Raw genomic sequence first — 107,514 nt, forward strand, 5'->3', positions numbered from 1 at the left:
GCCTCGTCGATGACCGACCCCGATTTGACGCCTTTCGGCCCCTTCACGGCGGTCTTGCCTTCGATCATGTCACGCAGACGCGCATAGATGTTGCGGTCGAGGATGGCGAGTTCGTCGTCCCGGTCACGGGCCAGACGTTCGACTTCCTCACGCTCGATCTGAAGCGCACGCTCGTCTTTCTCGACGCCGTGACGGTTGAAGACGCGCACCTCGACGACCGTGCCGTAGTCGCCCGGCTTGACCCGCAGCGACGTGTCACGCACGTCGGACGCTTTTTCACCGAAGATGGCGCGCAGAAGCTTTTCTTCCGGCGTCATCGGGCTTTCGCCCTTCGGCGTGATCTTACCGACGAGAATGTCGCCCGGCTCAACGTCCGCACCGATGTAGACGATACCGGCTTCGTCGAGATTGCGCAGAGCTTCCTCGCCGACGTTCGGGATGTCGCGGGTGATCTCTTCCGGGCCGAGCTTGGTGTCACGGGCAGCGACTTCGAATTCCTCGATGTGGATCGAGGTGAACACGTCGTCCTGCGCGATCCGCTCGGAGATCAGGATCGAGTCTTCGTAGTTGTAGCCGTTCCAGGGCATGAAGGCGACGACGACGTTCTTGCCGAGCGCCAGTTCCCCCATATCCGTGGACGGACCGTCCGCGATGACTTCGCCCTTCTCGACGTCCTGACCCACCTTCACCAGCGGACGCTGGTTGATGGCGGTGTTCTGGTTCGACCGCTGGAACTTGCGCAGACGGTAGATGTCGACGCCCGGATCGCCCGGCTCCAGATCGGCGGTGGCACGCACGACGATACGCGTGGCGTCCACCTGGTCGATCACGCCGGCGCGACGCGCCTGAATGGCAGCGCCCGAGTCGACGGCGACCTTGCCCTCGATGCCGGTGCCGACCAGCGGCGCCTCGGCCCGCAGAAGCGGAACCGCCTGACGTTGCATGTTCGACCCCATGAGCGCGCGGTTGGCGTCGTCGTTTTCGAGGAACGGGATGAGCGAGGCGGCGACCGAGACCAGCTGCTTGGGCGACACGTCGATCAGGTCGACGCTGTCGACCGGCGCGAGGGTGTATTCGCCCGACTGGCGGGTGTTGACCATCTCGTTCACGAACTTGCCGCTCTCGTCGAGCGATGCGTTCGCCTGCGCCACGGTGTGACGCATTTCCTCGGTCGCGGACATGTAGTGGACTTCATCGGTCACCTGCCCGCCCTTGACGACGCGGTAGGGGGTTTCGATGAAACCGTACTTGTTCACGCGGGCGAAGGTGGCCAGCGAGTTGATAAGGCCGATGTTCGGGCCTTCCGGCGTTTCAATCGGGCACATCCGGCCATAGTGGGTCGGGTGCACGTCGCGCACTTCGAAGCCTGCACGTTCGCGGGTCAGACCGCCCGGCCCGAGCGCGGAGAGACGACGCTTGTGCGTGACTTCCGACAGCGGGTTGGTCTGGTCCATGAACTGCGAGAGCTGCGAGGAGCCGAAGAACTCGCGCACGGCAGCGGCGGCCGGCTTCGCGTTGATGAGGTCTTGCGGCATCACCGTGTCGATCTCGACCGACGACATACGCTCCTTGATCGCGCGCTCCATGCGGAGCAGGCCGACGCGGTACTGGTTTTCCATCAGCTCGCCGACCGACCGCACACGGCGGTTGCCGAGGTGGTCGATGTCGTCGACTTCGCCACGCCCGTCACGCAATTCCACCAGCGCCTTGATACAGGCGATGATGTCTTCGCGGCGCAGGGTGCGCTGGGTGTCCTCGGCGTCGAGGTTCAGACGCATGTTCATCTTCACCCGGCCCACGGCGGACAGGTCGTAACGCTCGCTGTCGAAGAACAGCTGGTCGAACAGGGTCGATGCGGCTTCGACGGTGGGCGGCTCGCCCGGACGCATGACGCGGTAGATGTCCATGAGCGCGGTGTCGCGGTTCATGTTCTTGTCCGCGGCCACGGTGTTGCGGATGTAGGGGCCGACGTTGACGTTATCGATGTCGAGCACCGGAATGTCGGTGATGCCCGCGTCGATCAGCTCTTTCGCCGAACCGCCGATCAGATCGCCGTCCTTGTCGTACTCCAGCGTCAGCTCGTCACCGGCCTCGACGTAGATCGCGCCGGTTTCCTCGTTGATGATGTCCTTGGCGACATAGCGGCCGACGATGTTGTCGAACGGCACGAGGATGTTCTTCACCGTGCCTTCGTCGATCAGTTTCTTGACCGCGCGCGGCGTGACCTTCTTGCCGGCCTCGAACAGGATCTCGCCCGAATCCGCGTCGACGATGTCCATGTTCGGACGGGTGCCGCGAATACGCTCGGGGAAGAACTTGGTGACCCAGCCCTTGTTTTTCTCAAGGGTGTAGTCGACCGTGTTGTAATAGGCATCCATGATGCCTTCCTGATCCAGCCCGAGAGCATAGAGCAGGGTCGTCACCGGAAGTTTCCGGCGGCGGTCGATGCGCGCGAAGACGATGTCTTTGGCGTCGAATTCGAAGTCGAGCCACGAGCCGCGGTAGGGAATGATGCGGCAGGCGAAGAGCAGCTTGCCCGAGCTGTGGGTCTTGCCTTTGTCGTGGTCGAAGAAGACGCCCGGCGAACGGTGCATCTGGCTGACGATGACGCGCTCGGTGCCGTTCACGATGAACGTCCCGTTCGGGGTCATGAGCGGCATGTCACCCATGAACACGTCTTGTTCCTTGATGTCCTTCACCGACTTGGCGCCGGTATCCTCGTCCACATCGAACACGATGAGGCGCAGGGTGACCTTCAGCGGCGCCGAATAGGTCATGTCGCGCTGCTGGCACTCTTCTACGTCGTACTTGGGATGCTCGAGCTCGTAGCGGACGAATTCCAGCGTCGCGGTCTCGTTGAAGTCCGAAATCGGGAAGACCGACTGGAACACGCCTTTGATGCCTTCGCCGTCAGCGGGCTCGGGCTGGTCGCCGGAGTTGAGGAAAAGATCGTAAGAGGCCTTCTGGACTTCGATCAGGTTCGGCATCTCCAGCACTTCGCGGATTTTGCCGTAGTATTTACGAAGACGTTTCTGGCCGAGGTAGGACTGCGCCATAAGGTGGACACCTTTGTTGCTTTCTCACTGACGCGCGGGGCCGCCGGGGCACCGGCCTGCACGCCGTTCGAAACGGGGGTTCGGATCCATACCTGGAAACCTTCCCACAGGTTTCCGCCCGATCCTTGAACCGCGCCTTGGGGAAGGTCACCGAAGCGGATGCTTCGCGAATGGCCCTCGCCAAGACAGGTTCGGCTGGACCCGGATTTCTCCGGACCCAGCCTCGATATCGTAAGGTGGGTGCGAACCCACCTCGCCCTTAGGCCAGCTCGACTTCGGCGCCTGCCGCTTCCAGCTTGCCTTTGATGTCTTCGGCTTCCGCCTTGTCGACACCTTCTTTGATCTTGCCGCCGGCTTCGACCAGGTCTTTGGCTTCTTTCAGGCCAAGACCGGTGATGCCGCGAACTTCTTTGATGACGGCGATTTTGTTGCCACCAGCCGACTTGAGAACGACGTCGAATTCGGTCTTCTCTTCAGCAGCTGCACCGGCGTCGCCACCAGCAGGGCCGGCCATCATGACAGCGCCGCCAGCAGCGGGCTCGATGCCGTATTCTTCTTTGAGGATCTCTTTGAGTTCCTGAGCTTCGAGAAGGGTCAGACCCACGATCTCTTCAGCAAGTTTCTTCAGATCAGCCATAGTACTGTTTCCGTTCTTTCAGATGTGTTCCAACGTGAGCGATTGCAACGCTACGTCGGCCTCAGATTGCTTACGCAGCCTTTTCCTCGATGGTGGAAAGGATGGATGCGATGTTCGAAGCAGGAGCGCCAATGGCACCGGCGATGTTCGACGCGGGCGCGCCAATGCACGATGCGATCTGAGCGAGAAGCTCTTCACGCGACGGCATCTTGGCGACACGGCCGACACCAGCGGTGTCGAGTGCTTCCTCACCCATAGCACCACCGAGGATCACGAGCTTCTCGTTATCCTTGGCGTACTTATCCATGACCTTGGCCGCAGCCACGGGGTCTTCGGAATAGGCGAGGACAGTCATGCCTGTCAGGTACTGGGCGATCGAAGCCGCCGGTTTGCCTTCCAGAGCGATCTTGGCGAGCCTGTTCTTGGCGACACGCACCGAACCACCCACGTCACGCATTTGTGCGCGGAGGTCCTGCATCTCAGCAACCGTGAGACCTTCGTAGTGGGCAACCACAACGACGCCAGAGCTTTCGAAGATCTGGCCGAGTTCCTCGACCACTTTCTCTTTCTGGGCTCTATCCACAGTTTCACTCCAAGTATGGAGGGTGCGACCCCTCCGGCTCTATTTACACCGGGTGCAGGCACCCGATGGTCGGGTCCTTACGGGTCCGTCCAAGATCACCCGAGGCACCCCGAAAGGCGGCCCGAAGAAATCTGGTTCTTTCCCGTCTCAGGCAGGATTTATGGATTGCTCCACCCACCTTCTCGGACGAATCGTCGGACGCACGGACAGAGTCAGGGCGTCAGACCCGGCGGGGTGTAGAGCGGATTCGGTGAAAAGGAAAGGGGGAAATTGCCACGAGCGCGTGATAGGCCATCACGCGCGTCCCGGTCCCCTCGAATGCACAATAAGTATAACATGCCACATCGCACACGGCGAGACATTTGTGCCCGCCCCGGTTGAGCGTGGCCTCTTTGCACGCGGAAAGACCATATTTCGCAGGCGGGCGGATGCCCCTGCCCCGCCCGCGTTTCCCCCGTCATCGGTCGGGTGGCGCACCCCGGCACTGTCGACACCCCGCGAAAAGGCGGTGCCGCGCCGCCTCCGGCTCGGCGCGCAGTCGTGAACCCGTCACTCATCGAGGCACCGTCTTGACCGCGAGACACGGCGCCCGCGCATCGAGATACACAATCCCGCCATTCCCGCGCCTTGTCGGCACCACGGGCGCCGCTGAAATCCGCCGTGAAAACACCCCCGAGGCACCACAGGAAAGTTATATCTCGACCGCAAATTACGGTCATTCAGATCGCATCAAGGTTAATGCGACCACTGCATAGCAAGGGACAGACAGAATGAACGCAGATTTCGAACTTGAGAATATGCCGGCCGCCAAGCGGCGCCGGCTCGGCCATTTCCTGTCGGATACCTCCGGCGCCGTGACCGTCGACTGGGTGGTGCTCACCGCCGCGATCGTCGGCATCGGCACCGCAGTTCTGTTGTCCGTATCGGGCGGCACGAATGCTCTGGCCGACAAGACCAGCACCGCAATCTCGGAAGTCGAAGTCGCGGGACTGGGCAACACCGGAAACGAATGGGACATCGACGCCCCGACCAACGGATATCTCGATTGTGACGGCGCGACGTGTTACCGGAGCGACTACGACACCGGCCAGATGTCGTCCTTCCCCAACACCTACGGGAAAAACTTCATCTCCGACTATTCGGGCGGCGAAACCACGCGCTTCTACGAATATTGATACCGCCGGACAGACACGAAAAAAGGGCGCCTCGCGAGGCGCCCTTTTTTGTTGGCTGAACCGCAAGGTCTTCATATCTCGCGAATGCCGCCGATAGTGGGCGGCGCGATCCGCGCCTGCTTCCGGCCTCTGGATGGACAGGTCACGACAGCCTCATCTAACATGGGCCGCATTCCATTCGGCCCCTTTTGATCGCTCTATTTGAAAGACAGGACATTTCCGCATGTCGGGACCAGACAAGACCCTCGCCATCATCGGTCTGGCCCGAAACACCGCGCCCCACCTGCCCGGAGCCTTCGCGATGATGGAACGGCTGGCCGCTACCGTCACGCTCGAGCGCGTCATCATCGTCACGAACGACAACGACGACGGCACCGATGCCGTGCTCGATCAAGCCCGGCAAGGACCTTTGCCGCTGACCATCATCAACATGGACGGGCTGGCATCCGAACACGAGCAGCGGGTGGATCGGCTTGCGGTCGCGCGGCAGGCGTCGCTGGAGGCCCTGTTCGCATCCCCGTCCGTGCCCGACTTCACGCTGATCCTCGACATGGACGGGTTGAACAACACGCTGGACCCGGTCGTCGTCAATCGCCTGATGGATGACGCGCACGGCGACTGGCAGGCGGTGTTCGCGAACCAGCCCAACGCCTATTTCGATATCTACGCGCTACGGCGGCGAAACTGGTGCGACTACAATTTCATGCCGAAACTGAACCACGAGTGGAAGCAAGTCGCCGGACGCCCGAGGTTCAAACAGCTTCTCAGCCGCCTCAACCCGTTCGACCGGACGCCCAGATCGCGGCAGGAGCTGAAAATCCGGTATGTCCACCGGCTTCAATACAGAATTCCCGCGGATTATCCGTGGATCGAGGTCGACTCCGCCTTCGGCGGGGCGGGGCTGTATCGCACAGCGGCGTTGCGCGGCAAAACCTATCGGTCCCGCGGCAGTCAGGGCATGGTGATATGTGAGCATGTGTCGCTCCACGCCCAGATGCGCGCCGAGGGGGCAAGGTTGTTCATCGTGCTGTGGTTCCTGAACGAAAACCACGAACATCTCGACGCGGCCAGCGGCAGGGCATTCCCGCGAGAGCTTTTGACCTGACGCGCGGTGTCGCAGCCGGGCGTCCGTCCACTGCACGAAAAAGGGCGCCCCGAAAGGCGCCCTTCGTCATTCTGTCTGTCCGTCGGCTCAGTTGCCGGTGGCGTTCTCGACGTCGATCGAAACGCCCGGTCCCATCGTCGACGAGATCGAGACCTTTTTCAGGTACGACCCCTTCGCGCCGGCCGGCTTGGCTTTCGACACGGCGTCCACGAAAGCGCGGACGTTCTCGGCCAGCTTACCTTCGTCGAACGAGGCTTTGCCGATCCCGGCGTGGACAATGCCCGCCTTCTCGACCTTGAACTGAACCTCACCGCCCTTGGCGGCTTCCACGGCTTCCTTGATGTCCATGGTCACGGTGCCGACCTTCGGGTTCGGCATCAGGTTGCGCGGACCCAGAACCTTACCCAGACGGCCGACGACGGGCATCATGTCCGGGGTGGCGATGCAGCGGTCGAAGTCGATCTTGCCGCCTTGCACGGTTTCCATCAGGTCTTCGGCGCCCACGATGTCGGCGCCAGCGGCCTTGGCTTCCTCAGCCTTGTCGCCACGGGCGAAGACGGCCACGCGGACCTCTTTGCCGGTGCCGTTCGGCAGGCTGACCTTGCCACGGACCATCTGGTCGGCGTGACGCGGGTCGACGCCGAGGTTCATGGCGATCTCGACCGACTCGTCGAACTTGGCCGATGCGTTGGCTTTCACCAGCGCGACGGCTTCCTCGACGGTGACGAACTCTTTGCCGGCGAAAGCTTCGCGGGCAGCGGCGGTGCGTTTTCCGAGCTTTGCCATCTTACTTCACCTCGATGCCCATGGAGCGGGCGGAACCCAGGATGATCTGCATCGCAGCTTCGACGTCGTTCGCGTTCAGGTCTTTCATTTTCGCTTCCGCGATTTCCTTGACCTGAGCGGCGGTCACGGTGCCCACGGTCTCACGACCCGGGTTGTTCGCGCCCGACTTCAGCTTGGCGGCCTTCTTCAGGAAGTACGACGCCGGCGGCGTCTTGATGTCCATCGTGAAGGACTTGTCCTGATAGTAGGTGATCTCGGTGGGGCAAGGGGCACCCTGCTCCATCTCCTGCGTCTTGGCGTTGAACGCCTTGCAGAATTCCATGATGTTGATGCCGCGCTGACCCAGGGCGGGGCCCACGGGCGGCGACGGGTTGGCTTGACCTGCAGGGATCTGCAGCTTCATCTTGCCAGCAAGCTTCTTGGCCATCCGGCCTCTCCTTCTTCCAACAGCCTCAGGGCGCGCCCTTCAGCTTGATGTTGCCGTGGTCAGGTCCGACGATCGCGACCGCCTCGCCTCCCACACGAATAGGACAGGGCTCACCCTTGGGCGTCCCTGAACGGGGCGGCAATACGCAACTCGGGCACACATTGCAAGCGATTCCCCCCTTTTGGGCCGGCCCCGCGCAGGCTAGCGTTCCGCCATGAAGTATTCCGTCTCCATCGACGTGCCCGACCTTGCCAAAGGCATCGCGTTCTACACCGATGTCTTCGGCGTGCAGGAAGTCGCCCGGCCCATCGACGTCTACGCGGTCCTGCGCGGGAGCGGCGGACAGGCATTCGGGATCATCCAGAAACCCGAAGGCTCCGAGCCCGCGCCCGAAACGGACGACCGCCGTCACTACACCCGCCACTGGACTCCCGTTCATATGGACATCGAGGTCGATGATTTCGACGCCACGCTCGACCGTCTGACAGCCGCGGGCGGCACCGTCGAACAGGTCTTCGACATGGAGAACCGCCCCAAGACCGCCTTTTGCGCCGACCCGTTCGGCAATGGCTTCTGCCTGATGGAGACCCGCGACTGATGGCGATGATTACCGACATCGAAGACTACTTCACCCGTGGCTGCGGCCGTTGCGACCGCTTCGACACCCCGGACTGCTCGATCCAGCAGTGGAAAGAGGGCCAGAACAAGCTACGGCAGATCTGTCTCGACGTGGGCCTGTCCGAACACGTGAAATGGGCGCATCCCGTCTACATGCACGCGGACCGAAACATCGCGATGATGGGGGCGTTTCGCGGCGACTACCGCTTCACCTTCATGAACGGCGGCTTTCTGAAAGACCCCGAGGGGGTGCTGGAAACCGCCGGGCCGAACTCGGTCGTGAAGAACGTGCTCTACTTCACCACGAACGACGGCCCCGCGAAGATGGAGCCGATCATCCGCGCCTACCTTGCCGAGCTGATGGATTACGCCGAGCGCGGAGTGAAGCCCCCCAAGGTCGAGCGCGAGATCGAGATGCCGGACGAACTGGTCGAGGCGCTGGACGGCGACCCCGAGCTTGCCGAAGCCTTCTTCGCCCTCACGCCGGGGCGGCAGAAAAGCTATGCCTTCAACTTGGCTCAGGCCAAGAAGCCCGAGACCCGCTTTGCCCGGATCGAAAAGTTCCGCGACAAGATCTTTGCGGGCAAGGGCGCAATGGAACGGTAGACATGCAAAAGGCGCCACAGGGTCGCGGCGCCTTCCCGAAATTCCGGTAGGGGATCAGCCCTGCTTGGACACCTGCGTGTATTCCAGCTCGACCGGAGTGGCGCGACCGAAGATCGACACCGACACCTTGAGGCGCTGGTTGTCCTCGTCCACGCCCTCGACCATGCCGTCGAAGCCCTCGAACGGGCCGTCGGTGACCGCGACCTTTTCGCCGATCTCGAAGGTGATGAGCGTACGCGGCGCTTCCACGCCCTCCTCGACGCGGCCCAGGATCGCTTCGACCTCGGCATCGCGCATCGGCATCGGGCGGCCCTGCGGCCCGAGGAACCCGGTGACGCGGTTGATCGAGTTCACGAGGTGATAGCCCTCGTCCGACATTTCCATGTGGACCAGCACGTAGCCGGGCATAAAGCGGCGCTCGGTCGTGACCTTCTTGCCGCGGCGCACTTCGATGACTTCTTCGGTCGGAACGAGCACTTCGTCGATTTCGTCTTCCAGCCCGGCTTCCGCCACGGAGGTCTTGATCTGCTCGGCGATCTTCTTCTCGAAGTTCGAGAGAACGCTCACCGAATACCACCGTTTCGCCATCGTGCTTGTCCTGTTCCTGCGGGCGACGTGAGCCGCCTTTTTCAACTTTTGCCCCGGACTTAAAAAACGGGCGTGCAACTCGAATCATTGCACGCCTCATGGGGAATGGTGGGTCAGATACCCCCCTCTCGCCGGATTTTCAAGCCTCGGCGCGCCAAGGCCCGATCCCGCGAAATGCCGGGGGACGTGTCAGCCGAGGAAGGACAGAAGCCCGGTCAGACCCGAGCGGATCGCAAGGTCGACGAGCGAGAAAAACACGGCGACGAGCGCGGTCAGCGCGATGACCATGCCCGAGGTCAGCATGACTTCGCGGCGGGTCGGCCAGGTGACTTTCGACACCTCGGAACGGACCTGCTGAATGAACTGGAACGGGTTGGTTCTTGCCATGATCGTGCCTTCTCGTGAACGAGGGGCAGATACGCCACCGGGCGCGGGTTTTCAACCCGCATCCGCATGTTCGCGCCCTTCGCCCTTATCTCAGCGCGCGCGCCTGTTCCGCGAAACGGTCGAACGGGTCCGCTTTCATCCGGTCGCGCATGTCCGCGTTGACCGCCGTCGGGGTTGACGGCTTGCCGCGCCCCGCCGACTTCACCCATGCGCGGCTGCCCGACAGGCGCTCGGCTGCCTTCTGCACAGGCTGGGGCGTGGCCCCTGTCGCCGGGTCCGCGGCACGCGGGATGATCTGTGGCGTTTCGCCTTTTGCATTTCGCGACGCGCCCAGCCCGCTCAGGACCGAAAGCGCCATGAGAAAACCGGCGACGGCGAACAGGGGCATCGGTTGGGCGAACGGATCGAAACCGTTGATCGGCAGGCTCACCAGGGCCGTGCCCTTCGAGTTCAGGTAACCGATCACGGCGAGCAGGGCTGCAAGGCCGAAAAGCGCCCGTGCCCCTGCGCCCCTGCGCGCAGTCTTTGGGCGCGCGGGCGCGTCTTCGGACTCCGGCTCATCCGCCGCGGTCGCCATCGCCGGTTCGGGTTCGGCGCTCTCCACGGTCGTGCCGACCGATCTGTCACCGCGCAGAATCGCGCGCAGATCATTCATCGACAACCCGGCGGCCCGCATCGCTTTCTGACGTGAACCGATCCGGACGAAAAACGCGAAGACCGCCCCGATGGCGAACAGCGCGAGCAGGGCGGATCCGAGGAGCGCCGCGAGCACCGCGAAGTCCTGCCCATATTTCTGAGCCACCACCCACACGCCCGAACCCGCCGCGACGGCGAGAAGCACGAGCCGGACGAGCGTTTTCCTGAAATGTCCCTTCAGCGCAAAATGCGCGGCGACCGCCGCCTCGGCCTCGCCCGTCAGCACGCGTTCCGGCGCGGCTTCGGCCCCCTCCGCCGCGTCGCCCTTCGACTGGACCGGCGCGCCACGGGTCGCCAGCCGCCCAAGCGGGCTGTCGGGTGAAATGTCCTTCGACAGTTCGACGTCGCGGCGCTTGGCCTTGAACGTGTAATCGTAGTCATGCGCCTTGTTCGCCCCGGCCGGCGGCTGCACCTGCACGGCCTTGCGCGGGTCGATGGCGCGGGACGCCTCGCTCGGCTTGCGCCCCCAGCCGAAGACGCGCTTGGCCAGACCCAACAGGGCGATGGCCAGCGCGGCGGCCCAGAACTGCTTGCGGGCAAGTTCCGGCGCGCCCTGCGCGGCCAAAGCCGCTTCCCGCCCCGCAAGAAAGGGTTCGAGGTAAAAGAAGTCGTCCGCCTTTCGCAGACCCTGTTCTTCGATGGCATCCGAAACCATCGAGGACATGGAATCATACCCGGAGGCGAACCCGCCCAGCCGGAACAGGGGCTCGTCCTTCTGGTAGGACACGATGTAATCTTCGATGTGATCGACGAAGTAATCCTTGTCGCGCTCGGTGAGCACGATCGCCGCGCGCACGGTCCGCGACGACGGATCGTCACCCATGCCGAACACCATGTAGAGATACCGCTCCGAGGTCTTCACCCCGTTCGTGCGCTTGGTCAGCGTGTAGTTGTAGTCGGTGTTGATCCAGCCCAGCACGTTCACTTCACCGGCAGGCCCGATATGCACGTCCTCGTCGAATAGCGACAGATCGATGGGAAACGGCGCGCCAAGGTCCAGCGCGGCCTCACGCTCGGCTTCGGTCTCGAGTTCGTGCTTGTAGACCTCGTTCCCCAGATACGCCACGCCGCCCGCGATCGGGACATAGGCCCACCACGGCAGCAGGAAAAAGAGGATGATCAGCCTTTGCACGCCAGAACCCCGAAGCAAACTCGCCACGCACAAGACAACAGGCGAAATCGGGCGTGATTGGGGCCGATACGGGGAAAATGCGGGGGAATCGGTGCGACCGATGCGGCAAACCGTAGCAATTCAATGCTTTGCGGAAGGTGGTGGCAGGGGCAGCAGGGTTCGAACCCGCGACCTACGGTTTTGGAGACCGTCGCTCTACCAGCTGAGCTATACCCCTAGGACCGGGCTGGGAGATACGACAGCCCGCCGCCCGTTTCAAGGGCAATTCGCGCCCGGCTTGGCGGGTCATGGGCGCCGTGCTAATCGCAGTCCATGACATTGCGCGACACGTCCGTTTTCGACGAAAGCCCGTGGCTGGCGGGCGGGCCCGACCGGCTCGGTCCGGCCAGAGCGGTCCCGACCATGCTTGCCCATGAAGAGGAACTTCTGCTCTACTGGCTCACCGCCGCATGGGCGCAAGGGTCCGGCGCGGTCGTCGATCTGGGCTGTTTCGCGGGCGGGTCGACCGCGCGGCTGGCCGAAGGTCAGCGGGAGGCCGGGCATGGTGCGCCCATCCACGCCTACGACCGGTTCGGCGCGGACGAGGCGACGAAGCGCCGGTTTCTCTACCCCGCCGGGGTCGCCCGTTTCGAGGGCGAAGACCTGCTTCCGGCGGCGACGGCGCTCCTCTCCCCGTGGCTGGATCGCATCTCGCTTCACAAGGAAGACCTGAAAGACACGGTCTGGCCGGATGAACCCATCGAAATCCTCGTGGTGGACGCCTCCAAATCGACCGCGACGCTCGACGCTATCGCCCGCACATTCTACCCGGCGCTCCAGCCCGGCGCCATCGTCGTGCACTGCGGCGCGCTGCACTGGCGCGAGCCGTGGGTGATGGCCCAGATGCTGCTCATGCGCGACTGGTCACCCCGCTCGCCCATGCCCATAACACGACCTTCGCCTTTCATGTGACGCGAACGCCCGACTCGCGCGCGATCGAGGAAGGGCTGACGGCGGGACTTCGCGACAAGGCTCTTGCGGCGATCCTGAATTCGAACCGGGCGCTGTTCGAGGATTACGGCACCACCGACCAGCTCGACACGATGATGGCCGCCATCGCGGCCTCACCCGGCGTGCGCGACGCATGGAAGATGTCACGCCCCTGACCCCTTCTTCGGTCTACAAATACCTCGGGGAGGTCTGGAGGGGCTGGCCCCTCAGACGGGTCGGGGCAGCTCGCTGCCCCGAAACCTCAGACCAGCGCGAAAGCCATCATCAAAAGTCCGACGACCGCCACCACCCAAGCCAGCGTGCGCAGGCCGGGGATCGCGACCATGTAGAGCGGCAGATAGGCCACCCGCGCCAGCACGAAAATCGCCGCGCCCAACGTGGCGTCGGCCTCCAGCACCACCGCGAGCAAGGCCAGCACGATGAAGACCGGCAGGCTTTCCTGCCAGTTGGCAAGGGCGCGGCGCGCGCGGCCCGTCACCGGCGACGGCTCGGGCAGATCGTCCCGCCCGCCCATATGGCGCGACACGCCTTCGGTCGGGAAAAACAGCATCGTCGGGGTGAAGACATAGACCGCGTGCAGGATCAGCGCGGCGAAAATCCAGAACAACATGAAACTCTCCTCCGTTCACGGGGGCGAGCGTAGCGGCGCGCGGGCGATCCGCCAATTGTCGTGTCAGTGCTTGGCCACCCTGTCGCCGTGATGTGACACGATGGTCGCAAGGTCCTCGGGCGGGGTCTTGGACGGCAGGAAGGCGCAGGCATTGGGGCTCATCGAAAACACCAGCCCGTCCGAGAAAAAGGACGACGCGGTGACGAACACGACCTTGGCGGCCGGATGCCGGTAAGCGGCGTAATCCGCCACGGCCATCGCGCCCGACCCCGGCAGGTCGAGGTCCGCGACGATCATGTCGACATGCCCTTCGCGCAGGCGGTCGAATCCGGCCTCGGCCGTCTGGGTCAAGGTCACCCTCGCCCCTTCCCGTTCCAGATGCCTTTGCCAAAGGCGTCCAAGATCCGGATCCGTTTCTACGATCAGGACATCCAAAGAATCACTCGGCTTCACTCGCTTTCCGGTTGCGTGTGTAACCTCACTCTACACCATGCGCATCACCACGGGAAATTAACGTTTCCCTACGGGTTTGGAAACCTGACCCGATAAACTTGGATAACGGCCCGATCCCATTGCTTTCGGGGCCGATTTGGGTTTCATGCGGGGCGCGAAAGGACCGCCATGACACCGACCTGGATCACCATCTGCGACACCTGCAAACGCGACGACTGGGCCGCGAAGGGGGTCGAGCGCACCGACGGGCAGGCGCTTTCCGAACTGGTCGAAGCCGCCGCCCGCGGCACCGCGCTGCGCGTTCGGCGCACGAGTTGCCTGATGGGATGCGATCACTCCTGCAACGTCGCGGTGCAGGCCGCAGGGAAGCTGAACTACACGCTCGGGCGGTTCGAGCCTACGGGCGAGGCGGCGCAGGGCATCGTGGACTGGGCCGTTCTGCATTCGGAAAGCGAAACCGGGCAGGTGCCCTATCGGACATGGCCGGTCGCGGTGAAGGGGCACTTCGTCACCCGCCATCCCCCTCTGCCCGAGGGCGAATGACCACGCCGCGCGATCACGGCGGCGGTCTCGATGCCGCCATTGCCCGTTTCGGCGGCACCCGCGCCGATTGGATCGACCTGTCGACCGGCATCAACCCCCGGCCCTACCCGCTCCCCCCCATCCCCGCCGAGGCCTGGCAGGCCCTGCCCGACCGTGCCGCGATGGACGCGCTGGAAGCCGCCGCGCGCGACTTCTGGATGGTCCCGGCCGGTGCCGCCGTTCTGGCCGCCCCCGGCGCCTCCGCCCTGATCGCGCGCATCCCGGCACTGGCGCCCGAGGCGCGGGTGCAGATCGCGGAACGCACCTACAACGAACACGCCGCCGCGTTCGACATCGCAGGGTGGGAGGTTGTGCGCTCCGGCCCCGCCGAGGCCCGCGTCGTCGTCCATCCGAACAACCCGACGGGAATGCTGTGGAGCGGTGACGACCCCGACCCCCGCACCCTCACCGTGATCGATGAAAGCTTCTGCGACATCGCACTGGGCAACACCCACGTGCGCGGCAAGGCCACCGAACCCGGCACCCTCATCCTGAAATCGCTCGGGAAATTCTGGGGTCTCGCCGGTCTGCGGTTGGGGTTCGTCATCGGCGACCCGGCGTTGATCGACCGCCTGCGCGACATGCTCGGCCCGTGGCCCGTCTCGGGCCCGGCGCTGATCGCTGGCCGCGCCGCACTCGAAGACATGGACTGGGCCAACCACACGCGCCAGCGGCTTCACGTCGACGTCGCCCGCCTCGACGCCATGATGCAGGCCAAGGGGGCCGAGGTCGTGGGCGGCACCGCGCTTTTCCGGCTCTACGATGTGGGCGAAGGCGCAGCATGGCAGGACCGGCTCACCAAATCCCACGTCTGGACCCGCGTGTTTCCCTACGAACCCCGGTGGATGCGCTTGGGCCTTCCCCCCGAACACGGCTGGGACCGGCTGGAGGCCGCGTTGTGAGCTTCGCCGCCGTCCTCATCCTCGCGCTGCTGATCGACGCCGTAGCGGGCGAGCCGGAGGAGATCTGGGGGCGCGTTCCGCATCCTGCCGTGCTCATGGGCCGCGCGGTCGGCTGGTGCGACGACAAGCTGAACGCGGGCAAGGGACGCCTGATGACCGGCGCGGTCACCATCGCGGCGCTCGCGAGCCTCGCCGCCACGCTGGGCTGGATGCTCGGCCAGATCGGCTGGCTGGTCGAGGCGCTCGTCGCCGCGATCCTCCTCGCCCACCGCTCGCTCGTCGATCATGTCGAGGCGGTGGCCGACGCCCTCACCCGGTCGCTGGGTGACGGCAAACGCGCCGTGGCGCAGATCGTGGGCCGCGACATCACGGACATGGACGATGCCGATGTCGCCCGCGCCGCGATCGAAAGCGGGGCCGAGAATTTCTCTGACGGGGTCGTGGCCCCTGCCTTCTGGTTCCTCGTCGCGGGCCTTCCCGGCCTGTTGGCCTACAAGATGGTGAACACCGCCGACAGCATGATCGGCTACCGCACCCCCCGGCATGAACAATTCGGCAAGGCCGCCGCGCGGCTGGACGACGTGCTGAACTGGATTCCCGCGCGGATTTCCGCTGGTCTCATCTTCCTCATCAATCACCGCCCCGGCGGCTGGGCCACCATCGCCGCCGATGCGCCCCTGCACCGCTCGCCCAACGCGGGCTGGCCCGAGGCCGCGATGGCCGTGAGCCTTGATGTGGCGCTGTCCGGGCCGCGCAGCTACGAGGGCGAGCGGCGCGATTTTCCCTTCGTCAACGAACACGGCGAACGCGACATCGGCGCGCCCGAGATCGACCGCGCCGTGTCGGTGCTCTGGCGCGCATGGGTCGCCCTTCTCGTTCTCGTGTTCATCATCGCGGTTGTCTGGTGAGCCCGGTTTGCTAGGGTCGCAGAGACCAAGATTCCGGAGTTTCGAATGAAGACCTTTCTCGCCGCCGCAGCCCTTGCGCTTTCTCTTCCCGTCAGCGCATCCGCGCAGGCGATCCCCGCCCCGCTGATCCAATGCGGCGGATCGTGGTCGGACTTCGTGGGCCGGATGAAAGAGCTGGCGGTCAGCCGGGGGTATGACCGCGGCACCGTCGACCAGTTCTTCGCCTCGGCCCGTCAGGACGGCGCGACGCTGAACGCGGATCGCGGGCAGGGCTTTTTCCAGAAGACCTTCATCGACTTCTCGCGCTCGCTGATCTCCGCCAACCGGATGCAGAACGGTCAGGCGAACATGCAGCGTTACGATGCGATCTTCGACCAGATCGAAAGCCGGTATGGCGTGAGCCGGGGGGTGCTGACCGCCTTCTGGGCGTTCGAGACCGATTTCGGCGGCTTTCAGGGCGACTTCAACACGCTCAACTCGCTGATGACCCTCAGCCACGACTGCCGCCGGCCCGGTCTGTTCCAGCCGCAGGTCTTGGCCGCACTCGAGCTATACACGCATGGCGACTTTTCCCCCACGGGCACCACCGGCGCTTGGGCGGGCGAGATCGGCATGGTCCAGATGCTTCCCGCCGACATCATCGAGGCTGGCGTGGATGGTGACGGCGACGGGCATGTCCGGCTGAAAACCTCGGCCCCCGACGCGCTCATGTCCGGCGGTCACATGCTGTCGAACCTCGGCTGGCGCCCCAACGAGCCCTGGTTGCAAGAGGTCATCGTGCCCGACAACCTCGACTGGTCCAAGACCGGCACCGACAACAGCCTGCCCACGAGCCAGTGGCAGCAGATGGGCGTGCAGGCCCGCAACGGTCAGCTTGCGACCAACCTGCCCGGAAAGATCATCCTGCCGCAGGGGCGCAAGGGGCCGGCCTTTATCGCCTATCCCAACTTCGACGTCTATTTCGAGTGGAACCAGAGCTTCACCTACGTCCTCACCGCCGCCTATTTCGCCACCCGGCTTGAAGGCGCCCCGGTCTATGACGCGGGCAACCCCGAACCGGGCCTTTCGAGCGGCCAGATGAAGGCGCTTCAGCAGAAATTGCAGGCGCGCGGTCACGACGTGGGCAAGATCGACGGCATTCTGGGTTCCGGCACCCGCGCGGCGGTTCAGGCCGAACAGGTGCGGCTCGGCCTTCCGGCGGATGCTTGGCCGACGGCGGCGCTGCTGAACGCGCTTTGACCATATTGGCGGGCGCGCATTTAAGGAAAATCAAGAAACGTGGTATTCACTGAAGCAATCGGAAAGTGTTTTCAGTGTTATCACCGAAAAAACGGCCCCGCAGATCTGCTACTCTGCGGGGCTTCTCTTTCTCAGCTTACTGGCCGATCCAGAGGCGGATGATTGCGAGCAACAGCGAAGCCGCTGCCAGTGTCACCATCCATTGTCGAAATCGTTGTTCGTCCAGTGCCATCACCACCAGTCGCCGCGAAGTGTCGCGACGGTTGGAGGATGATCTCCCAATGGTTCAGATGGCGTTGACCATCACCATTTGATGTGGTCTTCGAACAGCACCACGCTGTCGAGCCACAATTCGAGCAGCGCGTCGAAATCGCCGGTGCTGAGACCGTCGTTGCTGGTCGCCACATCCATCTCGATCCGCGCGACGCCTTCGTCCGTCAGGTAGGACCGGACGAAGCGGCGGTCGGTGTTCCACGAATTGATCGTTTCGAGCGTCACGTTCTCGGCCCGGTAGCCCGCGTAGAACTGCACGGCCTGACAGTCGACGTTATCCTCGCAGTCATAGAAGAACAGGCTCATCTTGTCGCCGTTCGACCGATATTCGACGAGCGGATCGCCCACGGTGTCTTCGGTCAGTCGGGCCGGCATCCCCGCATCTTCGAAGAAGGCCACGAAAGTCTGCGGGTCCGAGGCGATCACGCGGTCCGACATCGGCGCCTGAACCGACGCGGGCGCGTCGAGCGGCTTGGATTCCAGCGACTTCTGTTCCTGTGCCAGTGCCGGCGCTGCAAGAATGGCCAAGACGGCCGCAATGACTTTGCGTGACATAACGCTCTCCCTGAATGCCCTTTACAGGCAGCTTAGCGGGGAATCGCTACATCGCAAACCGGATCAGGCGACCAGCGCCTCGGCTTTCTTCAGATCGACGCTGACAAGCTGGCTGACGCCCTGTTCCTGCATGGTCACGCCGAACAGGCGATCCATCCGGCTCATCGTCACCGCGTGGTGGGTGATGATGAGGAAGCGGGTGTCGGCCTTGCGCGTCATCTCGTCCAGCAGATCGCAGAAGCGCGTCACGTTCGCATCGTCGAGCGGCGCGTCCACCTCGTCCAGCACGCAGATCGGCGCGGGGTTGGCGAGGAACACGGCAAAGATCAGGGCCAGCGCGGTCAGGGTCTGCTCGCCACCGGACAACAGGCTGAGGGTCGACAGCTTCTTGCCCGGCGGCTGGCACATGATCTCAAGCCCGGCTTCGAGCGGGTCGTCGGATTCCACGAGAACGAGGTTCGCCTCGCCGCCACCGAAAAGATGCGTGAAGAGGGTGCCGAAGTTCTCGTTCACCTGCTCGAACGCCGTCAGCAGCCGCTCGCGCCCCTCGCGGTTCAGCGACGCGATGCCGTGGCGCAGCTTGCCGATGGCCTCTTCCAGATCGGACTTTTCGCTGACCAGCGTGTCGTGCTCGACCTGCACTTCCTTGGCGTCTTCTTCGGCACGCAGGTTCACCGCGCCCAGCGCGTCGCGCTGGCGTTTCAGGCGGTTCACATCGGCTTCGATCTGCTCGGACGACGGCATCTGATCCGGCACCACGTCGAGGCTTTCAAGAAGCTGCTCGGGCGTCGTCTCCATCTCGTCCTGAATCCGCTCGACCGCATAGGCGACGGTTTCCTTGGCTCCGTCCACCCGCGCCTCGGCCCGCGCCCGCGCTTCACGCGCCTCGCCCGCCTCGCGTTCCGCATCGCGTTCGGCCATCTGCGCCTCGCGCAGGGCCGATTCCGCCGCCGACAGTGCATCCTGCGCCTTGGCGCGGCGCGCTTCCGCCTCGGCGATCTGGCGCGAAAGCTCGTCACGTTTCGCGGCGAGTTCCTCGGGCGCCGAGCGCGCGTCCTTCAACTCGACTTCCGACGCCGTCTTGCGCTCGCCCAGTTCCGCGATCCGCTTGCCCGCGGTTTCCAGACGGTGCTTCCAGCCGGAGATTTCCTTGGTCACTTCCTGCGACCGCTTCACCCGCGCCTCGCCCTCGCGCTTGACCTCGTCGTGGGCCGAGCGTTTGGACATCATCGTCATCCGCGCGGCTTCGACGGTCATCTTGGTGTCTTCCACCTCGGCCCGCGCATCGTCGAGGTTCGGCAGATCCTTCACCGCCTTCTCGGCCTCGGTCAGACGGGCGCGCGCCCCGGCGGCTTCGTCCTCGTGCCGGGTGACGGCCAGCGTCATGTTCTCAAGCTTGCCTTCCGCGATGTTACGATCCGCTTCGGCCCGCGACTGCGCCCGGTTGGCGTCGGCCACGGCGCGGTCGGCATCGCGCCGGGCCTCACGCGCGGCCTTGTCGGCCTCGGTCGCACGGGTCAGCTCCTCGCGCAGCGCCTCATGCGCCCGCATGGCCCCATCGGCGCGCGACTGGGCGCGCTCCAGATCCTGCTTGAGTTCCTCGAGCCGGTTCATCTGTTGCAGCCGCAGCGCCGCCGCCGACGGCGCATCCTCGGCCGCAACGCGGTAGCCGTCCCACCGCCACAGATCGCCCTCGATCGTGACCAGCCGCTGACCGGGGCGCAGAAGCGGTTGCAGACGCGCGGCATCCTCGGCCTCGACCAGCCCCACCTGCGACATGCGCCGCCCCAGAACCTCAGGCACGGTGACGTAATTCGTCAGCTCCGCGACACCCTCGGGCAGCGTCTGCGCATCCGAATAGCCCGGCAGGGTCAGCCAGCCCGACGCCTCGGGGTCGTCCACCGCAGGCGCGCGCAGATCGTCGGACAGGGCCGCACCAAGCGCGGCTTCATAGCCCTTTTTCACCCGCACGAGGTCGAGCACCTGACCGCCCTCGGCCGTGTCGCGTTCGATGACCTTGGCAAGCGCCATGACCTCGGCCCTGAGCGCGTTCACCTCGCCCTCGGCCTCGGATCGTTCAGCCCGCGCATCCGCCTCGCGCCCCTGCGCCGCGGCCCGCGCTTCGTCGGCATCGACCAGCGCGGCCTCGGCGGCCTCGGCCATCTGGGTCGCCTGCGTCTGGGCATAATCGGCTTCCGAGAAAGCCAGCTTCGCCGCGTCGAGCGCGGCTTTGGCCGAGGTGACGGCGGCCCGCGCGCGTTCGGCTTCGCCCTCGGACTTCTCCAGCGTCTTTTTCGAATCGTCCAGCAGACGGTGCGCCGACTGGTGCCGGGCGGCCAACCGCGCGACATCTTCGGTCAACTGGCTCAACGCATCCTCGCGCTCGCCCAGCACGCGCTGGGCGTCGCGGGCGGCATCGGCGGCCTCTTCCAGCCGACCCTCATGCCCCTCGGACGCCTTGGCCAGCTCACCGCGCTCCCATTCGAGCCGTTCGATGGTCTCGCCCGCGTCCTTGTTCAGCGATTCCTCGCGCTCCATGTCGCGGGTGAGTTGTTCGATCCGGTTCGTCAGCGTCTCGATCCGCCGCGCGGCCTGTTCCTCCTGCTCGGTCAACTGATCGCGCGACACGGTCAGGCGTTGCAGGACGGCAGCGGCAATCGCCTCCTCCTCGCGCTTGGGCGGCAGCTTGTCCTCGGCCTCGACCCGCGCCTTGGCGGACGAGCGCGCGGCGCCCTCGGCGGCAGCGGCGGCGCGGACCATGTCCGTCAGAGCCTCTTGCGCCTTGGCCCGCGCCTCGTCCGCCTCTTTCCAGCGGCGATAGAGCAGCAGACCTTCGGAGGTGCGAAGCTGCGACCCGATCTCGCGATAGCGCTGCGCCTGTTTCGCCTGCCGGGCAAGTTGCCCCAATTGGGTCGCCAGTTGTTCGATCACGTCATCGACGCGGGCGAGGTTCTGTTCGGTGCTCTTGAGCTTAAGCTCCGCCTCGTGACGGCGCTGATACAGCCCCGAAATCCCGGCGGCCTCTTCCAGAATCCGGCGGCGGTTCTTCGGCTTGGCGTTGATGAGTTCCGAGATCTGCCCCTGCCGCACCAGCGCGGGCGAATGTGCGCCCGTCGAGGCATCGGCGAACAACAACTGCACGTCGCGCGCGCGCACGTCCTTGGTGTTCACCTTGTAGGCCGAGCCCGCATCCCGCGTGATCCGGCGCACGATCTCGAGCATATCCGTCTCGTTGAACCCGGACGGGGCCAGACGTTCCGAATTGTCGATCTGAAGCACCACTTCCGCGAAGTTACGCGCCCCGCGTGACGAGGTGCCCGCAAAGATCACATCCTCCATCCCGTCGCCGCGCATCGCCTTGGCGCGGTTCTCGCCCATGACCCAGCGCAGCGCCTCGAGCAGGTTCGACTTGCCGCAGCCGTTCGGGCCGACGACGCCCGTAAGCCCGTTCGCGATCACCAGATCGGTCGGGTCGACGAAGCTTTTGAAGCCATTGAGGCGCAGGCGGGTGAACTGCACGGGGAGCGGATCCTGATTCCGGGTTATCCCGTCATGATCCCGACGCCGCAGCGCGGAGTCAACGCAGGAGCGCAGGATATGGCAGGCGTGAGCGGGTTATCCACAAGATATTGTCACAAACCTGACACAGCGACCTGTGGTAAACTCGGCGCATGACAACCAGCGAGACCCTCATCGCCTTCAATGACGCGATCACGCGGGCCGACCTCGTCGCGCTCGGCGCCCTTGTCGCGCCGGATCACGTGTTCATCGACCCGGCCGGACACGAAGTGCGCGGGAAGGACGACGTATTGGCCGCTTGGCGCGGGTTCTTCGCAGCCTTTCCCGGCTACAGGAACGTGTTCGAAGATATCCACGCGGAAGGGGCGCATGCGATGATTCGCGGCCATTCGGTCTGCGACGACCCGCGCCTCGCCGGTCCCGCGCTTTGGCGGGTCGAAGTGATCGAAGACTCGGTCACGGTTTGGCACGTGATGGAAGACACGGAAGAAAACCGACGCAGCATCGGCCTCTAGCGGCATCCGGCGCGTCACGGCGACGCCGCAACGATGATCGCGCTTGACCCGCCCCCATCCGCCGCGCCACAAGGATAAGGCATGGTTCCCGACACGGCGCAAAGCGCCAAGGGAGAATATGGGAATGCGGAGGGGTGATCCAAACCGGAGCCTTCAGCCGCAGCCGCCCCCGCGACTGTGACGCGGCGAGCGCCCGCCGGATACCACTGAGCCTCGGCTCGGGAAGGTGGCGAAGCGCGACGACCCGCAAAGCCAGGAGACCTGCCATGTGAAACGAAACCCCACCCGTCGGGGAGACGGGCCAATGAGGGACCACGACATGACGACCAAGACCATCCACAATACCGCCGCTCAGGCCGACACCCGTCTGGGGGCGATCTTCGCCGTTCTGGCATTCGGCGCGGTTCTGCTTTTTGCCGCCGGTTACGCGCAGGCGACCGTGCTGCACGACGCGGCCCATGATCAGCGTCACGCAATGGCGTTCCCCTGCCACTGAGGCAGCTGATCTTCCATGCTTAAGAAACTGCTGACCGGCGCGTTGATCGCCGGTGTCGCGTCCGGCGTGATCGCCGCGGCGCTGCAATTCGTGTTCGTCATTCCGTACATTCTGGAAGGCGAACTTTACGAAACCGGGGCGCGGGTCCACTTCGGTGCGGGCAGTCCGCAAAGCCCCTCCGGCGCGCCGGGTCTGGGCAACGACTGGTCGCGCCACCTGATGACGGTAACCTTCGACGTGGTCAGTTACACCGCCTATGCGCTGATCCTGTCCGGGTTCATGGCGCTGGCCATCCGGCAGGGGCACAAGGTCGACGCGCGTCGGGGGATCGTCTGGGGTGTCGCGGGCTTCGTCGCCGTGCAACTGGCGCCCGCCATCGGCCTGCCGCCGGAACTGCCCGGCACCATCGCGCCCGAGGTGCTGCCGCGTCAGATCTGGTGGAGCGGCACCATCGTCGTCACCGCGCTGGCACTGTGGCTCATCGCCTTCGTGCCGCAGGTCTGGGCGATCGGCGCGGCCATCGTGCTGCTGCTCGTGCCCCATGTGATCGGCGCGCCGCATCTCGACACCTACTACGGTGTCGCGGCCCCGGAACTGGCGGCTCATTTCGCCACCCGTTCGCTTGGGTTCGCCGCGGTGGGTTGGGTCGTGCTCGGCACCATCGCCGGGCATTTCGTCGGACAGGACGACTAGGCCGGGATGCGCCCGATGAGCTTGAACCTCAACCGTTCCAGCGCGCGGGCGTCGGTGATGATCCCCTTCTTCGCCGCGTCATACAGGCCGAGAAACACCTCGACCTCACCGGCGAGCGAGGGGTCCACATCCCCAAAGAGGTATGCCGCCTTGCCCTCTTCGCGCACGGACAGGCATACCGGACGGGCGCAGGCATTCATGCAATGCGCCCGCTCCACCTCCATCTTCGTGCCAAGCGCATCGGCCAAAGCCGTGCCCCCTTCGCACCCGATGCAGACGGCCACGCGCCCTGCCATACCCTTTCCTTCCACGCCGTTTCGGGCGACAAGCCCCTAACGCCCCATATCGGAGACCGCCATGCGTGCCAAGATTCCCGCCACCGTCGTCACCGGCTTCCTCGGCGCTGGCAAGACCACGCTGATCCGCAACATGCTCCAGAACGCGAACGGCAAGCGGATCGCGCTTATCATCAACGAATTCGGTGACCTCGGGGTCGACGGCGACATCCTCAAGGGTTGCGGGGACGAGACCTGCACCGAGGACGATGTGATGGAGCTGTCGAACGGCTGCATCTGCTGCACCGTGGCCGAAGATTTCGTGCCGACGCTGGAAAAGCTTCTGGACCGCGAAACGCCCCCCGATCACATCGTCATCGAAACCTCCGGCCTCGCCCTGCCGCAACCCTTGGTCCGCGCGTTTCAGTGGCCCGAGATTTCGACCCGCGTAACGGTCGATGGCGTCGTGACGGTGGTCGACGGCAAGGCCGTGTCCGAGGGCGTGTTCGCCGCGAACCTCGAAGCGGTCGAAGCCCAGCGCCGCGCCGACGAGAACCTCGACCACGAAACCCCGCTGTCCGAGCTGTTCGAGGATCAGATCGCCTGCGCCGACATGATCGTCGTGAACAAGATCGACCTTCTGGGCGAGGATGAGGCGACGGCCCTTACCGGCAAACTCTCGGGAGAGGCGCGCAAGGGCGTGCAAGTGGTCAAGACCTCCATGGGTCTCCTCCCGATCGAGGTGTTACTGGGTCAAGGCGCCGCGGCCGAGACCAGCATGGAGGGGCGGCACGAGGTCCACCATCATCACCACCATGACGACGACGACCACGACGACGATCATCACCACGACCATGAGCACGATCACGGCCATGACGAGTTCGAGTCGTTCGTCGTCGAGCGCGGCGAAATCGCCGACCCCAAGGCCTTTGCCGAGCAGGTCGCAGACGTGATCCGCCAGAACGGCATCCTGCGGCTCAAGGGCTTCGCCGCCGTTCAGGGCAAGCCGATGCGCCTGACGCTGCAAGCGGTCGGCCCGCGCGTCGATACCTATTTCGACCAGCCCTTCGGCGCTTCACCTCGCGCCACGCGGCTCGTCGTGATCGGCCAGACCGGGCTCGACCGTGCGCGGATCGAGGCCGCGCTTCAGGCCTGATGCTGATCGTCGAACCGGCGAACCCGCTCGACCCTGCGCCCTCGGCCCTTCTGGCACAGGCGCAGGCGTTGCAGGCGGAAACCTACGCGCCGGAAAACAACCACGCTTTGCCGACCGAGGCTCTCGCTGCCCCCGACATCCGCTTTTTCGCCGCACGCGAAGGTGACGAGGTGCTGGGCGTCGGTGCGCTGGCCATCCGTGACGGCTACGGCGAAGTGAAAGCCATGTTCACGTCGGGCGCCGCCCGCGGCAAAGGCGTGGGCGCGGCGCTGCTCCGCATGATCGAAGACACGGCGCGCGAGGAAAAGCTGCCCGTGCTGCATCTGGAAACTGGCGAAGAACTCGCCGCCGCCGTCCGGCTCTACGAACGTCAGGGCTTCAAACGCTCCGGCGCGTTCGGTGACTACGAGGACGACGGGATCAGCCTGTTCATGACCAAGGTTCTGGACTGATGCACCTCCTCGCCGCGACCCCCGGCCAGATCGACGATGGCAAGGACGCCGTCGATCTGGGCCAGACGCCTGCCGACGTGGTCTTCATCTCCGCCGCCGATACCGAGCTTGCCGCCCTGTCCGAGGCGCGCGCGGAGATGGACGCGGCCCCCTCCCTGCGTCTCGCGAACCTCACGCATCTCAATCACCCGATGTCGGTGGACCTGCACATCGACACCTGCGCGAAGCAGTCCCGTCTGGTGATCGCCCGAGTGCTCGGCGGCACCGGCTACTGGCGCTACGGGGCCGAGCAATACGCGGCCCACATGGCCGAGGCGGGCGTGCCCCTCGCGCTCCTGCCCGGCGACGACAAGCCCGACGCCGAACTCGCCGCGCTCTCGACCGTCTCGGACGAAGACTACGCCGCGCTCTGGGCCTATCTCGTCGAGGGCGGGCCGCAGAACGCGACCAACTTTCTCGCCTATGCCCGAGCGATGCTCGACGGCGGCGAGAAACCGGCCCCCGCCAGTCCGCTTCTGCGCGCGGGAGTCTACTGGCCCGGCGCGGGTGTCTCGGACCTCGCCACGGTCCGCGAGATGTGGGTGCCGGAGGCGCCCGTCGTCCCCCTCATCTTCTACCGGGCATTGGTGCAAGGCGCAGGTCTCAACCCGATCAACCGCATGGTCAAGGCGCTCCTGCGCCAAGGCCTGAACCCGCTCCCCATCTTCGTCGCCTCGCTCAAAGACCCGGTCTCGACCGCGACCCTCGAACACCTGTTTTCCGAGGCCTCGCCCAGCGTCATCCTGAACGCCACCTCTTTTGCCGTGGGCAGCCCGCATGCAGGCGACGACAGCCCGGAAAATCCGCTGGCGATGCAGGCCGCCAACGCCGCCCCTGTGTTTCAGGTCGTCCTCTCCGCCAGTTCCGAGGAAGCTTGGGCCGAGGGTCTCAACGGCCTCTCCGCCCGCGACATCGCGATGAATGTGGCCCTGCCCGAGGTGGACGGGCGCGTCCTGACCCGCGCGATCAGTTTCAAGGGCGAGGCCTATTACGACGACGCCACCCAATGCGCCATCGCCACCTACCGCGCCCAGGGCGACCGGATCGATTTCGTCGCCCGCCTCGCCGCCAACTGGGCGACCCTGCGCGCCACCCCCGCGCCCGAGCGCCGCGTCGCGCTGGTCCTCGCCAACTATCCCAACAAGGACGGACGGCTCGCGAACGGCGTCGGCCTCGACACGCCTGCGGCCACGGTCCACGCGCTGAACCTGCTCGCCTCCGCAGGCTACCGCTTCGAGAATGCCCCCGCCGACAGCGACACGCTGATGCAGGCGATCATGGCCGGACCGACCAACTGGCTCACCGACCGGGTCGCGCGCACCGGGGGGGTCGACCTTTCGATGGCGGACTACCAGATCGCCTATGGTCAACTTCCGTGGGAGGTGCGCCAGCGCATCGAAGAACGCTGGGGCCGCCCCGAGGCGGACCCGTTCTTCGAGCCGGGGGAGGTCGATTGCGGGCGCTTCAAGCTCTCGGTCCTGACCTTCGGCAACGTGGTCGTCGGCCTCCAGCCCGCGCGCGGCTACAACATCGACCCGACCGACACCTACCACTCGCCCGATCTGGTCCCGCCCCACGGATACCTCGCCTTCTACATCTGGCTGCGCGACGTGCACCGATCGAACGCCATCGTCCATATGGGCAAGCACGGCAACCTCGAATGGCTCCCCGGCAAGGCGCTGGCGCTCTCCGACACCTGCCTGCCCGAGGCCGTGCTCGGCCCGATGCCCCACATCTATCCGTTCATCGTGAACGACCCCGGCGAGGGCACGCAGGCCAAACGGCGCACGCAGGCGGTCATCATCGACCACCTGACCCCGCCGCTCACCCGTGCCGAAACCTATGGACCGCTCAAAGACCTCGAGGCGCTGGTGGATGAATATTACGAGGCCGCGGGCGTCGATCCCCGGCGCATCGACCATCTGCGGCGCGAGATTCTGACCCTCACCGCCGCCACCGGGCTCGACGCCGATGTCGGCATGTCGGGCGAGGATGAGGACACCGACCTCGCCAAGCTCGACGCCTATCTGTGTGAGCTGAAAGAGGCGCAGATCCGCGACGGCCTCCACGTCTTCGGCCAGTCGCCCGAAGGGCGGCTCCAGCGTGACCTCGTCCAAGCCCTCGTCCGCGTCCCGCGCGGCGACGGCAAGGGGCCGAACGCCTCGCTCATCCGTGCGCTGGCCGCCGACTTCGCCATGTCCTTCGACCCGCTCGACTGCGACATGGCGGCCCCGTGGGACGGCCCCCGCCCCGACGCCCTCACCGGCGGCACATGGCGCACCAACGGCGACACCGTCGAACGTCTGGAAGACTTCGCCACCCGCCTCATCGACGGCGAAGCGATCCCGCCGGGACCGATGAGCGGCGCCGTCAAGGACGAAATCGAAACCACCGTCCGCCCCGCCGTCACCACTTGCGGCCCGAGCGAAGGCACCGGTCTCCTCACCGCCCTCGCAGGCCGGTTCGTCGCCCCCAAACCCTCCGGCGCCCCCACGCGCGGGCGGCTCGACACGCTGCCCACAGGCGGCAACTTCTTCTCGGTCGACAGCCGCGCGGTCCCGACCCCCACCGCATGGGCGCTGGGCTGGAAATCCGCGAGCCTGCTGATCGACAAATACCTCCAGACCCATGGCGACTGGCCCCGCACCATACTCGTCACGGCTTGGGGCACCGCCAACATGCGCACCGGCGGCGACGACATAGCGCAAGCCCTCGCCCTCATGGGCGTGAAACCGAAATGGGACGCCGCCAACCGCCGCGTCACCGGGTTCGAGATCATTCCCTCGACCGCCTTGGGCCGCCCCCGCGTCGACGTCACACTCCGCGTCTCCGGCTTCTTCCGCGACGCCTTCCCCTCGCTCATCGCGCTGGTCGATTCAGCCGCCCGCGCCGTCCAGAACCTCGACGAACCCGACGCTGACAACCCCGCCGCCGCCCGAGCCCGCGCAGGCGAGGCGCAGTCGCGCGTCTATGGCTCGAAACCCGGCGCTTACGGCGCAGGCCTGCAAGCCATGATCGACGAAAAGCTGTGGGAGCGGAAATCCGACCTCGCCGACGCCTATCTCGACTGGGGCGGCTACGCCTACGGCGCCGATGCCACCGGCACCCGCGACCGCGAAGGGCTGGAACAACGCCTCAGCCAAACCGAGGCCATCGTCCAGAACCAGGACAACCGCGAACACGACCTCTTGGACAGTGATGATTACTACCAGTTCGAAGGAGGCGCGGCGGCGGCGGTCTCGACCCTTCAGGGCCGCGACCGCCCGGTCTTCCACAACGACCATTCCCGCCCCGAACGCCCCGTGATCCGCACGTTGGACGAAGAAATCGGCCGCGTCGTCCGCTCCCGCGTCGTGAACCCCAAGTGGATCGACGGCGTGAAACGCCACGGCTACAAAGGCGCGTTCGAAATCGCCGCCACGGTCGATTACCTCTTCGCCTTCGCCGCCACCACCGGCGCGGTCAAAAGCCACCACTTCGACCTCGTCCACTCGGCCTTTCTCGAAGACGAAGACACCCGCGCCTTCATCGAACGCCACAACGCCCCTGCCCTTGCGGAAATCGCCCAGCGCCTGTCCGAGGCGATGGAGCGTGGCCTCTGGACCCCTCGCTCCAACTCCGCCCGTGCGCTGCTCGAGTCGCTGGCATGACACCCCGCCGGATGCAGGACGGGGACGATCCCACCGCCCTCCTCGCCCTGATCCGCGAAAGCTTCGCCTATATGGAGGGCCGGATCGACCCGCCCTCCTCCATGACCCGGCTCACGACCGAAAGCATCCGCGACCAGATCGCGACCGGCGAGATCTGGACGCTTGGCGAACCAGCACGCCCCGAAGCCTGCATTTTCCTGACCCCCGACGCCCCCGCGCTCTACCTCGGCAAACTCGCCGTCGCCGCTACGGCCCGGCGCAAAGGCCATGGCCGCGCCCTCGTCGCCCATGCCGAAACCCGCGCCCGCGCGCTCGGTTTCGACCGCCTCACGCTCCAGTCGCGCATCGAACTCACCGAAAACCACACCACGTTCCGCCATTTGGGTTTCACCAAGATCGCCGTCACGGGCCATCCGGGCTACACCCGCCCGACCTCGATCACCTTCGAAAAACGGCTCTAGCTCTTTCCGGTCCCGAAATATCCCCGCCGGAGGCACGCCGCTCAGAGCCGCCATCGGCGGTTCTGAGCTGACCATGCGCCGCGCCGTGCGCGGCACCTTTCGGACAGGTCAGCCACAGGCCAATCGTGCGGTCACGACGGCCTGATCGCCTTTCAGGCTCCCGGACCAGACCTGACACCCGGTCGCCCGTTGGATCGCCACCTCGGCGCGGGCGAGCACGACCGACAACCGGGGCAGCACTTCCGGCGAAGTCCGGATCACCTCCACCCGGTCACCGTCGCGCCAGACCGAGAACCGGCTGCCAGCCACTTCCACCTCGACATGAGGCGAATCCATGAACCGCGGGCTGGGGCTGTTGCAGCCGATGAGCGCGAGGGCCGTGAGAAGAAACAGTATCCGCATGACGCCATCAAACCGTGTCTTGGTTAATGCGCCGTTAACAACGCCCCGCCTGCCCCTGCATCACCTTGTCACAGCCCTCTCCCGGATCGTTTCACTTACAACATATTCCAATTCGTGAATTTGAAGGGATCTGCCATGCAAACGAACCGTCCAGCGGACAATTACTCGCCGCTCTACTTCCTCGCCTCCGTCGGGGCCGGTGGCCTTTCGGTCACGTTCTTCATGTACCTGATGTTCTGGGTGCCGCACCCGGGCCGTCCCGTCCCGATCTTCGAGGACATCATGGCCGCCTTCTCGACCGGGGGCGCACCGCTCAAGACCGCCATCATCATCGCGATGGCCGGCATTGCGGTCTTCGCCTTCATCAATCTTCAAAAGTTGTTCTGGAACATCTCGGCCTTCAACCGCTTCCGCAAAACCGAAGGCTACCAGAAGCTGCGCAATTCCAACGCCGAAACCACCCTGCTCGCCTATCCGCTGGCGCTTGCCATGTCGGTGAACGGGCTGTTCATCGTCGGCCTCGTCTTCGTGCCGGGGTTGTGGAGCATCGTCGAGATCCTCTTCCCCTTTGCCATGGCTGCCTTCCTCGCCATCGGGATCTTCGCCCTGTCGATCATCGGCGATTTCCTTGGCCGCGTGCTGACCAAGGGCGGGCTTTTCGACGTGACGGCGCATAACAGCTTCGCTCAGATGCTCCCGACCTTCGCGCTCGCCATGGTTGCCGTCGGCCTCGACGCCCCGGCCGCGATGTCGACCAATGCGCTCGTGGTCGGCGTGGCGCTGATCGGCTCGACCTTCTTCTCGACCGTCGCGATCATCTACGCCGCCGTGGCGCTGTTCACCGCGTTCAACTCGATGCTGCACTACGGCACCGCCAAGGAAAGCGCGCCGACGCTGATGATCCTGATCCCGCTGATGACGATTCTCGGCATCATGTTCCTGCGCCAGGACCACGGGATGCACACCACGTTCGAAAGCCATACGAGTGCCGCCGAGACCATGATCTTCCTCGCCCGCCTCGTGTCGGTGCAGGTCATGTTCCTCGGTCTCGGCCTCGTCGTTCTCAAGCGCGAGGAATACTTCAAGGACTTCGTCTTCGGCTCCAAGACCTCGCCCGGCTCCTACGCGCTGGTCTGCCCCGGCGTGGCGATCTCGGTGCTCACCCAATTCTTCCTGCACAAGGGACTGGTCGCCGCCGGGATCGTCGACAAGTTCTCGGTCGCCTACTGGGTCGTCATCGCCATCGCGCTGGCCTTCCAGTGGTCGATGGTCTGGCTGGTGTTCCGCCTGAACCGCCAGCACTTCGGGCGCACCACGGCCGCCGCCGTGCCCGCCGAGTAACCGACCGCAATCACCGGAACGGGGCGGGCCGCAAGCTCGCCCCGTTTCGTTTGTGCGGTTGCGCTCGGCCCTGCCGCGGCTACCATCGGTGGACGCGCGAACGGGGACCCGATGATCCGAGCCATTGCCATCCTGCTGGGATACCAGCTCGCCGGTGAAGTCACCGCGCGCGCCTTGGGGCTCAGCCTGCCCGGACCCGTGCTGGGGTTCGCCGCCCTGTTCCTGACGTTCCTCGTCTGGCCGCCGCTTCACGCGATGCTCGCGAACACGGCGCGCGGGCTGCTTGCGCATTTGTCGCTGCTTTTCGTCCCGGCCGGTGTCGGCATCGTCCGCCATATCTCCAGCCTCGGGGACCAAAGCGTCGCGGTTCTTGTCGCCATCGTCGCCTCGACCGCGCTGGCCATCGCCGCAGGCGCCACCGTCTTTGCCCTCGTCGACCGGGTGACGCGCCGATGACCGATTTCGCGGACATCTGGTCCTATCTGGCGCAAGGCCCGCTTCTGTGGCTGACCACGACGCTGATCGCCTATCTCTTCGGGGCCTGGCTGCAAAAACTGTCGGGCACGAAGCCCTGGGTGAACTCGGTGCTGATCGCGGTCGCGCTGCTGGCGGGCGTGCTGGTCCTGACCGGCACGACATACGAGACATATTTCGAAGGCGCGCAGTTCGTCCATTTCATGCTCGGCCCGGCAACAGTCGCGCTGGCGATCCCGCTTTACGACAACCGCGCGCTCATCCGCGCCTCGGCGCTGCCGATGCTGGCCGCGCTGGTCACCGGGTCGCTGGTCGCCATCCTGTCGGCGCTCGCCATCGCCCGCGGCCTGGGCGTTTCGGGCGATGTCCTGATCTCGCTCGCCCCGAAATCCGCGACCGCGCCCGTGGCGCTGGGCGTCGCCGAGGCGATCGGCGGCTCGCCCACGCTCACGGCCGTGCTCGTGATCCTGACCGGGATCACCGGGGCCGTCATCGCCTCGCCCATCCTGAACCTCCTGCGCATCCGCGACGACCGCGCGCGTGGCTTCGCGCTCGGCACGGCAAGCCACGGCATCGGCACCGCCCGCGCGTTTCAGGAAAGCCAGACATCCGGCGCGTTTTCCGGCGTCGCCATGGGGCTGAACGCCATACTCACGGCGCTGATCGCCCCCGTCATCATCCGACTGTTCATCTGAGGGAGGACCGCATGAGCGAAGACACCGACCGCCACGCACAGAAAATGGCCAAGAAGAAAGCCGCGCGCGACAAGATCATGGCGACCAAGACCGAAGAAAAAGGGCTGGTCATCGTCCACACCGGCAAGGGCAAGGGCAAGTCGTCCTCGGCCTTCGGCATGATCTTCCGCGCCATCGCCCACGGGATGCCCTGCGCCGTGGTGCAGTTCATCAAAGGGGGCATGGGCACGGGCGAACGCGACCTGATCGAGCAGAACTTCTCGGACCTGTGCCAGTTCCACACGATGGGCGAAGGCTTCACCTGGGAAACGCAGGACAAATCGCGCGACATCGAAATGGCGCAGGCGGCGTGGGAAAAATCGAAAGAGCTGATCCGCGACCCGAACATCCGCATGGTCCTTCTGGACGAGATCAACATCGCGCTGCGCTACGACTATATCGACATCTTCGAGGTCGTCGAATTCCTGACCAACGAAAAGCCCGAGATGACCCATGTGATCCTGACGGGCCGCAACGCCAAGGACGAATTGATCGAGCTTGCCGACCTCGCCACGGAAATGGAGCTGGTCAAGCATCCGTTCCGCTCCGGTGTGAAAGCGCAGGCGGGCATCGAATACTAGGCCGGGATCTTCCCCTCGGGGAAGGTTTCCCTTTAAAAACAAGTAAATGCGACGCCCTGGTGAACGCGGCGCACGCAACGCCCCTTGGGCTTCTCTGTTTCAGGAAACCTTCGGGGGGAACGCGCGGCACGCGCGTGGGGGGCAGACGGCCCCCCTCCTCCCCCGCCGCCCGCGCCGCCGCCCGGCATAGGCGCCACCGCGACGGGGCGCAGCCCCGGCGCAATCCCTCCTTACGCAGCGTTGGGGAGTGACAGGGCACGCGCCGTCCCTATCCTCGCCCAACCAAAGGGAGGCCTTACATGACCCAATATCCGCACCTGCTCGCCCCGCTCGACCTCGGCTTCACGACTCTGAAGAACCGCGTGCTCATGGGCTCCATGCACACCGGGCTCGAAGAGCGCGGCGACTGGAACCGGGTCGCGGAATACTACGCCGCCCGCGCGCGCGGCGGGGCCGCGCTTATGGTCACGGGCGGCATCGCGCCCAACGAAGAGGGGGGCGTGTTTCCGGGGGCGGCGGGGCTTTACACGCCCGACGACATCGCGAACCACAAGGTCGTCACCGACCGGGTGCATGACGCGGGCGGCAAGATCGCCATGCAGATCCTGCATGCCGGGCGCTACGCCTACGGTCCGAAATGCGTCTCGGCCAGCCCGGTGAAATCCCCGATCTCCCCCTTCCCGCCGAAAGAGCTGGACGAAGAGGGGATCGAGAAACAGATCGCCGACTTCGTCACCTCCGCCACCCGCGCCCGCGAGGCGGGCTATGACGGGGTCGAGATCATGGGGTCCGAGGGCTATTTCATTAACCAGTTCATCGTCACCCACACCAACAAGCGCGAAGACCGCTGGGGCGGGTCCTACGAGAACCGCATCCGCCTGCCGATCGAAATCGTGCGCCGGGTGCGTGAGGCCGTGGGCGACGACTTCATCATCATCTACCGCCTGTCGATGATCGACCTCGTCCCGAACGGCTCCACCTTCGACGAGGTGGTTGAGCTGGCGCAGGAGATCGAAAAAGCGGGCGCGACGATCATCAACACCGGCATCGGCTGGCACGAAGCCCGCGTGCCGACCATCGCGACCAGTGTGCCGCGCGCAGGCTGGGCCTGGGTCACGCAGAAGCTGATGGGCAAGGTGTCGATCCCGGTCATCACCTCGAACCGGATCAACACGCCGGAGGTGGCCGAGGAGCTGTTGTCCCAAGGGGCGGCGGACATGGTGTCGATGGCGCGGCCGTTCCTTGCGGATGCCGATTTCGTGGTGAAGGCCGCCGAGGATCGCGCGGACGAGATCGCGCCTTGCATCGCCTGCAATCAGGCCTGTCTGGACCACACGTTCTCGGGCAAGATGACCTCCTGCCTCGTGAACCCGCGCGCCTGCCATGAGATGGAACTGGTGGTGGAGCCTGCGGCCACGCTCAAGTCCATCGCCGTCGTCGGGGCCGGGCCTGCGGGGTTGTCGGCGGCCCTCACCGCCGCCGAGCGCGGCCACAAAGTCACGCTTTTCGACAAGGCCGACCGGATCGGCGGGCAGCTTCACATGGCCGCCGCGATCCCCGGCAAGGAAGAGTTCATAGGGCTCATCGACTGGTTCAAGACGATGGTCGCCAAGTGGCAGATCGAAACGCGGCTGGGGGCCGAGGCCACCGCCGACGACCTCGCCGGTTTCGACGAGGTGATCGTGGCGACGGGCGTGACCCCGCGCGACCCGGGCATCGCCGGGCAAGACGGCGAAAATGTGCTGTCCTACATCGACGTGCTTTTGCACAAGGCCGAGGTGGGCGAGCGTGTCGCGATCATCGGCGCGGGCGGCATTGGGTTCGACGTGGCCGAGTTCCTGTCGCATCAGGGCACCAGCCCCGCGCTCGACCTCGACCTGTGGCGTGAGGAATGGGGCGTGACCGATCCTGCCTTGGCCGAGGGCGGGCTTGACCCCGAAGGCCCGCATCCGGTGCCCTCGCCGCGCCAGATCACGCTGATGCAGCGCAAGGCCAAGGCTCTGGGCAAGGGCCTGGGCAAGACGACCGGGTGGATTCACCGCGCCTCGCTCAAGATGAAGGGCGTCGAGATGGTGGGCGGCGTGAACTACGAGCGCATCGACGCGGACGGGCTGCACGTTTCGTCCGGTGAGACGCGCGACGACCCACGCGTGATCTCGGCGGATACCATCGTGCTCTGTGCCGGACAGGTCAGCGAGCGCAGCCTTGCCGATGCGCTGGCCGAACGGGGTATCACGGCGCATGTCATCGGCGGCGCGGACGTGGCGGCGGAGCTCGACGCCAAGCGTGCCATAGATCAGGGCACGCGGTTGGCTGCATCCTTGTAGGGCGCGCTTGCGAGTGGTCGTTCCCTAACGAACGCGACGCTCACGCGCCGAGGCGCGCGGGTGATTGCGGTGTTTTCCGTAGGCGGGGTGCGTGACGGGTCAGGGTGCTTTTTCAGGGATCAGAAATACCAGAATCCTAGTATTCTAGGAACTTCAATACGTGAATGCGACCTGCTTTCAATAGCTTACACACCACGCCGCACCGCAAAAAGTTAACGCAGCCGTCACTGACGGACCATCAGAGCGCCCCGCCAGCCCTCAGACGGGCCGGGTGCGGAGGAACAGGTAGAGCGGAAAGCCGCAGGACACGCCGATGAACAGCGCGGCCGGGATCGCAAGCAATGCCGACCAGTTCCGGCGCACCGCCGTTTCGGCGATGATCCACACCGTCAGCGTCAGCCCGGCGATCATCAGGTCGATGGCCATGCCCGTCACCGCCGGACCTTGGGTCCATTGCGCGAACAGGCCGCCAAGACTGGCCCCTTCGGACGTGAGATAGGTCAGGAAGTGCCACATCGGCCAGATGGCACCGACGATGGCGAGGATCAGGTAAAGAAGGCGCAGCTTTGACATGCCCCGATTACGTAGCGGGGGCGGGTTCGGATGCAACTGATCTTTCGCCTGCGGCTGCAAGCCGCTCCCGCACCATCTCGACCGCGACGGCCTGAGGCGTTTTGCCGGAGGTCTTGGCACGGCGCAGAATCTCGGTCACGCGCTCTTGCAGCCCGTCCAGCTTGCCTTTGACCCAGTTCGGATCGTCGACGCCCGCGATCTCGGCGGCGACGTTCATGATGCCGCCCGCGTTCACGACGAAATCCGGCAGATAGGTGATGCCGCGCGCTGCCAGCACGGTATCAAGGTCGTCGCGCGCCAACTGGTTGTTGGCCGCCCCGGCGACAAGGCGCGCGCGCAGTTCGGGGATCGTGTCTTCGGACAGCACCCCGCCCAGCGCACAGGGGGCAAAGACATCGCAATCCGTGGCATGGATACGATCCGGGGCCACGACGGTGGCGCCGTAGCGCGCCCGCGCCTCGTCACAGCGGGCCGGCGCGATATCCGCGACGGTGAGCTGCGCCCCGGCGGCGGCAAGCCGGTCGCAAAGCGCGGTGCCCACGTGACCCAGGCCCTGCACCGCGACATGAAGCCCGGCAAGATCCTCGCGCCCCGTCACCTCGCGCACGCCCGTTCGGATCGACTGGAACACACCCGTCGCCGTGACGGGCGAGGGGTCGCCGCTGGCATGCGCGCCGGTGGCGAGACCTGCGACGTGGCGGGTCTGGCTGCGCACCTCGGCCATGTCGGCGGGCGTGACGCCCACATCCTCGGCGGTGGTATAGGCCCCGTTCAGCCGCTCGACCGCACGCCCGAAGGCCCGCATCAGTTCCGGCGTCTTCTTCTGCCCCTCGGCCAGCATGATGACGGCCTTGCCCCCGCCAAGGTCCAACCCGGCGGCGGCGTTCTTGAACGTCATGCCGCGCGACAGGCGCAGTGCATCGGCAAGCGCCGCGCCTTCGGTCGGATAGGTCCAGACGCGGCACCCGCCCGCCGCAGGGCCGAGCGCACTGGAATGAATGGCGATGATGGCGTTCAGCCCGGACGGTTCGTCATGGGCGAACACCACCGTTTCATGGGCGTCGAAATCGAGATGCTGGAACACGGTCATGCGGGCCTCCTCTCCTGCAATCCGGGTCGGGGCCGTGCGGCCCCTGCGGTCAGCCTACGCCTCAAGCCCTTGAGAAAAAGACACTTTCGCGTGGTTCAGGCAGCAATTTGCCCAGCCGTTCGATCCTTTCGCCGAGGCCACGCAATGCGACCGATCGGACCTTTGGGCGCTACGATCACGCAGGAAAATTGCGCCAATCCGGAAAGGTATCGGGCTGGTGTCGCGTGCGGACTGCACGCAAAGCGAATCGCCCAAGCGGTTCGGTGTCAGCCGTTCCCCGGCGGTTCCAGCCGAATGAGAACCGAGAAGGGTTCGGGCGCGGCGGCGCGCATCACCTGAAACACCCGGACTTCAAGCGTCTTGGGCAGCCCCGCCATGAACATCCGGTCCGAGCGGGCATCATAGTAACCGGGAACCGAAACGGCGGTGTTCTGGCCGCGCACGACTTCGATCGACAGGTTGTTCGAGGGAAGCGTTTCAAAGGTGTAGCACAGCGCACCATCCGCAGGCGCTTCGCCTTCGATCGTGGTGTCGCCGTCCAGCGTGATGGTTTCGCAATCGGCAAGGGCCGCAGAGGCGAAGAGCGTGACCGTCGCGGTCAGGAGAGCACGTATCAACATGCGCGGTTCAATGGCGGCTTTCGCGCACGGGGTAAAGACCTGCACCCCCGGATCAGCCGAGAGCCGCCCGCCAGCGGGCGATCTGTTCGCGCACGCGCACGGGGGCGGTGCCGCCGTAGGATTGCCGCGAGGCGACGGAGGCTTCGACCGTCAGCACGTCGAACACGCCTTCGTTGATGTCTGCGTGTACCGTTTGCATCTCGGCGAGCGAAAGGTCCGGCAGGTCGCAGCCCTTGCCCTCGGCCATCGCGACGAGCGACCCGGTGACGTGGTGGGCATCGCGGAACGGCAGGCCCAGTTCGCGCACCAGCCAGTCGGCAAGGTCGGTCGCGGTCGAGAAGCCCGAGGATGCAGCGGCGGCCAGCGCCTCGCGATTGGCGGTCAGGTCGCTGACCATGCCCGTCATCGCGGCAAGCGACAGCATCAGGTTGTCGGCGGCGTCGAAGACCTGTTCCTTGTCTTCCTGCATATCTTTTGAATAGGCGAGCGGCAGGCCCTTCATCACGGTGAACAGCGCCACCATCGCCCCCATGATCCGGCCGATCTTGGCGCGGATCAGTTCGGCGGCATCCGGGTTCTTTTTCTGCGGCATGATCGACGAGCCGGTCGAGAAGCGGTCGGACAGGGTCACGAACCGGAACTGGGCCGAGGACCAGATCACCAGCTCTTCCGAGAAGCGGCTGAGGTGGACGGCGCAGATCGTGGCGCAGGACAGAAACTCCAGCGCATGATCGCGGTCGGACACGGCGTCGAGCGAGTTGGCCATCGGGCGATCAAAGCCCAGCGCCTCGGCCGTCATGTGCCGATCGGTCGGAAAGCCCGTGCCAGCCAGCGCGGCAGCGCCCAAGGGCGACTCGTTCATCCGGCGGCGCGCATCCTCGAACCGGGATTTGTCGCGCGCGAACATCTCCACATAAGCCATCATGTGATGACCCCAAGTCACGGGCTGCGCGGTTTGCAGATGGGTGAAGCCGGGCATGACCCAGTCGGCCCCCGCCTCGGCCTGATCAAGAAACGCGCGGATAAGCGCGTCGAGCCCTTCGATGGCCGCGTCCACCTGATCGCGGACCCAGAGGCGAAAATCGGTCGCCACCTGATCGTTGCGCGAACGCGCGGTATGGAGCCGCCCGGCAGGCTCGCCGATCAGCTCTTTCAGCCGCGCTTCCACGTTCATGTGGATGTCTTCGAGCGCCGCCGAAAACTGAAACTCGCCGTTCTCGATTTCTGACAGTACCGTGAGCAGCCCTTCCCGGATCGCCTCGGCATCGTTATCCGTAATGATGCCTGTGGCCGCGAGCATCGCGGCATGGGCGCGAGAGCCGGTGATGTCCTGGGGGGCCAACCGCTTGTCGTAGCCGATCGACGCATTGATCGCTTCCATGATCGCGTCGGGGCCTGCGGCAAAGCGACCGCCCCACATGGCGTTAGCGGTTTTTTTGTTGTTGTCTGTCATGGCACAGGAGCCTCGGAGAACCGGATGAACATTCGAACGCTGCTATACGCGGCCCTCATGCTGGGTGCAAACGCCGCCTTTGCGGACATGGCGCAGATCGAGGCGCTGAAGGACGGAGACATGAAAAAGCTCATGTTTACCGAGGCGAAACCTGCGGGCACGGCGACGTTTACCGATACCGAGGGTAACGAGGTGTCGCTGGCCGACTATCGCGGCAAGGTCGTGCTTCTGAACTTTTGGGCGACGTGGTGCGCGCCCTGCCGCCATGAGATGCCGATGCTGGATGCGCTTCAGGCGGAATATGGCGGCGACGATTTTCAGGTCGTGACCGTGGCCACGGGCCGCAACAAGGAAATGGCGATCGTCAAATTCTTCGAAGAGATCGGCGTCGTACACCTGCCCATCCTTATGGACCCGAAACAGGGGCTGGCCCGCGAGATGGGCGTGATGGGCCTGCCGGTGACCGTCCTTCTCGACCGCGAGGGCAACGAGATCGCGCGCATGATGGGCGACGCCGACTGGTCGTCGGACAGCGCGATGGCCATCATCGCGGCGATGATCGAACAGGGCGCGGGATCGTAACCCGGTTTCCGTAGCGCCAAGATTGACAGGGCGGCGCTCTCCCGCTTCCTTTGAAGGCGGAGGATTTCACCATGCCGCTTTGGCTTCTGGGCACCATCGTCGTCGTCGGGCTGGCCGCGATCTGGCTTATCATGCGGGTCTACGGCTTCGACCGACCGCTGGTCTTGACCCATGACATCGCGGCGGAAGAATTCGCGACCGACAACCCCGGCCTCGTGCCCGAGGACATCCACCTTGCCAAATCGGGGCAATCCGCGCTGATCCATGCCGGCGGGTCCACCTATGTCCTCTGGGTCATGGGGCAGGATGTGGCGACTCACAATGTTGCCCGCGCACGGGTGAGCGAGGCCGACACGGGGCTGACCCTGCGCCTGCCCGACTTCGCGGCTCCCCGCGTGACGCTCACCCTGACGGAAGACGAGAAGGCGAGGTGGAAACCGATGATCGAGGAGGCCGCCTGATGGACCTGTCGTCCCTAACCTATCCCGACGTGGTGTCGCTTGCGGTGCCCTTCTTCGTCGCCGCCGTGATCTTCGAGGTCACATGGATCTTCGTGAAGAAGCGCGGCGGGCGGTATGAGGCGCGCGATGCCATGACCTCGCTCGCCATGGGCGTGGGCAACGTGGTCGTCGGTATCCTTCTGGGCTTCATCACCTACGGGTTCCTGATGTGGCTGTGGGAGATCACGCCGCTCGATCTGGGCACAAGCGTCTGGGTCGTCGCCCTGTGCTTCGTGCTGGACGATCTGCGCTATTACTGGGTCCATCGGTTCGGGCACCGCATCCGCTGGGTCTGGGCGAGCCACGTGAATCATCATTCCAGCCAGCATTACAACCTGACCACGGCGCTCAGGCAGACGTGGACCGGGACCTTCACCTTTATGATGCTCCTGTCCGCGCCGCTGGTGCTTCTGGGCTTTCATCCCGCGATGATCCTGTTCGTCGGCGGCCTGAACCTGATCTATCAGTTCTGGATTCACACCGAGGCGATCGACAAGATGCCGCGCTGGTTCGAGGCGGTGATGAACACGCCTTCGCACCACCGGGTGCATCATGGCCGCAACCCGCGCTATCTGGATGCCAACTATGCCGGAGTCTTCATCGTTTGGGACAAGCTGTTCGGCACCTTCGTGCCCGAGCAGGCAGATGACAGGCCGGACTACGGCCTCGTCCACAACATCGGGACGTTCAATCCCTTCCGGGTCGCGTTCCACGAATGGGTCGCGATCTTTCGCGACTGGCGGCAACCGGGGCTGACCCTGTGGGACCGGCTGCGCTATGCCGTGATGCCCCCCGGTTGGCGCCATGACGGCAGCGGCGGCGGGTCGGAACGGCTCAAGGCCGACTACGTCGCCAAGCATCCGGATGCAGCGGGCACGCCGGGGTTCGAAAACTACCCGGCGTCCGCAACGGCCTCCATCACGACCCGGCCATCGGGTGCGCGCGCCCAAAGCTCCTGACCGGACCTGCAAAGCGTCAGGGCTTCGTAATGCGCGAGCGGCGAGGCCGCTCGGAATGAAAACCCGACGAGCGATCCAAGCTCCCGCACCGCCTTGAGCATGAGGTGTTGGGCGATGAGCGGGCCGTGGGTGACGAGGCCCGGATACATCTCGACCTCGCGCGCATAATCCAGATCGTAGTGAATCCGGTGGCCGTTGAAGGTGAGCGCCGAGTAGCGAAACAGCGTCGTCGTCGTGACCGAGACCTCTTCGCCCTGCTCATCGGCGGGGGCGGCACGGGTCACGGGCGCGGGCGCGCCCGGCGATGGGTCTTCGCGGTAGACGAGATCCTGAAACTCGCGGATGCAGAGCGTGCCGTCTTGCGAAATGTCGTGGCGCAGAGTGACGAACGCCAGCGGACCCGTGCGACCGTCTTTGCGGGTGGTTGTTTCGATGGACGACACCTTTTCCGCCGGGACGCCCGCGCGAAACGGCGCGGCGAATTCAAGCCGCCCACCGGCCCACATCCGGCGCGGCAGGCCCATGTCCGGGATCAACCCGACGCCGGTTTTCGGATGCCCGTCCCGGCCCAGCGCCTCGGCGGGCTGCGGTTCCCAGAAATAGATCTGGTGAAAGAAGGGCGGCAGCGCATCCCCCGCCGCGAACCGGTCCGGCAACCCAAGCGTCACCGCCAGCGCATTGGCGCGGGCCGGATCGACGACGTCCGAGATCACTTTTCCACCTCGGCCCGCAGCTTTTCCATCAGCTGCGTCAGGAACTTGACCGACACCTCGTCTTTCAGCTGACCATCCGCGCCGAACGCCTCGCTCGAATTTCCGATGAACACCTCGGGGCCATAGACGAGGTTCGACCGGAACGGCATCATGCACAGGATCAGGTTGTGCATCATCCGCTCGCCGCCCGCACGCCCGTCCGACGCGGCGATCAGGCTGACCGGCTTGTCCGCCCACGGGTTGCCCTTGACCCGGCTCACCCAGTCGAGCGCGTTCTTCAGAACGCCGGGGATGTTCTTGTTGTACTCGGGCGACGAGATCACCACGGCATCCGCCGCGCCGATCTGTTCGTGCAGTTTGAGCACCGCGTCCGGAATGCCCGGCCCATCCTGAATGTCCTGATTGAACACGGGAAAGTCGATGTCGGCCTCGACGTAGTCGCAGGGACCGAAGGCGCGCGCGGCCTCCTTCAGCAGCAGCCGGTTGTTCGAGGCTTTACGCAGCGCGCCGGGAATGCCAAGCAGGATCGGGTCAGACATATGCTCTCCTGTCGTTTCTGTCTTGGTAGGAAACGAGGCGGCGCGGGGGAAGGTTCAAAAAGAGGTGCCCATGCGTCACGGCGGCCAGATTCTCGTCGATCAGCTCAAGATACAAGGCGTGCGGCGGGTGTTTTCCGTGCCGGGCGAAAGCTTCCTCGCCGCGCTGGACGGGCTGTATCAGTCGGGGATCGAGAACGTCGTCTGCCGGCAGGAGGGCGGGGCCGCGATCATGGCCGAGGCGCATGGGAAACTGACCGGCAAGCCGGGGGTGTTGTTCGTCACACGCGGGCCGGGGGCGACGAACGCGTCGTCCGGCATCCACGTGGCGAAACACGATTCGACGCCGATGGTCGTGTTCGTCGGGCAGGTGGCGCGGGATCACCGCGACCGCGATGCGTTTCAGGAGGTGGACTACGTCCAGATGTTCCAAGGCCTCGCCAAATGGGTGGCCGAGGTGAACCAGACCGAGCGGCTGCCGGAATATATCTCGCGTGCGTTCCATGTCGCGCAGTCCGGTCGGCCGGGGCCAGTGGTGCTGGCCCTGCCGGAAGACATGCTGTCGGCCACCGCCGAGGTTGCCGACATTGCCGCGCGGGCCGAGGTTCCGGTGGCTGTCGCGCCGGAGACCGTGGGGGCCGTCGCCGCGCTGCTGGACGAGGCCGCGCGCCCGCTGGTCATCGCGGGCGGGCCGGGCTGGTCGGACCGGGCAGCGACGGATCTGGAGGCCTTCGCAGAGGCGCAGGGCATCCCCGTTGCGCTGTCGTTCAGGCGGCAGGACTACATGGACAACGGACATGCGAATTACGTGGGGGACTTGTCGGTCGGGATGCGGCCGGGGCTGAAGCGGGCGCTGGACGAGGCCGATCTTCTGTTGGTGCTGGGGTCGCGTTTCGGCGACATCACATCGAACGCCTATGCCCGCACGCCGGGTGCGCCGGGGCCGCGTATCGTCCATGTGCACCCGGACCCGGACGAGGTCGGGCAGGTCTATCGCCCGGACCTGAGCGTCCCGGCGGCGGCCCCCGCGATGCTGGCCGCTCTGGCCCGGCTGGACGGCACCCGGCGCAACGACCGTGCCGACTGGACCGCATCGCTCCGGGCCGATTACGAGGCCTATGTGCAACCGGTCGAGACGCCGGGCGCGGTCAAGCTGGAACAGGTGGTGCTGACGCTTCAGGACATGATCCCCGAAGGCGCGGCGCTGACGAACGGGGCGGGCAATTTCAACATCTGGCTGCATCGGTATTTCCGGTTCTCCCGCCGGAACCGCTATCTCGGCGCGACCTCGGGCAGCATGGGCTATGGATTTCCGGCGGCCATCGCGGCGGCGCTGGAGACCGGGCGACCGTCGATCTGCTGGGCCGGGGACGGCGACTTCCAGATGACGCTGAACGAAATGTCGACAGCGGTGCAACATGGCGCGCAGGTGGTGGTGCTGGTGGCAAACAACGGCCGCTACGGCACGATCCGCGCGCATCAGGAACGGGCCTATCCGGGGCGCGTGTCTGGCACCGATCTTGCGGCACCCGACTTCGCCGCGCTGGCGCGCGCCTATGGCGGCTTCGGCGCGATGGTGGCAGCGCAGGAGGATTTCGCGCCCGCCTTCGAGGCCGCCCTCGCCTCGGGTGGGCTCGCGGTCATCGACCTGAAGCTCGACCCCGAGGCGCTCACCCCCGGCCAGACGCTGACCGAGGTGCGCGGCTTCTGAGCTGATGAGGGGTTGCGCCGCGGCTCCGCCGCGTCGCAACGGGCCTCGCTTCGCTCGGCGGGGCGCTTGCCCAAGGTCAGCGCATGGGTGGCAAAGGTCGAGGGGGGCTGTCTGCCCCCCGCGCGCTTTGCGCGCTCCCCCCGAAGGTTTCTTGAAACAGAGAAGCAGGACGGGCGGCGCTTTCCCCTTCTCTGTTTCTAAAAACCTCGGAGGGGGTCTGGGGGAGGCTGGCCTCCCCCAGCGGGTCGACCGGGCGCAAGCCCGGGCGAAATACTTCAGGAGGTCTCGACGCAGTGGCGGCGGAAGGCGCGTTTCAGCATGTCGAGCTCGGCGCGCAGAAGCTCCATCTCGGCGCGGAAATCCTCGTCCAGCGGCTGACCGGTGACGACCGTGAAGCTTGCGAGCCGTTCGTCGGTCGCCTTGTTCGCGATCAGGAAGGTCTGCACGCCTTCCGACAAAAGTTCGGCGGGGATCGGGACGGCGACGCGGAACTGGCCTTCGACCTCGGGATCTTCGCGCAGGGTCGCGCCCTCGATGCCCTGTCCGTTATGCGTGACGGTGATGTCGGGCGGCGTGTCGGCCCCGGTCAGCACCCCCTCCCATACGCCCGCGTGAATGCGCGTCTTGGTCAGCACGATCTCGGCCATCTTACACCTCCGCCCGCGGGCGGCGTGAGAAGTTCACGTCCCGCAGCATCACCTGGTTCATTTCCGGCCCCTCGAAGATCAGGTCGACCCAGGCCCGCTCCACCCGCTTTTCGTTGAGCTTGGTGTAGGCGAGGTCGAAGTCGACCGAAAGCTCCCGGTCCGACAGGGGCAGTTCGCGCACCATCTGTTCGGTGTTGGGTCCGTGCTGGATGTTGAGGCGCGCGAAGATTTCCAAGGGCTTTTCGGTTTCCACCACAGCGTTCATGCGGATCAGGTGCTTGCGCCCCAGCGCCCGCATCGCGCTTTCCGGCAGATCGACGACCAGCGACAGGAACGAGCCGTCGAATTGGAACACATCCATACGCAACCCATAGGGGGCGAGGTCGTCCTCATGCGTGTTGCGAAGCTGGCGGACGGTGAGTTCCGAGATCCGGCAGTCGTGGAAGATCTTCACCTCGTCGCCGAAGCCGGTCTTGCTTTCCACCGCGGCCTGACCGGGCGGGAAGATCGGGCCGCGCCACAGCTCGGGCCGCCACGACCAATCGGAGTGGAGCGGTTTGGAAAACGCGTTCGACCCGATGAGGGGAAGCGCGAGGCGGCCGTTCGAGACGTAGAGCAGCCGGTCGGTGACCTGCCGAAGCTCCAACGCGCGCAGGCGGACCCGGCGCAGGCGGTCGAGGCCCAAGTCATCCGCCGCCGCTGCGATCTTGCGCCAGCGTCGCATGACGAGGTGATGGAGCATCGCATCGAAGGGGCCGAAGGCGCGGTTGGACATCGGTTATTGTTTACCTTTCGTGAACAATGGCGTCATCTACACCAGAATTATTGACCTAAAGCAAACGGTTGAGAAGGCTGCGAAGGCCCTTGTCGCCGGTGGACACACCCGTTTCTGACGGCGACGCGGAGCCGGATTTCGGCGAGGCCCGGCGCACCGCCTTGGTGAAGGCGAGCAGGAGCGACTTGCCGGTCGCCGGGTCGAGCGGGGTGGCGGCGGTGCCGGACACGGTGAGCGTGACTAGTGCACCGGACTGCGGAAAGACCGCGCGCCAGTAATCTTCGGACAGGTCGATGGTGTCGCCGTCGCGGGCGCGGATCACCAAAAGGTCGTCGGTCTGTTCGAAAGACGCCACCGAGACGCGGTCGGATGATCCGCTGCGCGAGAGCGTGGCTTTTCCCTCCGGTCCCCGCAGAATGTCGGCAAGCGCCGCCATCTGGTTCGGGCCGAGGTCACCCGCACCGGGCGCGACCGCTGCCGTCAGAACCGCAGGGGCGACCGGGTTCGGCCCCGCCCCTTCGATCCCCGGACAGGTGCCGTAAAGCAGGAAGGCGCCCGATGGGCCTTCGCGCCGTTGCGTGGGGTCGAGGCAGTAGCCGCGCGGCGCGGCGATCACGACCTGACCGCCGAAGACAGGTGTCCCGGCCCCCGATCCCGCGGTCTGGCCGGCACAACCGGCCAGCAGAAACACGGCCGCGACCAGCCCTGATTTCGCGCGCATCGTCATGCTTTTCGTCCCGGAACCATGAGGCGACGGGATAGGTCGCGCGGCGGTGCGATGCAAGCCGACCTTGTGACCGGTGATGTGTTCACTATGTTCGTGAAACGAGAACGCGGAGTGATGAATGCAGGATTTCTGGTCCCCAGCCCTGCCGAAAGTGCAGATCTGGCGCACGGCGCTGGGCTTCGTTCTGCTGATCGCGATGTTCTTCGCGGCCACCTTCGCGCTGTTCGAGGTCGGGTCACGGCTGATCTCGTCCGACCCGGCCACCATGCTGGGCGGTGGCAATCCGGCGAGCGCGTCGATCTTCTTCGCGACGTTCATCGGGTTCCACATCGGCTTGCTGATCGTCCTGCCGCTTTTGCACAAGCGAAGCTACCCGACGCTGTTCGGGCCGACCCGGCGGCTGAACCTGCGCCATTTCGCGATCGGGACCGCGGTGACGCTTGCGCTTGCGACCTTCCTTTACGGCGTGATGTTCGTCGAGCGGGTGTTCCTGCCCGATGGTGTCGAACCGACGGTGCGCCAGATCAGGCCGCTGTCCGACTGGCTGGTCTGGCTTGTCCCGGCCATCGTTCTGATCTTTCTGCAAACCTTCGCGGAAGAAGCGCTGTTTCGCGGCTACCTGCTGCAACAACTGCGTGCGCGGTTCGCCAGCGTGTTCGTCTGGGCCGTGCTGCCGTCGTTCATCTTCGGTCTGCTGCACTTCGACGCGTCGACATATGGCACGATGAACGCGCTCGCCTATGTCATCAACACGACCACGACCGGCATTCTCCTGTGTCTCATCACGATCCGCACCGGCAACCTCGGCGCGGCGGCGGGGCTGCATTTCGGGAACAACGCGGCGCTCATCATGATCGGCATCGACGGCAATCTCGACGGCTTCTCGCTGTTCGTCGTGGGGATGGAGCTGGAGTCGGGCTATACCGCCTATTCCATCCTCAGCCAGACCGCGTTCACGCTGGTTCTGTTCACGATCTGGTGGTTCTGGATGAACCGCCGGGACAAGATTGCAAAGGCGGGCCTCCCGGCATAGGTAGGGCGCGAACGTGGCAAGGAAGGCGCGATGAACTGGATTTCCAACTACGTCCGGCCCCGGATCAACTCGCTGTTTTCGCGGCGGGAGGTGCCGGAGAACCTGTGGATCAAGTGCCCCGAATGCGGGACCATGCTGTTTCACCGGGAGCTGTCGGACAATCTGAATGTCTGTTCCAACTGCGATCACCACATGGCGATCACCCCGCGCGAACGCTTTGCCAAGCTCTTTGACGGCGGCACCTTCGCCGAGGTGAGCGTGCCCGCGCCGATCGACGATCCGCTCAAGTTCAAGGATCAGAAGAAATACCCCGACCGGATGAAGGCCGCGCAGAAGGCCACCGGCGAGAAAGAGGCGATGCTGGTCGCCGAGGGCGAGATCGGGCGCACGCCCATCGTCGCGGCCTGTCAGGACTTTTCATTCATGGGCGGCTCGATGGGGATGTACGTGGGCAACGCCATCATCGCCGCCGCCGAACGGGCGGTGAAGCTGAAGCGCCCGCTCGTCCTGTTCTCCGCCGCCGGGGGTGCGCGGATGCAGGAGGGTATCCTGAGCCTCATGCAGATGCCGCGCACGACGGTCGCCGTGCAGATGCTGAAGGAAGCGGGGCTGCCGTATATCGTCGTTCTGACCCATCCGACCACGGGCGGTGTGACCGCGTCCTACGCGATGCTGGGCGACGTGCAGATTTCCGAGCCGAACGCGCTGATCTGTTTCGCGGGCCCCCGCGTGATCGAACAGACGATCCGCGAGAAGCTGCCGGAAGGGTTCCAGCGGGCCGAATATCTGCTCGACCACGGGATGCTCGACCGGGTGACGCATCGCAAGGAGTTGCGCGAAGAGCTGATTACGATCCTGCGGATGCTTCTGGGTCAGGGGCCTGCGGTGCGCGGCGATCTGCCCGCGCCGGAGCCGAAAAAGGCCGACGCCAAGGCCGAGCCGAAACCTGCCCCCAAGCCGCAGGCAAAGGCTGAACCGGCCAAGCCCGCGCCGCAGAAGACCGCGCCACCCAAAGAGGCGCCGAAGAAGTGAGCAAGGCAGGCTCGGACGTCATCCTCGACCGGATGATGTCGCTTCACCCCAAGGTGATCGACCTGACGCTTGACCGTGTCTGGCGGCTGCTTGCGGCGTTGGATCACCCGGAGCGGCGTCTGCCACCCGTCATCCATATCGCCGGGACCAACGGCAAGGGATCGACGCTGGCCATGCTGCGGGCCGGGCTGGAGGGGGCGGGCAAGACCTGCCATGCCTATACCTCGCCCCACCTCGCCCGGTTTCACGAACGCATCCGCCTTGCAGGTGAGTTGATCTCGGAAGATCATCTGACCGAGGTGCTGGACCGCTGTTACGCGGCGAACGGCGGCGAGAGCATCACGTATTTCGAGATTACGACGGTCGCGGGGCTGCTCGCCTTTTCCGAAACCCCGGCGGATTACACGCTGCTCGAGGTCGGGCTTGGCGGACGGCTGGACGCGACGAACGTGATCGCGCCGGAACTGACGGTCATCACGCCGGTCTCGATCGACCACACGCAATTTCTGGGCGACACGCTCGCCGCCATCGCGGGCGAAAAGGCTGGGATCATCAAGCGTGGCGTGCCCTGCGTCGTCGGGCCCCAGCAACCCGAGGCGCTCGAGGTGATCGAGGCCACGGCGGAGCGGCTCGGTGCCCCGCTGCTCGTCCACGGCCAGCATTGGCAGGTCTGGGAAGAACGTGGTCGGCTGATCTATCAGGATGAAAGCGGCCTGCTCGACCTGCCCCGGCCTGCCCTGTTGGGCGAGCATCAGATCATGAACGCGGGCGCGGCGCTGGCAGGGCTGCGCGCGCTCGGCTTTGGCGAAGAGGCCTGCGAGGCGGCGATGACCAACGCGACTTGGCCCGCGCGGATGCAGCGACTGCGCGAGGGGCCATTGGTCGAGGCCGCCGGAAGCGCCGAACTCTGGCTCGACGGCGGGCACAACCCGGCGGCGGGCGAGGCTCTGGCAAAGGCGCTCGCCTCCATGACCGACCGACCTTTGCATCTGATCTGCGGCATGTTGAACACCAAGGATATCACCGGGTTCATGCGCCCTCTGGCCGATGTCGCGAAAGACTTGCGGGCGGTGTCGATCCCCGGCGAGGCCGCGACCCTGAGCGGTGAGGAAACGGCCGCATTCGCACGTGGCGCAGGGCTTGACGCGCGCACCGCCCCGGACGTGGGCACGGCGATCCGCGAGATCGTCGCCAATGACGCGCACGCCCGCATTCTGATCTGCGGCTCGCTGTATCTGGCGGGCGCCATTCTCCGGGAAAACGGCTGAGATCTGTGGCGAAAATGACTCGCCCCGCCTAATTCTTCGGGCGCGTTTCGGGCCGGTTTTGTCCTCGAGCCGCTTCAAGCGACTGGCACGACTCACTTTTTCGACCGTTTCCGCCCTGCGCTGCGAATCACACGAAATATTGACCGATTCGGGTGATTCGCCCAAGATGTTGAACATTCAGGACGATGCCGGGCTGCCACCCGGCGGCATTTAACCTGTCGAGCAGGACAGGAACAGGGGGACAAACGATGCTTCGGCTGCTCTTGGGCGCCTTTCTGGCGCTTGTGATCACAAATAATGAAATCCTGGCGCAAGAGGTGCGGATCACGCCCGATACCTCGTCCTTCTCTGTTGAAGTGGGCGGAAAGCTCCTCACCATCGAGCGCATTCAGGACACAAGTCACAAGCTCACCACGGAGTTCACGAAGACATCGCGCCCCTGCCCGCCGTTTTGCATTCACCCGATCTCGGCAGCTCCGGGTGTGGCAACGGTGGGCGAACTCGAAGTCATCGACTTCATCGAAAGTGCGGTGGCCAAGGGCACGGGGCTGTTGATCGACAGCCGCCTGCCCGAGTGGTTCGCGAAGGGCACGATCCCCGGTGCAGTGAACGTGCCCTTCTCGACCCTCGAACCGTCGAACCCCTATCGCGACCAGATCCTTCAGGCCTTGGGCGGGGCCAAGGCGGGCGCGGGATGGGATTTCACCTCGGCGCGAAACCTCACGCTGTTCTGCAACGGGCCGTGGTGCGACCAGAGCCCACGCGCGATCCGCAACCTCGTGGACGCGGGCTATCCGACCGAGAAAATCCAGTATTATCGTGGCGGTATGCAGCTTTGGCTGCTGCTCGGCCTGACCGTCCAGACCCCCAGCGCATAAGGGAGGAGGCGTCATGTTCCGCATCCTCATCCTTGTCGCCGGGTTCCTGATCGCCGTTACGGGCATGCTCTGGATGCAGGGCAACCGCGACCCCCGCGACCTTGCCGCCGTCGCCCCGGACCTCGCCGATGTCGAGATCGAGAACGTGGCGCAAATGTCGGCCACGACGACCCGGCCGACGCCGGCACCGGCGCCGGTGGACATCGCGGCGCTGACCGATGCCGTGCGCGCCTCGGTCGCGCCCGACCCGGTGGCGGAACCGGCGCCTGCCGCCACGGCGGACGAAGGGCTCGCCGCCCTGACCAGCAGCGTCCTTGCCGGCCTCGGCACCCCCGCACCCGCCGCGCCGATGACCGGTGACAGCGGGATGGAAGCTGCGACGGCAGCCGTGCTTGCAAGCCTGAACGGGATGGCCGCGCCAACGGCCCGCCCCCCGCTGGACCTGAACGCCCTCATCGCCCAATCCATGAGGGCAGGCGAAAGCGATGCGTATATGGACGCGCTCCTGAACGAAGCCGTGGCATCCGGCGCGGTGCAGGTGCCGGACTCGCTCATCACCGCCGAGGGTCGGGTGGACACACGCACCCTGCTCGCCTCGATCGTGCAGCAATCGATGGGCACGGCAGAGGACGCGACCATTCAGGCCATCGCAGCCGAAGCCGGGGCCACCACCGCCGCCACGCCGGTGGTGCAGGAGGTGTCGGGCGAGCGGATCTATACGGTCGAGAGCGGCGACAGCCTCGCCTATATCGCGCTGGTTTTCTACCGCGACGCGGCTCAGTACGAACGGATTTACGAGGCGAACCGAGACGTGCTCGCCAACCCCAGCCTCATTCGCGTGGGACAGAAACTGCGCATACCCGGATAACAGGCAAGACGAAGCAGGAGACTTGGCCCCGGCACACCGCCGGGGCCTTTTTTTATTGTAGGTCCGAGAACGCGTACTGCATTCGTGCCACCGCCTGCTCGACCAGCGGGCGGGGCGTGGCGAAGTTGAACCGCAGAAACCGCTCCCCGCCTTTGCCGAAGCTGATACCGTGGTTCACGGCGATCTTCGCGTCCTGTTCGACGCGGCGCAGGTAATCGGTCGGCTCCATCCCCGTGCCTTCGAAATCGACCCATGCAAGGTAGGTCGCCTCCATCGGCATACTTTTCAGCCCCGGAATCGCATTGAGGCCCTCGTCGAGGATGCGGCGGTTGCCGTCGAGGTAGTCGACCAGCGCATCGACCCACGCGGCCCCCTCGGGCGAATAGGCGGCTTCGGCCATCATCAACCCGAAGGAGTTGGGCGATATGCCGAGGCCCGACATCTTGGCCGCGAACCGTTTGCGCAATTCCGGGTCGTGGATGATGACATTGCCCGAATGGGTGCCCGCGATGTTGAAGGTCTTGGTGGTGGCCGTCATCATCACCAGCCGATCCGCGATCCCGTCGATCAGCGCCATCGGCATGTGCTTGGTGCCGGGAAACACGAGGTCGTGGTGAATCTCGTCGGACACGAGGATCAGGTCGTGACGCTTGGCGAAGGCCGCGACGCCTTCAAGCTCGGCACGGGTCCAGACGCGCCCGCCGGGGTTATGCGGGGAACACAGGACAAGCATCTTCTCGCCCCCCGTCATCTGCGCGTCCCAGGCGTCGAAATCCATCTCGTACCGCCCGTCGTTGCGCGCCAGCGGACATTCGACCACCTCGCGCCCCGCCGCGCGGATCACGCGGTGGAAGGCATGATAGACGGGGGTCATCAGGATCACGCCGTCGCCCGGATCGGTGAATGTGTCGACGCACAGCGCCGTGCCGTTCACCAGCCCGTGCACCGTGAAGATCGCGTTCGGGTCGACATCCCAGCCGTGACGTTCGGACATCCACCACCGGATCGCGCCCAGATAGCTCGCGTCGTCGCCGTAGTAGCCGTAGACCCCGATGCTGCGCATGTCCTCCAGCGCCTTCTGGATCGGCGGGGCGGCGGCGAAATCCATGTCGGCCACCCACATCGGGATGCCGTCCTTGGGCGACACGCCATAGATTGCTTCCATCTTGTCCCACTTCGCCGAATGGGTCCCAACGCGGTCGATGATGCGGTCGAAATCGTAACTCATGATGCCTCCGGATTGAGGCGCCAAGCTATCTGCGACACGGTGAAGTGCAAGGGGACATTGCGAAACGCGTCGCAACCGCCTAATTGATCCGTCATGGCCTTGAAACCGATCCTTATTCACCCCGACCCGCGCCTCAAGAAAGAGGCGGAGAAGGTGCGCGACGTGACCGACGAGCTGCTGACGCTCGCCGACGATATGCTCGAAACCATGTACGACGCGCCGGGCATCGGTCTGGCCGCGCCGCAGGTCGGTGTGCTGCAACGATTGATCGTGCTGGACTGCATCAAGGACGAAAGCGCCGAGCCGCAACCGCTGGTCATGTTCAATCCCGAGGTGATCCTGTCGTCGGACGATACCAACGTCTACGAAGAGGGGTGCCTGTCGATCCCCGACCAATACGCCGAAGTCACCCGGCCCGCCGCGGTCAAGGTGCGCTGGCTGAACCGCGCAGGCGAAGAGCAGGAACGCGATTTCGAGGGGCTGTGGGCGACCTGCGTGCAGCATGAGATCGACCATCTGAACGGCAAGCTGTTCATCGACTACCTGTCGCCGATGAAGCGCCAGATGATTACGCGCAAATCCCAGAAGCTGAAACGCGAGCGGGCGCGGGTCTGATGCCCCGTCCTTTCGTCATGTGGCCGGACAAGCGGCTGCGCACGGCCGCCCAGCCGGTCGAAGCCGTGACCGATGAGGTGCGCGCGATCTGGGACGAAATGACCCTTGCGATGGATGCGATGCCGGGGGTCGGGCTGGCCGCCGTGCAACTGGGGATCATGCAGCGACTGGCGGTCGTGGATGCGTCCGAAGAGCGGGGCAAGGCCGTGCGCATGGCGAACCCCGAAGTGCTGCATGAGAGCGTGAAGTTGCGGGAGCACGACGAAGCCTCGCCCAACCTGCCCGGCGTCTGGGCCACGATCAGCCGCCCGCGCGCGGTCACGGTCCGGTTCATGGACGAGACCGGCGCGGTGCGCGAGCAGGATTTCGTCGGGCTTTGGGCGACCAGCGTGCAGCACCAGATCGACCACCTGAACGGCAAGATGTATTTCGACCATCTGTCGAAACTGAAGCGAGACCGGCTGATCGCGAAGGCCAGGAAAGCGAAGCGGTAGGGGGCGATATGAAAGTCATCTTCATGGGCAGTCCGGATTTCTCGGTCCCGGTCCTCGACGCTTTGGTCGCTGCGGGTCACGAGGTCGTCTGCGTCTACTGCCAGCCGCCCCGCCCCGCCGGACGCGGCAAGAAAGACCGCCCGACCCCGGTTCAGGTCCGCGCCGAGGCGCTGGGTCTGCCCGTGCGCCATCCGATATCCCTGAAGGGTGAGGTGGAGCAGGCCGAATTCGCAGCCCTTGGTGCCGATGTCGCCGTGGTCGTGGCCTATGGGCTGATCCTGCCGCAGGCGGTGCTGGACGCGCCCGCCAAGGGGTGTCTGAACATCCACGCCTCACTGCTGCCGCGCTGGCGCGGAGCCGCGCCGATCCACCGCGCGATCATGGCAGGCGATGCCGAGACCGGTGTGTGCATCATGCAGATGGAAGCCGGTTTGGATACCGGACCGGTGTTGATCCGGCGCGCGGTGGAGATCGGAGCCGAAGAGACGACGGGTGAATTGCACGACCGTCTGAGTGCGCTGGGGGCCGAGACCATCGTCGAGGCGCTGGCGGCGCTGGACGGTATGACGCCCGAGGTCCAGCCCGAGGACGGCGTGACCTATGCCGAGAAGATCGACAAGGCCGAGGCGCGGGTCGACTGGACCCGCCCGGCTGCCGAGATCGACCGCCTGATCCGGGGCCTGTCGCCCTTTCCCGGCGCGTGGTGCGAGATGGACGGGGTGCGGGTAAAGCTCCTCGGCTCACGCCTCGTCGCGGGCAGCGGAGCGCCGGGGGCCGTGATCGGGCCTTTGACGGTGGCTTGCGGGGACGGTGCGGTGGAAATCACGCGGGCGCAGAAGCCCGGTGGGCGCGGGATGGACGCGGGCGAGTTCCTGCGGGGGTTCCAGATACCCGAGCGTGTGGACTAGCGGCGCTGGCGGGAGCGAGGGGCGCTGCCCCTCGCGCTCCCCGAGGTTTTTTGAAACAGAGAAGAGGTCAGCGGTTCGCGCCGGGGACCCAGAGGACGTCGGATTTGCCGTCGTCATTGGCCATCCGTGCCGCCGTGAAGCACCAGTCGGACAGGCGGTTGAGGTATTTGACTGCCGCCGGGTTCACGTCTTCGACCGTGGCGAGTTCCGTGGCCAACCGTTCGGCGCGGCGTGATACCGTGCGCGTCAGGTGCAGGTAGGCGGCGAGCGGTGAGCCGCCCGGCAGGATGAAGCTGCGCAGGGGTTCGAGGATCTTGGTCATCACGTCGATTTCGGCCTCGAGCCGCTCGACTTGGGCATCGGTCATGCGCAGTGGCGGGTATTCGGCTTCGCCGTCCTTCGCCATGTCGGGGCGGCACAGGTCGGCCCCCAGATCGAAGAGGTCGTTCTGGATGCGGGCGAGCGCCGCGTCGGTGTCGCCGGAGGCGTGAAGGCGCGCCATGCCGATGGTCGCGTTGGTTTCGTCCACCGTGCCATAGGCCTCGACCCGCGGGGAATGTTTCGGAACGCGGGTGCCGTCGCCCAGCGCGGTGTCGCCCTGGTCGCCGGTGCGCGTGTAGATCTTGTTCAGCACGACCATGGTCAGCCCCCCTGCCGCCTGAGCCAGACGTAGCCGAGGATCAGCACGATCGCGACGGCCTGCGCGTAGATGCGATAGCGCATGATCTTGTTGGCGTTGCGCTTATTGAATTCGCCACCGCGCCCGAAGCTGCCGATGCCGGTCAGCAGGATCAGCAGGACGATGAGCACCGCAACGAGCGGGATAATCAGAAGGGGATCTTCGAACATGGGTCCATCCTTGGTTTGGCCGAGGGATAGCGCGTCTGCGGGCGGGATGCGAGCGGCGCGTCGTCACGCCTTGGCGAGGAACCAGTCGGCGAGCCGCGTGGGCAGGAGCCGGCGCGCCCAGTAGGAGACATAGGTGGGCGTGGTGACGAGGTAGCGGGGTTTCGGACGTTTCGCCTCCAACGCGCGGATGAGTTTGGCGGTGACGGCCGAGGCGGGCAGTTCGAACGGGTCTTTCGCGTCGATGTCGCGGTCGAACCGGGGCAGGATCTTTGCTTCATAGCCCGCGCGGCTGGCCGAGGCCTGCCAGTCGATATGCGCTTCGAACTGGGCCTTGGCGTTCAGGCGGAAGTTGGAGGTGATCGGGCCGGGTTCGATCAGGATCGCGTGGATGTCGTCGGGGGCGAGTTCGAGCCGCAGGGTGTCGGTGTAGCCTTCGAGCGCGAATTTCGAGGCGACGTAGGGCGCGCGCCAGCGGATCGCGGAGAGGCCGAGGGTGGAGGAGCAGTTGACGATGCGCCCGCCGCCCTGCGCGCGCATCACGGGGATCACGCGGCGCACGATTTCATGCACACCGAAAAAGTTGGTCTCCATCATGTCGCGCAGGACGTGACCCGGCAGGTCTTCGGCCAGGACCGGGACGCCGTAGCCCGCGTTGCAGAACACCGCGTCGAGCGTGCCGCCGGTGCGGGAGAGGATTTCGAGCAAGGCGGCCTCGATGCTCGCCACGTCACGATGGTCGAGGCGCAGGCTTTCCAGCCCCTCGCCACGCAGGCGGGCGCAGTCATCCTCGGCCCGGCAGGTCGCGAAGACCCGCCAGCCGTTACGCGCAAGGGTGTGGGCGGCATCGTAGCCGATACCGGAGGAACACCCAGTGATGAGAATGGATTTCTGGTGACTCAAGGCTCAACGGACGACAGGAAACGTCCGGCCATGAAGCCGCGTTCGCCGGTGTCCGTCAATACAATCTGCCGCCAGCCGTCGCCCGCATCCCCCATATCCTCGACCTGCGTGCCGAGGCTGAGGGACGAGATCACGCCATAGGCGGTCGACGGTCCGCCGCGCACGTTCACACGGCTGCCGGTGACGTAAAGGTAGTCGGGTTCCGGCGTGGCCTTTTCCGTGCCCGACAGGGGCTTGGCGGCCTCCGGCTCGGACGCGGTGGAAACGACGGCGGTTTCACCATCGTCGACCGTGGCGACCGCGGGCTGGATCGTCGCCTTTTCCGCAGAGGGGCGAAAGGCGACGAGCGTCGCCGTCTCGGGGCTTGCGTCCGACGCGAGGGCGAGCGCGAGGCGATCATCCTCTTCGGTCGGTTCCTGAACGATCCCGGTGATCGAGGCCATGAGATCGGGGGAAATGAGGGCGGTCTCGCGACCGATGGAATCGTCCGGCAACCCCGCATCGCGTCCGAACCAGTACAACGCGGCCCCAAGGCCGACGATCGTCATGACGGAAAGACGCACGAGTTGCATTAAATTCACCCCTTCAAGGATTCCCAAGGTACCCGCCGCAGGCATCGGCTGGCAATGATTCGACCGGACGATGTGGGACAAAGCGGGCCTTTTGGTGGCACCTGTGTCACTTCCCTCATCCATGAATCGAACGCGCTTTACGAGATTCCGTTCCTTCGGTATTCGGAAAACATGACCGACACGGTGGACGATCCCGACAACCCGATTTCCGAATTCGCCGAACCGCTGCGCCGCGCGATCGGTGACCGGTATCTGACCTATGCGCTGTCCACGATCATGAATCGGGCGCTGCCGGACGCGCGGGATGGGCTTAAACCTGTGCATCGCCGCATCCTGTTCGCGATGCGTGAACTTCGGCTTAATTCCGGGGGGCGTTTCCGCAAGTCGTCGAAGATTTCGGGCGACGTGATGGGTAACTATCACCCGCATGGCGATGCCGCGATCTATGACGCAATGGCGCGCCTGGCGCAGGATTTCAACGTCCGCTACCCGCTGGTCGACGGTCAGGGGAACTTCGGCAACATCGACGGGGACAACCCGGCGGCGTCGCGGTATACCGAGGCGCGGATGACCATCGTGGCCGAGGCGCTGCTCGAAGGGCTGGACGAGGACGCGGTCGATTTCCGCGAGAATTACGACGGCACGCTGCGCGAGCCCGTGGTGCTGCCCGCGACGTTCCCGCACCTGCTCGCCAACGGTGCCGCCGGGATCGCGGTCGGCATGGCCACGAACATCCCGCCGCACAACATTTCGGAACTGGTCGACGCCTGCTTGCATCTCATCAAGACGCCGGATGCGCGCGACGATACGCTTCTGAACTACATCCCCGGCCCCGACTTCCCCACGGGCGGCGTGATCGTCGAGCCGCGTGAGAATATCGCGGAAGCCTATCGCACGGGCCGTGGCTCGATTCGCTTGCGCTCGAAATGGGAGGTCGAGGATCTGGGGCGGGGTCAGTGGCAGATCATCGTCACCGAGATTCCCTATCAGGTTCAGAAGTCCAAGCTGATCGAAAAGCTGGCCGAGGTCATCCAGACCAAGAAGGTGCCGCTTCTGGCCGACGTGCGGGACGAAAGCGCCGACGACGTGCGCATCGTGCTGGAACCCAAGACGCGCAATGTCGAACCCGAGATGCTGATGGGCCTTCTGTTCCGCAACTCGGACCTCGAAGTGCGCTTCTCGCTCAACATGAACGTGCTGATCGACGGGCTGACGCCCAAGGTCTGTTCGCTGAAAGAGGTGCTGCGCGCGTTCCTCGATTTCCGGCGCGAGGTGCTGATCCGCCGCTCGCAGCACCGGATGGAAAAGATCGACCATCGGCTTGAGGTGCTCGAAGGCTTCATCATCGCCTTCCTTAACCTCGACCGGGTGATCGACATCATCCGTTATGACGACGACCCCAAGGCCGCGCTCATGTACGAGGACTGGTCGCGCCCGCATCAGGACACCATCGCGCGGGCGACCAATGAACATGACTACGTGTCGCCGCTGGCCGGGATCGACGTCGCATCGCTGGAACTGCGCGAGGATGAGACCGCCACCGCGCCCGAGATCATCACCGACAACACCGGGTCGGGCGCCACGCCCAAGCGGTTCGTCGGTCGGTCCGAAGGTCTGTCGGACGTGCAGGCGGACGCGATCCTGAACATGCGCCTGCGGTCCTTGCGCCGTCTCGAAGAGCTGGAGCTTATCCGCGAGCGCGACGCGCTGATGGAAGAGCGCGCGGGGCTCGAAGACCTGCTCGACAGCGAAGACCTTCAGTGGGGCCGGATCGGGGACGAGCTGAAGGACGCCAAGAAGAAGTTCGGCAAGGATTACGTCGCCGGGGCCCGCCGCACGCAATTTGCCGAGGCCGCCGAAGTGCCGGACGTGCCGCTGGAAGCCATGATCGAGCGTGAGCCGGTGACGATCGTGTGCAGCCAGATGGGCTGGATTCGCGCGATGTCGGGCCATGTCGACCTGACCCGCGACTTCAAATTCAAGGACGGCGACGGGCCGCGGTTCGCCTTCCATGCCGAGACCACAGACAAGATCATCGTCTTCGCGGCGAACGGGCGGTTCTATACCTTGGGTGCCTCGAACTTGCCCGGCGGGCGGGGGATGGGCGAACCGCTTCGCCTGATGGTCGATCTGCCGAACGACGTCGAGATCATCGACATGTTCGTCCATGCGCCGGACCGCAAACTCATCGTCGCCTCAAAGGGCGGTAACGGGTTCATCGTGCCGGAAGCGGACGTGGTGGCGCAGACCAAGAACGGCAAGCAGGTGCTGAACGTGTCGGATGACGTGGCGAAGCTGGTCAAACCCGTCGCGGGCGATCATGTCGCCGTGGTCAGCGAGAACCGCAAGCTGCTAGTCTTCCCGATCGCCGAGCTGCCCGAAATGGGGCGCGGCAAGGGTGTTCGCTTACAGAAATACGGCTCTGCCCGCGGACGTCAGGGGACGCTCGACCTTGACGGGGGCTTGTCGGACCTCACGACCTTCGACCTCGCCACCGGGCTGAGCTGGGCCGCTACAGGCGACCGGACACGCACCGAGGTGGACATGAGCCCGTGGATCGGCAAACGCGCCGGCGTGGGCAAGATGCCGCCCCACGGTTTCCCGAAGTCCAACACCTTCACCTGAAAATTGCCTGAACGGCGTTTCTCCCATAGTCTCAGAGCATTCTTTGACGGGGGGATTTCCAGATGAAACATGCCTTTGCCGCCGTTCTTCGGCTGACCCTGATTCTGTGCTTGATGCCCGTGATCGTTCAGGCCGCCCCGAACGGCTTTCAGAACCACGTGTTCAACGGACGTGCGCCGGTGACGCAGGGCGGGGTGGTGACCTTTCACGTCGAAGACGGCGATTGCAGCAGCCGGGACTATGGCGACGGGCGCGGGGAAAGCGATTGCTTCAACGGCAATCTCAGATCCCGGCTCGCCTATCGCGACCATGCGAGCCTTGGCCAAAGTCTGGAATACGCGATGGAGATCTTCGTGCCCGCCGGGTTCCGCTATGGCGGCGGACCGAACCGCCGCAGTTTGCTGGAAGTGGCGGAGTGGCAGCGGATCAACACGATCAAGAACCACATCCACACGCTCCACCTCGACAGCGTCAAGGGGCTTACCTTCGACGACACCCGCTGCATCCCGCCCAGCGCCTTCGGTCAGTGGAACAGCGTCAAGGTTCAGGTGAAATGGTCGGCGGGGGATGACGGGTTCCTGCAAGTGATCTGCAACGACACGCCGGTCGTGAGTTTCCGGGGGCAAACCGCGATCCCCCGCGATTGCGGCCAGCCGGGCGTGTTTCAGTGCGTGCCGGACCTTCAGCGCGTGAACCAGCCCGTGCAGTTCCAAGTCGGCATCCTGTTTCGCGGCTATGGCGAACGGGGGCGTCTCGACGGCCTGAGCCGCATGGGGCGTGTCCCGCCCGAGGGCGGTTTCACCGTCCAGATGCGCAATATTCGGGTGTCGCGCATTCAGGTGCGGTAACCTGACGGGATCTGAGGAGTTCGGCACCCTTGGGCACGATCCACGCGCGCCGCCGAAGCGACCGATCCTTGGCGCGGGACTGTGGACATGCCTGCCCGGATCGGCAAACCTGCCGGCGGGGCCGCAAACCCCGACGGGGACAACAATATTCGGACACCGGACGCAACCATGGCCTTCGCTGACCTCACGACCGACTACAAGGGTGCCAAGGGGGCGATCTTCCGGCTGGCGCTGGCGACGGGTATCCGCACGGTTCTGACTGCCGGGTTCTATCGCTTCTGGATGAAGACGCGGATGCGCCGGTATTACTGGAGCGCGATCCGCCCCGGTGGGATGCCGTTGGAATATGTCGGGCGACCGACCGAGAAGCTGCTCGGTTTTCTGACCGCTGTCGTCTTCCTCGCCTTCTACATCGGTATCGTGAACCTGATCCTGATGTTCTTCTCGTTCTCGCTGTTCGAGGGGAACACGCCCGCCTATGCGGTTTCGGTCGTCGGGATCACGCCGCTGATCTTCTTCGCCCAATACCGCGCCCGCCGCTATGTGCTGGCCCGCACGCGGTGGCGCGGTATCCGCTTCGGGCTCGAACCGGGGGTCGCGGGCTTTGTTTGGCGTTCGCTGCTTCATTGGGGGCTGACGGTGCTGACGGCGGGGCTTTACTGGCCGGTCAAGACCTATTGGCTCGAGAAGTACCGGACCGACCGGACCTTCTATGGCGAACAGCGGATGCATCAGGGCGGGTCGTGGCGGATGCTCATCAAACCGATGCTGCACCTTTACCTGTCGGCCGCCCTGCTCGCCGGCACCATCGGGATGCTCATCGCGACCGAAGACCCGCGTTTCGCGCCCCTCATCTTCATCGCCGTGCCGTGGTTTTTCTTCGGCCTCGCCGCATGGAAGGCGGGGAGCTTTCGTGCGCTGACCAACACCAAGACCATCGGGGAGGCACGGCTCAAGGCCAGCCCGCGCACCGGGCGGATCGTCGGCATCTATGCGGGCGGGTGGGCCGCGATGGGCGGGATCTTCATCGCCGCCGGTATCGGCGTCTCGATCCTGTTCGGGATCATCTTCGCCGCGACCGGCTTCGCGCTCGAAAACATCGACGAGGACGGGTATCTCACCACGCTCGGCAACCTGCCCGCCTTCGTCCCGATCCTGTTCGGGATCATCACATATTTCGCAATCTTCATCTTCTGGGGCGTGCTGAAAGAGGTGTTCATCACTCTGCCCGTCGCCCAGCATTTCGCGGAAACGACCGAGATCGAGAACCCGCAGGCGCTGCTCGGCATCAAGCAGCGCGCCCGTGACGAATTCGCCGAGGCCGAAGGCTTTGCCGATGCCCTGCCGCTGGGAGATGCGTTTTGACCGATATTTACGGCGCAGCCCCCGCGGTGGAAGAACCGGAAGACAAGGCGGTCTACGCGGATTACGTCGACGGCACGGACCCGGTCATGCATCGCGTGTCGCTGGAACTGTCGCGGAGCCATCTGAACATCATCATGCCCGATGGCGAACGTATCCTGTGGCCGCTGGACGAGGTGCGCGCGCTGAAGGATCAGGCCTATTCCGATGGGGTGGTTCTGGCGCAGGGCTTCGACGACATGGCGCGGCTCAAGGTCGACAACCCCTTCGTGGCCAAGGAACTGCGCGCGGTCGCGCCACGGCTCAACCGGGCGCAGCCGGTGACGAACTGGGGCAGGATCGGCGCCTGGGCCAGTGGTGCGGTGGCGAGCGTCGCGCTCATCATCTTCGTGCTGGTGCCGATCATGGCGGATCAACTTGCCACCTACCTGCCGCCCGAGGGCGAGCAGGCGCTGGGGGATGCCACGTTCGAGCAGATCCGGGGTGCCTTGGGGCGTGAGAACGCCGCGGTCAGGCTGTGCGAGGATTCGGACGGGCTTGCCGCTATCGACGCGATGGTGGATCGGCTGGCCCCGGACGACGACCTGCCCTATCCCGTTCGCATCGCCGTGCTGGACCATGAACTCGTCAACGCCTTCGCCCTGCCCGGCGGGCGCGTGATCCTGTTCCGGGGGCTGATCGACGAGGCGGAGAACCCCGAAGAGGTCGCTTCGATCCTCGCGCACGAGATTGGGCATGTCGTGAACCGCGATCCGACCCGCGATGCGCTGCGGTCGGCCGGGTCCATCGGCGTGCTGGGTCTGCTCTTCGGCGATTTCGCGGGCGGGACGGTTGTGCTGATGCTCGCCAACCAGCTTATCAACGCCAAGTATTCGCAGGCCGCCGAAACCGGGGCTGACGACTATGCCCACGACCTGATGCGTGACGCGGGCCTCGACCCCGCAGCACTCGGCACGATCTTTCAGCGGCTGATGGACGAATACGGCGACGCCGAAGGGATCGCGGCCCATTTCGCCTCGCACCCGCAGATGATCCGCCGGATCGAAAGCGCGCAGGCGGCGTCCGAGGGCGGCGAATACGGCCTGCCGGTCATCACCGAAGCCCAGTGGCAGGACATGCGCAGCATGTGCGGCGATAGCCATGCCGAACAGGACGCGCCCGAGGACGATGAAAACGGCGGAGGACGGATCGAACGCCGGGTGGACGAGCCCGATGCGGGGCGCGGCGGCGGCACGCTCGGCGGCGAGAACTGAGCGCGGGCCGATGCGGATCATGTCTTTGAACAGTTGGGGCGGCACCCTGTGGGACAGCCTGCTTCCCTATCTGCGCGACGAATCCCCGGATGTGCTGTGCCTGCAAGAGGTCGTGCATTCCCCGGCCTCGCCGCGCGACTGGCTGATCTACCGCGACGGCGATCACGTGCTCGACCAACGCGCGAACCTGCTTCGTGACGTGACCGGGGCGCTGCCCGACCACGTTCCGCTGTTCTGCCCGGCTGCGCGCGGCACACTGTGGGACGGGGACGACCCGGTGCCGTCGTTCTGGGGTCTCGCGACCTTCGTTCACCGCGATCTGCCCATCGTCGGGCAGGTGCAGGGTTTCGTTCACAAGGGGTTCGAGGCAAACGGGTTCGGAGAGCACCCACGCTCGCGCAGCGGCCATGCCGTCAGGGTCTGGGACGACCGGCTGGACCGGGGCGTGAGCATCGCCCAGATGCACGGGCTGCGCGACCTTGCGGGCAAGATGGACACGCCGGAGCGCGCGGTGCAGGCGCGTCGGTTCCTTGGGCTGCTTCGCGCCGTGGCCGAGCCGGGGGACGCCACGGTCCTATGCGGCGATTTCAACGTCGAACCGGGCAGCGAGACATTGAGCTATCTGGCCGACGAGGGGTTCGACGAGCTGGTGACCGGCGGGGGGCACCCGACCACCCGGACCAGCCATTACCCGAAGCCGGGGCGGTTCGCCGATTACATGCTGGTCGGCCCTGACACCCGGCCCGCCGCGTTCGAGGTGGTGCGCGACCCCGAAGTGTCAGACCACTGCCCGCTGGTGCTGACGCTTTAGACGGGTTCCACGTCCAGCCAGACACCGCCCTTGGGCCGCAGCGACAGGATCATGACCGGTTCGGGATCGCGGCCCGGAATTGCGGTGAACCGGAACCGGGCCAGCATCGTGGCCAGCACGATCACCGCCTCCTGCATCGCGAAATCCATGCCGAGGCACACGCGCGGCCCCGCGCCGAACGGCAGGAAGGCGTAGCGGTCGATGGCCTTGGGGTCCGCGAACCGGTCGGGATCGAACCCGTTCGGATCGTCCCACAACACCTCGGACCGGTGCAGCGCGTAGAACGGCAGGAGCATGACGTCGCCTGCGCGCACCTCGCGGTCGCGAAGCTGGTCGGGTTTCATCGCCGTGCGCGACAGGATCGCGACGGGTGGATACAGGCGCATCGTCTCAAGCAGGATCTGCCGAATGTAGGGCAGGTTCGCGACATCTTCGGCCCCGGCGGGGCGGTCGCCCAGCACCTCACGCGCCTCGGTCCGCGCCCGCTCCTGAACCGCCGGATCGAAGGCCACGAGGTAAAGCGCCCAAGACAGCGTCAATGCGGTCGTCTCATGCCCGGCGACGAGGAAGGTGAGCAGGTTGTCCCGCAATTCTTCCGCTGTCATGGTCCGCCCCGTCTCGGGGTCCGAGGCCCCGATGAGCAGGTCGAGCAAGGGCGGCGGATCGGCAGGCTCGCGGCCCATCCGCGCCTCGACCGCCTTGTCGGTGGCGCGGATCAGATCTGCGATGATCGCCTTTCCCACCACCCGCTTGGGGCGCGGCACGAAGGCGGGCACCTTGAGAATGTCGAGGAGCGAGGCTTTGCCCGCCGTTTCCAGATACCTGTCGATGGCACGATGCGCGACTTCGCGCGGAATCGCCGTATCCTCGGACATCGACACGGCCGCGATCACCTCGAACGCGGTCTGAAGCATCTCCTGATACATGTCCTGCCGCCCCGGTCTGGCGGCAATCCGCCGACACGACGCCTCGGCCGCCTCGGTCATCACGGGCGTGAGCGCGGTCAGGTTGCGCGGGGCAAAGACCGGCATCGCGGCGCGCCGCTGCCATCGCCAATGCGCGCCTTCGGCAAGGAACAGACCGTTGCCGAGCGCGGGCCGCAGCATCGCCTGCGCCTCTTCGCTTTTCGGGTAATCCGCCGCCGCATCCTTTAAAATCCGCTTCAAAGACGGGGGATCCATGACCATGTGGAACCGCCGAACGACATGGCCGGAGACGATGGCCTGGGTGAAGGCGATCTTGGGCAGGAGCGCCAGCGCATTGCCCTGCATCGCGCGAACGGCCTCCAGAAAGCGCCGCGGGCGTTCGGGGACCGGGACCGCGACGGGTTTGCGTTCGGGGGGCTGATCGAGCGTCATGGCGTGAGTTTCGCGCCGATGCGCCGGGCAAGCAAGGTCGTGAATTGAACAACCCCGTCCCAGCGGGTATGCACGAGTGAATCTTTTGAGGAGTGAGCATGCCCCGCCTGACGACTTTCGCCGCCCTGGCCGCCGCCGCGCTTTCCGTTTCGGCCTGTGCCAAAACCGACGATCTCGCACAGGTGCCCGAACCGATGGGGCGCTTCCTGCTTGGCCATACCGTCACCGTGGTCGAAGAACCCGAGATCGGCCCGTTTTCGCGCGAAGCGACCGACGAGGCGTGGGAAACCGCGATCAACTTCGCGATGGAAGAGCGTTTCGGGCGTTGGGACGGCGACAAGTATTTCCACATCGCGACCAAGGTGGACGGCTACGCGCTCGCCATGATCGGGGTGCCCGTGGTGTTCACGCCGAAATCGGTGCTGATCGCATCCGTCACGATCTGGGATGATGAAAAGGGTGCGCCGGTCACGGACGACCCCAAGATCTTCACCGTGTCCGAGGAACTGTCGCCCGAGGCGCTGATCGGCACCGGCCTGACCAAGACCGCCGACGAACAGATGCTGTCGTTGGCCCGCTCTCTCGCCAAGTCAGTGCAGGAATACATGATGGAGAACATCGCGTGGTTCGGTGACGCCTCGCTCATGGACCCGGCGACCACCTCCGCAGGTACGCCTGCCGCGACCGCGGGCACAGTCCCGCCGCAGTTCGCGCGGGTGAAAGAAGGGGCCGAAGGGGCCGTTCTGGAAGGCGGCGAAGAGGTCGGCGGCACGTCGTCGGGCGTTCGCAGCGAAACCCCCGGCGGGGTCGAGACGACGACGACCGGCACCACGGTGGTCGAGTCCTCTTCCTGATCCCGACGCGGCGGAATTCCGCGTTTCGTCAGACCTTTGCCGCGGGGGCCGTGGCCCCGTCGGCAAGAAATGCGCCTGCGTCGCCACGTGAGGCTCGCGTGGGCACCATGTGCGCTTGATTTTCCCGGATTCATTGGCTACTTGCCCCCCGTATCATGAATCGGACCCGTGTTGGGTTCCTTTACAGACGAGGCGTATGGCCAATGGCTAAGGAAAAGTTTGCACGTAACAAACCGCACGTGAACGTGGGCACCATCGGCCACGTTGACCACGGCAAGACGACGCTGACGGCGGCGATCACGAAGTACTTCGGTGACTTCAAAGCCTACGACCAGATCGACGGCGCACCGGAAGAGAAAGCGCGCGGGATCACGATCTCGACGGCGCACGTGGAATACGAGACGGACGCGCGTCACTACGCCCACGTCGACTGCCCCGGCCACGCCGACTACGTGAAGAACATGATTACCGGCGCGGCCCAGATGGACGGCGGCATCCTCGTGGTGAACGCGGCCGACGGCCCGATGCCGCAGACCCGTGAGCACATCCTGCTCGCCCGTCAGGTCGGCGTGCCGGCGCTGGTCGTGTTCCTGAACAAGGTCGACCAGGTCGACGACGAAGAGCTGCTCGAGCTCGTCGAAATGGAAGTCCGCGAACTGCTCTCCGAGTACGAATTCCCGGGCGACGACATTCCGATCATCGCGGGTTCGGCTCTGGCCGCTCTCGAAGGCCGTGACCCGGAAATCGGCGAAGAGAAGATCAAGGAACTGATGGCGGCCGTCGACGACTTCATCCCGACGCCGGAGCGCGCCGTGGATCAGCCGTTCCTCATGCCGATCGAAGACGTGTTCTCGATCTCGGGCCGCGGCACCGTCGTGACCGGCCGTGTCGAGCGTGGCGTGATCAACGTGGGCGACGAACTGGAAATCGTCGGCATCAAGGACACCAAGAAGACGACCTGCACGGGCGTGGAAATGTTCCGCAAGCTGCTGGATCGTGGTGAAGCCGGCGACAACATCGGTGCGCTGCTGCGCGGTATCGACCGTGATGCGGTCGAGCGTGGTCAGGTTCTGTGCAAGCCGGGTTCGGTGAAGCCGCACACGAAGTTCGAGTGCGAGGTCTACATCCTGACGAAGGATGAAGGCGGCCGTCACACCCCGTTCTTCGCCAACTACCGCCCGCAGTTCTACTTCCGCACGACGGACGTGACCGGCACGGTCGAGCTTCCCTCGGGCACCGAGATGGTGATGCCGGGCGACAACCTGAAGTTCACCGTCGAGCTGATCGCCCCGATCGCCATGGAAGACGGCCTCCGCTTCGCCATCCGCGAAGGCGGCCGCACCGTGGGTTCCGGCGTCGTCTCGAAAATCCTCGAGTGATCGGCACTGCCGTTTGAGATCGAAAGGGTCGCCTTCGGGCGGCCCTTTTTCTTTGTCGGGCGACGGAAAGGCGCCCCGGCACCGTTTGACCCCTGTCCAACCGCAGGGTCGTCACATGAAACCGCTTGTTCTCGCCTACGCCACAGCTGGGTTGCTCATGGCCGCTGCCCTGCATCACACCGATGCGGTCATGGGGTCCGCCGCCGGCCCGGCCGAAACGCGCGCGGCGACGGCCTCGCGTTGACGCCCGACCCCTTCCCTTTTCCGCCCCGGCCCCACATTCTGCGGCCATGACCGGAACCCACATCACCTACGCCCACGTCCTGAATGGCCCCGACAAGGGCCGCGCCATAACCGAGGAGGAGATGCGGCATGTGCTGAAGGACGACACGCTGGGCTGGGTGCATATCGACGGCAACCACCCGGATGCCGAGGCGTGGATCGGCGAGCACCTCGACTATCTCGACCCGCAGGCGGTCGAGGCGCTGGTCGACCGGGCATCGCGCCCCCGGCTGACGCGGCTGGGCGATGGGCTGATGATCATTCTGCGCGCGATCAACTTCAACGAGGGCGCGGATCCCGAAGACATGATCTCGTTGCGGATCTGGGCCGATGCGCACCGGATCGTCACCGTGTCCCTGCGCCGCGTGCGCGCGATCGAGCGGCTGGATGCGCGGCTTTCGCTGGGCGAAGGGCCCGAGACGACGGGCGCCTTCCTCGTCACGCTGATCGAAGACCTCACCGGCAAGATCGGCGATTTCCAGACCGATCTGGACGCCAAGGCCGAGGCGCTGGAAGAGCAGATCATCGCAGAGAGCGGCGACCACCTGCGCGGCGAGGTCGTGAACCTGCGGCTTCAGGTCATCGCGGCACGGCGCTTTCTCGGCCCGCAGCGGGACGTGATCCGCGCGATTGCCGAAAGCGACAACCCGGTGATCGATGCCGAGACGCACCGCGAGATCGAGGAAGAGGCGCTGAAGATGACGCGGATCGTCGAAGACCTCGACGAGTTGCGCGATCAGGCGATGATCCTGCGCGAAGAACTGTCGGGACAGCTTTCGGACCGACTGAACCGCAACATGTTCGTCATGTCGGTCGTCTCGGTCATCTTCCTGCCGCTCGGGTTCCTCACCGGCCTGTTCGGCGTGAACGTGGGTGGGATGCCCGGAGTGAACGATGGCGATGCGTTCTATTGGCTGGTGGGCTGGCTGTCGCTGTTGGTCGGTATTCTGGTCTTTTTCCTGTGGCGCGTGCGCTGGATCAGGTTCAGCAGGCGCAGGCGCTGAGGCGGCGCGTTAACCTCTGGTAACTTGGATAATCTTTCGTTTTTCAATGGGTTGTGACGTTCTCATCATTCCAGAATACTAGTATTCTAGTATCCTGTCCGGGACGCCCCATTCGCCCTTCCCTTCCTCACCGCCTGCCCTAGGCTCACCTCATGACAGACCCGACACTCCCCCGCCCCGAAGCCGTGATTTTCGATATCGGCAACGTGCTCATCACATGGCAGCCGGAGGATCGGTACGACGAGATGATCGGGCGCGCGCGGCGCGAGGCGATGTTCGCGACCGTGGATCTGCACGCCATGAACGAACGCTTCGACCGGGGGGAGGTGTTTCGCGACGTGGTGCAAGAAACCGCCGAAACCTATCCCGAATTCCGCGACGAGATCCTGATGTGGCATGACCGCTGGCTCGACCTTGCCCGCCCGCCGATCGACCATTCCGTCCGGCTCCTGCGGGCGCTGCGTGCCAAGGGCGTGCCGGTCTTCGCGCTCACGAATTTCGGGATCGACAGCTTCGCCCTGTCCGAGGCGCGCGATACGTTTCTGACAGAGTTCGACCGGCGCTATATCTCGGGCCACATGGGCGTGACCAAGCCGGACCCGCGCATCTACGAGATGGTCGAGGACGATTGCGGGATCGCGCCCGAGCGCCTGCTTTTTACCGACGACAGGCCGGACAACATCGCCACGGCGGCCCGGCGCGGGTGGCAGGTGCATCTGTTCGAGGGCCCGAAAGGGTGGGCCGGCCGCCTTGTCGCAGCCGGCCTGCTGACGCCCGGTGAAGCGGCTTAGGCCAGTTCCAGCGCGTCGAGGTTCTTGTAGGAAATCTCCATCCCGTCGAGCATTCCGGTTTCCATCATCTCCCGGCGGGTCTGCGCGTCCGGCAGGGTCATGGTCACGACCATATGCGTCGCCTGACCCTTGGCTTTGAAAAGCGTCTCGACCAGATTGGGCGGGGTCGGGTCAGGCAGATACATCACCTCCTCCTGCAAGATGCGGTTCGGTTCGTCGAGTTCGAGAAAAGTCCCCGTGATCGTAAAGGTATAGTCGGCCGAGGAATGGACGATCCGATATGTGCCGCCTTCGGTCGCGTCGATCTCGCATTCGACCACGTTGAATGCGTCGTTACCGGACTGCCATTTCATGAGAAGGTCCGGCTCCATATGCGCGCGCCAGACGAGCGCGGTCGGGGCGTCGAAGTCGCGGGTGACGACGAGTTGCGTGTCGCCGATCAGTTCGAACGTCAGGGGTTTGGGCATCGTTTCAATCCTTTTTCAAATCCTGTTTCGCCATTTCTTCGGCCAGAACCGCGTCCAGCTGGTCGTAATTCGCGGTCATGGTCCGGCGCAGCCTGTCGAGCCATGCCTCCAGTTCCTCCAGCGTTCCCCCGGCCAGCCGGCAGGGGCGGCGCTGGCCGTCGATTCGCCGGGTGATAAGCCCGGCCTGTTCCAGCACCTTCAGGTGGTGCGAAATCGCGGGCTGGCTGATGTCGAAGGGGGCCGCGATTTCGCTGACCGTCATTTCGCCCTTCGCCAACCCGGCAAGGATCGCACGGCGTGTCGGGTCGGACAGCGCGGCAAAGGCCGTGTCCATGTCGGGGATTGCGCCTACTGATTCCATATCCATTTATATAAACAAACATTGATAAAAGGCAAGCCTCACGCAAAGGCGTTGCGTGCCGCCCCCGCAAACGGCACACTCACCGCCAAAAGCGAGCAGTATCCATGGCTTGGTTCATCGTCGGAATTGTCGGCCTTATCGCCATCGCACCCTTCGTGCGCGAGTGGTTTCGCACGCCCGTCAGCGCCGCGCGGGGCGATGACGACGGGGGTTATGCCCAGTTGTCGGACGGCAAGACCTATTACCGCTGGTTCGGCGCACCGACCTCGCATGTCATCGTGGTGATCCATGGGCTGACGACACCGCATTGGGTGTTCTCCGGCCTCGTGCGCGGCCTGAACCTTCTGGGCTACCAAGTCCTTGCCTATGACCTTTATGGGCGGGGGCTGTCGGATCGTCCCACAAACGCCCAGACGCCGCAGTTCTTCGTGAACCAGCTTGACGAGCTGCTTACCGAACAGGGGCTGGATGGTCCCGTCTCGCTCATGGGCTATTCGATGGGCGGGATCATCGCGGCCGCCTTCGCCACCGCCAATCCCGCCCGCGTGGATCGCGTCATTTTCCTCGCCACCGGCGGGATCGACTACACCCCCGGTCAGCCGCTTCGCCGGTGCGGCAACCTCGGCGTGATCGGCAACTGGCTCTGGCGGATCACCGGCCCCGGATCGTTGCGACGGGCCGCCGCGCGGGATGCGTCACATCCGACCGTGATCCCCGACCTCGAAAAACGCATGGCGGACGAGACGGCGCGCCGCGGGTACCTGCGGTCGGTCCTGTCCGCACATCGTGAAACGCTGGCCATCGACCTTGAGAACCTGCACCGCGACCTCGGCAAGACCGGCATCCCCGTTCTGGCGATCTGGGCGGGCGACGATCAGGTGATCCCGCTGACCGCAATGGGCAAGATGACCCAGTGGAACCGCACCGCCCGCCACCACGTCGTCGAGGGCGTCGGCCACGCCCTGCCCCATGCCGCCCCGAACGAGATCATCACGGCGATCACCACCTTTTTCCGCGAAGTCTGAACCTCAGAGCCTGCGCACGACGGTGTCGAGGCTCGCGGCCTCCCGATGCCTGTGCCGGCGGGTGTAGACATAGGCCGCGAAACGCGCCGTGAACCATTCCATCCGGTCCGCTTCGATGACGATCTTGTCGGTCCAGATGCAGCCCGTGCCGCTGGGCTGGATCGACAACGTATGATCCCAACGCTTGACCTGCGCATTGTGCTCACGGCTCTGGATCACCCGCGAGTCCCGGTCGAGGAGTTCGACGAACATCGTATGGCCGGGGTTCTTCATGATGCCGAAAAGCGTGATGTCGACCACATAGGTCTCGCCCTCGCGCACCACGTCGTCGGGCAGACCCTCATACCGCGCGATCCCCTTCATCGCGTCGACCATCTCCGAGAAATGGATCGCCTCGGCAAAGACCGTGTCGGCATCGCGTGGGTAATGGGCGGTGACGGTAATCTGGCGGGTCATGGGCGGTTCCCTGTCGAAATGCAGCGGCAGAAAACGCCGCCCCGCCGCGAACCGCAACCCCGGAAACGACAAACCCCCGGGCGGGTGCCACGGGGGTCGTCTGGTCAGCAAACCGACCTGCTTCGCGTCGGAGAGGCTTAGAGCATCCCTTCGCGTTGCGCTTTCTTGCGAGCCAGCTTGCGCTGACGGCGAATGGCTTCCGCCTTCTCGCGCGCCTTCTTCTCGGAGGGCTTCTCGAAATGCTGCCGGAGCTTCATTTCACGAAACACACCCTCACGCTGAAGCTTCTTCTTCAGAGCCCGAAGCGCCTGGTCGACGTTGTTATCGCGAACCGATACCTGCATGTGGTTGTCACCACCTTTCTAGGTTTGAGTTGCAAGAGAAATTGCAGGAAGCGGCCTTATAGCGGCGATCTGCGCGCTTGTCCAGTTCGCCGGACCCGCGCAAATCCTTACCCCCGCCTTGAAGGCGCCTCGTCCACATGCCACTTATTTCTCCATGACCGATCAAGACACGCTTCTCGACGCCATTCAAATGCACGTTCCCTTCGACGGCTGGTCCGACGCCGCGCTCAGGGCTGCGTGCGAAGACACCGACACACCGCTCGACACCGCCCATGCGATGTTCCCGCGCGGAGCCGTGGACATGGCGTTTGCCTATCACAAACGCGGCGACCGGCAGATGGTCGAGGCGCTTGAGGCGATGGACCTGTCCACGCTCAAGTTCCGCGAAAAGGTGACTGCGGCCGTGCGCAAACGGATCGAAGTCGCGGATAAGGAGCTTGTGCGGCGCGGTATGGCGCTTTTCGCCCTGCCCCAGCACGCCGCCGACGGGTCGCGCGCGCTTTGGGAAACCTCGGGCCTGATCTGGGACACGCTCGGCGACACATCGCGGGATGTGAACTGGTACACCAAACGCGCGACGCTTTCGGCCGTCTATTCCTCGACCGTGCTTTACTGGCTCGGCGACGACAGCGAGGGGCACGAGGCCACCTGGGCCTTTCTTGATCGGCGGATCGAGAACGTCATGCAGTTCGAGAAGGTGAAGGGCAAGCTGCGCTCGAACGCGCTTGTGGACGCCTTCATGAAGGGACCGGGCCGCGTGCTGGACAACATCCGCGCGCCCGGCGAACACCGCACCGGCTATCCGGGCCGTTGGAGCGCGAACCGCTGATGACCCTGCCCAAGACCATGCGCGCCGTCGAGATCACCAAACCCGGCGCCCCCGAGGTGCTGCAACCGACCACGCGGCCCGTGCCCGCGCCGGGTCATGGCGAGATCCTCATCGAACTGGCCTATGCGGGCGTGAACCGCCCCGACGCGCTGCAACGGGCGGGCATGTACGCCCCGCCCCCGACGGCAAGCGATCTGCCGGGGCTCGAAGGCTCCGGCACCGTCGCCGCCATCGGCCCCGGCGTCACGGAATGGTTAGTGGGCGACGAGGTCTGCGCGCTCCTCCCCGGTGGCGGCTATGCCGAATACGTCACCACCCCGGCGGCACACGCGCTGCCGATTCCCAAGGGCATGGGTCTGAAAGAGGCCGCCTGCCTGCCCGAGACCTATTACACTGTCTGGTCGAACGTGTTCATGCGCGGCGGGCTGAAGGCGGGCGAGCGGTTTCTGGTGCATGGCGGCTCCTCCGGCATCGGCACGACCGCGATCCAGCTTGCGAGCACGCTGGGCGCGCGCGTCTTCACTACCGCAGGCTCGGACGACAAGTGCAAGGTCTGCACCGACCTTGGGGCCGAGGTGGCGATCAATTACAAAGACGCGGATTTCGTCGAGGTCATGGCCGAGGCGGGCGGCGCGAACCTGATCCTCGACATGGTCGGCGGCAGCTACATCGCCCGCAACATCAAGGCGCTCGCAGACGAGGGCCGAATGGTTCACATCGCATTCCTGACCGGTCCCAAGGCCGAGATCAACTTCGCCCAGATCATGGCCCGCCGCTTGACGATCACCGGCTCGACCCTGCGCCCGCAGTCGGATGCCGCCAAGGCCGCCATCGCCGCCGAATTGCGCGAACACGTCTGGCCGCTTCTGGGCGCGGGCCGCGTGAAGCCGATCATGGACAGCACCTATCCGCTGGACGAGGCCGCCCGCGCCCACGCCCATATGGAAAGCTCCACTCATATCGGAAAGATCGTGCTGGAAGTCTGACGCACTCAGGATCACCCCGGGCACGCATCGTCTTCTCTGGTCCTCAAATACCTCGGGGGTGCGGGGGCAGCGCCCCCGCTTCGGTCGGATGGGCTTCAGCCCATTCGAAACCGCTCAGTGCCGCTTGCCGCCGTGATGAATGTCGCCCGTCGTCAGAACCGGCGAGGCGTCGATATCTTCGGCGTCCAGCATGGCCGCCACGCGCTCCAGCGACGCGATGATCTGCGCCTGCTCCCAGTCCTCCAGCGCCTCGAACTTGCGCACGTAACGCTGTTGCAGCGCATCGGGGGCTTCGTCGACGGTCGCCTGACCTTCGGCCGTGATCGTCACGTTGGTCTGGCGCCGGTCGCGCTCCGACCGCTCGCGGGTCACAAGGCCGCGCGCCACCAGCTTGTCCACCAGCGCGGTGATGGTCGCCTGGCTCACGCCCATGCGGGTCGCGATGTCCGACGGGGTCGCGTGCCCGATCTCGCCCACGATCTGAAGCGCACGGAACTGCGCGGCGGTCAGCTTGGCCGCATTGGCCAGCTCTTTGCCGTAAAGCTCGGTTGCGCGCAGGATGCGCCGCAGGGCGATCAGGCTGATATCGGTCCGGTCCATCCCATCTCCTTCCAAGAGCTTTGATGGCATAGCGAGGAGGTCTGAAGCAATCATGTTACTTAGATAGACTAATCTTTCATGAATTAAAGGTTTTGAGTCGCTCATTTACTAAGTAAATTCACGCAATTTCCCCATAAAACAGGCGATTTCAGCCGATTTCCGGCATTTTTTCCTTTGAAGGTTGAAACAAAACGCCTCCCAAACTACTTTAGTCTACAAAGGAACTTTGGAGAGGACCGAAACATGCATACTGCGAAAGACCTTCCCCGATCCGGAAAGCTCCGCCTTCGGAAGCCGAATTCCGAGGACGGAGCGCAAATCTGGGACTTGATCCGCGAGTGCAAGCCGCTCGACGAGAACTCCGTCTACTGCAACCTGCTGCAATGCGACCATTTCCGTGACACCTGCGTGGTGGCGGAGCTGGACGGCGACATTGTCGGCTGGATTTCCGGCTATCTCGTGCCGAACGAAGAGGCGCTCTTCGTGTGGCAGGTGGCCGTGAGCTCCAAGGCCCGGGGTATGGGTCTGGGTGGCCTGATGCTGGACGAAATCTTCGGTCGCGAAGAATGCGACGATGCCAACGTCCTCAAGACCACCATCACGAAAGACAACGACGCCTCGTGGGCGCTGTTCAAGAAGTTCGCGAAACGCCACGGCGGCGAGCTCGAGGACGAAGCTCATTTCAAAAAGGACGATCACTTCGAAGGCCGTCACGACACCGAACACATGGTGACGATCACGCTGCCGGACGAGGATGACATGGCGAAGGCCGCGTAATCGACGCGGCCCCCCGTCCTTTTCACAATCAGACATCGAAGGAACACGTTATGACGACAGACAAACAGTCTGCGAACAATCCCGTTTTTGAACGCCGCGAGTCGGAAGCCCGCTCGTACTGCCGCGGTTTCCCGACCACCTTCGCCAAGGCGCAGGGCTCGATCATGACCGCGACAGACGGCACCGAGTACATCGACTTTCTCGCCGGGTGCTCGTCCTTGAACTACGGCCACAACGACGCCGACATGAAGGCGGCGCTGGTCGAGCACATCACGAACGACGGCATCGCCCATGGCCTCGACATGTACACCGAGGAAAAGGCCAAGTGGCTCGAAGCCTACGAGAACATCGTGCTCAAGCCGCGCGGCATGGACGACTACAAGGTGATGATGACGGGTCCGACCGGCACCAACGCCGTTGAAGCCGCGATGAAGCTCGCCCGCAAGATCACGGGCCGTCGCAACATCATCTCGTTCACCAACGGCTTTCACGGCATGACGATGGGGTCGCTGTCGCTGACCGGGAACGCCGGCAAGCGTGGCGGCGCGGGCACGCCGCTGGGTGGCGTGACCCATATGCCCTATGAGGGCGCGATGGGCGAAGGTGTGGATACGCTCGCCTTCATCGAAACCATGCTGGACAACGGCTCGTCCGGCGTCGACGCGCCGGCTGCGTTCATCTTCGAACCCGTGCAGGGCGAAGGCGGTCTGAACGCCGCGTCGAAAGAATGGATGGAAGGCATCGCCAAGCTTGCCAAGAAACACGGCGCGCTGCTGATCGTCGACGACATTCAGGCGGGCATCGGCCGCACCGGCAAATACTTCGGCTTCGAAGGCATGGACATCGAGCCGGACCTCATCACCCAAGCGAAATCGCTGTCGGGGTTCGGTCTGCCGTTCGCCTGTCTGCTCATCAAGCGCGAGTATGACGTGTGGAAGCCTGCCGAGCACAACGGCACCTTCCGCGGCAACACCCATGCTTTCGTCACGGGTCGTGTCGCGCTGGAGAAATTCTGGGCCGACAAGGACGCGATGGAAGCTTCGACCGCCGAGAAGGCCGAGATCCTCGAGAAAGGTCTCGGGAAACTCGCCGACCTCATGCCGGGTGCCTACCTCAAGGGCCGTGGCTTCATGCGCGGTGTCGACGTAGGCAGCGGTGAGCTGGCCGGAGACATCTGTGCCCGCGCCTTCGAAAAAGGCCTCATCATCGAAACGTCGGGTGCCGACGACGAGGTGGTCAAGGTGCTCGCCGCGCTGAACATCCCGAACGACGTGCTTCAGAAGGGTCTCGACATCGTTGTCGACGCCGCCCGCGAAGTGCTGAACGAAAACCACAAATACGCTGCGGAGTAACGACACATGCTTATTCGCGACTTCAACGAACTGAAGAACACCGACAAGTCCGTCTCGGACGCGCGCTGGAACTCCGTGCGGATGCTTCTCGCCGATGACGGTATGGGCTTTTCGTTCCACATCACCACGATCGAGGGCGGTTCGGAGCACACGTTCCACTACAAGAACCACTTCGAGAGCGTCTACTGCATCTCGGGCAAGGGTCGGATCACCGACCTCGCCAAGAACGAGACGCATGAGATCAAACCGGGTGTCATGTACGCGCTCAACGAGCACGACAAGCACACGCTGGTGGCCGATGAAACGCTGGTGCTGGCCTGCTGTTTCAACCCGCCGGTGACCGGCAAGGAAGTGCATCGCGAAGATGGCTCCTACGCCGCGCCCGACGAAGACGCTGCCTGAAAACGGGGAAAGACCAATGTCTGACCGAAATCATACTGTCGAAAAGATCGGCGGCACGTCGATGAGCCGTGTGAATGAGCTGCGCGATACGCTGCTCATTCGCGAAGGCGATCTTTATAACCGCGTGTTCGTCGTCTCTGCTTTCGGCGGGATCACCAACCTGCTGCTGGAACACAAGAAAACGGGTGAGCAAGGCGTTTATGCCGCGTTCGCCGACAGCGAAACCGACGACCACGCCTGGATGGCCGCGCTGAAGAAAACCGGCGCGGCGATGGAAGAGGCGCATCGCGCGGTGCTCGACCATCCGGCCGACATCGCGGACGCGAACGACTTCGTGGCCGAACGGATGGCGGGCGCACGGTCGTTCCTGATCGACCTCGGCCGCCTGTGCTCCTACGGCCACTTCCGGCTGACCGAGCATATGTCGATGGTGCGCGAGCTTCTGTCGGGTCTGGGCGAGGCGCATTCCGCCTATGTCACGACCCTGATGCTGAAGCGTGCTGGCGTGTCGGCCCGGTTCGTCGACCTGTCCGGTTGGCGCGACGAGGGCGACTGCGACCTGAACGAACGCATCGAAAAGGGTCTGGCTGACGTCGATCTGGCTACCGAGATGCCCATCGTCACCGGCTATGCCCAGTGCAAGGAAGGGCTGATGAAGGAATACGACCGGGGCTACTCGGAAGTGACCTTCGCCCGCATCGCGGCGCAGACCCACGCGAAAGAGGCGATCATCCACAAGGAGTTCCACCTTTCGTCCGCCGACCCGAATCTCGTCGGCGAAGACAACGTGCGCAAGCTGGGTCACACCAACTATGACGTGGCCGACCAGCTGTCGAACCTCGGGATGGAGGCGATCCACCCCTCGGCCGCCAAGATGCTGCGTCAGGCCGATGTGCCGCTGCGCGTGACGAATGCATTCGAGCCGGAAGATCCGGGCACCCTGATCGACGACAGCCGCGGCGATACGCCGGGGGTCGAGATCGTGACCGGGCTGGATGTTATCAGCATCGAAGTGTTCGAACAGGACATGGTGGGCGTGAAGGGCTACGACACGACCATTCTGGAGGCGCTCAAGCGTCACAAGGTCTGGATCGTGTCGAAGACCTCGAACGCGAACACCATCACGCATTACGTCAAAGGCTCGCTCAAAGCCGTGAAACGCGTGGAGGCCGACGTTCAGGAACGCTTCCCGCAGGCCGAGATCAAGATCCGCAGCCAGTGCATCGTGTCGGCCATCGGTCGTGACCTGCGCAAGCAGTCGGTGCTGGGTCGTGGCCTTGCCGCGCTGGACGAAGCCGGGCTGGACGTGATCGCCGCCCACGCGACGCCGCGCAACGTGGACGTCCAGTTCCTGATGCCGCGCGACGAAGCGGACGAGGCCATCAAGGTTCTCCACCGTGCGCTGGTCGAACAGGAAAAAAAAGACCAGCTGCGTGAAGCAGCGTAAGGCATTGCCTGACACTCCAAAGTTCCAAAAAGAACGTCAGGCATAGACTGAGGCCCCCCGGTGACGAGCCGGGGGGTCTTTTTTGTAGGGATCAACTAGCGCTTCTTCCCAAGGCCCGGCGACCCCGCTTGCTTCATTGGGAGGTGCTGATTTTGCCAGTCCAAGTAAGAACGCCCGGAGCGTGCGGCTCTTTTTCGCCTATCTGCGATGTTCAATTGGTTTAGCTCGGCCTCGAGCTTTCCAAGTGTCACCCGCTCTTTTCGAGCGCGAATAACGATCTCCTCAATTCGTGCAGATGCTTCCCGCAGGCGTTTGAGCTCCGACCCAGAAGCGCACTTGGACTCTTTTCGTATTCTAGTCCGAGCCGTGTTTACCAGCTCCCAAACTTGCTTTGACATACCAGTTTTCGAGCGAGCCATTGCGACCCTCAGAAAGTGGACGAAGTAATGGTTTATACACTCCTTCAAAGTCCACATCCTGTCAAATTCGGTACGAGCGTAAGAGCAGCATCGCCTTAAAGGAATCCGACCGATCTTAACGTCAAGCTATCGCGAAGAGCCCTTTTTGACAGGTGCAACGACGCCCTTTCAGATTTAGATCTACCTCTGTGGCTCACCCTACCCCCGCACCACCGACACCGCCTGATAGATCAGGTTCGCGGGCGCCTGCGACTCCATGAAGGCGATGTCGTAGGCGTCGCGGCCCACGGCGATCTTGGCGAGCGTGTCGGGCGTGCCCATGCCGGTCGGGTCGACGAGGTGCCATGCCCCGTCGAGCCAGACTTCGGCGACCGCATGGAAATCGGCGGGCCAGACGTCGGGGCCGTAGGCGGCGACCATGCGGGCCGGGATTTGCGCGGCGCGGACCATGGCGCAGATCAGGTGGGCGTAGTCGCGGCAGACCCCCTGACGGCCCGCGAAGGTTTCGAGGACGTTGGTGTCCGCATCCGAGCTTCCGGGCACATAGGACAGGTTGTGTTCGATCCAGTCGCGGATCGCGGCGACCTTGGCCCCGCCCGTCAGATCACCGAAACGCTTGCCGACGAAGGCAACGAACTTGTCCGACTGCACGTAGCGCGAGGGGCGCAGGTAGGGCGCGACTTCGGAGGGCAGCTGGTGGATCGGCACGGCGGACAGGCTGTCGAGCGGCACGTTCTTGCGCGTCACGTCCACCTTGGCCTGATAGGTCAGATACATCTCGTTGCCCGGCACCCGCGCCCAGACCCGCTGGCCGACACCGGAATCGCCCGTGATCCGGTCGATGGTCGCATCCCCGAAGGTGATCCATTCTTCCGCGATTTCCTGCCCGTCGGTATGCGCCGCCTCAAGCGCCAGAAAGACGGTATTCGCCTGCGTGAAGCCGTAGTGCATGGTGACGTCGATGTTCAGGCGCATGGGCGGCTCCACAAGGTTTGGTGACAAGAAACGGGCGCGCTTCGCCAACCCTCACGGGCGGGGAGCGGTTCCGATGTCGGTTTCAGTCAGGGTGTTTCGCCGCCCCACTATCCGGCCTTCGCGCGGCGATCAATGGGGGATTGCGGGGTAGCCCGGTGCCGCGCCTTCGATCCCTCAGTTTCGCAGCACGCTCCCCTCGAAGCCGAGGATATAGTCGGACCCGAACGCACGCGCGGGGGTGAGAAAACCGGGGGCCGTCTGCCCCTCGGACACCGCCTTGGCGATGCGTGTCGCGGTCAGGCTGGTCAGGTAGTAACCCTCGGCGGTCGTCATGACGTGCTGCACGGCATCGCCCTTTGCGTTCTCGGCGCGGCCATAGACGATGCACCGCCCGGTGGACCTTGCTGTGGCGTCGGGGCCTTCCGGCATTCGCGCAAGCACCCGGTTGACGATCGCGCGTCCGGCACCGGCCAGAAAACGGCGCAGGAAAAGCGGCAGCTTCAAAAGGGTCACCATATCCTTGGGCGGGACGAGAAAGACCTCGATGTTCGGAATGGCGGTCGTATGCCAGGCCGTCACGATGTCGCCCCAGCTGATCGCAGCCACCCGCTCCGGCCCCTCGCCCATGTCCAACGTCGAAAAGACACCGCCGGGACGCGGCACAAGGTCACCGTCGCGGCGCACATAGGGCGGGTTGCCCAAATGCGGGATCGCGGACATCGCGGTCCCGCGCGACGCCTGCGCCATGCCTTTGAAGGCGAGCGTCAGCTTGGTCGCATCCGGCAGGCGTTCCTTGAGCATCGCCGCCATGCAGTCGGTCGGCACCACGTCGAAGCCGGTTCCCGGCATGATCGTGATACCCGCCGCCTTGGCCCGTTCATCCAGCGCGGCGCAGCCCGCGAGCACGTCGATCTCGCCGGTGATATCGAGATAGTGGGTGTGCGTCGCAAGGCAGGCCTCTGTCAGCGCCGCGTAGGTTTCGCGAAACGGCCCGGCGCCGTTCAGCAGCGTGTCGATCCCGTCGAGGGCCGCACGGGTCGCCGCACGGTCATCGACGCCGAAGGCCACCCATTCGAGCCCGAGATCCTCGGCAAGCGGCCCCAGCCTCGTCGCGTCGCGCCCGCCGAGGCGCGGGGTCAGACCCATCTTCACCGCTTCGCGCGCGATCAACTCGCCCGTGTAGCCATAGGCCCCATAGATCAGGATCTGCCCTGCCATTCCGTCCTCCCCGGTCCCGCGTGGGCCGACGCTAGCAGATCGCAAACGGCCTGTCCCAATCTGTGCCTAGCGAACGGGTTCCACCACCTCGTCGCTGACCATCGGTTCGGCGGCGAGGATCACGTCGAGCGGATCGTGCTCCGCCACCCAATGCCCCGGCGCGATCTGGTTCAGTCGCGGCGTATAGTCTTCGTTCCCGGCCCGCAGCTTGGACGGCAGGAACCTGAGCGCGGCTTTCGGGTCCAGCGGCGAGGGCAGTTCACCGGGGATGCGAATACGTTCCCGCGTGCGTTCCAGTTCCGGGTCCGGAATCGGAACCGCGGAAATCAGCGCCTTGGTGTAGGGGTGCACCGGATCTTCGACCACGGTCCCGGCATCCGCCAGTTCCACGATGCGACCGAGATAAAGCACCATGATCCGGTTCGAAATCGCGCGCACGACGGACAGGTCGTGGCTGATGAAGATCATCGACATGCCGAACTCGGCCTGAAGGTCTTTCAGCAGCCGCACGATCTGGGCCTGAATGGACACGTCGAGGGCCGAAACAGCCTCGTCACAGATGATGAGCTTGGGCTTGTTGATCATGGCGCGGGCGATGCCGACGCGCTGGTTCTGACCGCCCGACAGCTCATGCGGGTAACGGTTGAACATGCCGCGTTCCAGACCCACGCGGTCCATCATCGCCAGCACTTCGTCCTTGCGCTGGGACTTCGACAACTCCGGGCGGAAGGTCTTGAGCGGCTCGGCGATGCTGTCGGAAATCGTCATGCGCGGGTCGAGCGAGGCGAGCGGGTCTTGAAACACCAACTGCATGTCCTTGCGCGACTTGGTCAGCGCGCGTTTGTCGAGGTCCGTGAAAGACGACCCGAGCCACGACACCGCGCCGCCCGTGGGTTCGATCAGGCGCAGCACGGCGCGGGCCAGCGTGGACTTGCCGCAGCCGCTTTCGCCCACGACACCAAGCGTCTCGCCCTTGGCAAGGTCGAAGGTCACGCCGTTCACGGCCTTGAGCGGGATGGTCCGCCCGAACAACCCGCCCTTCACGCGGATCGGAAAATGCACCTGAATGTCGTCGGCGGACAGAAGCGGTTCGGCCGTCTCTGCCGTGCCCTCCGGCGCGCCCTCGTCGTCGATGCGCGGCATCGCGTCGAGCAACTTTTTCGTATAGTCGTGTTTCGGCGCGTTGAAGACCTGCATCACATCGCCGGACTCGACATATTCGCCCAGCTTCATCACCTCGATCCGGTCGCACATGCGCGCCACCACGCCCATGTCGTGCGTGATGAGCGCGATGGCCGTCCCGCTCTGGGTCTGCAATTCATGCATGAGGTCGAGGATTTCGGCCTGCACCGTCACATCGAGCGCCGTGGTCGGCTCGTCCGCGATCAGCAGCTTCGGCTCGCACAGCATGGCCTGCGCGATCATCACCCGCTGGCGCATCCCGCCTGACAGTTCGTGCGGATACTGCGTCATGCGCCGCTCGGCCTCGGGGATCTGCACGCGATTGAGCCAGTCGAGGCAAGCCCGCCGCGCCGCCGATCCCGACAGCCCCTTATGGACCTTCAGCACTTCGGCCATCTGGTCGCCGACCTTGAGGTGGGGCGTCAGCGCAGTGAGCGGGTCCTGAAAGATCATGCCGACGTCCGAGCCGCGCAGGCGGTTCAGCTTGCCGACGGGCAGGTTCAGGATTTCGTTTCCCTGAAACGTCACCGATCCGGTGGCGCGGCCGTTTGGCGGTAAAAGGCCCATCGCGGCCATGAAGCTTTGCGACTTGCCGGAGCCGGATTCCCCGACGATGCCAAGGCATTCGCCGGCCTGAATATCGAACGACACGCCTTTGACGGCTTGAACCTCGCCGTCCGGGGTCGAGAAAGAAACGCGCAGGTCGCGGGCGGACAACACGGTCATATCAGCGGTCCTTCGGGTCGAGTGCATCGCGCAGACCGTCACCGATGAAGAACATGGTGATGATGATCGCGACGTAGAAAAACAGGGGGAACAAAAGCTGCCATGTGGTGCCATAGGCCATCGTCCCGGCCCCTTCCGATATCAGCTTGCCGAGCGACGTGTAGGGTTCTGAAATCCCCAGACCGAGGAACGAGATGAACGACTCGGTCAGGATCATCTCGGGCACGAGGAGCGAGGCATAGACGATCACCACGCCGATCAGGTTCGGCAGGATGTGGCGGATCATGATCTGCACCTCGGACACGCCCGAGGCGCGCGCGGCCTCGATGAATTCTCGGGTTTTGAGGCTCAGGGTCTGCGCCCGCACGATCCGGCTCATCGTGAGCCAGCCGACCGCACCCAGGGACACGAAGAGCATGAAGAACGAGCGCCCGGCGATGACCAGCAGCAGAATGATGACGAGGGTCAGCGGGATCGCCAGCAGGATGTCGACGAACCGCATCATGGCGCTGTCGACCCGGCCCCCCACGTAGCCCGCGACAAGCCCATAGGTCGTGCCGATAATGAGCGCGGTGAGCGCCCCCACGAGGCCCACGAGCAGCGAGGTGCGCGTCGCCTGAATGACGCGGGAATACAGGTCGCGGCCAAGCTCATCGAGACCGAAGAAGTGGCCGTTGGCGATGGACGGCGCGCCCTCGGACGCGATGTTCCCCATCCGATCCCAGTCGATTTCTTCGTTCGACCACTGGGCGAAGAGCGGGCCGACGATCACGAAGATCACGATCAGGGCGAGCACGAAAACGCTCGCCATCGCGGCCTTGTTCTGAACGAACCGGATCTGCGCGTCTTTCAGGAGCGAGCGGCCCTTGACCGGGATCTGGTCGGTGAAATCGTCCGCCACGGCGGCGGCGCGTTGGGAGCTTCCGAAAACCATGTCGTTTCCCCCTCAGTAACGGATCTTGGGATCGAACCACGCATAGGCGAGGTCGGTGATGAGGTTCACGAACACGGTGAGCGTGCCGTAAAGGATCGTGACGCCCAGAAGCACGGCGTAGTCGCGGGTGAGCGCCGATCCGACATAGGCCGCGCCAAGACCGCCGGTCGAGAAGTAGAGGTCGACGAAAACCGAGCCGGTGAGCACGTAGACGAAGACCGGGCCAAGATAGCTGACCACCGGCAGAAGTGTGGGTTTCATCGCGTGGCGCCAGATCACCGTGCGGGTCGGCAGGCCCTTGGCCCGCGCCGTGCGAATGAAGTTGGAGTTCAGCACTTCGAGCATGGACGAGCGCGTGAGGCGCGCGATGTTGCCCATGTAGGAGGTCGAGAGCGCGATCACCGGCATGATGAGGTATTGCCACTGCCCGCCGTTCCAGCCGCCGCCCGGCAGCCAGCCCAGCCAGAGCGTGAAAACGAGGATCAGGATCGGGCCCATGATGAAGTTGGGCAGCGCCTGTGCGCCGATGCCCATGCTGACGGCGGCATAGTCGATCCACGAATTGTGCCGGATCGCGGCGGCGACGCCGAGGCCGACGCCCACCACCGTCGCCGCGATGAAGGACAGCGATCCGTAAGTCAGCGAAATCGGGAAACCCTGCGCGATGATGTCGTTCACGTCGCGGTCCTTGAACTTGAACGACGGGCCGAAATCGAAATGCAGGACGATGTTGGTCAGGTAGTCCCAGAGTTGCTTCCAAAGCGGCTGATCCAGCCCATAGCGCGCTTCGAGGTTGGCGAGCACGGCGGGCGGCAGGGGGCGTTCCGAGGTGAACGGGCCGCCGGGCGCATACTGGATCAGGAAGAACGAGGCGATGATGAGGATCAGGATCGTCGGGATCGCGATCAGAAGTCGCCGGATGATGTAGGAAACCACGGGCCACCCTTTTGGAAAATGGGGTGCGCGCCCCGGACGGTCCGGGGCGCGCGCATTTCAACGATGTGAAAGGCTCTGATTACTCGGCGATCTTGTAGAGATCTTTCGAGTACCAGTTCTGTTCGACGTTATCGACGGGCCAGCCGCCCAGATCGCTGTCGAGCATGTAGACACCGGCGTAGTGGTAGATCGGGATCACCGGCATCTCTTCGTAAAGGATTTCCTCGACCTCGGTGTAGAGCGGCGAGGTGTCGTCGGACGTCTTGGCCTGTTCCAGCAGTTCGTCGACGCGCTCGTTGGAATACTTGCCGTCGTTATAGCCCGACTGGCTGTCGAGCAGGTCGAGGAAGGTCGAGGCTTCGTTGTAGTCGCCGCACCATGCGCCGCGGGCCATTTCGAAGTTCTGGTTGCCGCGCTCTTCGAGGAACACTTTCCATTCCATGTTGGCGAGCGTCGCCTGAACGCCCAGCTTCTGCTTCCAAAGCTGGCTCAGGGCCACCGCGACTTTCTCATGCGCTTCCGAGGTGTTGTAGACCATCTCGAATTCCAGCGGATTGTCGGGGCCGTAACCCGCTTCGGCCAGAAGGTCTTTGGCCATCTGGTCGCGTTCCGCCTGGCTCATCTCGGTCCACGGCAGGGTCGGCGGCTCGAAGCCCGCGACGGCGGCCGGGGTGAAGGTATAGGCCGGGGGCTGCCCGCCCTGCATCACCTTCTCGACGATGATGTTGCGGTCCACGGCCATGGCGAGCGCCTTGCGCACGTTCACGTCCTTGAACGCTTCGGGGCCGGAATCGGACACGTTGAAGGTGTAGTAGTAGTTACACAGACGCGGGAAACTCACCGCTTCGTCCGGGTATTCTTCGGAGAGGGACGGATACTGACCGGCCGGAATGTCGGTGCGGTCGAGCTCGCCGGCGAGGTAACGGGTCAGCGCCACGTTCTCGTCGTTGATGACCAGAGCCACGACACGGTCGATGATCGTGTTCTCGTTGTCCCAATACATCTCGTTGCGCACGCGCACCGAACGCTCGCCCGGCAGGTGCTCTTCCAGCACGTAGGCGCCGTTCGAGACGATGTTCTCCGGTTTGGTCCATTCGCTGCCATGCTCTTCGATCACCGACTGCGGCGACGGGAAGGTAGTGGAATGGGTGGTCATCTGCGGGAAGTAGGGCAGCGGCGCGGTCAGTTTGACCTCGAGCGTGTAGTCGTCGATCGCGGTCACGCCGAGTGTTTCGGGATCGGCTTCGCCCGCGACGATCTCCGACGCGTTCTCAAGCGACATCAGCTCCATGAACCACTGATAGGGGGACGCGGTTTCGGGGTCCGCCGCACGGCGCCAGGCATAGACGAAATCGTTCGCCGTCACCGGATCGCCGTTCGACCACTTGGCGTTCTCACGCAGGGTGAATGTGTAGGTCTTCTTGTCCTCGGACGCCTCGTAGCCCGTGGCAACGCCCGGCACCAGATTGCCGTCGGCATCCTGGTTCATCAGGCCCTCGAACAGGTCGCGCACCACGTCCGAGCCATCGACGTCTTCGACGATCTGCGGGTCGAGCGACGAGAATTCGTCAAGCTGGCGGTAGGTGAAGGTCTGGTCGTCGGCAAGGGTCACACCCTCGGGCACGTGGCTTTCCGCCAGCGCCGCGCCGGTCAGCATGGTGGTCGACATAAGCGCCGCCAATGCCAATTTGCTCATATGTTTCATTTCGCGTTCTCCCTGTTTTGATGAGGTGCGGTTGTCGCCCTTGGGCGGCCCCGATCTTTTTTCCGATCGGTCAACTCTAACCGGGACTAGTCTTCCGGCAAGGTGATGCAAGCCTTACGCGACGAAAGCCTGCGGGAATTTGCTCAAATATTAGCGAGAACGCGGCGTCCACCCTGTCTCAGATAGAAAAACGGCGCGAATCCGTTCGGTATACCGTTGCACACATTGACTTGTGAGCGGGCGTGAATTAGGCGGTCAGCAACCTCACGCGGGGCGGATTCTCCCCTCGCGTCACCCCGATCCAGCGGAGAGCGACACATGGCCAACGGCGATACCCCCGACATCATCTACACCCAGGTGGACGAAGCCCCGGAACTGGCGAGCCATTCGCTCCTCCCGATCATCCGGTCCTTCGCGCAGGCGGCGGATATCGACGTCGCGATCCGCAACATCTCGCTCGCGGGTCGGGTTCTGTCCCAGTTCCCCGACGTGCTGACCGACGAGCAGAAGGTCGAAGACGACCTCGCCGTTCTGGGTGAGATCGTGAAGCAGCCGGGCGCCAACGTCATCAAGCTGCCGAACATCTCAGCCAGCCAGCCGCAGCTCGACGCCGCGATCAAGGAGCTTCAGGAACAGGGCTACAAGCTGCCCGACTATCCCTATGAGCCGTCGACCGACGCCGAGAAGGATATCAAGGCGCGTTACGACGCCGTCAAAGGCTCCGCCGTGAACCCGGTGCTGCGCGAAGGCAACTCGGACCGCCGCGCCGCCAAGGCGGTGAAGAACTACGCCAAGGCCAACCCGCATTCGATGGGCGACTGGGCCAAGGATTCCAAGACCACCGTCGCCTCGATGCCGGGCAACGACTTCTTCGCAAACGAAAAGTCGGCCACCATCACGGCCGAACAGGCGGGTGGCGCCAAGATCGTGTTCCTGTCCGATGACGGCAACAGCCGCACGCTGAAGGACGGTCTCAAGTACGAAGAAGGCACCGTGGTCGACGCGACCTTCATGTCGGCTTCGACCCTGCGCGACTTCATCCGCGCCGAGATCGACAGCATGGAGCCGGGCGTTCTGTTCTCGGTCCACCTCAAGGCCACGATGATGAAGGTCTCGGACCCGATCATCTTCGGCCATTTCGTCGCGATCTACCTAGAAGAGTTCATCTCCAAGCACGGCGAAAAGCTGAAGGAACTGGGCTGGAACCCGAATTCGGGCATCGGCGCGCTGGAAGCGAAGATCGAAGGCGACGAAGACCTGAAAGCCGACCTCAAGGCCGTGATGGACAAGCAGCCCCCGATGTACATGGTCGACTCGGATCGCGGCATCACCAACCTGCACGTGTCCTCGGACGTCATCATCGACGCCTCCATGCCCGCCGTGATCCGCGCCGGCGGCATCGGCTGGGGCCCGGACGGGAAAGCCGCGCCGACCAAGTGCTGCATCCCCGACAACTGCTATGCGCCGGTCTATGACGAGACGATCGAATACTTCAAAGAAAACGGCAAACTCGACGTCACCACCTGTGGCGCCGTGTCGAACGTGGGCCTGATGGCGCAGAAGGCCGAAGAATACGGCTCGCACCCGACCACCTTCGAAATCCCGGCCTCGGGCAAGGTCCGCATCGTTCTGGACAACGGTGACATCCTGCACGAGCACTCGGTGAACGAGGGCGACATCTGGCGCTCGGCCACCGCCAAGAAAGCGCCGATCCTCGACTGGATCCAGCTGGGCATCGACCGCACGAAAGCGACCGGCAAGGCCGCCTTCTGGCTGGATGCGAACCGTGCGCATGACGCGGAGCTCATCAAATACGTCGAGCCCGCGCTGAAAGAGGCCGGGATCGACATTCCGATCATGGCGCCCCGCGAAGCCACCCGTTTCACGCTGGAAACAATGGTTGCGGGCGAGGATTGCGTGACGATCACCGGCAACGTGCTGCGTGACTACCTCACCGACCTGTTCCCGATCCTCGAGCTTGGCACCTCGGCCAAGATGCTGTCGATCGTGAAGCTGATGAACGGCGGCGGCCTGTTCGAGACCGGCGCGGGCGGTTCGGCCCCCAAGCACGTGCAGCAGCTGGTGGAAGAGAACCACCTGCGCTGGGACTCGCTGGGTGAGTTCTGTGCGCTGGGTGAAAGCCTCAAGTTCCTTGCCGATGCGCGTGGCAATGCCAAGGCGCAGGTGCTGGGCGACGCAGTGGACGTGGCCACGCAGAAGGTGCTGGAAAACGGCAACTCGCCGGAGCGCAAGGTCGGCCAGCCCGACAACCGCACCTCGCACTACTGGTTCGCCCGTTACTGGGCCGAGGCGCTGGCGGCGCAAGACACCGACGCCGACCTCGCCGCGCATTTCCAGCCCGTTGCGGCGGCTATGGTCGAGAACGAGGCGACGATCCTCGAAGAACTGATGGCCGGTCAGGGCGAAGCGGTCGATCTGGGCGGCTACTACCACCCCGACGAGCCCAAGACCTTTGCCGTCATGCGCCCCTCGGCGACGCTGAACGGCATCATCGACTAAGGGTCGGTGGGAGAGACTGAGACAGGGGCGTGCTGCGGCGCGCCCCTTTTCGTTTGCCGCCTGTGACTAGCCGGGCGAGCACCTGCCCGTGGGGTGGCGCTCCGAACCTTCATGGTTAGCGCTTTATCCAAGCCAAGACCGGACGACCTCAATCCTCGCGCGAACGTCTACACAGCGCCAGCCCGCGGGAACGGGCAGGCGTTCGTCCGGCGGCCTGACGGCCTTGATTCCGGACGGATCAGAGACCCAACTTCGAAACCACCTCGGCCACCCGTTCCGCATTATCCCGCGCCACGCTCCCGTCCTTGTTCACCAGCGAATTCTCGAAACCCACCCGGCACTTGCCGCCCGCCTTATGCGCGGCGCGCAGACAGTCGGTTTCGCCCCGACCGAAGGCGCAGAGCATCCAGTCCGGCTCCAACCGCTCGCGTTTCATCCAATCGGTGAAGGGCTTGAGCATCGAGGGTTTCGACACCTGCCCATCGACATAGCGCCCGAGCACAAAGATCAGTTGCAGCGCGGGGTCGCGCAGCAGGCCCTCGGGCAGAGTTGCGGCGAGGCCTTCGGCATCGGACACGTCATAGAGGATGTGCTGCACCGCGATCCCGCGTTCGGCGGCATAGGCGTAGAACGAAGGCGCGCCCTCTTCCCGCGTGATCTCGCGCCACGCCGCCGACACCATCCGCGCCCCGGAATGGAGCGCCACGTATTTCTGGTGGCCGGGGTCATAGCGCCCGCCCGCCTCGGTCGTGATCTGAACGGGAAGCGCGGGGAGTTCGCGCGCCAGATGCTCTAGCGCCTCACGATAGGCGCCACTGTCCAACAGGTGCCCGCCCTCGATGTCGCGCAGGTGGAGGTGCAGACCGTCCGCTCCGGCGGCCATGCAGGCGCGGGCCGTTTCCGCCACCTCGTCCAAGGTGATCGGGAGCGCGGGGTGATCGGTCTTGGTCTTGGTCGCCCCGTTGGGTGCAACCATGAGCGACGGCAGGCTCACAGCACCGCCCCGAACGCCTGACCCAGCTTGTCCACCAACTCGCCCAACTGGTCGTCGGTCAGGATGAAGGGCGGCGCGAGCAGAACGTGGTCGCCCTGCACCCCGTCGATGGTGCCACCCATCGGATAGCAGATGAGCCCGGCCTCGAAGGCCGCCGCCTTAACCTTTTTGTTGATGCCCAGCGCCGGGTCGAACGGTGCCTTGGTCTCGCGATCCGCGACGATTTCGAGACCCCGGAACATGCCGCGCCCCCTGATATCGCCGATATGGGGATGCTGACCAAAGGCCTCGAACAGCGCAGCCCCCAGTTTCTCGCCCATATCCGCCGCCCGCGCTGCCATGCCACCGTCAGTCAGTTTGGTCACGACCACGTCCGCCGCCGCCGTCGCCATCGGGTGGCCGATGTAGGTGTGGCCGTGCTGGAAAAAGCCCGAGCCATTCTGGAAGGCGTCGAAAATGCGCGCGGTGCAAAGCGTCGCGCCAATCGGCTGATAGCCAGCGCCCAGCCCCTTGGCGATTGTCACGATGTCGGGCGACACCCCGTCCTGTTCGCAAGCGAACAGCGTGCCGGTCCGGCCCATGCCGCACATGACCTCGTCGAGGATCATGAGGATGCCGTAGCGGTCGCAGATCTCGCGGATGCGCTTGAAGTAGCCGGGCACCGCAGGTACCGCGCCCATGGTCGCGCCGACCACGGGTTCCGCGATGAAGCCGATGACGGTTTCGGGGCCGACGCGCAAAAGCTCCGCCTCCAACTCGTCCGCGACGCGCTGGCCGTAAGCCACCAGATCCTCGCCGTCCTCCTGCCCGCGATAGGCGTAGCAGGGGGCGATGTGGCTGGTCTCGACCATCAGCGGCTGGAACTGCGCGCGCCGCCACGCATTGCCGCCCGTGCCCAGCGCACCCAGCGTGTTGCCGTGATAGCTTTGCCGCCGCGCGATGAAACGCCCCCGGCTTTCCTCGCCGATCTCGACGAAATACTGCCGCGCCATTTTCAGCGCAGCCTCGACCGCCTCGGACCCGCCGGAGACGAAATAAACCTTGTCCAAGCCTTCGGGCGCATGGGCGATCAGGCGGTCCGCAAGCCGCTCGGCCGGTTCGGAGGTGAAGAACCCGGTGTGCGCGAAGGGAATCGCATCGGCCTGCGCCTTGATCGCCGCGATCACGTCGGGGTCGGAGTGCCCCAGACAGGACACGGCCGCGCCGCCCGAGCCATCGAGGTAGGGTTTTCCAGCCTTATCAAAGATATAGCCCCCCTCACCGCGCGTCGCGACGGGGGGCGTTTGTTTGGCGGAACGATGAAAAACGTGGCTCATGGCCTTGGACTCCGGGACCGACTCGGTCGATTGCACGCTTTCAGCATGAAACAGATGGTTCACACGTTGACAAGATATGAAACAGATGAAACGGTCCGAGTCGGGTGTTTCAGTTTCGCCGGGGTAACTTTTCGTGCTGCACAGTTTTGAGGAACGATTGGCCTCGAACTACGACGCGCTGTCGGCGCGGCTGCGCGAAGCGGGCGATTACATCGCCGCCAATCCTCTCGACACCGCCACCCGGTCGCTTCGGGCCGTGGCCGACCACTCCGGCCTCGCCCCGGCGACTTTCACCCGGCTGTCCAAGGCGCTGGGTTACGAGAATTTCGAGGAATTGCGCGAAGGGATGCGGCGGCGGCTCGAACGGCGCCAAGCCAGTTTCGCGGCCCGTGCCGACGCGCTTCAGGGAGCGAGCGACGGGGGAAGCGCCGACCTGATCCGCCGAACCCGCGAAGCATCGCTGACCAATATCGACCGCCTGACGGACGAGATCGACACCGCGAAATTCGACACTATCGCCGATCACCTTCATGCCGCGCGACGGGTCGTGCTGCTTGGCGGTCTCGGCTCCACGGCCATTGCGGAATACGCGGCCTATATGGGCAACTTCCTGGGGGACAACTGGATGCCCGCGGGGCGCATGGGGGCCTCGGTCGGGGCGGCGCTCTCCGACCTCGACCGGCGCGACGCGCTGATCGTCTTTACCAAGCCCCCTTTCGCGAACACGTCGATCCGGGCCGCGGAATTCGCGCGGGCGCGGGGCGTCTACGTGCTCGTCGTCACCGATACGCACACCTGCCCCGCCCTGCGTCATGCGTCGGCGCGGGTCGTCGTGCCGACCGAAAGCCCCAATTTCTTTTCGTCCTACGTGGCGACCATGTTCTTCGTGGAAACACTGATGGCCATGATCGCGCAACGCGCAGGACCCACCGCGACCGAACGGATCGCGGATGTCGAGACCGCGAACCGCGCCTTGGGCGAGGTGATCGGCCTCTGAACCACAAGACCAACCAAACTAACGGGAGAAAGATATGACAAAGCATCTCAGATACGGGCTCGCCGCCCTCGCCACCGTGGCCTTCACGGCCCCGGCGATGGCGCAGGAAGAGTTCATCACCATCGGCACCGGCGGTGTCACGGGTGTCTATTACCCGACGGGCGGCGCGATCTGCCGTCTGGTGAACAAGGGACGCAAGGATCACGGCATCCGCTGTTCGGTCGAATCGACGGGTGGCTCGGTCTACAACGTGAACACGATCAAGGAAGGCGAGCTCGAGTTCGGCGTCGCCCAGTCCGACATTCAGTACAACGCCTATAACGGCGTGGTGCAGTTCGAAGACGGGGCCTTCGAAGGCCTGCGCGCCGTGTTCTCGGTCCACCCGGAGCCGTTCACGGTCGTTGCGCGTGCCGATGCCGGCATCACGACCTTCGACGACCTCAAGGGCAAGCGCGTCAACATCGGCAACCCCGGATCGGGCCAGCGCGCCACGATGGAAGTGCTGATGGAGAAGATGGGCTGGACCGCCGACGACTTCGCGCTCGCGTCCGAGCTGAAGGCCGCCGAACAGTCCGCCGCCCTGTGCGACAACCAGATCGACGCGATGGTCTACACCGTCGGTCACCCGTCGGGGTCGATTCAGGAAGCCACCACCGCCTGCGACTCGGTCCTCGTCGAGGTGTCGGGCGACGCCGTGACGGCGCTGGTCGACGAATTCCCGTTCTACCGCACCGCCACCATCCCCGGTGGCATGTATCGCGGCAATGACGAAGACACGATGACCTTCGGTGTCGGCGCGACGTTCGTCACTTCGGACGCCGTGTCGGAAGATGCCGTCTATGCGGTCGTCTCGTCGGTCTTCGAGAACTTCGAGGACTTCAAGGGCCTGCACCCGGCCTTCGCGAACCTCGTGCCCGAAGAGATGATCTCGGCCGGTCTGTCCGCGCCGCTGCATCCGGGCGCCGAGAAGTACTACAAAGAAAAAGGCTGGATGGAATAATCCAACCCGTGCCGATCAGGAGGGCGGTCCGCCGCCCTCCCCTCCCAAAGTAAATCAACGATTTCTGAGCGCCGATCTGGCCGGGACGGAGGGACCATGTCCGACAAGGAAAACCGAGCACTGAACGAACAGGAGCTTCAGGAGCTCGTCGCGGCCTCAGACAGCGGGGCGCGTTCCGTTCCGGGCAATCTGGGCATCTTCATCGCGGCCGTCGCGTTGATCTGGTCGATTTTCCAGGTCCTGCTCGCCTCGCCCTGGGCGCCCTATATCCTGCCCTCCGACGCGATCAACAACTCGCGCCAGATCCACCTCGCCTTCGCGATCTTCCTGTCCGCGATGGCCTATCCGCTGTTCAAGCGCGCGCCCAAGCACAAAGTGCCGTGGTATGACTGGGTGCTCGCCATCGGCGGTGCCCTCCTCGCCCTTTACGGGTATTTCTTCTACGACAAGATCGTTTCGAACGGCGGGCTGGCCGACCAGACCGATGCCATCGCATCGCTCGCCGGGCTGGCCCTGCTGTTCATCGCCGCTTACCGGACCCTCGGCCCGGTGATGGTGATCCTCGCCATGATCTTCCTTGCCTACGTGTTCTTCGGCTCGTCCGACGTGGTGCCGGAGCAGATCCGATGGGCGGGCGCGAGCCTGCGCAAGGCCATGTCGCATATGTGGATCACGTCCGAGGGCGTGTTCGGCATCGCGCTGGGCGTTTCGACCCGGTTCGTCTTTCTCTTCGTCCTCTTCGGTGCGCTTTTGGACAAGGCGGGCGCGGGCAACTACTTCATCAAGATGGCTTTCGGCGCGCTCGGCCACCTGCGCGGCGGACCCGCCAAGGCGGCGGTCGTCGGCTCGGCGGCCACCGGCCTGATCTCAGGCTCGTCCATCGCCAACGTCGTGACCACCGGCACCTTCACCATCCCGCTGATGAAGCGCGTGGGCTTTTCGTCGGAAAAGGCCGGGTCGGTCGAGGTCGCATCCTCGGTCAATGGTCAGATCATGCCCCCTGTCATGGGCGCGGCGGCGTTCCTGATGGTCGAATATGTCGGCATCTCTTACGTCGAGGTCATCACCCACGCCTTCCTGCCCGCGATCATCTCCTACATCGCGCTGGTCTACATCGTTCACCTCGAAGCGGTGAAGAACCGGATGCCGACGCTGGGCGACAAGGTCGTCAAGCTGTGGCGCACCGTCTTGGGCATGTTCCTGTTCTTCGCGGGCTTCGCGATCCTGTGCTACGCGACGCAATTCCCCGTCCGCCTCGTCACGTCGATGGTGCCGACCGGGTCGGGCTGGATTCTCGCCGCGCTTCTGGGGCTGGTCTACCTTGGCCTGATCTACCTCGCCTCGACCGTGCCGGATCTGGAACCCGACGATCCGAATTCGGAAAACGTCGAGCTGCCGCACATCCCGAGCATCTACAAGTCTGGGCTTTACTACCTGCTCCCGATCATCGTGCTGGTCTATTTCCTGATGATCGAGCGCAAGTCGCCGGGCCTGTCGGCGTTCTGGGCCACCTTCCTGCTTTTCGGCATCCTGCTGACCCAGCGGATGCTCAAGGCGATGTTCCGGGGTGAATCGGCTGCGGTCGGCAAGCTCAAGGACGGGCTCTTCGACCTCGTCGCCGGCCTGATCGACGGCGCGCGCAACATGATCGGCATCGGCCTCGCCACCGCGACCGCCGGGATCATCGTGGGCACCGTGTCGCTCACCGGGATCGGTCAGGTGATGGCGGACTTCGTCGAGTTCCTGTCGGGCGGCAACCTGATCCTGATGCTGATCTTCGTGGCGATCCTGTCGCTGATCCTCGGGATGGGCCTGCCGACGACCGCAAACTACATCGTCGTCTCGTCCCTGATGGTCGCCGTCGTCGTGGAGCTTGGCGCGCAATCCGGCCTTGTCGTGCCGCTGATCGCCGTTCACCTCTTCGTCTTCTATTTCGGGATCATGGCGGATGTGACACCCCCCGTGGGGCTTGCGAGTTTCGCAGCCGCCGCCGTGTCGGGGGGCGACGCGATCAAGACGGGCTTCACCGCGTTTTTCTACAGCTTGCGCACCGTCGCCCTGCCCTTCGTGTTCATCTTCAACACCGACCTTCTGCTGATCGACGTGACGCTGGTGCAGGGGATACTCGTGTTCATCGTCGCGACCATCGGCATCCTGATCTTCACCGCCGCGACGATGGGATGGTTCCTGACCAAGAACCGGATCTGGGAAACGGTGGCGATGCTTCTGATTGCCTTCACCCTGTTCCGCCCCGGCTTCTTCATGGACATGATCCAGCCACCCTATGACGAGGTGGAGCCGACGGCGCTGGAGCAGCGTCTGGAACAGGCCCCTGCGGGGCGCGATCTGCGCGTCGTGATTTCGGGCCCCGACTTCGACACGCTCGAGATGAAGGATCTGACCGTGGTCCTCACCGTGCCCGAAGTCGAGGGCGCGCAGGCCCGACTGGATGAATGGGGTCTCCTGCTTCTGCCCGAAGGCGATCAGGTCATTCTCGAAGAGCCGATGTTCGGCACGCCGCTGTCGGATCAGCTTGCCTCGTTCGACTTCTACGGTGACGAACCCGTCACGATCTCGGCGGTGCGCGCACCTGCCGAGCAATTGCCGAAAGAGCTGATGTTCATCCCGGCGCTGGCGCTCATGGCGCTGATCGCCTTCCTCCAGTCCCGCCGCGCCGAAACGGCGGCCCCTGCCCGCAAAGGAGTGCCGGCATGACCATCAAGACCGTGCTCTGTGCCATCGACATCAACCGGCCCGAAGCCGAAGCGATCGTGCTGAGACGCGCGCACAAGATCGCCGAGGCCGAGGGCGCGCAACTCGACGTCATCACCGTCGTGCCCGATTACGGCATGTCGGTGGTCGGCGGTTACTTCGACGAGAAGCACACGCAAAAGGCCGTGGAACACGCCCATGCGCTGCTTTGCGACGCGGTGGGCAAGGTGCTGGGCGAAGAGGCCAACGCGGCCTGCCGCCACGTGGTCGCGGTCGGCAAGGCTTATCAGGAAATCCTCAAGGTGGCGGAAAAGGACGAGGCCGATCTGATCGTCCTCGGGGCCCATGACCCCGATCTGTCCGACTATCTTCTCGGCCCGAACGCGGCGCGGGTGGTGCGCCACACCAAAGCGTCGGTCTACGTGGTGCGGGAAGTCTGAAACGAAAAGGGCGGCACTTGCCGCCCTTCTCAGTGATGATGCAGATCGTGTGGATGCGGCTCATACGCCGGATCGTATCCCGGCGGCGGCGCGGACGGCTTGGTCGTCTTGCGCGCGGCCATGCCAGCGGAAATGCCCTGAATGAAGGCCGTGCCGAGCGTTCCGACCGCGGCGACACCGGCTGCGGGCGCGACCGTCGAAACAGGTGCGTTCACGCTGGGTGCCATTGAAATCTTCGCGCGGCTGGTGCGAGTCATGGCAAGGCAGATCAGGCCGAGACCCACGAAAATCCCGCCGAAAATCAGCGCCAGTTGCATCGGCTCGAAGAACGCGGAAAGCGCGATCCAGCCCGCGACGGCGAGAAAGGCGAAGCCCACGAACAGCATGATGCCGCTCGCCACACCGAACATGGTGCGACGAACGGCAAGTCTGATGCGGTATTCAAGCGCGGCGATCATTTGCGCGCCAGAAACAGCCCGACGATGAAGCCGACACCGGCGGCGATCCCCACGGCGGCAGCCGGGTTTTCACGAACCTGGTTTTCGGCGTTGCGATAGGCCGCGACGGTCGCGTCCTGCGCGTCGGCATAGGCCTTTTCACCCTGCGCCCGCGCTTTCTTGGCGGTCGCGGATGCGCGGTACTTGGCTTCGGCACCGGCAGTGGTGGTCAGGTCTTTGAGCGTGGCGGTCAGCGACGACACGTCGGTTTTCAGCGAAGCGACCTGCGCTTCGAGATCTTTGACGTGGCTGTCCATTGCTTTTCCATTCGAACTTTGTGCGGCAGTGGCCATTGGGAAAACTCCTTCCGGGGTGGTCTGTCCATTCAGGGGTCCAACGCATGCGCGCGGGCGCTGTTCCACCACCAGCAGATTCTTTTTCGGAACTTTCCTGACCCCGGCTCAGTTTCAAATCCAATGATCCGCGCCGCATGGCGCACCCTGTAACAACTTGAAAGAAGGAGGTTTCGTCATGCTCGGTTGGGCTCTCACATTCCTCGTCATCGCCATCATCGCCGCCGTGTTCGGCTTCGGTGGCATCGCTTCGGCCTCGGCCGGGATCGCGCAGATTCTGTTCTTCGTGTTCCTCGTCCTGTTCGTCGTCGCCCTCATCGCCCGTGCGGTGCGTGGTCGGCGCGTGTAAGCCGGACAAGACCCTGAAAAGGTGGGGCGCTCCCGTACCTCGGGCGCCCCATTTTTTTACGCCTCAGTCCTCCGGGGCCTCGCCCCCGAACAGCGACTGATAAAACCCCTCAGCCACAAGCCGATGTCCGAAGAAATTCGGATGGAACGTCCCCGAGACCGAGGTGTTGCGCGTCGCGACCCGCACGAGGCTCGGCTGGATCAGCACGCTGTCGTTCGCCGTTCGGATCGCGCGCCCGGCGACGCGGTAGCCGTAGGGGTCGAGATCTTCGATGTTCCAGTGACCGGGCCGGCCTTGGGGCACGAGATGCGGCAGCGCCAGATGTTCGCCGGTCCACCAGCCGTGACCCACGAAGGCATCGCGCGTTTCGCACACGAAACTGATCCCGAGCTCCTGCGCCGTATCCGCCAGCCTGACCCGGAAGGTGTCGAAGAAATCCAGCGCCTTCCACGCTTCTTCCTCGGTCACCACGTATTCCCATTGTTTCGTCCACGAGATCACGCGCGTCGCCTCGTCGATCCCGTTCCAGGCACTGAGATCGTCATAGGTATCGCTTTGTGCGCCATAGACGACCTGATCCGTATAGCGCAGCCGCGCGCAGGGCGGCGTAACCGGCGGGACGGTGCGCAAGGGGTCTGGATATTGCGCCATGGAAATCGCCTCGGCCGGAACCCCGAGCCGGTGCTTGAGGATCGAGACCGCCAGCGAAAAACGCTGGTCAATGCCGCCGACAAGCTGCCCGTTCCGCTCGGTCCCGGTCAAAAGGTCCATCGCGTCATAGCCATTGGCACCACGCAGACGGGCGCAGCGCGCATAGGCCGCCGGGTGCAATCTTTTGTCCGCCTGATAGACCGGCGGCGGGCAGACCGCTGGGGCCGCGATGGATTTCAGCCAGCTATCCTCGTAATCGACCGGCAGAATGTAGTAGCGCACCATCTCGCCGAAGGCGACGTCATTGCCGCCGATGGACAGAAACACATGGTCCGGCACCCTGAGTTCGTCACAGTCCATCAACCCGTCGTGCGGATAGGATCGGCTGATCCCCCCCGCCTCGCGCGCCGGGCGCATCCAGGGTTCCGAGCGCCCCCCCGGTGCAAGCTCGGTTCCCCTATAAGTCCTTTCGAAGTCGCGGATCGAAAGTCCGCCCAGTTCCTCGTCCGTCACCGGGAAATAATCGGGATGGGCGCGGTGGCGCGGGTTCTGCGAAAGCCCCCCGGCGCACAGATCCTGCACCACCGCGTTGACCTGAGCATATCTCAGCCAGACCGGCCCGTCGGACCCCTCTTCGATCACGCGACGTTGCGGGAAGATGAGCCCGTCGAAAATCTCGGCCCCGCTGCACGAATAATGCAGAAACGACACGAACCGATGCGGGTCTTCGGAGGCAAGGCGCAGCGCGGTCAGGCCCTGGTAAGAGAAAAAGCTGCGATGGCAGGTGTTGTCGATCCAGCGCCGATCCGGTCCGGGTTCAAGGAATTGGCTGCGCCGTTCCGCAAGCCAGCCGATGTCGTTGGAATTGGGAAACCGCAGCGGTTTCCATTCGGCCGGCAGATCCGGGTTCCCCTCGCCCGAGGAATAGGAATCGCCCACCCCGACGATCACCATGTGCTCGGGCTTGATCCAGGCCAGCACGGTTTCCCCCCCGACCTCAACGGAAACGAAACTGCCCCTGAGCGGCACACGTGTATCGAAAGGCGCATCGCAGGGCTGCGGCGCCCCCCCTTCCCACATGCACATCGCGCCCTCGGCAAGCGGGTCTTCGCCCTCGACCGTCAGCCGGAACCGGGCGGAAACGGTCGTCTGCGGGTCTTTCTCGTGCTTCACGAACCGCGTGACCCGCGGCGAATGAAGCTGGCGTATCGGATCCCAATGAAGCGGCGCACCCGACCGGATGGCATCGGCATAGGGCGATTTCATGCCGCCGGGCCTGCGGTCGAGCCGGGCGTGCCAGCCGTCGAAACCCCCGTCCTCTTCGCGCAGCCGATACTCCTGAAACACGGCGGAAGGCAGGTTCAGCGCCTCGAACGGGCCGAACCGATTGGTGATTTCCCAGTCGATCCGATAATCCGGCGCGGCGGTCGCCCCGCTTGCGACCAATGCCGCGACGATCCCCGAAAAAACCAACCTCATCCCGAATGCCATGACGCGACCCCGCAAAATACGACGGGGCCGATCTTAACGCCCCTGCCCGGCAGGTGAAGGCGTCGGCGCGACAAAAAAAGCGGCGCTCCCGAGGGTGGGGAACGCCGCTTCGCACCTTTAGTGTGGCTGGCTCAGGTCTCCAGCGTCTCGGTCGAGGAGAAGAACATCGCCTGGCTGACGGCCGAGCGCACCTGATCCTCGGAATAGGGTTTGGTGATGACGAAAGCCGGTTCGGGCCGCTCGCCGGTCAGGAGCCGTTCGGGGAAGGCGGTGATGAAGATCACCGGAATGTCCCCCGCGCTCTTGAGGATCGCGTTCACCGCGTCGATACCCGATGAGCCGTCGGCAAGCTGAATGTCCGACAGGATCAGGTCCGGCGTCTCTTTGCCCGCCAGATCGACGGCACCGCGTTCGGTCCGGGCGACGCCGGTGATCGCGTGGCCCATGTCGGCCACGATATCCTGAAGGTCCATCGCGATGATCGCCTCGTCCTCGATGACGAGGATGCGACCCTTCACGCTGTCTTCCATCTCGCGCCGTGCGACGGTGATGAGGTGGTTCACCTCGTCCTCGTCGAGATCCATGACCTTGGCGATGTCCGAGGTCGGAAACTCCTCGACCGTGTAAAGCAGCAACGCCTCGCGGGTGTTGGTCGTCAGCTTGGCCAGATGACGCTGGGCGCGGGCATGAATGCCCTCTTCCCCCACTTCGACGGGCGAGCCGGAGCTTGACCAGATCTGGTGGAACGCGCGGAACAGCGCGACCTTGTGGTCATAGCCAAGTTCAAAGACCGAGCGATCTTCGAGCAGCGCCTCAAGCGTGGCCGCCGCATAGGTGTCGCCGGTCTTCTGGCTCCCGGTCAGTGCACGCGAGTAGCGCCGCAGATACGGAAGCAGCGCGGCGATCTTGACTGAGAGAAATTCTGTATCGGAGTCGGGCATCCCATCCATCCCTGTTTATTTCCCCATTTTTTTCACGTTCGTCGGGAACAAAACACGCCGGACCGGGTTTGGTTCCCGAAGACGGCAAAAAAAGTGTGCGCAATCGAGGCAGATAAGAAACGATGGGACACGGACGACTATGACCAAGGACAACGATAAGGATCGCTGGGACGAAAAGATCGACCAGAACCTCCGGAAAGTCTTTCAAAGCAAGCTAGACGAAGATGTACCGGACAAGTTCATGGAACTGTTGGCGCAACTGCGCGAGCAGGACGATCAGGGGTCCGCTCATGGCAAATGATGTGCGACCTGTGGACCCGCGCGAAGCCGTTGTCGAGCATCTGCCGGCGATGCGTGCCTTCGCCGCGAGCCTGACGCGAAACTCCGCCGCCGCCGACGACCTCGTGCAGGACACGATCGTCAAGGCATGGAAAAACTTCGACAAATTCAAACCGGGCACCAACCTGCGCGCGTGGTTGTTCACCATCCTGCGCAACACCTTCTACTCGGACCTGCGCAAGAAAAAGCGCGAGGTCGAAGATGTGGACGGTGCCATGGCCAGCACGCTCAGCGAAAAGCCCCACCATGACGGACGGCTCGCGATGGCGGATTTCGAAAAGGTCTTCGCCGAACTGCCGGTCGAGCAGCGCGAAGCGCTGATCCTCGTCGGCGCCTCGGGCATGTCCTATGAGGAAGCCGCCGAGACCTGTGGCGTCGCCATCGGCACGATCAAGAGCCGGATCAACCGGGGCCGTGCCCGTCTGGCCGAGCTTCTCGAACTGAACGATGACGATGGACTGGAACTTACCGACAGCGCGACCATGGCCGTCCTGAATTCCGGAATGCAAGTGAGGAAGACCGGTCATTGATCAATACGTTCCGGGAACGGAGCCGGTCGCTTACCTTTCGGATCGCCGGTCTCCTTGCCATCGCGCTCTTGCCCGTTGGCCTCATTTCCGTTGCCACCACCTATCAACTGCTGGATCGTGCCGACCGCGATCTGGCGGACACGCTTCTGGCGCTCACGTCTGACGCCGCCGCCGAACAGGAGGCGGCGATCAGAACCGCGACCGGCGTGGCCAAGACCGTCGTGACCATGATCCCGGTCCTGCGCGAAGCGGGGTATCCGTGCGAGCAACCGATGTCCGCGCTGCTCAGAGACACGCCCGAGCTGTCCTTCATCGGGTATGTCGGGCGCAACGGCGATATTCTGTGTGCCTCCGACGCGATGGGGTCGAGCCTGGCGGAGCGGCCCCTGCACAAGGAATTCGTCGACAACCCCGGCCCGCGCGTCAAATTCTCGCTGCGCGGCTCGATCAGCCAGACCTCGGTCATCGTCGTGTCGCTTCCGGTCATCAACGGCGGCGATTACGACGGTTATGTCGTCGCCTCGCTGCCGCACCGCAGTCTCACCACACCGACCATCACGGATGAAGAGGCGGCGAGTCGCCCCCTCGAACTCATCACCTTCAATGGCGATGGCGAGGTTCTCACCTCGTCCTCGGACGCCACCAACCTTTCGGCGAACCTGCCTGCGAACCGATCCCTTCGGGCGCTTGCCGCCGGTGGCAGCGAAGTGGCCTTCATCGCCGAAAACGCGCGCGGCCAGCGCCGCGTGTTCGCGCTCGTCCCCATCGTGCAGGGACAGGTCTATGCGCTGGGAAGCTGGCAGTACCGCCGCAACACCGTGGCCAACGGCATGAGTTTCGGCACCTCGATGCTGTTTCCCCTGCTCATGTGGCTCGTCAGCCTTCTGGTCGCGTTCTACGCCGTGCAGCGCATGGTCATCAAACCGACACGCAACCTGCGCGCCCGGATGCTTCAGTTCATGCGCTCGCGCAAACTCGTCGAACCGCGGGCCGACCGCCGTCTGCCGACGGAAATCCGGGACATGGAAGAAACCTGGATGCGGCTGGCCGAGAACATCCTGCATGACGAGGCCGAGCTTTACGACACGATCCACCAGCGCACCGTTCTGTTGAAAGAGGTGCATCACCGGGTGAAGAACAACCTTCAGCTCATCGTGTCGATCCTTGGCATGAAGATCCGCAAGGCGCGCACGCCGGCCATCAAATCCGCGCTCGGCGACATTCAGCAGCGGGTCATGTCCATCGCCCGCGTCCACCAGAACCTTTACGAGACGTCGACGGCCGAACGGGTGCGGGCGGGCGAACTGCTCCAGACCATCGTCGCCCAGATGGTGAAATCCGCCCAGACCGGGGACTCCACCGACGTGCGGCTCGAAGCGCATTACGACGACTGCGAGGTTTACCCGGATCAGGCGGTGCCCCTATCGCTCGCCGTTTCGGAACTGGTCACCAATGCGCTCAAACACATGGGGCCGACGAGCACGGGAGAAACGCCGGTCATCGAGGTCCGGCTGGACTGTGCACCGGGAACGGACCGGGGCGTGGTGACCGTGCGAAACACGCTGGCGCTCGACCGGGAAGAGCCGGAGGACGACGTGTCCACCGGGCTGGGCGAGCAACTCGTGCGCGCTTTCGTGGGCACGATGGAGGCCAAGGTCACCCGCGACCAGACCGACACCCATTACTCTGTCGTCATCGACTTCCCGATCCACGGTTTCGACGCCGAGATCATTCCCTCGGACCACACGCATCCGCCGATCCCGGTCGGGAACCGTTAGACGAGATCGAACGTTTCGCTTGCATGCTGCAACGAAAGGAGGCTCCCGATGAACTGGGACCAAGTGCAAGGCAAGTGGAAGCAGATCAAAGGTGACGCGCAGACCCATTGGGGCGAGCTCACCAATGACGACCTCGACGTGATCAACGGCGACCGGACCAAGCTGGAAGGCATCCTTCAGGAGCGCTACGGCAAGTCCAAGGAAGAGGTCCAGCGGGAAGTCGACGACTGGCTCAACGCCGCCTGATCCCGCCCCCTGAAACGCGAAAAGCCCCGCCTGAGCGGGGCTTTTCTTTTGTCCATCGTGGCCGGATCAGGCCGGGCAGGCCGCCTTGTAACGGTTGCCGGCGCTGTCCTGATAGATGCACATATTGCGCTCGTCCGCCGCGCGACCGATCAGGTTGCCTGCGGCCGCACCGGTCGCCGCACCCACGGCTGCACCCGCGAGCGAGCCCGAGGTCAGACCGCCGATCGCAGCACCCGTGGCCGCACCGACCGCCGTGCCGGTCGTTTGGTTCTGGGTTTCACACCCGGCGAGGAAAAGGGCCGAAGCGGCAGCGACCGCGAAAATTGGGGCTTTCATGATTGTCTCCTACGTTCCCTGTTTTTTGCAAGATTCGATGCAACACTAACAAACCTTGCGACAGATTTGTTCCGAAGTTTCCGTAGGTTCCGCAAATAAGCGGAGAGTCACCGGGAACCGCAGGTCCTGTCGGGTGGTTACCCATACCGCCATGCTAGACACACTCGCCCAAGAATTCTCGACCACCACGTTCCTGCCGCTGGGCATCCTCGCCCTCCGTCTGGCGGGCGCTTTGCTCTTGTGCGGCCTGATCGGGTTCGAACGCGAGGCGCGCGACCGCCCGGCGGGACTGCGCACACATATGCTCGTCGGCATGGCCGCCGCCGTCTACTGCATCCTGATGCTGGAACTCATGAACCGGGGCGAGGCCTGGGGCGACGGGGCGCGCTATGACCCGATCCGCGTGATCGAGGCGGTGACCGCCGGTGTCGCCTTTCTTGCCGCCGGGATGATCGTTTTCAGCGGCGGCAAGGTTCAGGGCCTGACGACCGGGGCCTCACTCTGGCTGGCGGCCTCGGTCGGTCTGGCCTGCGGGCTGGGCCTGTGGGCGCTGGCGCTGATGGTTACCCTGCCCGCCATCACGATCGTTTGGCTCGTCGGTATCGCCGAACGGCGGCTTCAGGGGCGCGAGCGATCCGGATAGGCCACCGCCGCCAGCCGCTGTTCGAACCCGGCCATCGCCGGCTCCACAAGCGAGAAGACCAGCCAGTCGGCCATGTGCCGTTTGCAGATCCGCGACCTGAGTGCAGGTGTAAGCTTCGCCGCCTGCCCCGCCGCCGCTTCGGAGATGTCGCTCAACGTCGGCAGGTTGTGCGAGCGCCGGAAATGTTCGAGCGAGGCCGAAACATGCTCGCTCACCCCGAGGAAGGAATAGGTCGACACCAGCCGCTCCAGCATCTCCGACACATTGCCAGCCTTGCCCACGAGTTGCGCAAGCTGCGGGTTCGCGGGGGCGCCGTCGACATAGGACTCGAACGTCGGAAATTCCTCCAGAAACGCCGCGTGGTCCGGGTTGTCCGGCGACGATTGCGCCACGTAGTCGGAAAACAGCCGGTCCGCCGGATTGCGAATGAAGCTCGCGAATTGCACTTCGCTGGCCCCCTTCACAACCTCGGACAAGCGCTTGAACTTGAGCGGCCCGGCAAGAGCCTGACGCAAGCGCCCCTTGGCCGCCTCCCGCGCGTCGAGCGCCGCCTGCCACTCGGCCTTGAGGTCACCGCCCAGCGCATTGGCCCCGATGGTCCGCGTGCGGTCGAACACGCCCTTGAGCGTGCCCATCACGGCATTGCCCGCAGTCATCGGCACATGGACGAAAAACAGGATGTCGCGGTCGGTGCCGAACGATCCGGGGATCACCCGGCCCGGGTCGAAGCGCGCCAGTATCCGGTCGGCCAGCCCGTTGGGCAGCGCACCCAGCGCCACCTCGGTCTCGGCCCTCAGATCGGCGGGCTGGTGTGCGGCAAAGGATGCGGGCGATGCGCCATCACCCTCACCCACAGGGGCGATCCCGCGCCGGTCGCGGGCGTTCAGTCGAACCAGATCTTGCAGTCTGCGGGACATGATACCTCCTACCAGTCTCCCGTGTTCTCCATCGAAGCCCACGGCTCTTGTTTCTCAAGCGCGGGGCCGTCCTGAATCAATTCCACGGAAATATTATCAGGGGATTTAAAGAACGCCATGCGACCATCGCGCGGCGGGCGATTGATCGTCACGCCCGCGTCCATCAGCTTCTGACAGAAACCGTAGATGTCATCGACCTTGTAGGCCAGATGACCCCAGCTGCGCCCGGTCTTGTAGGTCTCATCCGAGTCCCAGTTGTAGGTCAGTTCAAGCTCGGGCGCGGTCGTCGCCTCGGCGCTCTCCTTGTCCTTGGGCGCGGCGAGAAAGACGAGCGTGAACTTGCCCTCGGGCACATCCTTGCGCCGGATCTCGACCATGCCGACCTTGTTCACCCAGAAATCGAGGCTTTCTTCCAGATCGGTCACACGGACCATCGTGTGCACATAGCGCATGGGAACTCCTTTTCGTTTCCCAACAGGTAAGAAAGGAACGGGTTCACCTCAACCAAAGGTTTCACGAACCCACGGAAACGTGGCGTCGGGCGATCAGGGCGCCCCGGCGCCGACGACGGACATGGCGACGATCCCCAGCCCGAACCCTGCCAGCGCCGCCAGCGACGGGGCTTCGCTGTATTTCAGATGCGCTTTCACCGCGATGTCTTCGAATGTCAGGAACAGGATGCCCCCTGCGGCGGCGAGCATGATGCTCCCGGTGACCGCAGGCAATTCGCTCAGAAACAGGAACCCGACCGCCGCCGCGATCGGTCCGACCGCGGCCAGCGCGAAAAAGGCACCCGTCACCCGCGCCGCGCTGCGTTTGCCATGCGCCATCATCTCGCGGAAGGCGTTGAACGCTTCCGGCAGGTTCTGTGCCCCGATGAATAAGGCCAGAAGCGCGCCGTTTCCCGACCCCGTCGCCATCAGCGCCCCCAGCGCCATTGCCTCGGGCACGAAATCGGTCAGCATCGCGCTCAATTGCGCGTTGGCCGCGCGCCCACGGGCCTTGCGACGCCGTTCGATCAGCGCGAACAGCGCCCCGCCGGCAAAGAACGCGGCCAGCCCCGGCCCGAGCGGCAGAAGCTCCAGCCCATCCGGGACAAGAACGAATGCGACGGCCGAGACGAGGATGCCCCCCGCCAGCGCGATCATGCTGTGGCGGAACTCCTGCTCGAGCCAGCGGGGCTGAAGCCGTTCGATCCGTGCCAGCGCCCCGCCAAGCGGGATCATCAATCCGACGGCGGTGCCGTACAGAAGCGCGAGAATGAAATCGGGCATCACAGACCCTCTCAGAACCGCCACGCCCCGTCAAACCGGCGCGCCTGTCGCCTGCCGAAGCCCGTGCCGCTTTCCCGTCACAGCCCGTCCGGCAGGCGTTCGTAGAAGGCCCACATCCGGTCCACGGGGGCGCGGCAATAGCCCCAGCGCATCAGGAATCCGGGGAAATGGTCGCTGTTGGAAAGCTCCAGCCGCCCCCAATACCACGACCCCATGTATTCCACGTCGCAGCGCACGTCCGACAGGTCCTCGGCCCAATAGCCTTCGAAGACGTGATCGGTGAATTCGAGCCAGAAGCGCCCGTTGTCCTCGGAATAATTGCCGTCGTAGCGCGACCCGTTCTGAAAGACCCAGACTTCGCCCCATTCGGTGTCCCAAGCGCCACCGATGGTCTCCATCGTCTCCCAGTCCTGCGCCGCCGCGCCGCTCGCGCACATCACCGCGAAACCGAAAATCGCCCCTAACTTCCGCAAAACGCCCCTCCTGCCCTATCCTGTCAGGCTAGCATCACCCGCCACACATCCGAACCCCAAACGAGCCCCCGTCCAACCTTCTCTGTTTCAAAAATACTTCGGAGGGGGGTTTGGG

At 64.6% G+C, this 107,514-nt stretch carries 113 protein-coding genes, 1 tRNA gene and 1 riboswitch (1 of these 115 only partly in view); of the genes, 62 read left to right on the forward strand and 52 right to left on the reverse strand.

Translation table 11 applies throughout. The annotated features are described in order from the left end of the window. The 3 genes from rpoB to rplJ form a co-directional block, all read right to left on the reverse strand. Positions 1-3,056, reverse strand: partial view of a DNA-directed RNA polymerase subunit beta gene (gene rpoB / locus RB2654_RS11400; RefSeq protein WP_008331621.1) — the 5' portion only. It extends 1,087 nt beyond the left edge of the window; only the first 3,056 of its 4,143 coding nucleotides appear in the window; it begins with the start codon at positions 3,054-3,056; the stop codon falls past the left edge of the window. A 259-nt stretch (positions 3,057-3,315) separates the two neighbouring features. After that, a complete protein-coding gene (gene rplL, locus RB2654_RS11405) occupies positions 3,316-3,693 on the reverse strand; it encodes a 50S ribosomal protein L7/L12 (RefSeq protein WP_008331622.1) in 378 nt (125 codons plus the stop codon). A 70-nt stretch (positions 3,694-3,763) separates the two neighbouring features. Next, the gene (rplJ, locus tag RB2654_RS11410; protein WP_040884765.1) at positions 3,764-4,276 is read right to left on the reverse strand and encodes a 50S ribosomal protein L10; all 513 of its coding nucleotides are present in this window, start codon (positions 4,274-4,276) and stop codon (positions 3,764-3,766) included. A gap of 770 nt (positions 4,277-5,046) precedes the next feature. Here rplJ and RB2654_RS23695 point away from each other — a divergent pair. Together RB2654_RS23695 and RB2654_RS11420 are read left to right on the forward strand one after the other, a co-directional pair. Next, complete coding sequence (locus RB2654_RS23695; RefSeq protein ID WP_008331626.1) at positions 5,047-5,451, forward strand: hypothetical protein; 405 nt, start codon at positions 5,047-5,049, stop codon at positions 5,449-5,451. A gap of 223 nt (positions 5,452-5,674) precedes the next feature. Next, positions 5,675-6,556: a hypothetical protein gene (locus tag RB2654_RS11420; protein WP_008331627.1), complete on the forward strand. Its 882-nt coding sequence runs from the start codon at positions 5,675-5,677 to the stop codon at positions 6,554-6,556. Between the two features lie 87 nt (positions 6,557-6,643). On the opposite strand, the gene rplA is transcribed toward RB2654_RS11420, so the two are convergent. Both rplA and rplK read right to left on the reverse strand, forming a co-directional pair. Next, on the reverse strand, positions 6,644-7,342 hold the full coding sequence (gene rplA, locus RB2654_RS11425) for a 50S ribosomal protein L1 (protein ID WP_008331628.1): 699 nt from the start codon (positions 7,340-7,342) through the stop codon (positions 6,644-6,646). 1 nt (position 7,343) lies between these two features. Beyond that, complete coding sequence (gene rplK, locus RB2654_RS11430; protein WP_008331629.1) at positions 7,344-7,769, reverse strand: 50S ribosomal protein L11; 426 nt, start codon at positions 7,767-7,769, stop codon at positions 7,344-7,346. A gap of 214 nt (positions 7,770-7,983) precedes the next feature. On the opposite strand from rplK, the gene RB2654_RS11435 reads away from it, so the two are divergent. Continuing rightward, entirely contained in the window at positions 7,984-8,367 is a 384-nt protein-coding gene (locus RB2654_RS11435; protein ID WP_008331630.1) for a VOC family protein, read from the forward strand. After that, a complete protein-coding gene (locus tag RB2654_RS11440; protein ID WP_008331631.1) occupies positions 8,367-8,993 on the forward strand; it encodes a YdeI/OmpD-associated family protein in 627 nt (208 codons plus the stop codon). The genes RB2654_RS11435 and RB2654_RS11440 overlap by 1 nt, the downstream gene beginning before the upstream one ends. 54 nt (positions 8,994-9,047) lie before the next feature. On the opposite strand, the gene nusG is transcribed toward RB2654_RS11440, so the two are convergent. The 4 genes from nusG to RB2654_RS11460 all read right to left on the reverse strand — a co-directional run bounded on the left by nusG (position 9,048) and on the right by RB2654_RS11460 (position 12,013). Further along, a complete protein-coding gene (gene nusG, locus RB2654_RS11445; protein WP_008331633.1) occupies positions 9,048-9,581 on the reverse strand; it encodes a transcription termination/antitermination protein NusG in 534 nt (177 codons plus the stop codon). Positions 9,582-9,770: 189 nt separating this feature from the next. Beyond that, complete coding sequence (gene secE / locus RB2654_RS11450; protein WP_008331634.1) at positions 9,771-9,968, reverse strand: preprotein translocase subunit SecE; 198 nt, start codon at positions 9,966-9,968, stop codon at positions 9,771-9,773. Between the two features lie 85 nt (positions 9,969-10,053). Next, positions 10,054-11,796: a hypothetical protein gene (locus RB2654_RS11455; protein ID WP_008331643.1), complete on the reverse strand. Its 1,743-nt coding sequence runs from the start codon at positions 11,794-11,796 to the stop codon at positions 10,054-10,056. 141 nt (positions 11,797-11,937) lie between these two features. Then, positions 11,938-12,013: transfer RNA gene (locus RB2654_RS11460), tRNA-Trp, on the reverse strand. A 95-nt stretch (positions 12,014-12,108) separates the two neighbouring features. Here RB2654_RS11460 and RB2654_RS11465 point away from each other — a divergent pair. Next, positions 12,109-12,747 (forward strand): class I SAM-dependent methyltransferase, encoded by a 639-nt coding sequence (locus RB2654_RS11465; protein WP_008331645.1) that lies wholly within the window; start codon positions 12,109-12,111, stop codon positions 12,745-12,747. Beyond that, positions 12,744-12,941 carry a hypothetical protein gene (locus RB2654_RS11470; RefSeq protein ID WP_008331646.1) on the forward strand — a complete coding sequence of 66 codons (198 nt, stop codon included), beginning with the start codon at positions 12,744-12,746 and terminating at the stop codon, positions 12,939-12,941. Before RB2654_RS11465 ends, RB2654_RS11470 begins: the two co-directional genes overlap by 4 nt. A gap of 86 nt (positions 12,942-13,027) precedes the next feature. Here RB2654_RS11470 and RB2654_RS11475 read toward each other — a convergent pair whose 3' ends face one another. Together RB2654_RS11475 and RB2654_RS11480 are read right to left on the reverse strand one after the other, a co-directional pair. Beyond that, entirely contained in the window at positions 13,028-13,396 is a 369-nt protein-coding gene (locus RB2654_RS11475) for an MAPEG family protein (protein WP_008331648.1), read from the reverse strand. Positions 13,397-13,459: 63 nt separating this feature from the next. Continuing rightward, on the reverse strand, positions 13,460-13,849 hold the full coding sequence (locus RB2654_RS11480; protein ID WP_328591404.1) for a response regulator: 390 nt from the start codon (positions 13,847-13,849) through the stop codon (positions 13,460-13,462). Between the two features lie 168 nt (positions 13,850-14,017). Here RB2654_RS11480 and RB2654_RS11485 point away from each other — a divergent pair, with 168 nt between their 5' ends. From RB2654_RS11485 to RB2654_RS11500, 4 genes are read left to right on the forward strand one after another with little or no spacing between them, the layout of a single operon-like run. Beyond that, positions 14,018-14,392, forward strand: coding sequence for a DUF1636 family protein (locus RB2654_RS11485; RefSeq protein ID WP_008331652.1), 375 nt, complete (start codon positions 14,018-14,020; stop codon positions 14,390-14,392). Beyond that, the gene (locus RB2654_RS23890; protein WP_008331655.1) at positions 14,389-15,333 is read left to right on the forward strand and encodes a threonine-phosphate decarboxylase; all 945 of its coding nucleotides are present in this window, start codon (positions 14,389-14,391) and stop codon (positions 15,331-15,333) included. Before RB2654_RS11485 ends, RB2654_RS23890 begins: the two co-directional genes overlap by 4 nt. After that, positions 15,330-16,241: an adenosylcobinamide-phosphate synthase CbiB gene (gene cbiB / locus RB2654_RS11495; RefSeq protein ID WP_008331656.1), complete on the forward strand. Its 912-nt coding sequence runs from the start codon at positions 15,330-15,332 to the stop codon at positions 16,239-16,241. Before RB2654_RS23890 ends, cbiB begins: the two co-directional genes overlap by 4 nt. Positions 16,242-16,286: 45 nt before the next feature. Then, positions 16,287-17,480, forward strand: a complete 1,194-nt coding sequence (locus RB2654_RS11500) for a lytic murein transglycosylase (RefSeq protein ID WP_008331658.1) — start codon at positions 16,287-16,289, stop codon at positions 17,478-17,480. 303 nt (positions 17,481-17,783) lie between these two features. On the opposite strand, the gene RB2654_RS11505 is transcribed toward RB2654_RS11500, so the two are convergent. Further along, entirely contained in the window at positions 17,784-18,308 is a 525-nt protein-coding gene (locus RB2654_RS11505) for a YbjN domain-containing protein (protein ID WP_008331659.1), read from the reverse strand. Between the two features lie 63 nt (positions 18,309-18,371). Continuing rightward, complete coding sequence (gene smc, locus RB2654_RS11510) at positions 18,372-21,827, reverse strand: chromosome segregation protein SMC (protein WP_008331660.1); 3,456 nt, start codon at positions 21,825-21,827, stop codon at positions 18,372-18,374. A 152-nt stretch (positions 21,828-21,979) separates the two neighbouring features. Between smc and RB2654_RS11515 the strand changes: the two genes are divergently transcribed. The 3 genes from RB2654_RS11515 (at position 21,980) to RB2654_RS11525 (ending at position 23,531) form a co-directional block, all read left to right on the forward strand. Next, positions 21,980-22,342, forward strand: coding sequence for a nuclear transport factor 2 family protein (locus RB2654_RS11515; protein WP_008331661.1), 363 nt, complete (start codon positions 21,980-21,982; stop codon positions 22,340-22,342). A gap of 65 nt (positions 22,343-22,407) precedes the next feature. Beyond that, positions 22,408-22,625, forward strand: a riboswitch (cobalamin riboswitch). 21 nt (positions 22,626-22,646) lie between these two features. Next, on the forward strand, positions 22,647-22,838 hold the full coding sequence (locus RB2654_RS11520; RefSeq protein WP_008331665.1) for a CbtB domain-containing protein: 192 nt from the start codon (positions 22,647-22,649) through the stop codon (positions 22,836-22,838). Between the two features lie 15 nt (positions 22,839-22,853). Next, the gene (locus RB2654_RS11525; protein ID WP_008331666.1) at positions 22,854-23,531 is read left to right on the forward strand and encodes a CbtA family protein; all 678 of its coding nucleotides are present in this window, start codon (positions 22,854-22,856) and stop codon (positions 23,529-23,531) included. Here the strand turns inward: RB2654_RS11525 and RB2654_RS11530 are convergent. Then, a complete protein-coding gene (locus tag RB2654_RS11530) occupies positions 23,528-23,827 on the reverse strand; it encodes a DUF1636 family protein (protein ID WP_008331667.1) in 300 nt (99 codons plus the stop codon). The genes RB2654_RS11525 and RB2654_RS11530 overlap by 4 nt on opposite strands. 61 nt (positions 23,828-23,888) lie before the next feature. Between RB2654_RS11530 and cobW the strand changes: the two genes are divergently transcribed. Genes cobW through RB2654_RS11550 form a run of 4 tightly spaced genes read left to right on the forward strand, consistent with a single transcriptional unit; the run spans position 23,889 to position 29,564 of the window. Further along, positions 23,889-24,962 (forward strand): cobalamin biosynthesis protein CobW, encoded by a 1,074-nt coding sequence (gene cobW / locus RB2654_RS11535; RefSeq protein ID WP_008331668.1) that lies wholly within the window; start codon positions 23,889-23,891, stop codon positions 24,960-24,962. Further along, positions 24,962-25,414 carry a GNAT family N-acetyltransferase gene (locus RB2654_RS11540; RefSeq protein WP_008331669.1) on the forward strand — a complete coding sequence of 151 codons (453 nt, stop codon included), beginning with the start codon at positions 24,962-24,964 and terminating at the stop codon, positions 25,412-25,414. The genes cobW and RB2654_RS11540 overlap by 1 nt, the downstream gene beginning before the upstream one ends. Next, positions 25,414-29,103: a cobaltochelatase subunit CobN gene (cobN, locus tag RB2654_RS11545; RefSeq protein ID WP_008331670.1), complete on the forward strand. Its 3,690-nt coding sequence runs from the start codon at positions 25,414-25,416 to the stop codon at positions 29,101-29,103. Before RB2654_RS11540 ends, cobN begins: the two co-directional genes overlap by 1 nt. Further along, entirely contained in the window at positions 29,100-29,564 is a 465-nt protein-coding gene (locus RB2654_RS11550; RefSeq protein WP_040884771.1) for a GNAT family N-acetyltransferase, read from the forward strand. Before cobN ends, RB2654_RS11550 begins: the two co-directional genes overlap by 4 nt. A 108-nt stretch (positions 29,565-29,672) precedes the next feature. On the opposite strand, the gene RB2654_RS11555 is transcribed toward RB2654_RS11550, so the two are convergent. Then, positions 29,673-29,966, reverse strand: a complete 294-nt coding sequence (locus tag RB2654_RS11555) for a hypothetical protein (RefSeq protein WP_008331673.1) — start codon at positions 29,964-29,966, stop codon at positions 29,673-29,675. A 135-nt stretch (positions 29,967-30,101) separates the two neighbouring features. Here RB2654_RS11555 and RB2654_RS11560 point away from each other — a divergent pair, with 135 nt between their 5' ends. The 5 genes from RB2654_RS11560 to RB2654_RS11580 all read left to right on the forward strand — a co-directional run bounded on the left by RB2654_RS11560 (position 30,102) and on the right by RB2654_RS11580 (position 35,423). Next, on the forward strand, positions 30,102-31,307 hold the full coding sequence (locus tag RB2654_RS11560; RefSeq protein WP_008331674.1) for a TsoY family (seleno)protein: 1,206 nt from the start codon (positions 30,102-30,104) through the stop codon (positions 31,305-31,307). A 111-nt stretch (positions 31,308-31,418) separates the two neighbouring features. Then, positions 31,419-31,763 carry a CidA/LrgA family protein gene (locus RB2654_RS11565; RefSeq protein ID WP_008331675.1) on the forward strand — a complete coding sequence of 115 codons (345 nt, stop codon included), beginning with the start codon at positions 31,419-31,421 and terminating at the stop codon, positions 31,761-31,763. Next, positions 31,760-32,476, forward strand: a complete 717-nt coding sequence (locus RB2654_RS11570) for an LrgB family protein (RefSeq protein ID WP_008331676.1) — start codon at positions 31,760-31,762, stop codon at positions 32,474-32,476. Before RB2654_RS11565 ends, RB2654_RS11570 begins: the two co-directional genes overlap by 4 nt. An 11-nt stretch (positions 32,477-32,487) precedes the next feature. Then, positions 32,488-33,096, forward strand: a complete 609-nt coding sequence (gene cobO / locus RB2654_RS11575) for a cob(I)yrinic acid a,c-diamide adenosyltransferase (RefSeq protein ID WP_008331677.1) — start codon at positions 32,488-32,490, stop codon at positions 33,094-33,096. Between the two features lie 299 nt (positions 33,097-33,395). Then, complete coding sequence (locus tag RB2654_RS11580; RefSeq protein ID WP_008331680.1) at positions 33,396-35,423, forward strand: NADPH-dependent 2,4-dienoyl-CoA reductase; 2,028 nt, start codon at positions 33,396-33,398, stop codon at positions 35,421-35,423. Positions 35,424-35,681: 258 nt separating this feature from the next. On the opposite strand, the gene RB2654_RS11585 is transcribed toward RB2654_RS11580, so the two are convergent. The 4 genes from RB2654_RS11585 to argH all read right to left on the reverse strand — a co-directional run bounded on the left by RB2654_RS11585 (position 35,682) and on the right by argH (position 39,159). Next, complete coding sequence (locus RB2654_RS11585) at positions 35,682-35,996, reverse strand: DUF2834 domain-containing protein (RefSeq protein ID WP_008331682.1); 315 nt, start codon at positions 35,994-35,996, stop codon at positions 35,682-35,684. A 7-nt stretch (positions 35,997-36,003) separates the two neighbouring features. Next, complete coding sequence (locus RB2654_RS11590; protein WP_008331684.1) at positions 36,004-37,086, reverse strand: Leu/Phe/Val dehydrogenase; 1,083 nt, start codon at positions 37,084-37,086, stop codon at positions 36,004-36,006. 266 nt (positions 37,087-37,352) lie between these two features. After that, entirely contained in the window at positions 37,353-37,706 is a 354-nt protein-coding gene (locus tag RB2654_RS11595) for a hypothetical protein (protein ID WP_008331690.1), read from the reverse strand. Between the two features lie 52 nt (positions 37,707-37,758). Beyond that, entirely contained in the window at positions 37,759-39,159 is a 1,401-nt protein-coding gene (argH, locus tag RB2654_RS11600; protein ID WP_008331692.1) for an argininosuccinate lyase, read from the reverse strand. 24 nt (positions 39,160-39,183) lie between these two features. Here argH and RB2654_RS11605 point away from each other — a divergent pair, with 24 nt between their 5' ends. The 3 genes from RB2654_RS11605 (at position 39,184) to RB2654_RS11615 (ending at position 41,200) form a co-directional block, all read left to right on the forward strand. After that, positions 39,184-39,741, forward strand: coding sequence for a TlpA family protein disulfide reductase (locus RB2654_RS11605; protein ID WP_008331698.1), 558 nt, complete (start codon positions 39,184-39,186; stop codon positions 39,739-39,741). Between the two features lie 71 nt (positions 39,742-39,812). Further along, on the forward strand, positions 39,813-40,202 hold the full coding sequence (locus RB2654_RS11610) for a hypothetical protein (RefSeq protein WP_138424539.1): 390 nt from the start codon (positions 39,813-39,815) through the stop codon (positions 40,200-40,202). Next, positions 40,202-41,200, forward strand: a complete 999-nt coding sequence (locus RB2654_RS11615) for a sterol desaturase family protein (RefSeq protein WP_008331700.1) — start codon at positions 40,202-40,204, stop codon at positions 41,198-41,200. Before RB2654_RS11610 ends, RB2654_RS11615 begins: the two co-directional genes overlap by 1 nt. On the opposite strand, the gene RB2654_RS11620 is transcribed toward RB2654_RS11615, so the two are convergent. Both RB2654_RS11620 and RB2654_RS11625 read right to left on the reverse strand, forming a co-directional pair. Further along, complete coding sequence (locus RB2654_RS11620; protein WP_008331701.1) at positions 41,134-41,913, reverse strand: HTD2 family dehydratase; 780 nt, start codon at positions 41,911-41,913, stop codon at positions 41,134-41,136. The genes RB2654_RS11615 and RB2654_RS11620 overlap by 67 nt on opposite strands. Next, positions 41,910-42,452, reverse strand: coding sequence for an NADPH-dependent FMN reductase (locus RB2654_RS11625; RefSeq protein WP_008331702.1), 543 nt, complete (start codon positions 42,450-42,452; stop codon positions 41,910-41,912). The genes RB2654_RS11620 and RB2654_RS11625 overlap by 4 nt, the downstream gene beginning before the upstream one ends. Before the next feature lie 70 nt (positions 42,453-42,522). Between RB2654_RS11625 and RB2654_RS11630 the strand changes: the two genes are divergently transcribed. Continuing rightward, positions 42,523-44,160: a thiamine pyrophosphate-dependent enzyme gene (locus RB2654_RS11630; RefSeq protein WP_008331703.1), complete on the forward strand. Its 1,638-nt coding sequence runs from the start codon at positions 42,523-42,525 to the stop codon at positions 44,158-44,160. Between the two features lie 275 nt (positions 44,161-44,435). Here the strand turns inward: RB2654_RS11630 and RB2654_RS11635 are convergent, their stop codons facing one another. The 3 genes from RB2654_RS11635 to RB2654_RS11645 are packed head-to-tail and all read right to left on the reverse strand — an operon-like array spanning position 44,436 to position 46,309. Beyond that, positions 44,436-44,807: a hypothetical protein gene (locus tag RB2654_RS11635; protein WP_008331704.1), complete on the reverse strand. Its 372-nt coding sequence runs from the start codon at positions 44,805-44,807 to the stop codon at positions 44,436-44,438. Position 44,808: 1 nt separating this feature from the next. Next, positions 44,809-45,582: a DUF6478 family protein gene (locus RB2654_RS11640; protein ID WP_008331706.1), complete on the reverse strand. Its 774-nt coding sequence runs from the start codon at positions 45,580-45,582 to the stop codon at positions 44,809-44,811. Positions 45,583-45,637: 55 nt separating this feature from the next. Continuing rightward, a complete protein-coding gene (locus RB2654_RS11645) occupies positions 45,638-46,309 on the reverse strand; it encodes a hypothetical protein (protein ID WP_008331713.1) in 672 nt (223 codons plus the stop codon). Positions 46,310-46,427: 118 nt separating this feature from the next. Here RB2654_RS11645 and RB2654_RS11650 point away from each other — a divergent pair, with 118 nt between their 5' ends. From RB2654_RS11650 to RB2654_RS23775, 5 genes are all read left to right on the forward strand, one after another. After that, positions 46,428-47,342, forward strand: coding sequence for a CPBP family intramembrane glutamic endopeptidase (locus RB2654_RS11650; protein WP_008331715.1), 915 nt, complete (start codon positions 46,428-46,430; stop codon positions 47,340-47,342). Positions 47,343-47,372: 30 nt separating this feature from the next. Next, entirely contained in the window at positions 47,373-48,374 is a 1,002-nt protein-coding gene (gene accD, locus RB2654_RS11655; protein ID WP_008331716.1) for an acetyl-CoA carboxylase, carboxyltransferase subunit beta, read from the forward strand. A 32-nt stretch (positions 48,375-48,406) separates the two neighbouring features. Then, complete coding sequence (locus RB2654_RS11660) at positions 48,407-49,642, forward strand: bifunctional folylpolyglutamate synthase/dihydrofolate synthase (RefSeq protein WP_040885647.1); 1,236 nt, start codon at positions 48,407-48,409, stop codon at positions 49,640-49,642. 248 nt (positions 49,643-49,890) lie between these two features. After that, entirely contained in the window at positions 49,891-50,520 is a 630-nt protein-coding gene (locus RB2654_RS11665; RefSeq protein ID WP_008331719.1) for a rhodanese-like domain-containing protein, read from the forward strand. Between the two features lie 13 nt (positions 50,521-50,533). Further along, positions 50,534-51,388, forward strand: a complete 855-nt coding sequence (locus RB2654_RS23775) for a LysM peptidoglycan-binding domain-containing protein (RefSeq protein WP_008331720.1) — start codon at positions 50,534-50,536, stop codon at positions 51,386-51,388. Between the two features lie 52 nt (positions 51,389-51,440). On the opposite strand, the gene RB2654_RS11675 is transcribed toward RB2654_RS23775, so the two are convergent. Next, positions 51,441-52,616, reverse strand: a complete 1,176-nt coding sequence (locus RB2654_RS11675) for a MalY/PatB family protein (RefSeq protein WP_008331721.1) — start codon at positions 52,614-52,616, stop codon at positions 51,441-51,443. Positions 52,617-52,709: 93 nt separating this feature from the next. Here RB2654_RS11675 and def (RB2654_RS11680) point away from each other — a divergent pair, with 93 nt between their 5' ends. From def (RB2654_RS11680) to fmt, 3 genes are read left to right on the forward strand one after another with little or no spacing between them, the layout of a single operon-like run. Continuing rightward, a complete protein-coding gene (gene def / locus RB2654_RS11680) occupies positions 52,710-53,231 on the forward strand; it encodes a peptide deformylase (protein WP_008331722.1) in 522 nt (173 codons plus the stop codon). Beyond that, entirely contained in the window at positions 53,231-53,725 is a 495-nt protein-coding gene (gene def, locus RB2654_RS11685) for a peptide deformylase (RefSeq protein WP_040884775.1), read from the forward strand. The genes def (RB2654_RS11680) and def (RB2654_RS11685) overlap by 1 nt, the downstream gene beginning before the upstream one ends. A gap of 8 nt (positions 53,726-53,733) precedes the next feature. After that, entirely contained in the window at positions 53,734-54,633 is a 900-nt protein-coding gene (gene fmt, locus RB2654_RS11690) for a methionyl-tRNA formyltransferase (protein WP_008331724.1), read from the forward strand. Between the two features lie 67 nt (positions 54,634-54,700). On the opposite strand, the gene RB2654_RS11695 is transcribed toward fmt, so the two are convergent. The 4 genes from RB2654_RS11695 to RB2654_RS11710 form a co-directional block, all read right to left on the reverse strand. Continuing rightward, entirely contained in the window at positions 54,701-55,273 is a 573-nt protein-coding gene (locus tag RB2654_RS11695) for a cob(I)yrinic acid a,c-diamide adenosyltransferase (protein ID WP_008331725.1), read from the reverse strand. Between the two features lie 2 nt (positions 55,274-55,275). Further along, positions 55,276-55,482: a twin transmembrane helix small protein gene (locus RB2654_RS11700; RefSeq protein ID WP_008331726.1), complete on the reverse strand. Its 207-nt coding sequence runs from the start codon at positions 55,480-55,482 to the stop codon at positions 55,276-55,278. A 63-nt stretch (positions 55,483-55,545) separates the two neighbouring features. Further along, a complete protein-coding gene (locus RB2654_RS11705) occupies positions 55,546-56,382 on the reverse strand; it encodes an SDR family NAD(P)-dependent oxidoreductase (protein WP_008331727.1) in 837 nt (278 codons plus the stop codon). Continuing rightward, positions 56,379-56,954 carry an SH3 domain-containing protein gene (locus RB2654_RS11710; RefSeq protein WP_008331728.1) on the reverse strand — a complete coding sequence of 192 codons (576 nt, stop codon included), beginning with the start codon at positions 56,952-56,954 and terminating at the stop codon, positions 56,379-56,381. Before RB2654_RS11710 ends, RB2654_RS11705 begins: the two co-directional genes overlap by 4 nt. A gap of 171 nt (positions 56,955-57,125) precedes the next feature. On the opposite strand from RB2654_RS11710, the gene RB2654_RS11715 reads away from it, so the two are divergent. The 5 genes from RB2654_RS11715 (at position 57,126) to RB2654_RS11735 (ending at position 63,853) form a co-directional block, all read left to right on the forward strand. After that, positions 57,126-59,579, forward strand: coding sequence for a DNA topoisomerase IV subunit A (locus tag RB2654_RS11715; protein WP_040885648.1), 2,454 nt, complete (start codon positions 57,126-57,128; stop codon positions 59,577-59,579). Positions 59,580-59,641: 62 nt separating this feature from the next. Continuing rightward, positions 59,642-60,427 carry a polysaccharide lyase family protein gene (locus RB2654_RS11720; protein ID WP_008331730.1) on the forward strand — a complete coding sequence of 262 codons (786 nt, stop codon included), beginning with the start codon at positions 59,642-59,644 and terminating at the stop codon, positions 60,425-60,427. Positions 60,428-60,595: 168 nt separating this feature from the next. Beyond that, complete coding sequence (locus RB2654_RS11725) at positions 60,596-61,792, forward strand: DUF898 family protein (protein WP_040884777.1); 1,197 nt, start codon at positions 60,596-60,598, stop codon at positions 61,790-61,792. Then, entirely contained in the window at positions 61,789-63,042 is a 1,254-nt protein-coding gene (locus RB2654_RS11730) for a M48 family metallopeptidase (protein ID WP_008331735.1), read from the forward strand. Before RB2654_RS11725 ends, RB2654_RS11730 begins: the two co-directional genes overlap by 4 nt. A gap of 19 nt (positions 63,043-63,061) precedes the next feature. Continuing rightward, positions 63,062-63,853 (forward strand): endonuclease/exonuclease/phosphatase family protein, encoded by a 792-nt coding sequence (locus RB2654_RS11735; RefSeq protein ID WP_246146635.1) that lies wholly within the window; start codon positions 63,062-63,064, stop codon positions 63,851-63,853. Here the strand turns inward: RB2654_RS11735 and RB2654_RS11740 are convergent. Beyond that, positions 63,850-65,211: a cytochrome P450 gene (locus tag RB2654_RS11740; RefSeq protein ID WP_008331738.1), complete on the reverse strand. Its 1,362-nt coding sequence runs from the start codon at positions 65,209-65,211 to the stop codon at positions 63,850-63,852. The two genes, RB2654_RS11735 and RB2654_RS11740, sit on opposite strands and share 4 nt — an antisense overlap. Before the next feature lie 98 nt (positions 65,212-65,309). Here RB2654_RS11740 and RB2654_RS11745 point away from each other — a divergent pair, with 98 nt between their 5' ends. From RB2654_RS11745 to RB2654_RS11760, 5 genes are all read left to right on the forward strand, one after another. Next, on the forward strand, positions 65,310-66,065 hold the full coding sequence (locus RB2654_RS11745) for a hypothetical protein (protein WP_008331740.1): 756 nt from the start codon (positions 65,310-65,312) through the stop codon (positions 66,063-66,065). 203 nt (positions 66,066-66,268) lie between these two features. Further along, positions 66,269-67,444 carry an elongation factor Tu gene (gene tuf / locus RB2654_RS11750; RefSeq protein ID WP_008331614.1) on the forward strand — a complete coding sequence of 392 codons (1,176 nt, stop codon included), beginning with the start codon at positions 66,269-66,271 and terminating at the stop codon, positions 67,442-67,444. A gap of 115 nt (positions 67,445-67,559) precedes the next feature. Then, positions 67,560-67,688: a hypothetical protein gene (locus tag RB2654_RS24025; protein WP_008331742.1), complete on the forward strand. Its 129-nt coding sequence runs from the start codon at positions 67,560-67,562 to the stop codon at positions 67,686-67,688. Between the two features lie 46 nt (positions 67,689-67,734). Continuing rightward, positions 67,735-68,730 carry a zinc transporter ZntB gene (locus RB2654_RS11755; RefSeq protein ID WP_008331744.1) on the forward strand — a complete coding sequence of 332 codons (996 nt, stop codon included), beginning with the start codon at positions 67,735-67,737 and terminating at the stop codon, positions 68,728-68,730. Positions 68,731-68,882: 152 nt separating this feature from the next. After that, a complete protein-coding gene (locus RB2654_RS11760; RefSeq protein WP_008331745.1) occupies positions 68,883-69,521 on the forward strand; it encodes an HAD family hydrolase in 639 nt (212 codons plus the stop codon). Here the strand turns inward: RB2654_RS11760 and RB2654_RS11765 are convergent. Next, positions 69,518-69,988, reverse strand: a complete 471-nt coding sequence (locus RB2654_RS11765; protein WP_008331746.1) for an SRPBCC family protein — start codon at positions 69,986-69,988, stop codon at positions 69,518-69,520. The genes RB2654_RS11760 and RB2654_RS11765 overlap by 4 nt on opposite strands. A gap of 4 nt (positions 69,989-69,992) precedes the next feature. Next, positions 69,993-70,349 (reverse strand): ArsR/SmtB family transcription factor, encoded by a 357-nt coding sequence (locus tag RB2654_RS11770; protein ID WP_202795874.1) that lies wholly within the window; start codon positions 70,347-70,349, stop codon positions 69,993-69,995. A 104-nt stretch (positions 70,350-70,453) separates the two neighbouring features. Between RB2654_RS11770 and RB2654_RS11775 the strand changes: the two genes are divergently transcribed. Beyond that, positions 70,454-71,374 carry an alpha/beta fold hydrolase gene (locus RB2654_RS11775; RefSeq protein ID WP_008331748.1) on the forward strand — a complete coding sequence of 307 codons (921 nt, stop codon included), beginning with the start codon at positions 70,454-70,456 and terminating at the stop codon, positions 71,372-71,374. Positions 71,375-71,377: 3 nt separating this feature from the next. On the opposite strand, the gene RB2654_RS11780 is transcribed toward RB2654_RS11775, so the two are convergent. Together RB2654_RS11780 and rpsU are read right to left on the reverse strand one after the other, a co-directional pair. Then, entirely contained in the window at positions 71,378-71,830 is a 453-nt protein-coding gene (locus RB2654_RS11780; RefSeq protein WP_148912491.1) for a hypothetical protein, read from the reverse strand. A 137-nt stretch (positions 71,831-71,967) separates the two neighbouring features. Then, positions 71,968-72,174: a 30S ribosomal protein S21 gene (gene rpsU / locus RB2654_RS11785; RefSeq protein WP_008331758.1), complete on the reverse strand. Its 207-nt coding sequence runs from the start codon at positions 72,172-72,174 to the stop codon at positions 71,968-71,970. Between the two features lie 154 nt (positions 72,175-72,328). Here rpsU and RB2654_RS11790 point away from each other — a divergent pair, with 154 nt between their 5' ends. Both RB2654_RS11790 and RB2654_RS11795 read left to right on the forward strand, forming a co-directional pair. Then, entirely contained in the window at positions 72,329-73,003 is a 675-nt protein-coding gene (locus RB2654_RS11790) for a COQ9 family protein (protein ID WP_008331760.1), read from the forward strand. Between the two features lie 5 nt (positions 73,004-73,008). Beyond that, on the forward strand, positions 73,009-73,989 hold the full coding sequence (locus RB2654_RS11795) for an NAD(P)H-quinone oxidoreductase (RefSeq protein WP_040885651.1): 981 nt from the start codon (positions 73,009-73,011) through the stop codon (positions 73,987-73,989). Positions 73,990-74,103: 114 nt separating this feature from the next. Here the strand turns inward: RB2654_RS11795 and RB2654_RS11800 are convergent, their stop codons facing one another. Continuing rightward, entirely contained in the window at positions 74,104-74,589 is a 486-nt protein-coding gene (locus RB2654_RS11800; RefSeq protein ID WP_008331762.1) for a MarR family winged helix-turn-helix transcriptional regulator, read from the reverse strand. Between the two features lie 243 nt (positions 74,590-74,832). Between RB2654_RS11800 and ectA the strand changes: the two genes are divergently transcribed. From ectA to RB2654_RS11820, 4 genes are read left to right on the forward strand one after another with little or no spacing between them, the layout of a single operon-like run. Next, positions 74,833-75,366 (forward strand): diaminobutyrate acetyltransferase, encoded by a 534-nt coding sequence (gene ectA, locus RB2654_RS11805; RefSeq protein ID WP_008331763.1) that lies wholly within the window; start codon positions 74,833-74,835, stop codon positions 75,364-75,366. A 50-nt stretch (positions 75,367-75,416) separates the two neighbouring features. Further along, entirely contained in the window at positions 75,417-76,718 is a 1,302-nt protein-coding gene (gene ectB / locus RB2654_RS11810; protein ID WP_008331764.1) for a diaminobutyrate--2-oxoglutarate transaminase, read from the forward strand. 6 nt (positions 76,719-76,724) lie between these two features. After that, the gene (locus tag RB2654_RS11815; protein WP_008331765.1) at positions 76,725-77,120 is read left to right on the forward strand and encodes an ectoine synthase; all 396 of its coding nucleotides are present in this window, start codon (positions 76,725-76,727) and stop codon (positions 77,118-77,120) included. 16 nt (positions 77,121-77,136) lie between these two features. Further along, positions 77,137-78,567, forward strand: a complete 1,431-nt coding sequence (locus RB2654_RS11820; RefSeq protein WP_008331766.1) for an aspartate kinase — start codon at positions 77,137-77,139, stop codon at positions 78,565-78,567. Positions 78,568-79,184: 617 nt separating this feature from the next. Here RB2654_RS11820 and RB2654_RS11825 read toward each other — a convergent pair. The 6 genes from RB2654_RS11825 to RB2654_RS11850 all read right to left on the reverse strand — a co-directional run bounded on the left by RB2654_RS11825 (position 79,185) and on the right by RB2654_RS11850 (position 86,662). Then, positions 79,185-79,961: a transglutaminase-like domain-containing protein gene (locus RB2654_RS11825; protein WP_008331768.1), complete on the reverse strand. Its 777-nt coding sequence runs from the start codon at positions 79,959-79,961 to the stop codon at positions 79,185-79,187. 174 nt (positions 79,962-80,135) lie between these two features. Continuing rightward, a complete protein-coding gene (locus tag RB2654_RS11830) occupies positions 80,136-81,179 on the reverse strand; it encodes a saccharopine dehydrogenase family protein (protein WP_008331770.1) in 1,044 nt (347 codons plus the stop codon). Positions 81,180-81,245: 66 nt separating this feature from the next. Then, positions 81,246-83,087 (reverse strand): ABC transporter ATP-binding protein, encoded by a 1,842-nt coding sequence (locus RB2654_RS11835; protein WP_008331771.1) that lies wholly within the window; start codon positions 83,085-83,087, stop codon positions 81,246-81,248. A 1-nt stretch (position 83,088) separates the two neighbouring features. Further along, positions 83,089-84,021, reverse strand: a complete 933-nt coding sequence (locus tag RB2654_RS11840; RefSeq protein WP_008331773.1) for an ABC transporter permease subunit — start codon at positions 84,019-84,021, stop codon at positions 83,089-83,091. A 12-nt stretch (positions 84,022-84,033) separates the two neighbouring features. Further along, on the reverse strand, positions 84,034-84,957 hold the full coding sequence (oppB, locus tag RB2654_RS11845; protein ID WP_008331775.1) for an oligopeptide ABC transporter permease OppB: 924 nt from the start codon (positions 84,955-84,957) through the stop codon (positions 84,034-84,036). Positions 84,958-85,036: 79 nt separating this feature from the next. Beyond that, positions 85,037-86,662: a peptide ABC transporter substrate-binding protein gene (locus RB2654_RS11850; RefSeq protein ID WP_040884783.1), complete on the reverse strand. Its 1,626-nt coding sequence runs from the start codon at positions 86,660-86,662 to the stop codon at positions 85,037-85,039. 318 nt (positions 86,663-86,980) lie between these two features. On the opposite strand from RB2654_RS11850, the gene RB2654_RS11855 reads away from it, so the two are divergent. Next, on the forward strand, positions 86,981-89,182 hold the full coding sequence (locus RB2654_RS11855) for an NADP-dependent isocitrate dehydrogenase (RefSeq protein WP_008331778.1): 2,202 nt from the start codon (positions 86,981-86,983) through the stop codon (positions 89,180-89,182). A gap of 238 nt (positions 89,183-89,420) precedes the next feature. Here the strand turns inward: RB2654_RS11855 and RB2654_RS11860 are convergent, their stop codons facing one another. Continuing rightward, the gene (locus RB2654_RS11860) at positions 89,421-90,158 is read right to left on the reverse strand and encodes a 3-keto-5-aminohexanoate cleavage protein (protein ID WP_040884785.1); all 738 of its coding nucleotides are present in this window, start codon (positions 90,156-90,158) and stop codon (positions 89,421-89,423) included. Between the two features lie 14 nt (positions 90,159-90,172). Further along, on the reverse strand, positions 90,173-91,492 hold the full coding sequence (locus tag RB2654_RS11865; protein ID WP_040885654.1) for an aspartate aminotransferase family protein: 1,320 nt from the start codon (positions 91,490-91,492) through the stop codon (positions 90,173-90,175). Positions 91,493-91,625: 133 nt separating this feature from the next. Between RB2654_RS11865 and RB2654_RS11870 the strand changes: the two genes are divergently transcribed. The 4 genes from RB2654_RS11870 to RB2654_RS11885 all read left to right on the forward strand — a co-directional run bounded on the left by RB2654_RS11870 (position 91,626) and on the right by RB2654_RS11885 (position 96,641). Continuing rightward, the gene (locus RB2654_RS11870; protein ID WP_138422509.1) at positions 91,626-92,489 is read left to right on the forward strand and encodes a MurR/RpiR family transcriptional regulator; all 864 of its coding nucleotides are present in this window, start codon (positions 91,626-91,628) and stop codon (positions 92,487-92,489) included. A 34-nt stretch (positions 92,490-92,523) separates the two neighbouring features. Then, positions 92,524-93,489: a TAXI family TRAP transporter solute-binding subunit gene (locus RB2654_RS11875; protein WP_008331782.1), complete on the forward strand. Its 966-nt coding sequence runs from the start codon at positions 92,524-92,526 to the stop codon at positions 93,487-93,489. A gap of 96 nt (positions 93,490-93,585) precedes the next feature. After that, positions 93,586-96,204: a TRAP transporter permease gene (locus RB2654_RS11880; RefSeq protein ID WP_008331783.1), complete on the forward strand. Its 2,619-nt coding sequence runs from the start codon at positions 93,586-93,588 to the stop codon at positions 96,202-96,204. Then, complete coding sequence (locus tag RB2654_RS11885) at positions 96,201-96,641, forward strand: universal stress protein (protein WP_008331784.1); 441 nt, start codon at positions 96,201-96,203, stop codon at positions 96,639-96,641. The genes RB2654_RS11880 and RB2654_RS11885 overlap by 4 nt, the downstream gene beginning before the upstream one ends. 29 nt (positions 96,642-96,670) lie before the next feature. On the opposite strand, the gene RB2654_RS11890 is transcribed toward RB2654_RS11885, so the two are convergent. Both RB2654_RS11890 and RB2654_RS11895 read right to left on the reverse strand, forming a co-directional pair. Continuing rightward, positions 96,671-97,099, reverse strand: a complete 429-nt coding sequence (locus RB2654_RS11890) for a phage holin family protein (RefSeq protein WP_008331785.1) — start codon at positions 97,097-97,099, stop codon at positions 96,671-96,673. Then, positions 97,096-97,395 (reverse strand): ElaB/YgaM/YqjD family protein, encoded by a 300-nt coding sequence (locus RB2654_RS11895; protein ID WP_008331788.1) that lies wholly within the window; start codon positions 97,393-97,395, stop codon positions 97,096-97,098. Before RB2654_RS11895 ends, RB2654_RS11890 begins: the two co-directional genes overlap by 4 nt. Positions 97,396-97,609: 214 nt before the next feature. Between RB2654_RS11895 and RB2654_RS22910 the strand changes: the two genes are divergently transcribed. Next, the gene (locus RB2654_RS22910; protein ID WP_008331790.1) at positions 97,610-97,780 is read left to right on the forward strand and encodes a DUF1328 domain-containing protein; all 171 of its coding nucleotides are present in this window, start codon (positions 97,610-97,612) and stop codon (positions 97,778-97,780) included. A 63-nt stretch (positions 97,781-97,843) separates the two neighbouring features. On the opposite strand, the gene RB2654_RS11905 is transcribed toward RB2654_RS22910, so the two are convergent. Further along, positions 97,844-99,922 (reverse strand): SGNH/GDSL hydrolase family protein, encoded by a 2,079-nt coding sequence (locus RB2654_RS11905; protein WP_008331791.1) that lies wholly within the window; start codon positions 99,920-99,922, stop codon positions 97,844-97,846. A 131-nt stretch (positions 99,923-100,053) separates the two neighbouring features. Then, positions 100,054-100,863: a response regulator gene (locus tag RB2654_RS11910; protein ID WP_040884787.1), complete on the reverse strand. Its 810-nt coding sequence runs from the start codon at positions 100,861-100,863 to the stop codon at positions 100,054-100,056. 139 nt (positions 100,864-101,002) lie between these two features. Between RB2654_RS11910 and RB2654_RS23585 the strand changes: the two genes are divergently transcribed. Genes RB2654_RS23585 through RB2654_RS11930 form a run of 4 tightly spaced genes read left to right on the forward strand, consistent with a single transcriptional unit; the run spans position 101,003 to position 103,756 of the window. Next, positions 101,003-101,164 carry a NepR family anti-sigma factor gene (locus tag RB2654_RS23585; protein ID WP_008331795.1) on the forward strand — a complete coding sequence of 54 codons (162 nt, stop codon included), beginning with the start codon at positions 101,003-101,005 and terminating at the stop codon, positions 101,162-101,164. Then, the gene (locus tag RB2654_RS11920) at positions 101,154-101,732 is read left to right on the forward strand and encodes an RNA polymerase sigma factor (RefSeq protein WP_040884789.1); all 579 of its coding nucleotides are present in this window, start codon (positions 101,154-101,156) and stop codon (positions 101,730-101,732) included. Before RB2654_RS23585 ends, RB2654_RS11920 begins: the two co-directional genes overlap by 11 nt. Beyond that, positions 101,729-103,510 (forward strand): sensor histidine kinase, encoded by a 1,782-nt coding sequence (locus tag RB2654_RS11925; RefSeq protein ID WP_008331799.1) that lies wholly within the window; start codon positions 101,729-101,731, stop codon positions 103,508-103,510. Before RB2654_RS11920 ends, RB2654_RS11925 begins: the two co-directional genes overlap by 4 nt. A 48-nt stretch (positions 103,511-103,558) precedes the next feature. Further along, positions 103,559-103,756 (forward strand): CsbD family protein, encoded by a 198-nt coding sequence (locus tag RB2654_RS11930; protein ID WP_008331802.1) that lies wholly within the window; start codon positions 103,559-103,561, stop codon positions 103,754-103,756. A gap of 66 nt (positions 103,757-103,822) precedes the next feature. On the opposite strand, the gene RB2654_RS11935 is transcribed toward RB2654_RS11930, so the two are convergent. After that, a complete protein-coding gene (locus RB2654_RS11935; RefSeq protein ID WP_008331803.1) occupies positions 103,823-104,092 on the reverse strand; it encodes a YMGG-like glycine zipper-containing protein in 270 nt (89 codons plus the stop codon). Between the two features lie 151 nt (positions 104,093-104,243). Here RB2654_RS11935 and RB2654_RS11940 point away from each other — a divergent pair, with 151 nt between their 5' ends. Beyond that, positions 104,244-104,735 (forward strand): MgtC/SapB family protein, encoded by a 492-nt coding sequence (locus tag RB2654_RS11940; protein ID WP_008331804.1) that lies wholly within the window; start codon positions 104,244-104,246, stop codon positions 104,733-104,735. On the opposite strand, the gene RB2654_RS11945 is transcribed toward RB2654_RS11940, so the two are convergent. The 4 genes from RB2654_RS11945 to RB2654_RS11960 form a co-directional block, all read right to left on the reverse strand. Continuing rightward, the gene (locus RB2654_RS11945; RefSeq protein ID WP_008331805.1) at positions 104,711-105,652 is read right to left on the reverse strand and encodes a hypothetical protein; all 942 of its coding nucleotides are present in this window, start codon (positions 105,650-105,652) and stop codon (positions 104,711-104,713) included. The genes RB2654_RS11940 and RB2654_RS11945 overlap by 25 nt on opposite strands. A gap of 8 nt (positions 105,653-105,660) precedes the next feature. Then, a complete protein-coding gene (locus RB2654_RS11950; RefSeq protein ID WP_008331806.1) occupies positions 105,661-106,104 on the reverse strand; it encodes a VOC family protein in 444 nt (147 codons plus the stop codon). Between the two features lie 93 nt (positions 106,105-106,197). Further along, a complete protein-coding gene (locus tag RB2654_RS11955; RefSeq protein WP_008331816.1) occupies positions 106,198-106,926 on the reverse strand; it encodes a ZIP family metal transporter in 729 nt (242 codons plus the stop codon). 77 nt (positions 106,927-107,003) lie between these two features. Next, a complete protein-coding gene (locus tag RB2654_RS11960; RefSeq protein WP_040884791.1) occupies positions 107,004-107,399 on the reverse strand; it encodes a hypothetical protein in 396 nt (131 codons plus the stop codon). Positions 107,400-107,514: the final 115 nt, after the last annotated feature.

Origin of the sequence: Maritimibacter alkaliphilus HTCC2654 (genome assembly GCF_000152805.1) — a bacterium.
Classification (GTDB): domain Bacteria; phylum Pseudomonadota; class Alphaproteobacteria; order Rhodobacterales; family Rhodobacteraceae; genus Maritimibacter; species Maritimibacter alkaliphilus.

Coding starts and splice junctions, on each gene's coding strand:
- RB2654_RS11775 (WP_008331748.1), top strand. CDS start 70,454: ATGGCTTGGTTCATCGTCGGAATTGTCGGCCTTATCGCCATCGCACCC.
- tuf (WP_008331614.1), top strand. CDS start 66,269: ATGGCTAAGGAAAAGTTTGCACGTAACAAACCGCACGTGAACGTGGGC.
- RB2654_RS11540 (WP_008331669.1), top strand. CDS start 24,962: ATGCTGATCGTCGAACCGGCGAACCCGCTCGACCCTGCGCCCTCGGCC.
- rplA (WP_008331628.1), bottom strand. CDS start 7,342: ATGGCAAAGCTCGGAAAACGCACCGCCGCTGCCCGCGAAGCTTTCGCC.
- RB2654_RS11790 (WP_008331760.1), top strand. CDS start 72,329: ATGACCGATCAAGACACGCTTCTCGACGCCATTCAAATGCACGTTCCC.
- RB2654_RS23890 (WP_008331655.1), top strand. CDS start 14,389: ATGACCACGCCGCGCGATCACGGCGGCGGTCTCGATGCCGCCATTGCC.
- RB2654_RS11640 (WP_008331706.1), bottom strand. CDS start 45,582: ATGTCCAACCGCGCCTTCGGCCCCTTCGATGCGATGCTCCATCACCTC.
- RB2654_RS11465 (WP_008331645.1), top strand. CDS start 12,109: ATGACATTGCGCGACACGTCCGTTTTCGACGAAAGCCCGTGGCTGGCG.
- RB2654_RS11890 (WP_008331785.1), bottom strand. CDS start 97,099: ATGATCGCCGCGCTTGAATACCGCATCAGACTTGCCGTTCGTCGCACC.
- RB2654_RS11770 (WP_202795874.1), bottom strand. CDS start 70,349: ATGGAATCAGTAGGCGCAATCCCCGACATGGACACGGCCTTTGCCGCG.
- RB2654_RS22910 (WP_008331790.1), top strand. CDS start 97,610: ATGCTCGGTTGGGCTCTCACATTCCTCGTCATCGCCATCATCGCCGCC.
- RB2654_RS23695 (WP_008331626.1), top strand. CDS start 5,047: ATGAACGCAGATTTCGAACTTGAGAATATGCCGGCCGCCAAGCGGCGC.
- RB2654_RS11945 (WP_008331805.1), bottom strand. CDS start 105,652: ATGTCCCGCAGACTGCAAGATCTGGTTCGACTGAACGCCCGCGACCGG.
- RB2654_RS11630 (WP_008331703.1), top strand. CDS start 42,523: ATGCGTCACGGCGGCCAGATTCTCGTCGATCAGCTCAAGATACAAGGC.
- secE (WP_008331634.1), bottom strand. CDS start 9,968: ATGGCAAGAACCAACCCGTTCCAGTTCATTCAGCAGGTCCGTTCCGAG.
- RB2654_RS11745 (WP_008331740.1), top strand. CDS start 65,310: ATGCCCCGCCTGACGACTTTCGCCGCCCTGGCCGCCGCCGCGCTTTCC.
- RB2654_RS11850 (WP_040884783.1), bottom strand. CDS start 86,662: ATGAAACATATGAGCAAATTGGCATTGGCGGCGCTTATGTCGACCACC.
- RB2654_RS11820 (WP_008331766.1), top strand. CDS start 77,137: ATGTCTGACCGAAATCATACTGTCGAAAAGATCGGCGGCACGTCGATG.
- RB2654_RS11800 (WP_008331762.1), bottom strand. CDS start 74,589: ATGGACCGGACCGATATCAGCCTGATCGCCCTGCGGCGCATCCTGCGC.
- RB2654_RS11920 (WP_040884789.1), top strand. CDS start 101,154: ATGGCAAATGATGTGCGACCTGTGGACCCGCGCGAAGCCGTTGTCGAG.
- RB2654_RS11610 (WP_138424539.1), top strand. CDS start 39,813: ATGCCGCTTTGGCTTCTGGGCACCATCGTCGTCGTCGGGCTGGCCGCG.
- RB2654_RS11550 (WP_040884771.1), top strand. CDS start 29,100: ATGACACCCCGCCGGATGCAGGACGGGGACGATCCCACCGCCCTCCTC.
- RB2654_RS11710 (WP_008331728.1), bottom strand. CDS start 56,954: ATGCAACTCGTGCGTCTTTCCGTCATGACGATCGTCGGCCTTGGGGCC.
- RB2654_RS11840 (WP_008331773.1), bottom strand. CDS start 84,021: ATGGTTTTCGGAAGCTCCCAACGCGCCGCCGCCGTGGCGGACGATTTC.
- RB2654_RS11905 (WP_008331791.1), bottom strand. CDS start 99,922: ATGGCATTCGGGATGAGGTTGGTTTTTTCGGGGATCGTCGCGGCATTG.
- RB2654_RS23775 (WP_008331720.1), top strand. CDS start 50,534: ATGTTCCGCATCCTCATCCTTGTCGCCGGGTTCCTGATCGCCGTTACG.
- RB2654_RS11735 (WP_246146635.1), top strand. CDS start 63,062: ATGTCTTTGAACAGTTGGGGCGGCACCCTGTGGGACAGCCTGCTTCCC.
- RB2654_RS11835 (WP_008331771.1), bottom strand. CDS start 83,087: ATGACCGTGTTGTCCGCCCGCGACCTGCGCGTTTCTTTCTCGACCCCG.
- RB2654_RS11940 (WP_008331804.1), top strand. CDS start 104,244: ATGCTAGACACACTCGCCCAAGAATTCTCGACCACCACGTTCCTGCCG.
- ectA (WP_008331763.1), top strand. CDS start 74,833: ATGCATACTGCGAAAGACCTTCCCCGATCCGGAAAGCTCCGCCTTCGG.
- rplL (WP_008331622.1), bottom strand. CDS start 3,693: ATGGCTGATCTGAAGAAACTTGCTGAAGAGATCGTGGGTCTGACCCTT.
- RB2654_RS11485 (WP_008331652.1), top strand. CDS start 14,018: ATGACACCGACCTGGATCACCATCTGCGACACCTGCAAACGCGACGAC.
- RB2654_RS11660 (WP_040885647.1), top strand. CDS start 48,407: ATGATGTCGCTTCACCCCAAGGTGATCGACCTGACGCTTGACCGTGTC.
- RB2654_RS11825 (WP_008331768.1), bottom strand. CDS start 79,961: ATGCGCCTGAACATCGACGTCACCATGCACTACGGCTTCACGCAGGCG.
- cobN (WP_008331670.1), top strand. CDS start 25,414: ATGCACCTCCTCGCCGCGACCCCCGGCCAGATCGACGATGGCAAGGAC.
- RB2654_RS11740 (WP_008331738.1), bottom strand. CDS start 65,211: ATGACGCTCGATCAGCCCCCCGAACGCAAACCCGTCGCGGTCCCGGTC.
- RB2654_RS11650 (WP_008331715.1), top strand. CDS start 46,428: ATGCAGGATTTCTGGTCCCCAGCCCTGCCGAAAGTGCAGATCTGGCGC.
- RB2654_RS11560 (WP_008331674.1), top strand. CDS start 30,102: ATGCAAACGAACCGTCCAGCGGACAATTACTCGCCGCTCTACTTCCTC.
- RB2654_RS11440 (WP_008331631.1), top strand. CDS start 8,367: ATGGCGATGATTACCGACATCGAAGACTACTTCACCCGTGGCTGCGGC.
- cobO (WP_008331677.1), top strand. CDS start 32,488: ATGAGCGAAGACACCGACCGCCACGCACAGAAAATGGCCAAGAAGAAA.
- RB2654_RS11930 (WP_008331802.1), top strand. CDS start 103,559: ATGAACTGGGACCAAGTGCAAGGCAAGTGGAAGCAGATCAAAGGTGAC.
- RB2654_RS11645 (WP_008331713.1), bottom strand. CDS start 46,309: ATGACGATGCGCGCGAAATCAGGGCTGGTCGCGGCCGTGTTTCTGCTG.
- def (WP_008331722.1), top strand. CDS start 52,710: ATGGCCTTGAAACCGATCCTTATTCACCCCGACCCGCGCCTCAAGAAA.
- RB2654_RS11615 (WP_008331700.1), top strand. CDS start 40,202: ATGGACCTGTCGTCCCTAACCTATCCCGACGTGGTGTCGCTTGCGGTG.
- RB2654_RS11590 (WP_008331684.1), bottom strand. CDS start 37,086: ATGACCGTGTTCCAGCATCTCGATTTCGACGCCCATGAAACGGTGGTG.
- RB2654_RS11860 (WP_040884785.1), bottom strand. CDS start 90,158: ATGGTTGCACCCAACGGGGCGACCAAGACCAAGACCGATCACCCCGCG.
- RB2654_RS11665 (WP_008331719.1), top strand. CDS start 49,891: ATGCTTCGGCTGCTCTTGGGCGCCTTTCTGGCGCTTGTGATCACAAAT.
- RB2654_RS23585 (WP_008331795.1), top strand. CDS start 101,003: ATGACCAAGGACAACGATAAGGATCGCTGGGACGAAAAGATCGACCAG.
- RB2654_RS11555 (WP_008331673.1), bottom strand. CDS start 29,966: ATGCGGATACTGTTTCTTCTCACGGCCCTCGCGCTCATCGGCTGCAAC.
- RB2654_RS11605 (WP_008331698.1), top strand. CDS start 39,184: ATGAACATTCGAACGCTGCTATACGCGGCCCTCATGCTGGGTGCAAAC.
- RB2654_RS11910 (WP_040884787.1), bottom strand. CDS start 100,863: ATGCCCGACTCCGATACAGAATTTCTCTCAGTCAAGATCGCCGCGCTG.
- RB2654_RS11585 (WP_008331682.1), bottom strand. CDS start 35,996: ATGTCAAAGCTGCGCCTTCTTTACCTGATCCTCGCCATCGTCGGTGCC.
- RB2654_RS11570 (WP_008331676.1), top strand. CDS start 31,760: ATGACCGATTTCGCGGACATCTGGTCCTATCTGGCGCAAGGCCCGCTT.
- RB2654_RS11875 (WP_008331782.1), top strand. CDS start 92,524: ATGACAAAGCATCTCAGATACGGGCTCGCCGCCCTCGCCACCGTGGCC.
- cobW (WP_008331668.1), top strand. CDS start 23,889: ATGCGTGCCAAGATTCCCGCCACCGTCGTCACCGGCTTCCTCGGCGCT.
- RB2654_RS24025 (WP_008331742.1), top strand. CDS start 67,560: ATGAAACCGCTTGTTCTCGCCTACGCCACAGCTGGGTTGCTCATGGCC.
- RB2654_RS11830 (WP_008331770.1), bottom strand. CDS start 81,179: ATGGCAGGGCAGATCCTGATCTATGGGGCCTATGGCTACACGGGCGAG.
- RB2654_RS11855 (WP_008331778.1), top strand. CDS start 86,981: ATGGCCAACGGCGATACCCCCGACATCATCTACACCCAGGTGGACGAA.
- RB2654_RS11525 (WP_008331666.1), top strand. CDS start 22,854: ATGCTTAAGAAACTGCTGACCGGCGCGTTGATCGCCGGTGTCGCGTCC.
- RB2654_RS11635 (WP_008331704.1), bottom strand. CDS start 44,807: ATGGCCGAGATCGTGCTGACCAAGACGCGCATTCACGCGGGCGTATGG.
- rplK (WP_008331629.1), bottom strand. CDS start 7,769: ATGGCCAAGAAGCTTGCTGGCAAGATGAAGCTGCAGATCCCTGCAGGT.
- RB2654_RS11565 (WP_008331675.1), top strand. CDS start 31,419: ATGATCCGAGCCATTGCCATCCTGCTGGGATACCAGCTCGCCGGTGAA.
- RB2654_RS11760 (WP_008331745.1), top strand. CDS start 68,883: ATGACAGACCCGACACTCCCCCGCCCCGAAGCCGTGATTTTCGATATC.
- RB2654_RS11515 (WP_008331661.1), top strand. CDS start 21,980: ATGACAACCAGCGAGACCCTCATCGCCTTCAATGACGCGATCACGCGG.
- RB2654_RS11625 (WP_008331702.1), bottom strand. CDS start 42,452: ATGTCTGACCCGATCCTGCTTGGCATTCCCGGCGCGCTGCGTAAAGCC.
- RB2654_RS11815 (WP_008331765.1), top strand. CDS start 76,725: ATGCTTATTCGCGACTTCAACGAACTGAAGAACACCGACAAGTCCGTC.
- RB2654_RS11595 (WP_008331690.1), bottom strand. CDS start 37,706: ATGTTGATACGTGCTCTCCTGACCGCGACGGTCACGCTCTTCGCCTCT.
- RB2654_RS11895 (WP_008331788.1), bottom strand. CDS start 97,395: ATGGACAGCCACGTCAAAGATCTCGAAGCGCAGGTCGCTTCGCTGAAA.
- RB2654_RS11950 (WP_008331806.1), bottom strand. CDS start 106,104: ATGCGCTATGTGCACACGATGGTCCGTGTGACCGATCTGGAAGAAAGC.
- RB2654_RS11675 (WP_008331721.1), bottom strand. CDS start 52,616: ATGAGTTACGATTTCGACCGCATCATCGACCGCGTTGGGACCCATTCG.
- fmt (WP_008331724.1), top strand. CDS start 53,734: ATGAAAGTCATCTTCATGGGCAGTCCGGATTTCTCGGTCCCGGTCCTC.
- accD (WP_008331716.1), top strand. CDS start 47,373: ATGAACTGGATTTCCAACTACGTCCGGCCCCGGATCAACTCGCTGTTT.
- RB2654_RS11475 (WP_008331648.1), bottom strand. CDS start 13,396: ATGTTGTTCTGGATTTTCGCCGCGCTGATCCTGCACGCGGTCTATGTC.
- RB2654_RS11720 (WP_008331730.1), top strand. CDS start 59,642: ATGAAACATGCCTTTGCCGCCGTTCTTCGGCTGACCCTGATTCTGTGC.
- argH (WP_008331692.1), bottom strand. CDS start 39,159: ATGACAGACAACAACAAAAAAACCGCTAACGCCATGTGGGGCGGTCGC.
- RB2654_RS11695 (WP_008331725.1), bottom strand. CDS start 55,273: ATGGTCGTGCTGAACAAGATCTACACGCGCACCGGCGACCAGGGCGAC.
- rpsU (WP_008331758.1), bottom strand. CDS start 72,174: ATGCAGGTATCGGTTCGCGATAACAACGTCGACCAGGCGCTTCGGGCT.
- RB2654_RS11880 (WP_008331783.1), top strand. CDS start 93,586: ATGTCCGACAAGGAAAACCGAGCACTGAACGAACAGGAGCTTCAGGAG.
- RB2654_RS11520 (WP_008331665.1), top strand. CDS start 22,647: ATGAGGGACCACGACATGACGACCAAGACCATCCACAATACCGCCGCT.
- def (WP_040884775.1), top strand. CDS start 53,231: ATGCCCCGTCCTTTCGTCATGTGGCCGGACAAGCGGCTGCGCACGGCC.
- RB2654_RS11530 (WP_008331667.1), bottom strand. CDS start 23,827: ATGGCAGGGCGCGTGGCCGTCTGCATCGGGTGCGAAGGGGGCACGGCT.
- RB2654_RS11500 (WP_008331658.1), top strand. CDS start 16,287: ATGAAGACCTTTCTCGCCGCCGCAGCCCTTGCGCTTTCTCTTCCCGTC.
- RB2654_RS11780 (WP_148912491.1), bottom strand. CDS start 71,830: ATGACCCGCCAGATTACCGTCACCGCCCATTACCCACGCGATGCCGAC.
- RB2654_RS11435 (WP_008331630.1), top strand. CDS start 7,984: ATGAAGTATTCCGTCTCCATCGACGTGCCCGACCTTGCCAAAGGCATC.
- RB2654_RS11580 (WP_008331680.1), top strand. CDS start 33,396: ATGACCCAATATCCGCACCTGCTCGCCCCGCTCGACCTCGGCTTCACG.
- nusG (WP_008331633.1), bottom strand. CDS start 9,581: ATGGCGAAACGGTGGTATTCGGTGAGCGTTCTCTCGAACTTCGAGAAG.
- RB2654_RS11935 (WP_008331803.1), bottom strand. CDS start 104,092: ATGAAAGCCCCAATTTTCGCGGTCGCTGCCGCTTCGGCCCTTTTCCTC.
- RB2654_RS11865 (WP_040885654.1), bottom strand. CDS start 91,492: ATGAGCCACGTTTTTCATCGTTCCGCCAAACAAACGCCCCCCGTCGCG.
- RB2654_RS11765 (WP_008331746.1), bottom strand. CDS start 69,988: ATGCCCAAACCCCTGACGTTCGAACTGATCGGCGACACGCAACTCGTC.
- RB2654_RS11715 (WP_040885648.1), top strand. CDS start 57,126: ATGACCGACACGGTGGACGATCCCGACAACCCGATTTCCGAATTCGCC.
- RB2654_RS11725 (WP_040884777.1), top strand. CDS start 60,596: ATGGCCTTCGCTGACCTCACGACCGACTACAAGGGTGCCAAGGGGGCG.
- RB2654_RS11420 (WP_008331627.1), top strand. CDS start 5,675: ATGTCGGGACCAGACAAGACCCTCGCCATCATCGGTCTGGCCCGAAAC.
- RB2654_RS11755 (WP_008331744.1), top strand. CDS start 67,735: ATGACCGGAACCCACATCACCTACGCCCACGTCCTGAATGGCCCCGAC.
- ectB (WP_008331764.1), top strand. CDS start 75,417: ATGACGACAGACAAACAGTCTGCGAACAATCCCGTTTTTGAACGCCGC.
- RB2654_RS11885 (WP_008331784.1), top strand. CDS start 96,201: ATGACCATCAAGACCGTGCTCTGTGCCATCGACATCAACCGGCCCGAA.
- RB2654_RS11955 (WP_008331816.1), bottom strand. CDS start 106,926: ATGCCCGATTTCATTCTCGCGCTTCTGTACGGCACCGCCGTCGGATTG.
- RB2654_RS11505 (WP_008331659.1), bottom strand. CDS start 18,308: ATGTCACGCAAAGTCATTGCGGCCGTCTTGGCCATTCTTGCAGCGCCG.
- RB2654_RS11700 (WP_008331726.1), bottom strand. CDS start 55,482: ATGTTCGAAGATCCCCTTCTGATTATCCCGCTCGTTGCGGTGCTCATC.